Origin of the sequence: Alkalicaulis satelles (genome assembly GCF_008630495.1) — a bacterium.
GTDB classification, from domain to species: Bacteria; Pseudomonadota; Alphaproteobacteria; order Caulobacterales; family Maricaulaceae; genus Oceanicaulis; species Oceanicaulis satelles.
Genome location: NZ_VWOJ01000002.1, coordinates 71,203 through 182,766, shown reverse-complemented (window position 1 = coordinate 182,766; position 111,564 = coordinate 71,203). Strand labels below are relative to the sequence as shown.

108 protein-coding genes, 1 tRNA gene, 1 pseudogene and 1 riboswitch (2 of these 111 cut by a window edge) are annotated in these 111,564 nt (G+C 66.7%); of the genes and pseudogenes, 54 read left to right on the top strand and 56 right to left on the bottom strand.

What is annotated here, in order from left to right; all coding sequences use genetic code 11:
- Window positions 1-378, top strand: the 3' end of a protein-coding gene (locus F1654_RS06570; protein ID WP_150022733.1) for an SDR family NAD(P)-dependent oxidoreductase. Its footprint begins 492 nt before the window's first position; only the last 378 of its 870 coding nucleotides appear in the window; the start codon falls outside the window, past its left edge; it ends in the stop codon at window positions 376-378.
- Window positions 379-381: 3 nt separating this feature from the next.
- Here the strand turns inward: F1654_RS06570 and fliP are convergent, their stop codons facing one another.
- Window positions 382-1,197 carry a flagellar type III secretion system pore protein FliP gene (gene fliP / locus F1654_RS06565; RefSeq protein WP_150022732.1) on the bottom strand — a complete coding sequence of 272 codons (816 nt, stop codon included), beginning with the start codon at window positions 1,195-1,197 and terminating at the stop codon, window positions 382-384.
- Complete coding sequence (locus F1654_RS06560; protein ID WP_199200489.1) at window positions 1,194-1,580, bottom strand: flagellar biosynthetic protein FliO; 387 nt, start codon at window positions 1,578-1,580, stop codon at window positions 1,194-1,196. The genes fliP and F1654_RS06560 overlap by 4 nt, the downstream gene beginning before the upstream one ends.
- Before the next feature lie 157 nt (window positions 1,581-1,737).
- On the opposite strand from F1654_RS06560, the gene flgB reads away from it, so the two are divergent.
- The 4 genes from flgB (at window position 1,738) to F1654_RS06540 (ending at window position 5,833) form a co-directional block, all read left to right on the top strand.
- Window positions 1,738-2,148, top strand: a complete 411-nt coding sequence (gene flgB, locus F1654_RS06555; RefSeq protein ID WP_150022730.1) for a flagellar basal body rod protein FlgB — start codon at window positions 1,738-1,740, stop codon at window positions 2,146-2,148.
- A gap of 23 nt (window positions 2,149-2,171) precedes the next feature.
- Window positions 2,172-2,585: a flagellar basal body rod protein FlgC gene (gene flgC, locus F1654_RS06550; protein ID WP_150022729.1), complete on the top strand. Its 414-nt coding sequence runs from the start codon at window positions 2,172-2,174 to the stop codon at window positions 2,583-2,585.
- Between the two features lie 10 nt (window positions 2,586-2,595).
- On the top strand, window positions 2,596-2,901 hold the full coding sequence (gene fliE / locus F1654_RS06545) for a flagellar hook-basal body complex protein FliE (RefSeq protein WP_150022728.1): 306 nt from the start codon (window positions 2,596-2,598) through the stop codon (window positions 2,899-2,901).
- Window positions 2,902-3,010: 109 nt separating this feature from the next.
- Complete coding sequence (locus F1654_RS06540; protein ID WP_150022727.1) at window positions 3,011-5,833, top strand: phosphoenolpyruvate carboxylase; 2,823 nt, start codon at window positions 3,011-3,013, stop codon at window positions 5,831-5,833.
- Window positions 5,834-5,838: 5 nt separating this feature from the next.
- On the opposite strand, the gene F1654_RS06535 is transcribed toward F1654_RS06540, so the two are convergent.
- The 4 genes from F1654_RS06535 to F1654_RS06520 form a co-directional block, all read right to left on the bottom strand.
- Window positions 5,839-6,228: a TadE/TadG family type IV pilus assembly protein gene (locus tag F1654_RS06535; protein WP_150022726.1), complete on the bottom strand. Its 390-nt coding sequence runs from the start codon at window positions 6,226-6,228 to the stop codon at window positions 5,839-5,841.
- On the bottom strand, window positions 6,225-6,647 hold the full coding sequence (locus F1654_RS06530; RefSeq protein ID WP_199200488.1) for a TadE/TadG family type IV pilus assembly protein: 423 nt from the start codon (window positions 6,645-6,647) through the stop codon (window positions 6,225-6,227). The genes F1654_RS06535 and F1654_RS06530 overlap by 4 nt, the downstream gene beginning before the upstream one ends.
- Before the next feature lie 4 nt (window positions 6,648-6,651).
- Window positions 6,652-7,890 (bottom strand): pilus assembly protein TadG-related protein, encoded by a 1,239-nt coding sequence (locus F1654_RS06525; RefSeq protein WP_150022724.1) that lies wholly within the window; start codon window positions 7,888-7,890, stop codon window positions 6,652-6,654.
- 93 nt (window positions 7,891-7,983) lie between these two features.
- Window positions 7,984-8,256: a histidine kinase gene (locus F1654_RS06520; RefSeq protein ID WP_150022723.1), complete on the bottom strand. Its 273-nt coding sequence runs from the start codon at window positions 8,254-8,256 to the stop codon at window positions 7,984-7,986.
- A 145-nt stretch (window positions 8,257-8,401) separates the two neighbouring features.
- Here F1654_RS06520 and F1654_RS06515 point away from each other — a divergent pair, with 145 nt between their 5' ends.
- Entirely contained in the window at window positions 8,402-8,689 is a 288-nt protein-coding gene (locus tag F1654_RS06515; protein WP_150022722.1) for a 4a-hydroxytetrahydrobiopterin dehydratase, read from the top strand.
- A 19-nt stretch (window positions 8,690-8,708) separates the two neighbouring features.
- Here F1654_RS06515 and F1654_RS06510 read toward each other — a convergent pair whose 3' ends face one another.
- Window positions 8,709-9,131: a hypothetical protein gene (locus F1654_RS06510; protein WP_150022721.1), complete on the bottom strand. Its 423-nt coding sequence runs from the start codon at window positions 9,129-9,131 to the stop codon at window positions 8,709-8,711.
- Between the two features lie 160 nt (window positions 9,132-9,291).
- Here F1654_RS06510 and F1654_RS06505 point away from each other — a divergent pair, with 160 nt between their 5' ends.
- Complete coding sequence (locus F1654_RS06505) at window positions 9,292-10,128, top strand: FkbM family methyltransferase (RefSeq protein ID WP_150022720.1); 837 nt, start codon at window positions 9,292-9,294, stop codon at window positions 10,126-10,128.
- 27 nt (window positions 10,129-10,155) lie between these two features.
- On the opposite strand, the gene F1654_RS06500 is transcribed toward F1654_RS06505, so the two are convergent.
- The 3 genes from F1654_RS06500 to F1654_RS06490 all read right to left on the bottom strand — a co-directional run bounded on the left by F1654_RS06500 (window position 10,156) and on the right by F1654_RS06490 (window position 17,754).
- Complete coding sequence (locus F1654_RS06500; protein WP_233205226.1) at window positions 10,156-16,026, bottom strand: glycosyltransferase; 5,871 nt, start codon at window positions 16,024-16,026, stop codon at window positions 10,156-10,158.
- Between the two features lie 460 nt (window positions 16,027-16,486).
- Window positions 16,487-17,473 (bottom strand): UDP-glucose 4-epimerase GalE, encoded by a 987-nt coding sequence (galE, locus tag F1654_RS06495; RefSeq protein WP_150022718.1) that lies wholly within the window; start codon window positions 17,471-17,473, stop codon window positions 16,487-16,489.
- Between the two features lie 205 nt (window positions 17,474-17,678).
- Window positions 17,679-17,754: transfer RNA gene (locus F1654_RS06490), tRNA-Ala, on the bottom strand.
- Between the two features lie 137 nt (window positions 17,755-17,891).
- Between F1654_RS06490 and F1654_RS06485 the strand changes: the two genes are divergently transcribed.
- The 4 genes from F1654_RS06485 to F1654_RS14020 are packed head-to-tail and all read left to right on the top strand — an operon-like array spanning window position 17,892 to window position 20,475.
- On the top strand, window positions 17,892-18,197 hold the full coding sequence (locus tag F1654_RS06485) for a YggT family protein (protein WP_150022717.1): 306 nt from the start codon (window positions 17,892-17,894) through the stop codon (window positions 18,195-18,197).
- 46 nt (window positions 18,198-18,243) lie between these two features.
- A complete protein-coding gene (folD, locus tag F1654_RS06480) occupies window positions 18,244-19,185 on the top strand; it encodes a bifunctional methylenetetrahydrofolate dehydrogenase/methenyltetrahydrofolate cyclohydrolase FolD (RefSeq protein WP_150022716.1) in 942 nt (313 codons plus the stop codon).
- A 53-nt stretch (window positions 19,186-19,238) separates the two neighbouring features.
- Complete coding sequence (locus F1654_RS06475) at window positions 19,239-19,661, top strand: response regulator (protein WP_150022715.1); 423 nt, start codon at window positions 19,239-19,241, stop codon at window positions 19,659-19,661.
- Window positions 19,662-19,716: 55 nt separating this feature from the next.
- Window positions 19,717-20,475 carry an SDR family NAD(P)-dependent oxidoreductase gene (locus tag F1654_RS14020; protein WP_150022714.1) on the top strand — a complete coding sequence of 253 codons (759 nt, stop codon included), beginning with the start codon at window positions 19,717-19,719 and terminating at the stop codon, window positions 20,473-20,475.
- Here F1654_RS14020 and F1654_RS14175 read toward each other — a convergent pair.
- Window positions 20,436-20,702 carry an ATP-binding protein gene (locus tag F1654_RS14175; RefSeq protein WP_408628245.1) on the bottom strand — a complete coding sequence of 89 codons (267 nt, stop codon included), beginning with the start codon at window positions 20,700-20,702 and terminating at the stop codon, window positions 20,436-20,438. The two genes, F1654_RS14020 and F1654_RS14175, sit on opposite strands and share 40 nt — an antisense overlap.
- A pseudogene (locus F1654_RS14015) lies at window positions 20,674-22,575 on the bottom strand (PAS domain-containing protein); the annotation flags it as partial. The pseudogene F1654_RS14015 and the gene F1654_RS14175, both read right to left, overlap by 29 nt.
- Window positions 22,576-22,710: 135 nt before the next feature.
- Between F1654_RS14015 and F1654_RS06460 the strand changes: the two are divergent.
- Together F1654_RS06460 and F1654_RS06455 are read left to right on the top strand one after the other, a co-directional pair.
- A complete protein-coding gene (locus tag F1654_RS06460; RefSeq protein WP_150022712.1) occupies window positions 22,711-24,558 on the top strand; it encodes an ABC transporter ATP-binding protein in 1,848 nt (615 codons plus the stop codon).
- A gap of 109 nt (window positions 24,559-24,667) precedes the next feature.
- Window positions 24,668-27,595: a M16 family metallopeptidase gene (locus F1654_RS06455; protein ID WP_233205173.1), complete on the top strand. Its 2,928-nt coding sequence runs from the start codon at window positions 24,668-24,670 to the stop codon at window positions 27,593-27,595.
- A gap of 22 nt (window positions 27,596-27,617) precedes the next feature.
- Here F1654_RS06455 and F1654_RS06450 read toward each other — a convergent pair whose 3' ends face one another.
- Entirely contained in the window at window positions 27,618-28,148 is a 531-nt protein-coding gene (locus F1654_RS06450) for a L,D-transpeptidase family protein (RefSeq protein ID WP_150022710.1), read from the bottom strand.
- A 173-nt stretch (window positions 28,149-28,321) separates the two neighbouring features.
- On the opposite strand from F1654_RS06450, the gene F1654_RS06445 reads away from it, so the two are divergent.
- Genes F1654_RS06445 through F1654_RS06435 form a run of 3 tightly spaced genes read left to right on the top strand, consistent with a single transcriptional unit; the run spans window position 28,322 to window position 29,684 of the window.
- Window positions 28,322-29,005 carry a response regulator transcription factor gene (locus F1654_RS06445; protein WP_150022709.1) on the top strand — a complete coding sequence of 228 codons (684 nt, stop codon included), beginning with the start codon at window positions 28,322-28,324 and terminating at the stop codon, window positions 29,003-29,005.
- Window positions 29,006-29,014: 9 nt separating this feature from the next.
- Window positions 29,015-29,215 carry a CopG family antitoxin gene (locus F1654_RS06440; RefSeq protein ID WP_150022708.1) on the top strand — a complete coding sequence of 67 codons (201 nt, stop codon included), beginning with the start codon at window positions 29,015-29,017 and terminating at the stop codon, window positions 29,213-29,215.
- Window positions 29,202-29,684, top strand: coding sequence for a GNAT family N-acetyltransferase (locus F1654_RS06435; RefSeq protein ID WP_199200486.1), 483 nt, complete (start codon window positions 29,202-29,204; stop codon window positions 29,682-29,684). Before F1654_RS06440 ends, F1654_RS06435 begins: the two co-directional genes overlap by 14 nt.
- A gap of 25 nt (window positions 29,685-29,709) precedes the next feature.
- Here F1654_RS06435 and F1654_RS06430 read toward each other — a convergent pair whose 3' ends face one another.
- The 5 genes from F1654_RS06430 to F1654_RS06410 form a co-directional block, all read right to left on the bottom strand.
- Entirely contained in the window at window positions 29,710-31,206 is a 1,497-nt protein-coding gene (locus tag F1654_RS06430; protein ID WP_150023367.1) for a CoA-acylating methylmalonate-semialdehyde dehydrogenase, read from the bottom strand.
- A 121-nt stretch (window positions 31,207-31,327) separates the two neighbouring features.
- Window positions 31,328-31,681: a hypothetical protein gene (locus tag F1654_RS06425; RefSeq protein ID WP_150022707.1), complete on the bottom strand. Its 354-nt coding sequence runs from the start codon at window positions 31,679-31,681 to the stop codon at window positions 31,328-31,330.
- A gap of 64 nt (window positions 31,682-31,745) precedes the next feature.
- Window positions 31,746-32,477: an arsenical resistance protein ArsH gene (gene arsH / locus F1654_RS06420; RefSeq protein WP_150022706.1), complete on the bottom strand. Its 732-nt coding sequence runs from the start codon at window positions 32,475-32,477 to the stop codon at window positions 31,746-31,748.
- Between the two features lie 5 nt (window positions 32,478-32,482).
- Entirely contained in the window at window positions 32,483-33,553 is a 1,071-nt protein-coding gene (gene arsB / locus F1654_RS06415) for an ACR3 family arsenite efflux transporter (RefSeq protein ID WP_150022705.1), read from the bottom strand.
- Window positions 33,550-34,032: an arsenate reductase ArsC gene (locus F1654_RS06410; protein ID WP_150022704.1), complete on the bottom strand. Its 483-nt coding sequence runs from the start codon at window positions 34,030-34,032 to the stop codon at window positions 33,550-33,552. The genes arsB and F1654_RS06410 overlap by 4 nt, the downstream gene beginning before the upstream one ends.
- A 101-nt stretch (window positions 34,033-34,133) precedes the next feature.
- Between F1654_RS06410 and F1654_RS06405 the strand changes: the two genes are divergently transcribed.
- On the top strand, window positions 34,134-34,481 hold the full coding sequence (locus F1654_RS06405; protein WP_150022703.1) for an ArsR/SmtB family transcription factor: 348 nt from the start codon (window positions 34,134-34,136) through the stop codon (window positions 34,479-34,481).
- An 89-nt stretch (window positions 34,482-34,570) separates the two neighbouring features.
- Window positions 34,571-35,875: an alkaline phosphatase family protein gene (locus F1654_RS06400; protein ID WP_150022702.1), complete on the top strand. Its 1,305-nt coding sequence runs from the start codon at window positions 34,571-34,573 to the stop codon at window positions 35,873-35,875.
- 23 nt (window positions 35,876-35,898) lie between these two features.
- On the opposite strand, the gene soxR is transcribed toward F1654_RS06400, so the two are convergent.
- Entirely contained in the window at window positions 35,899-36,357 is a 459-nt protein-coding gene (gene soxR / locus F1654_RS06395; RefSeq protein ID WP_150022701.1) for a redox-sensitive transcriptional activator SoxR, read from the bottom strand.
- Between the two features lie 96 nt (window positions 36,358-36,453).
- Here soxR and F1654_RS06390 point away from each other — a divergent pair, with 96 nt between their 5' ends.
- Window positions 36,454-38,310 (top strand): ABC transporter ATP-binding protein, encoded by a 1,857-nt coding sequence (locus tag F1654_RS06390; RefSeq protein ID WP_150022700.1) that lies wholly within the window; start codon window positions 36,454-36,456, stop codon window positions 38,308-38,310.
- A gap of 45 nt (window positions 38,311-38,355) precedes the next feature.
- Here F1654_RS06390 and F1654_RS06385 read toward each other — a convergent pair whose 3' ends face one another.
- On the bottom strand, window positions 38,356-39,006 hold the full coding sequence (locus tag F1654_RS06385) for a hypothetical protein (protein ID WP_150022699.1): 651 nt from the start codon (window positions 39,004-39,006) through the stop codon (window positions 38,356-38,358).
- On the bottom strand, window positions 39,003-39,944 hold the full coding sequence (locus tag F1654_RS06380) for a class I SAM-dependent methyltransferase (RefSeq protein WP_150022698.1): 942 nt from the start codon (window positions 39,942-39,944) through the stop codon (window positions 39,003-39,005). Before F1654_RS06380 ends, F1654_RS06385 begins: the two co-directional genes overlap by 4 nt.
- 258 nt (window positions 39,945-40,202) lie before the next feature.
- On the opposite strand from F1654_RS06380, the gene F1654_RS06375 reads away from it, so the two are divergent.
- The gene (locus F1654_RS06375) at window positions 40,203-40,676 is read left to right on the top strand and encodes an Hsp20 family protein (protein ID WP_150022697.1); all 474 of its coding nucleotides are present in this window, start codon (window positions 40,203-40,205) and stop codon (window positions 40,674-40,676) included.
- A gap of 172 nt (window positions 40,677-40,848) precedes the next feature.
- Here the strand turns inward: F1654_RS06375 and F1654_RS06370 are convergent, their stop codons facing one another.
- The 7 genes from F1654_RS06370 to F1654_RS06340 form a co-directional block, all read right to left on the bottom strand.
- Window positions 40,849-41,145 (bottom strand): aspartate decarboxylase, encoded by a 297-nt coding sequence (locus tag F1654_RS06370; protein ID WP_150022696.1) that lies wholly within the window; start codon window positions 41,143-41,145, stop codon window positions 40,849-40,851.
- A 74-nt stretch (window positions 41,146-41,219) separates the two neighbouring features.
- Window positions 41,220-42,368: a trans-sulfuration enzyme family protein gene (locus F1654_RS06365; protein ID WP_150022695.1), complete on the bottom strand. Its 1,149-nt coding sequence runs from the start codon at window positions 42,366-42,368 to the stop codon at window positions 41,220-41,222.
- Complete coding sequence (locus F1654_RS06360; protein ID WP_150022694.1) at window positions 42,365-43,282, bottom strand: alpha/beta fold hydrolase; 918 nt, start codon at window positions 43,280-43,282, stop codon at window positions 42,365-42,367. The genes F1654_RS06365 and F1654_RS06360 overlap by 4 nt, the downstream gene beginning before the upstream one ends.
- Window positions 43,279-44,274: a hypothetical protein gene (locus F1654_RS06355; RefSeq protein WP_150022693.1), complete on the bottom strand. Its 996-nt coding sequence runs from the start codon at window positions 44,272-44,274 to the stop codon at window positions 43,279-43,281. The genes F1654_RS06360 and F1654_RS06355 overlap by 4 nt, the downstream gene beginning before the upstream one ends.
- 213 nt (window positions 44,275-44,487) lie before the next feature.
- Window positions 44,488-45,351, bottom strand: coding sequence for a diacylglycerol/lipid kinase family protein (locus F1654_RS06350; protein ID WP_150022692.1), 864 nt, complete (start codon window positions 45,349-45,351; stop codon window positions 44,488-44,490).
- 69 nt (window positions 45,352-45,420) lie between these two features.
- The gene (locus F1654_RS06345; protein WP_199200485.1) at window positions 45,421-46,416 is read right to left on the bottom strand and encodes a YeiH family protein; all 996 of its coding nucleotides are present in this window, start codon (window positions 46,414-46,416) and stop codon (window positions 45,421-45,423) included.
- 44 nt (window positions 46,417-46,460) lie between these two features.
- Window positions 46,461-46,727 (bottom strand): DUF6356 family protein, encoded by a 267-nt coding sequence (locus F1654_RS06340; protein ID WP_150022690.1) that lies wholly within the window; start codon window positions 46,725-46,727, stop codon window positions 46,461-46,463.
- Between the two features lie 122 nt (window positions 46,728-46,849).
- Here F1654_RS06340 and F1654_RS06335 point away from each other — a divergent pair, with 122 nt between their 5' ends.
- Window positions 46,850-47,311: an Lrp/AsnC family transcriptional regulator gene (locus tag F1654_RS06335; RefSeq protein WP_150023366.1), complete on the top strand. Its 462-nt coding sequence runs from the start codon at window positions 46,850-46,852 to the stop codon at window positions 47,309-47,311.
- Window positions 47,312-47,314: 3 nt separating this feature from the next.
- Here the strand turns inward: F1654_RS06335 and F1654_RS06330 are convergent, their stop codons facing one another.
- The 5 genes from F1654_RS06330 to F1654_RS06310 all read right to left on the bottom strand — a co-directional run bounded on the left by F1654_RS06330 (window position 47,315) and on the right by F1654_RS06310 (window position 51,795).
- Window positions 47,315-48,721 (bottom strand): NAD(P)(+) transhydrogenase (Re/Si-specific) subunit beta, encoded by a 1,407-nt coding sequence (locus F1654_RS06330; RefSeq protein WP_150022689.1) that lies wholly within the window; start codon window positions 48,719-48,721, stop codon window positions 47,315-47,317.
- A gap of 62 nt (window positions 48,722-48,783) precedes the next feature.
- Window positions 48,784-49,104, bottom strand: a complete 321-nt coding sequence (locus F1654_RS06325) for a proton-translocating transhydrogenase family protein (RefSeq protein ID WP_150022688.1) — start codon at window positions 49,102-49,104, stop codon at window positions 48,784-48,786.
- A gap of 115 nt (window positions 49,105-49,219) precedes the next feature.
- The gene (locus F1654_RS06320; RefSeq protein WP_150022687.1) at window positions 49,220-50,353 is read right to left on the bottom strand and encodes a Re/Si-specific NAD(P)(+) transhydrogenase subunit alpha; all 1,134 of its coding nucleotides are present in this window, start codon (window positions 50,351-50,353) and stop codon (window positions 49,220-49,222) included.
- Window positions 50,354-50,450: 97 nt separating this feature from the next.
- Window positions 50,451-50,762, bottom strand: a complete 312-nt coding sequence (locus tag F1654_RS06315; RefSeq protein WP_150022686.1) for an aa3-type cytochrome c oxidase subunit IV — start codon at window positions 50,760-50,762, stop codon at window positions 50,451-50,453.
- Window positions 50,763-50,871: 109 nt separating this feature from the next.
- The gene (locus tag F1654_RS06310; RefSeq protein ID WP_150022685.1) at window positions 50,872-51,795 is read right to left on the bottom strand and encodes an alpha/beta fold hydrolase; all 924 of its coding nucleotides are present in this window, start codon (window positions 51,793-51,795) and stop codon (window positions 50,872-50,874) included.
- Between the two features lie 280 nt (window positions 51,796-52,075).
- Between F1654_RS06310 and F1654_RS06305 the strand changes: the two genes are divergently transcribed.
- Window positions 52,076-53,545 (top strand): sigma-54-dependent transcriptional regulator, encoded by a 1,470-nt coding sequence (locus F1654_RS06305; RefSeq protein WP_150022684.1) that lies wholly within the window; start codon window positions 52,076-52,078, stop codon window positions 53,543-53,545.
- Between the two features lie 23 nt (window positions 53,546-53,568).
- Here the strand turns inward: F1654_RS06305 and F1654_RS06300 are convergent, their stop codons facing one another.
- Window positions 53,569-54,033 carry an ASCH domain-containing protein gene (locus tag F1654_RS06300; RefSeq protein WP_150022683.1) on the bottom strand — a complete coding sequence of 155 codons (465 nt, stop codon included), beginning with the start codon at window positions 54,031-54,033 and terminating at the stop codon, window positions 53,569-53,571.
- A gap of 267 nt (window positions 54,034-54,300) precedes the next feature.
- On the opposite strand from F1654_RS06300, the gene F1654_RS06295 reads away from it, so the two are divergent.
- Window positions 54,301-56,055, top strand: coding sequence for a DUF885 domain-containing protein (locus F1654_RS06295; RefSeq protein WP_150022682.1), 1,755 nt, complete (start codon window positions 54,301-54,303; stop codon window positions 56,053-56,055).
- Here F1654_RS06295 and F1654_RS06290 read toward each other — a convergent pair.
- The gene (locus tag F1654_RS06290; protein ID WP_150022681.1) at window positions 56,052-57,245 is read right to left on the bottom strand and encodes an NAD-dependent epimerase/dehydratase family protein; all 1,194 of its coding nucleotides are present in this window, start codon (window positions 57,243-57,245) and stop codon (window positions 56,052-56,054) included. The two genes, F1654_RS06295 and F1654_RS06290, sit on opposite strands and share 4 nt — an antisense overlap.
- A gap of 207 nt (window positions 57,246-57,452) precedes the next feature.
- Between F1654_RS06290 and gap the strand changes: the two genes are divergently transcribed.
- From gap to F1654_RS06275, 3 genes are all read left to right on the top strand, one after another.
- Window positions 57,453-58,463, top strand: a complete 1,011-nt coding sequence (gap, locus tag F1654_RS06285) for a type I glyceraldehyde-3-phosphate dehydrogenase (protein WP_150022680.1) — start codon at window positions 57,453-57,455, stop codon at window positions 58,461-58,463.
- Between the two features lie 25 nt (window positions 58,464-58,488).
- A complete protein-coding gene (locus F1654_RS06280) occupies window positions 58,489-59,676 on the top strand; it encodes a phosphoglycerate kinase (RefSeq protein ID WP_150022679.1) in 1,188 nt (395 codons plus the stop codon).
- A gap of 79 nt (window positions 59,677-59,755) precedes the next feature.
- The gene (locus tag F1654_RS06275; protein ID WP_150023365.1) at window positions 59,756-60,787 is read left to right on the top strand and encodes a class I fructose-bisphosphate aldolase; all 1,032 of its coding nucleotides are present in this window, start codon (window positions 59,756-59,758) and stop codon (window positions 60,785-60,787) included.
- Between the two features lie 55 nt (window positions 60,788-60,842).
- On the opposite strand, the gene F1654_RS06270 is transcribed toward F1654_RS06275, so the two are convergent.
- Window positions 60,843-61,958, bottom strand: a complete 1,116-nt coding sequence (locus tag F1654_RS06270) for an FAD-dependent oxidoreductase (protein ID WP_233205169.1) — start codon at window positions 61,956-61,958, stop codon at window positions 60,843-60,845.
- A 159-nt stretch (window positions 61,959-62,117) separates the two neighbouring features.
- Window positions 62,118-62,297: riboswitch (yybP-ykoY riboswitch) on the top strand.
- A 2-nt stretch (window positions 62,298-62,299) separates the two neighbouring features.
- Between F1654_RS06270 and F1654_RS06265 the strand changes: the two genes are divergently transcribed.
- From F1654_RS06265 to F1654_RS06225, 9 genes are all read left to right on the top strand, one after another.
- Window positions 62,300-62,575 (top strand): TMEM165/GDT1 family protein, encoded by a 276-nt coding sequence (locus tag F1654_RS06265; RefSeq protein WP_150022677.1) that lies wholly within the window; start codon window positions 62,300-62,302, stop codon window positions 62,573-62,575.
- A gap of 512 nt (window positions 62,576-63,087) precedes the next feature.
- Window positions 63,088-64,485, top strand: coding sequence for a magnesium transporter (mgtE, locus tag F1654_RS06260; RefSeq protein ID WP_150022676.1), 1,398 nt, complete (start codon window positions 63,088-63,090; stop codon window positions 64,483-64,485).
- An 82-nt stretch (window positions 64,486-64,567) separates the two neighbouring features.
- Window positions 64,568-65,251: a hypothetical protein gene (locus F1654_RS06255; protein WP_150022675.1), complete on the top strand. Its 684-nt coding sequence runs from the start codon at window positions 64,568-64,570 to the stop codon at window positions 65,249-65,251.
- Between the two features lie 84 nt (window positions 65,252-65,335).
- Entirely contained in the window at window positions 65,336-66,055 is a 720-nt protein-coding gene (locus tag F1654_RS06250; RefSeq protein WP_150022674.1) for an MgtC/SapB family protein, read from the top strand.
- A gap of 101 nt (window positions 66,056-66,156) precedes the next feature.
- Window positions 66,157-66,780 (top strand): class I SAM-dependent methyltransferase, encoded by a 624-nt coding sequence (locus tag F1654_RS06245; protein ID WP_150022673.1) that lies wholly within the window; start codon window positions 66,157-66,159, stop codon window positions 66,778-66,780.
- Window positions 66,781-66,993: 213 nt separating this feature from the next.
- The gene (locus tag F1654_RS06240) at window positions 66,994-67,647 is read left to right on the top strand and encodes a phosphoribosylanthranilate isomerase (protein WP_150022672.1); all 654 of its coding nucleotides are present in this window, start codon (window positions 66,994-66,996) and stop codon (window positions 67,645-67,647) included.
- A gap of 50 nt (window positions 67,648-67,697) precedes the next feature.
- On the top strand, window positions 67,698-68,909 hold the full coding sequence (gene trpB, locus F1654_RS06235; protein WP_150022671.1) for a tryptophan synthase subunit beta: 1,212 nt from the start codon (window positions 67,698-67,700) through the stop codon (window positions 68,907-68,909).
- A 73-nt stretch (window positions 68,910-68,982) separates the two neighbouring features.
- On the top strand, window positions 68,983-69,270 hold the full coding sequence (locus tag F1654_RS14170; protein ID WP_199200484.1) for a BrnT family toxin: 288 nt from the start codon (window positions 68,983-68,985) through the stop codon (window positions 69,268-69,270).
- Window positions 69,242-69,535, top strand: coding sequence for a BrnA antitoxin family protein (locus F1654_RS06225; protein WP_150022669.1), 294 nt, complete (start codon window positions 69,242-69,244; stop codon window positions 69,533-69,535). Before F1654_RS14170 ends, F1654_RS06225 begins: the two co-directional genes overlap by 29 nt.
- A gap of 66 nt (window positions 69,536-69,601) precedes the next feature.
- On the opposite strand, the gene F1654_RS06220 is transcribed toward F1654_RS06225, so the two are convergent.
- From F1654_RS06220 to ppk2, 6 genes are all read right to left on the bottom strand, one after another.
- Entirely contained in the window at window positions 69,602-70,111 is a 510-nt protein-coding gene (locus F1654_RS06220) for a copper chaperone PCu(A)C (protein ID WP_150022668.1), read from the bottom strand.
- 95 nt (window positions 70,112-70,206) lie between these two features.
- Window positions 70,207-71,250: a tryptophan--tRNA ligase gene (gene trpS / locus F1654_RS06215; RefSeq protein ID WP_150022667.1), complete on the bottom strand. Its 1,044-nt coding sequence runs from the start codon at window positions 71,248-71,250 to the stop codon at window positions 70,207-70,209.
- 89 nt (window positions 71,251-71,339) lie between these two features.
- Window positions 71,340-72,914, bottom strand: coding sequence for a murein biosynthesis integral membrane protein MurJ (gene murJ, locus F1654_RS06210; RefSeq protein ID WP_150022666.1), 1,575 nt, complete (start codon window positions 72,912-72,914; stop codon window positions 71,340-71,342).
- Window positions 72,911-75,730, bottom strand: coding sequence for a [protein-PII] uridylyltransferase (locus F1654_RS06205; protein ID WP_233205168.1), 2,820 nt, complete (start codon window positions 75,728-75,730; stop codon window positions 72,911-72,913). The genes murJ and F1654_RS06205 overlap by 4 nt, the downstream gene beginning before the upstream one ends.
- Window positions 75,731-75,763: 33 nt before the next feature.
- Window positions 75,764-76,849 carry a DUF2855 family protein gene (locus F1654_RS06200; RefSeq protein ID WP_150022665.1) on the bottom strand — a complete coding sequence of 362 codons (1,086 nt, stop codon included), beginning with the start codon at window positions 76,847-76,849 and terminating at the stop codon, window positions 75,764-75,766.
- Between the two features lie 34 nt (window positions 76,850-76,883).
- Window positions 76,884-77,639, bottom strand: coding sequence for a polyphosphate kinase 2 (ppk2, locus tag F1654_RS06195; protein WP_150022664.1), 756 nt, complete (start codon window positions 77,637-77,639; stop codon window positions 76,884-76,886).
- A gap of 75 nt (window positions 77,640-77,714) precedes the next feature.
- On the opposite strand from ppk2, the gene F1654_RS06190 reads away from it, so the two are divergent.
- A complete protein-coding gene (locus F1654_RS06190; RefSeq protein ID WP_199200483.1) occupies window positions 77,715-79,124 on the top strand; it encodes a DUF1254 domain-containing protein in 1,410 nt (469 codons plus the stop codon).
- On the opposite strand, the gene F1654_RS06185 is transcribed toward F1654_RS06190, so the two are convergent.
- Window positions 79,121-79,594, bottom strand: coding sequence for a YbjN domain-containing protein (locus tag F1654_RS06185; RefSeq protein WP_150022662.1), 474 nt, complete (start codon window positions 79,592-79,594; stop codon window positions 79,121-79,123). The genes F1654_RS06190 and F1654_RS06185 overlap by 4 nt on opposite strands.
- 332 nt (window positions 79,595-79,926) lie before the next feature.
- On the opposite strand from F1654_RS06185, the gene F1654_RS06180 reads away from it, so the two are divergent.
- Window positions 79,927-80,769, top strand: coding sequence for an N-acetylmuramoyl-L-alanine amidase (locus tag F1654_RS06180; RefSeq protein WP_150022661.1), 843 nt, complete (start codon window positions 79,927-79,929; stop codon window positions 80,767-80,769).
- A gap of 20 nt (window positions 80,770-80,789) precedes the next feature.
- Here F1654_RS06180 and F1654_RS06175 read toward each other — a convergent pair whose 3' ends face one another.
- Window positions 80,790-81,194, bottom strand: a complete 405-nt coding sequence (locus tag F1654_RS06175) for a pilus assembly protein N-terminal domain-containing protein (protein WP_199200482.1) — start codon at window positions 81,192-81,194, stop codon at window positions 80,790-80,792.
- 253 nt (window positions 81,195-81,447) lie between these two features.
- On the opposite strand from F1654_RS06175, the gene F1654_RS06170 reads away from it, so the two are divergent.
- Window positions 81,448-81,621 (top strand): Flp family type IVb pilin, encoded by a 174-nt coding sequence (locus tag F1654_RS06170; RefSeq protein WP_150022659.1) that lies wholly within the window; start codon window positions 81,448-81,450, stop codon window positions 81,619-81,621.
- Between the two features lie 156 nt (window positions 81,622-81,777).
- The gene (locus F1654_RS06165) at window positions 81,778-82,281 is read left to right on the top strand and encodes an A24 family peptidase (protein ID WP_199200481.1); all 504 of its coding nucleotides are present in this window, start codon (window positions 81,778-81,780) and stop codon (window positions 82,279-82,281) included.
- Window positions 82,282-82,283: 2 nt separating this feature from the next.
- Here F1654_RS06165 and gloB read toward each other — a convergent pair whose 3' ends face one another.
- Window positions 82,284-83,057: a hydroxyacylglutathione hydrolase gene (gloB, locus tag F1654_RS06160; RefSeq protein WP_150022657.1), complete on the bottom strand. Its 774-nt coding sequence runs from the start codon at window positions 83,055-83,057 to the stop codon at window positions 82,284-82,286.
- Window positions 83,058-83,165: 108 nt separating this feature from the next.
- On the opposite strand from gloB, the gene F1654_RS06155 reads away from it, so the two are divergent.
- Window positions 83,166-83,936, top strand: a complete 771-nt coding sequence (locus tag F1654_RS06155) for a methyltransferase domain-containing protein (protein WP_150022656.1) — start codon at window positions 83,166-83,168, stop codon at window positions 83,934-83,936.
- Complete coding sequence (hisC, locus tag F1654_RS06150; protein WP_150022655.1) at window positions 83,933-85,018, top strand: histidinol-phosphate transaminase; 1,086 nt, start codon at window positions 83,933-83,935, stop codon at window positions 85,016-85,018. Before F1654_RS06155 ends, hisC begins: the two co-directional genes overlap by 4 nt.
- A gap of 4 nt (window positions 85,019-85,022) precedes the next feature.
- On the opposite strand, the gene F1654_RS06145 is transcribed toward hisC, so the two are convergent.
- Window positions 85,023-85,427 carry a hypothetical protein gene (locus F1654_RS06145; RefSeq protein WP_150022654.1) on the bottom strand — a complete coding sequence of 135 codons (405 nt, stop codon included), beginning with the start codon at window positions 85,425-85,427 and terminating at the stop codon, window positions 85,023-85,025.
- A 187-nt stretch (window positions 85,428-85,614) separates the two neighbouring features.
- On the bottom strand, window positions 85,615-86,784 hold the full coding sequence (locus F1654_RS06140; protein WP_150022653.1) for a phosphoserine transaminase: 1,170 nt from the start codon (window positions 86,782-86,784) through the stop codon (window positions 85,615-85,617).
- A gap of 169 nt (window positions 86,785-86,953) precedes the next feature.
- Here F1654_RS06140 and F1654_RS06135 point away from each other — a divergent pair, with 169 nt between their 5' ends.
- The gene (locus tag F1654_RS06135; RefSeq protein ID WP_150022652.1) at window positions 86,954-87,862 is read left to right on the top strand and encodes a DMT family transporter; all 909 of its coding nucleotides are present in this window, start codon (window positions 86,954-86,956) and stop codon (window positions 87,860-87,862) included.
- A 9-nt stretch (window positions 87,863-87,871) separates the two neighbouring features.
- Here the strand turns inward: F1654_RS06135 and F1654_RS06130 are convergent, their stop codons facing one another.
- From F1654_RS06130 to F1654_RS06115, 4 genes are read right to left on the bottom strand one after another with little or no spacing between them, the layout of a single operon-like run.
- The gene (locus F1654_RS06130) at window positions 87,872-88,612 is read right to left on the bottom strand and encodes an SDR family NAD(P)-dependent oxidoreductase (RefSeq protein WP_150022651.1); all 741 of its coding nucleotides are present in this window, start codon (window positions 88,610-88,612) and stop codon (window positions 87,872-87,874) included.
- Window positions 88,613-88,621: 9 nt separating this feature from the next.
- The gene (locus F1654_RS06125; protein WP_150022650.1) at window positions 88,622-89,554 is read right to left on the bottom strand and encodes a phosphoglycerate dehydrogenase; all 933 of its coding nucleotides are present in this window, start codon (window positions 89,552-89,554) and stop codon (window positions 88,622-88,624) included.
- A 3-nt stretch (window positions 89,555-89,557) separates the two neighbouring features.
- Window positions 89,558-90,262, bottom strand: a complete 705-nt coding sequence (locus F1654_RS06120) for an acylneuraminate cytidylyltransferase family protein (protein ID WP_233205167.1) — start codon at window positions 90,260-90,262, stop codon at window positions 89,558-89,560.
- 39 nt (window positions 90,263-90,301) lie between these two features.
- On the bottom strand, window positions 90,302-91,255 hold the full coding sequence (locus F1654_RS06115; protein ID WP_233205165.1) for a glycosyltransferase: 954 nt from the start codon (window positions 91,253-91,255) through the stop codon (window positions 90,302-90,304).
- 285 nt (window positions 91,256-91,540) lie between these two features.
- On the opposite strand from F1654_RS06115, the gene F1654_RS06110 reads away from it, so the two are divergent.
- Complete coding sequence (locus F1654_RS06110; protein ID WP_150022648.1) at window positions 91,541-93,931, top strand: 6-hydroxymethylpterin diphosphokinase MptE-like protein; 2,391 nt, start codon at window positions 91,541-91,543, stop codon at window positions 93,929-93,931.
- Between the two features lie 5 nt (window positions 93,932-93,936).
- Here the strand turns inward: F1654_RS06110 and F1654_RS06105 are convergent, their stop codons facing one another.
- Window positions 93,937-94,347 (bottom strand): hypothetical protein, encoded by a 411-nt coding sequence (locus tag F1654_RS06105; RefSeq protein ID WP_150022647.1) that lies wholly within the window; start codon window positions 94,345-94,347, stop codon window positions 93,937-93,939.
- 137 nt (window positions 94,348-94,484) lie between these two features.
- A complete protein-coding gene (locus F1654_RS06100; protein WP_150022646.1) occupies window positions 94,485-95,000 on the bottom strand; it encodes a GAF domain-containing protein in 516 nt (171 codons plus the stop codon).
- Between the two features lie 176 nt (window positions 95,001-95,176).
- On the opposite strand from F1654_RS06100, the gene F1654_RS06095 reads away from it, so the two are divergent.
- Entirely contained in the window at window positions 95,177-96,406 is a 1,230-nt protein-coding gene (locus tag F1654_RS06095; protein WP_150022645.1) for an argininosuccinate synthase, read from the top strand.
- 8 nt (window positions 96,407-96,414) lie between these two features.
- Here the strand turns inward: F1654_RS06095 and F1654_RS06090 are convergent, their stop codons facing one another.
- Entirely contained in the window at window positions 96,415-97,905 is a 1,491-nt protein-coding gene (locus tag F1654_RS06090; protein WP_150022644.1) for a peptidoglycan DD-metalloendopeptidase family protein, read from the bottom strand.
- Window positions 97,906-98,175: 270 nt separating this feature from the next.
- Here F1654_RS06090 and F1654_RS06085 point away from each other — a divergent pair, with 270 nt between their 5' ends.
- From F1654_RS06085 to F1654_RS06055, 7 genes are all read left to right on the top strand, one after another.
- A complete protein-coding gene (locus tag F1654_RS06085) occupies window positions 98,176-98,400 on the top strand; it encodes a hypothetical protein (RefSeq protein WP_150022643.1) in 225 nt (74 codons plus the stop codon).
- A gap of 56 nt (window positions 98,401-98,456) precedes the next feature.
- Entirely contained in the window at window positions 98,457-99,131 is a 675-nt protein-coding gene (locus tag F1654_RS06080; protein WP_150022642.1) for a histidine phosphotransferase family protein, read from the top strand.
- Between the two features lie 328 nt (window positions 99,132-99,459).
- Entirely contained in the window at window positions 99,460-102,153 is a 2,694-nt protein-coding gene (locus F1654_RS06075; protein WP_150022641.1) for a chemotaxis protein CheW, read from the top strand.
- A gap of 17 nt (window positions 102,154-102,170) precedes the next feature.
- Window positions 102,171-102,620 (top strand): chemotaxis protein CheW, encoded by a 450-nt coding sequence (locus F1654_RS06070; protein ID WP_150022640.1) that lies wholly within the window; start codon window positions 102,171-102,173, stop codon window positions 102,618-102,620.
- Between the two features lie 13 nt (window positions 102,621-102,633).
- The gene (locus tag F1654_RS06065; RefSeq protein WP_150022639.1) at window positions 102,634-102,999 is read left to right on the top strand and encodes a response regulator; all 366 of its coding nucleotides are present in this window, start codon (window positions 102,634-102,636) and stop codon (window positions 102,997-102,999) included.
- A gap of 29 nt (window positions 103,000-103,028) precedes the next feature.
- Window positions 103,029-104,120 (top strand): protein-glutamate methylesterase/protein-glutamine glutaminase, encoded by a 1,092-nt coding sequence (locus tag F1654_RS06060; protein WP_150022638.1) that lies wholly within the window; start codon window positions 103,029-103,031, stop codon window positions 104,118-104,120.
- Window positions 104,117-104,950, top strand: coding sequence for a CheR family methyltransferase (locus F1654_RS06055; RefSeq protein ID WP_150022637.1), 834 nt, complete (start codon window positions 104,117-104,119; stop codon window positions 104,948-104,950). The genes F1654_RS06060 and F1654_RS06055 overlap by 4 nt, the downstream gene beginning before the upstream one ends.
- On the opposite strand, the gene F1654_RS06050 is transcribed toward F1654_RS06055, so the two are convergent.
- Together F1654_RS06050 and F1654_RS06045 are read right to left on the bottom strand one after the other, a co-directional pair.
- Window positions 104,947-105,870, bottom strand: coding sequence for a thioesterase family protein (locus F1654_RS06050; protein WP_150022636.1), 924 nt, complete (start codon window positions 105,868-105,870; stop codon window positions 104,947-104,949). The two genes, F1654_RS06055 and F1654_RS06050, sit on opposite strands and share 4 nt — an antisense overlap.
- A gap of 25 nt (window positions 105,871-105,895) precedes the next feature.
- Window positions 105,896-106,333 (bottom strand): transcriptional repressor, encoded by a 438-nt coding sequence (locus tag F1654_RS06045; RefSeq protein ID WP_150022635.1) that lies wholly within the window; start codon window positions 106,331-106,333, stop codon window positions 105,896-105,898.
- Window positions 106,334-106,471: 138 nt separating this feature from the next.
- On the opposite strand from F1654_RS06045, the gene F1654_RS06040 reads away from it, so the two are divergent.
- The 3 genes from F1654_RS06040 to F1654_RS06030 all read left to right on the top strand — a co-directional run.
- Entirely contained in the window at window positions 106,472-108,712 is a 2,241-nt protein-coding gene (locus tag F1654_RS06040) for a TonB-dependent receptor (protein ID WP_150022634.1), read from the top strand.
- 106 nt (window positions 108,713-108,818) lie between these two features.
- Window positions 108,819-109,658 (top strand): SapC family protein, encoded by an 840-nt coding sequence (locus F1654_RS06035; protein ID WP_150022633.1) that lies wholly within the window; start codon window positions 108,819-108,821, stop codon window positions 109,656-109,658.
- 184 nt (window positions 109,659-109,842) lie between these two features.
- Window positions 109,843-111,564, top strand: the 5' portion of a protein-coding gene (locus F1654_RS06030; protein ID WP_233205164.1) for a protein-disulfide reductase DsbD family protein. It continues 435 nt past the right edge of the window; the window shows 1,722 of its 2,157 coding nt (coding positions 1-1,722); its start codon is at window positions 109,843-109,845; its stop codon lies beyond the right edge, outside the window.

Genomic DNA, 111,564 nt, shown 5'->3' with positions numbered 1-111,564 from the left:
GAAGCTTTCACCCAGGGCCTGCGCCGGGAGCTGATGCTCTATGGGATCGACGTGGTGGCCATTAATCCGGGCCCTATCGCCACACCGATCTGGGACAAGGCCGAGGAGCTGGACCCCGAGCAATATAAGGATACCGACTTCGCGCCGGCGGTGGCGCGCATTCTTAGCTACATGCTCAAGCGCGGCCGCGACGGCCTGGCGCCGGTGGTCGTGGCTGAAGCCATCCATCGCGCGCTCACCGACAAGGAGCCCAAGCTCAACACCGTCATCACGCCCGAGCCCTTCACCCAATGGCTGCTGGGCGTCCTGCCCCGGCGCATGAGCGACAAGATGATCGCCGGCCGGCTCGGCCTGACGCCGCAGGCGCTCAAGGACTGAGCCTCATCCTGGTGGCGGGAGCCCTGTCAGATCGAAGCTTTGCACCAGCGAGCCCACCACCAGGCGCCAGCCGTCGACCAGCACGAAGAAGATCAGCTTGAACGGCAGCGAGATCACGATGGGCGGCAGCATCATCATGCCCATGGACATCAGGATGGAGGCCACCACCAGATCGATGATCAGGAAGGGGATGAACAACAGGAAGCCGATCTCGAACGCCCGGCGAAGTTCTGAAATCATGAAGGCGGGCGCCACCACCTGAAACGGCACGGCCTCGGGGGTTTCGGGCTCGATCCCGGCGATGGAGACGAACAGGGCCAGATCATCCTCGCGGGTCTGGGCCAGCATGAAGCGCTTGACCGGCGCGGTGGTCGCCTCGAACGCGGCCTCGGTCTCCAGCTCGCCGTCGATATAGGGCTGCAGGCCCTGCTCCCAGGACTGGGCGAAGACCGGCGCCATGATGAAGGCGGTCAGGAACAGCGCCAGCGAGATCAGCACCGCATTGGGCGGGCTCTGCTGCAGGCCCATGGCCGTGCGCAACAGGCTCAGCACCACCACGATGCGCACGAAGCTGGTGGTCATGATCAGGATGGACGGCGCCAGGCTGAGCACGGTCAGCAGGATCACCAGCTGGATCACCCGCTCGGTCAGCCCGGCCTCATCGCCCAGATCGATATTGATCGCCTGGGCCTCGGCGCCGCCCGCGCCGATCAGCACGAGAAGCAGCGATATCAGGGCGAGAAGGGGGGCGCTGCGGCGCCAGACCGGTGTTTTTGAACCTGGAACAGACCGTTCTGAATATGAAAAGAGCCCGCTCATGGCGTTCTCCCCCCGGGGCCGGTTCCGGGCTTGTCCCCGGCGTCATCCGCGCTGTCCTGCGCGGCGATTTCCGGTTCGAACACCGGTTCGAACACCGGCTCGGGCGGCGCGGGGACGGCGTCCAGCACTGTCTCGCCATTGAGGCCCAGCAGCACCACATGATCCTTGCCGTCGGCGCGCACGATCACGACCCGGCGGCGCGGATCAATGACCAGGCTCTCGCGCACGCCCAGACGGCGCGCGCTGCGCGGCGCCTGGAACTGGCTGAAGCTGGCGAATCCGGGCGGAACCCAGCCCTTGCGCAGAATCAGGGCGAGCCCCCCCAGAAGGCCCAGCACCAGAATCAGGGCTGCGAAAAAGCGTATGAAATCAACCTGGTCCACACCGGTCCCTGAGATCTGAGAGCCGCCTTTGCCCAGTGCGGCGGGGCGAAGGCTTTGACAAGGCCTAGCGGGAGTCGGGCCGGCGGTTAAGCCTGTCTTAACCGGCTCAGGCGACGGTTAACCAAAGCACCTCACTCCAGAATGGAGCGCAGCGCCTATGCGGCCGGACGACATTCCGCTCCTGACCCAGCTGCGTGAAGCCATGGGCTTTCACGCCGCGCGCCAGCGCACCCTGGCCCAGAACGTGGCCAATGCCGACACGCCCGGCTTCACCCCGTCCGACCTGTCGCGCAGCGCCTTCGAGCAGGTCTTGCAGGGCAAGGCGCGCGCCAATGCGGGGCTGAAGGCGACCGATCCGCGCCATATCGCGAGCCAGCCCGACCCCGGCGCACGCTTCCGCCCCGAGCGCCAACCCGACAGCGAGACTACGGCCAATGGCAATTCGGTGGTGCTTGAGGAGCAGATGGCGCGCGTGGCCGAGACGCGGATCAATTACGAAACCGCCGTAAGCCTTTACCAGAAAAGCCTGTCGCTGATCCGCATGGCGGCGCGCGGGCCGGGCGCTTGATGGCCCGTCAGGAGAGCTGAACCATGGACCGTTCACAGGACGTGCTGCACATTTCCGCCTCGGGCCTGCGGGCCCAGTCGGCGCGCATGCGCATCATCGCGGAGAACCTGGCCAACGCCGATTCGGCCGCGCGCACGCCCGACGCCAATCCCTATCAGCGCCAGATCCCGGTGTTCAGCGCCGAGCTGGACCGCACGATCGGCGCGCGCATGGCGCGCATGAACGATGTGAAGCTGGACGAGAGCGATTTCCGCCGGGTCTACGAGCCCGGCCATCCCGGCGCGGACAATGAGGGCTATGTGCGCTATCCCAATGTCTCCTCGCTCATCGAGCTGATGGACATGCGCGAGGCCCAGCGCAGCTATGAGGCCAATCTGACCATGATCGAGAACAGCCGGCGCATGCTGGAACGCACCCTCGATCTCTTGCGCCGCTAGGGGATAAGCCATGGATCTCGCCGCACTCCGCGCCTATGCCCAGGCCGCCCAGGCGGCTGGAAACGCCGCCGGTTCCGCACCGGCCGCAGCGCCGCAGAACGATCCCTTCGCCGGGATGGTGTCCGAAGCGGTCAATACGCTGCAGGCCAGCGTATCGGCGGCCGAAACCCGCTCGGCCGAAGCCGTTCAGGGCCGCGCCGAGATCGCCGACGTGGTCACCGCCATGGCCGCCGCCGAGGTCCAGCTGGAGACCGCCATCGCCGTGCGCGACCAGGTGATCCGCGCCTATCAGGAAATCATGCGCATGCCGATCTGAGGCGTGTGAGGGGCGGGGCGGTCGGCGCCGCAATCTGCTCAGCTTTGTCCGATGACAGAGCGCGGCTTGCGCGCATAATGTCCGGACACGCCGCAGACTGGACATCGCCATGACATCGCCTGATCCCATCACCCGCCTGCCCGGCGCGCCGGACAAGCTGGCCGCCTATTGCCTGGAGGCCCTGGAGGGCGGTTGGGGCGAGGACTGGGATTCCCCTCTGGTCAATCCGGTGGGCGATCTGGCCGCGCGCCTGTTCTCCGGCCTGCGCCGCGGCGCGGTCTCGCTCGAGGGGCTGGACGCGCTGATCCAGCATTTCGCCGATCAGGGCCTGGCCGCGCGCGCTGATGCGCTGGCCCGCCTGCACGCCGACGGTCTGTCGGGCGCCGCCGGAGCGGCTGTGCGCGCCCGGCTCAAGGCGCTGGCGGAGCAGGGGTTTGCGGCGTTTTCCGAGGCCGTGGAGCGGCGGCGTGGCGGGGTGGTGTTCACCGCCCATCCCACCTTCGCCCTGTCGCGTTCTGTCCGGTCGGAGCTGGCCGCCGCCGCCGCCGAAGGCGCGCCGGCGCGCCTGACCGGCCAGGGTCACGGCCACGGGCCGGACAGTGATGTCAGCCTGATCCGCGAGCATGAGGACGCCATGGCGGCGCTGGACGGCGCGCGCACGGCGCTGACTGAGCTGAACCGGCTGGTGCTGGATGTGGCGCGTGAGATGTTTCCGGACCGCTGGCGCGCGCTGGATCCCGATCTCATCTCGCTGGCGAGCTGGGTCGGCTATGATCTGGACGGGCGCACCGACATCCACTGGGGCCGCTCCATCGCCTTCCGCCTTGAGGAAAAATCGCGTCAGCTGGCGCGTTACGCCAGCCTGATCGAGGCGTCCGGCGCGCCGGGGCTGGAGGCGCTGGCCGCGCGCCTGCACCAGGGCGCCGAGGCCAGCGCGGCCCATGCCCGCCTGTTCGAGGCCGATCTGGAAGATCCGGCCCTGGTGGTGCGCGCGGCCAATACGCTGACCGGAGATTATCCCGGCCGCATCACCAGCCTGTCCGGCCCCATCGCCGAGATCACTGAAGCCATGGACGGCGCCGGTGAGGAGGCTGCGCTGGCGCTGGGTCTGATCCGCGCGGAGATGAAGGCGGCGGGCCTGGGCGCGGCGCATATCCATCTGCGCATCAACGCCGCCCAGCTGCGCAGCGCCGTACGCGCCGATCTGGGGCTGGAGGATGACGAGGCCGATTTTGGCCGCCTGGCGCTGACGCGCGCGGCGGAACGCGCCGAACAGGCCGAAGTGCGCTCGGTCAGCTTCGCCTCTGTTTTCCTTGAGCAAATGACCGCCCGGCGCCAGTTCATGCTGTGCGCCCAGCTGCTCAAGCATGTCGATGCCGACACCCCGATCCGCTTCCTTTTGGCCGAGTGCGAGACGCCCGCCACCGTGATGGGGGCGCTTTACCTGGCCCGGCTCTACGGCGTGGCCGACCATGTGGACATCTCGCCTTTGTTCGAGACGCCCGAGGCGCTTGAGCGCGGGGGGCGGCTGATCGAGCGCCTGCTGGCCGAGCCGGTCTATCGCGATTACATCGCCGGGCGGGGCCGGCTGGCGATCCAGCTGGGTTTTTCCGATTCAGGGCGCTTCATGGGCCAGGCGGGCGCCCAGCTCGCTATCGAACGCCTGCACATCCTCACCGCCCGCGCGCTGGCGCGCCACGGCGTGAAGGGGCTCAGCGTCATCGTCTTCAACACCCATGGCGAATCCATGGGCAGGGGCGCCCATCCAGGCGGGTTCTCAGCCCGGCTTGATCACCTGCTCACGCCCTGGGCGCGCGGCAAGTTCGCCGCCGCCGGCGCGCCGGTGATCCACGAGACCAGCTATCAGGGCGGGGACGGCTTCATCCATTTCGCTCATCCAGCGCTCGCCAACGCCACCCTGATGGCCACTGCGCGCCATCTCCTGGCCGAGCCGGACGCGCTGCGCGCCGATCCGTTTTATGCCGAGATCGACTATACCTGGGACGTCTACCGCGCCCTCAAGGCGTGGCAGGAAGCCCTGTTCGAGAACGCCGACTACCGCGCGGCCGTGACGGCGTTTGCGCCCAACATGCTGGTGCGCAGCGGCTCGCGCCGGGCCAAGCGGCCGGGCGCGCCGGGCCAGAGCCTGGATCTGTCCATGCTGCGCGCCATTCCTCACAACGCCGCCCTGCAGCAGCTGGCCATTCCGGTGAACGTCTCGGGCGGTCTCGGCTCGGCCATCGGGTCGGAGCCTGAGCGCATGGCCGCCTTCCTGGAGCGCTCCCCGCGCATGGCGGCGCTGCGCGGCATGATTGCGCGCGCGCGCACCCTGACCAGCCTCAGCGCCCTGCGCGGTTATGCGCGCCTGTTCGACGCCAGCGAGTGGACAGGACGCGCCGCCGCCGCCCAGTCGGAATCCGCTGAACGCGCCTTCCTGGCCCTCGCCAGCCGGCTGTCCGACCAGTCGCGCCACACCGCCCTGATGCGATTGGCCAATCACCTCTCGGCCGATCTCATGCGCTATGACCGCATGACCGATGGCGCCGATCACGCCTGGCGCGCGGATCCCTGCCGCAAGGCGGTGGAGGCGCTGCACGCCATCCGCCAGGCGCTGATCATGCAGGCCTTCCTGACCATTTCACGCCTGCCGGCCTTCTCGCCGCGCCATGACCTGACGCGCGCCGACCTGATTGATCTGGTGTTCGCCCTGCGCATCCCCGAGGCGGTGAGCGCGCTGGACGAGATTTTCCCCGAGGCGCGCCCGGGCCTCGACAGGCTGGACGATGTGGCCGAGCCCACCAGTACGGACGAACCGGCCCGGCGCGGCTATCCGGAAATCCAGGCGCGCATCATCCGTCCGCTCGCCGCCCTGCACCCGATGATCGAGCGCATCACCGTGGCGATCAGCCATTATTACCGGGCGTTCGGTTAGACGCCTCACACCCCGCGCGGGGCGTGGATCTCGACACGGTGGTGGATCCAGATCGGTTCAAATCCGGGCAGGCGCACCGGATAGCGCAGCATGGTGCTCACCTCGGTGACGCGCACCTCGCCGTAGAGGATATCTGAATAGCTCACATCATAATCGATGGCGGAGAACCGGCTGGTCAATTCGCGCAGGCGCTCCTCGAACGCGGCCTCGGTCAGGGCGCCGTCAATCATCAGCTCGCGCGCGGTGCGCTCCACCGCCCACTGGGCGGAGCCCACGACGAAAAACGCCTGTCCGAAGGCGGCGGCGGCCATCAGAAGCACCGCGAAGACCGGCATGAGTATGGCCGCCTCCATGGCGCTGGCGCCGCTGCGGTCGGTCAGCCAGCCTGTTCTCATCGCACCCGCACCTTGTCATGGGCCACGGTCTGATAGGCCTGGAACACGCCATTGACCTCGGCCTGCAGCTCGATCTGCGCATACATGTCCGGCGGCGCGCCATCAGTGCAAAGCTGGACGCATGAGGCGGTCACGCCCCCGCATTCACAACTGCGGTGCACCACCACGCGCCCGCCTGCGGGCATGGAGGTCCAGCTGCGCTCCACGATCAGGCGCGCGCGCTCCACATCGGTTCCACCGCCGATGAAATACTGGGCGCCTGAGCGCGCCGCGCCGAGCATGTCCGAGCGCTGCAGACCGATCTGGGCGAGGTCGGCCGCGCCCAGCATGGCCAGCACCAAAACCGGCGCGATCAGCGCCATCTCGACGGCCATCCCGCCATCCCTTGCGGCCAGCCAGCGTTTGATCAGATGCGCCATCAGCCTACTCCACCAGCCTGACTGCGCCGGGGGTCTGTATGGTCTGGACCCCGCCATGGCTGCAGTCGGATTCAAAATTGGCGTTGCCTGACAGGTCCATGCGCCAGGCGACGATGCGGGTGCAGCCCTGGCTGCCGGAGAAATTGCCCAGCATGTCCACGGTCTGGGACGGGAAATAGAGCGCGCCGATGAGCCCGCTGGATGCTGTCCCGTTCAGCCGTGCCGACGTATCGGGCGCGTTATTGCGGTCGCCCCATAGCACCAGGCCGGCATAGGGCCCTGAGGTGGGGGCGGACAGATGGATGTCAGCATTGCCGTTCATCTGCACCTCCGCATTATTGGTCAGAACGATTGTCACGCCATGGCCGATCACATTGGCGCTGCCATTGATCCGGAAGGTTCCGCCATCGACGATATAGACCCCCGGCTCCATCTGGATGGATCCGTTCATGGTCATGCCGTTGCAATAGCGTCCCGGCTGGATGGTGCGCGTGCCTGAGCCGCCGGGGATGTTCCGGCAGCCCGAGGCGACGGGGATGTCCAGATGATCGAACGGGTCGAGCGCCGGAGGCAGATGGGTGCGCGGTTCCGGGCAATCGGTCAGCACCAGGCCCGGCGTGGCGGAATATCCGCCTACCGTATTGGCGCAGGTCGCGAGCACCTGGCCTGAACCCGACACGGTCAGCGCGTCGGGGGCGATAGAATTGGCCATCAGATCGCACTGGGTCAGGCGCGTTTCGCTGGAGCCGGAGAACCGCATGGCCTGAGACCCCGCCGTATCCAGCGCCAGAAGGCAGGCCGGGCGGGCGTCCTCGAACCGGGCGACGGCCCGGACCTCAAAGCGCACGTCATCTTTCAGGAACAGGCCGGAAAACAGGCGCGGCCAGCTCTGCTCGATGATCACCTCCACCGCGCGCGGGGTGCGGTTAGGACCGGACAGGGGCGGCATGTTCACGGCGATGGGGCCGCGATCGGCGCGGTAGCCATGGCGCCGGGCCTCTTCTGTGACGCTGGCGCGCACGGCGCCGTCATCGCGCCCGGCGCGCTTTTCCACTGCGCCGGCATAGGCGGACAGATCGGCGGCCATCTGGGCGGCGCGCTGCTGGTAGAACCACAGCGCCGTCTCGGCGCCCAGCCCGCCGCCGCCCACGATCACCGGCGCACAGACCGCCGTGATCACGGCGGCCTGGCCCCGCCGGTCGCGCAAGGCATTGAAAAGGAACTGGACAGCCCGGCCAAACATGACGGCTCCGCATGCGCTGGAAACCGGCCAAGACTGCCTTTCGGGTGTTAAGCTCCCGGTAATAAATGCGGTTAATGGGGCGTATGCGGAGCGTCAGGCCACGCCGATGCGCGGCGGGCCGCCGCGGCCGGCTTCTGACGGCCCGAAGGCCCGGTTCAGGGTCGAGGTGGAATCGCTGGCCAGCTCGATGGCCGCGGTCAGGTGCTCGAGCACCTTCACATTATTGGCCAGCACGTGCAGCGCCTCGGGCCGCATATCGCCGGAAATCTTGGTGCAGCGCACCAGCACCTCGGCGCGCAGGGCCAGCAGGATGTCCTCCAGCTTCATCCCGCCGGGATTGTCGTCCGACACCAGGTAACGCGTCATGACCGCCTCCTTCTCATTGCGGGTCAAAGCGAGAGTATGGACCGGCGCTGGTCATTTTTCCGTAAATGCGGCTGAGGGCCTTGCGGCCGTCCGCCCGGCGGGCCAGTTTCCAGGCCGAGGCGGCAATATATGCGGAGCATCGACCATGAGCAGGCCGGAGACCATCGGAGCGAAGGGACTTACAGGCGCGCTGGAGGGCTGGGAGGCGGTCAAGGGCCGTGATGCGGTGCGCAAGGTCTATGCCTTCGCCGACTTCAAGGCGGCTTTCGCCTTCATGACGCGCACCGCCCTGAAGGCCGAGCAGATGGATCACCATCCCGAATGGTTCAATGTCTACGACAAGGTGGACGTGACCCTGACCACCCATGACGCGGGCGGGGTGACCACGCTGGACCTGGAGCTGGCGCGTTTCATGGATGAGGCGGCGGGCTAGATCACCGCGCAGGTCCGGCTCAACCGGCGTGGATCATCACCGTATCGAGCAGGACAATGGCGCGCCCCGGCCCCAGCACCCGGTCGGTTTCGGCCTGCAGCAGCGCTGCGATGGCCTGCGCGTCCGGCACGGCGGGCCAGGCATATTGGCGCGAGGCGTAGCCCAGCAGCGCCCGGTTCCATCCATCGCGCAGCCAGGCGCGGCGCTGCTCGACCACCGCCCGGTCGGCCTCTTCCAGCCCGAAGGACACCTGCAGCTGCCCCACCGTGCGCCCGGCTGAGCGGATCGGCGCGTGCAGGGCGGGCTGGGCGAGATAGCCGGGCGAGGTGGTGATGTGGCGCGCGCCAGGCTCGGACGCTGCAAGCGCCGGTGCGGACAGGACCGCCATCAGCGTCACAGGGGCCATCAGGCTGGCCAGCAGGGGGGCGAGCGCGCGCAACATGGCGCAAGTATCACCCGCACGCCGTAAACAAGCGGTTGCCGCCCGCCACCGCAGGCGCGCGCGCTTCGCGCGCCGCCTCAACATATGCTAGGTCTCGTCGCCAGGTCTTGGAGCCTCTCGGGCTGTTGAGTCAAGGAACAAGCTTTGATGCGTCCTGCAGATGATGAACTCGGTCATGTCAAAATCGGTGACATCACGCTGTATTTCAAATCAAAGGATAAAAGGCGGAACCCATTATTTCGGCAGATCGCATTTCGAGGAATATGCGAGCGCCATTTATCCTTGCCTGCAAAAGGAACTAAGGCCCGCCTGGTGTTTGGATGTCGGCGCCAATTACGGATATACGGGCTTGCTCATGCGCGCGGCGTTTCCGCAGGCGCATCTGATCCTGGTGGAGCCCATCCCCTGGCTGGAGGCGTTTGTGCGGCGCAATTTCGCGGTCAACGCCGCGCAGCTGGATGAGTTTCACTCCGCCATCGTATCCACGCCGCTGGAAGGCGGCCGGACCCGCTTCGGGATAAACGCATCCTCCTCGCAAGACAGCCGGGTGATGGCGCAGCCGGGCTGGGAGCAGATCGAGACCGGCGTGGTCGCGATTGACGATCTGCTGGCCCGCGCGGCGCCGGACGAGGGCGTGTATATCAAGATCGACACGCAAGGCTGGGAAAGGCGCGTCTTCGAGAGCGCAGAGCGCTTCCTGTCGCGTCACCAGCGCTGGTTCATCAAGACGGAGTTTGCGCCGGCCTGGCTGGAAAGCCAGGGCGCCGATCCGGCCGAACTGCTCGGCTATCTGATCGGCCGTTATGGCGTGTATGAGCATTGCGGGCGCGTGCGGTGGCGCGCGGCGTCGCTGGCCGAAGCGACCGGTCCGGCGCTGGAGCCGGGCTGTGAGGCCGATTTCGTCAAATATGTGCGCAATCTGGGCCGCAAGGACACAGGCTGGATCGATCTGTTCGTAACGCCGCCGGGCTTCAGGCGGACGGGCCGTTATGACTGAACCGAGTCGCCTGCCCGACCTTGTCTTCTACGCGCCGGTTTTGCGCAGGGCGTAGGTGCGGCGCGTGCGCGCGATGATCTCGAACCCGTTGCCGAGCAGCAAAGGCATGGCCAGCTTGCCCTTGCCGGCATAGCGCCCCTCATCATCGGTCCAGGTGTCATCCAGGACGACAACGCCGCCCTCCACCATGCGGTTGATGATGGTCTCGGCGCAGTCCTCGTGCATCCTCCAGCATTCAGGGTCATTGATTTCGGTTCCCAGATGCTTGCGGTAGCGGGCCTGGCGCGCTTCGGAATGATTGCCATGGTCAAAATCGAAGGCGTCCAGATAGACATATTCCAGCGGCGCGGCGTGCTGGCGCAGATATGTCTCGCCCTTGCTGGTCAGCAGCTGGGCGGCCGGATTGATATAGGGAATGACCTTTGAGGCCTGTTTGGTGTTGTCAGGGTCCATGTCCACGGAAATGAAGCGCATGCCTGTCAGGGCGCAGAACATGGCCAGTTTCTGGGTCGAGCCCTGACCGGGCTGGTCTTCGCGCGTCGTGCCGATCTCGATCAGGGTCTTGCCTGACAGCGCGCCGGGCGCGGTTTTCTCCTCATCGGCCAGCACCGCCATCATCAGCTCATGGCCATGTTCCAGCTCCGCCTGGCTTTTCAGGGCCTCCACGGCGCTACCGCCGGTCCAGAACGGGCGCATGGCGCGCAAGGCCGACGCCATGTGCAAGGACACGGACTGGCTTTTGACGGTCTTGATCCGGCTGGCGGCGGCCTTGAGCTGGGTTTCAAGGGCCTGATCCGCCTCGGTCAGGCTGCGCTCCATATTCTTGATGTCCTGGCGCGCCGCCTGTGTGGCCTTGGCGCTCTCGCCCAGGGCGCTTTCCATCGCTTCGCTGAGCGCGGCCAGCTCGGCCTTGAGCGCGGCCTGGGCGTCGCCGCCCTCGGCCTGGATGGCGTCCAGGCGCTCGCCCAGCGTCTTGAGCGCGGCGCCCGCCGCCTCATCCACCTCGGCGCGCAGGCGCTGCTCCAGGCCTTGCCGCACCGCCTTGATCTCGTCTTTCAATGTCTCAAGCCGGGATCCGGATTCCTCGCGCAGGGCCTTGCCGAGCCTGAGCTGAGCGTCCTGCAGGGCTGTCATTTCCAGACGAAGGCGCTGCTCCAGTTCCGAGTGCCCGGTCTGGCTGGTGCGCGCGATCTCATCCCTCAGGGTGTGTTCCGCGCTGGCCTGCGCCTGTTTGAGGGCCGCCAGTTCAGCACGCAGCGCCTCTTCGGCTTGTGTGCGGGCGTCCTGTGCGGCGCGAGCGATCTGGTCGCGCAGGGCCTGATCCGCTTGCGCCTGCGCCTCTTGCAGCGCAGCCAGCTCGGCGCGCAGGGCTTTTACAGCGCCGGACCGCGCGCCCTGGCCGGAACGCTTGATCTCGTCCTTGAGCGCGGCGATCTGCTGGTCCAGCTTGCGGGCGTCGCGCGCGCGCTCCCCGCCCATCCGCGACAGGCGCTGCTCCAGCATGGCCTGCTCGTCCAGCAGGCGCTCGACGCGCTCTTCGCGTCCCGCGCCCAGCGCGTGAATACGCGCGATCTCGGTGTACAGGCTGCGGTTCTCCGCCGACAGGGCCCGGATATGCCCGCGCAAGCGCCAGAGCAGGGCCAGAACGGCCAGCAACAGCCCTGCGCCCAGCAGCGCGCCCGCCAGCGCCAGGCGTGAGGACGCCGGCCCGGGCGCGAAGGCGATCAGTCCCGCCGCCGCGGCCGCACAAGCGCCCGCCAGCCACACGGGCGCCGCGCCCGCCAGCCGCCAGATCAGTCGCCGCAGCCCCTGCGCCGCCGGGAACAGGGCCGGAGCATGGGTGCGCAAAGCGTCCCCAAAGGGCGCATACCAGGGCCGCTTGAGCGGCGGCCGGGGCGGGGTGAAATCCATGATGGGCGATCCGGACGGCTGTGCCGGCGCAGCACGGCCGCCGCCAGCTCTTGATGGGCGCGCGATAATGCCATCTTGCGCCCTCATTTCAAGTTGTCCCTGCGGCTTCTTGACAGGCGTGGGCTTGGACGTGAGCTTGGGCAAGGAGAGGTTCTGTCGTGCTCTCGACAGCCATTCGCTGACCGCACCGGCGGACTTTGAGGGAGCCGCATCCATCCCCGGCGACTTTGATTTCAACCAGCCAATGAAGCGTGCTGCGGCTTCGGCGCTGGATGTTTTCGCGTCACCCAGCGGCAGGTAGAACTGCGTGTCGAGCCATCCGCAGAAGGCGTCAAATCGCTGTTCACGCTTGGCGAAGTCCTTTTTGCTCAGGGCTGCATCAAAGCATGCGCTCAAACCGCCGAATTCGGCGGTGGTATAGGTGCAGCCGGACGCATTGATCGGGTTCTTGGCCAGGCAGATGACAGGCTTGGAGGCGGCCTGGGCGGCAAAGGCGATTTTCGTTAGGAAGGTGACGACCGCATCGCACTCACTGACGATATGGCTAAGGTCTTCATTGTAGAACAGTGCGCCTTGCGGGATGGAGCCCGCATGGATGTGATCATCCGTGGGATGAGGCTTGATCACCAGCGTGCCGCCGCGTCGCGCGACTTCCGCCTGTATCTCTTTCATCGCCTCAAACGGGCTCGAAAACCCAGGATAGTCGAGCGCGTTATTGGGATGGGACAGGTCAATCCAGGCGGTCTGGCTGACATTGTCCATCGGTAGGAAAATGACGGGGCGGGGTAGATCGCTGATTTTCAGATTCTGCTTGCGCAAGGGCTCGCGGAAACCGCCATCAATATTGTCGCGCAGCCAGCTGCGAACGGCTTGGCCGCGTTTGGAGTGTTCCGGCGATGTCGCGGCGGCGTTCTTATATTCGTTCCAGATCGCGGACTTGGCGAATAGCCCTTCCTGTTCGAGCCAGAGCGTGCCGAAGGGTGACCGCTCGGCGATCACGGCAGGTATGGCGCAAGCGCGCGCGGCCTCATGCGCCAGTGATACGTTTGGCAGTATATGGTTCGTGGTGATGATCACGGCCGGATCAACCGACGCGATCAAATCCTCAATCACCGTGCAGTAGGCTTTGAGCCCAAGCGTCAGGCTGGACGCGTCGGTTCCGTTATCGCGCCTGGTCAGCGGCGCCAGGGTCTTGGCCGCCGACACCGCGGCGTTCAATTGCGCGCGGGGCTTGGCGGGCGCCTTGCCGGAACGCGACATCGCGGCTCCGACCTTGCCCAAGGGCGGGTGGAATAGGACCGTATCGGTCAGCTTTTTGCCGGAGTTGATGAATTTCTTGTCTTCATAAGCAATGTGGATCAACTCATAGCCGTCCTGTTTTAGCTGTTTGGCGACATCGAGCCAAAAGCTGCTTTCTAGGGCGGTATGAACTGAGGGCTGCACGAGAACGATCGGCTTGCGCGCGTTGCACGCCTCAACGGCAGGGGGCGGTGCAGGCAGGGGCGTTCTTTGACCGGCGGGGCGTTTGAACTGCGGCGCTTGCGGGCCGATGGCCACAATCTGGCAAATGGCGTCGGCGGCCAGAACTGCTGGCTGGTGCTCTGACATGGTATTGCAGTGAAAATGCAGGAAAAGCTCGGCGCTTTTGCGCACGGCTTTTGGGTTATCAAGTGCATCCAGCTCTTGTTGAAGCGCGCGCGCCAGGCTGGGGACATCTGATGTGATGATATAAGCGCCAAGCGATTTATGGAACTTGGGCACCCGCTCCCCGATGGGGTTGTGATAGATGGCCGGCCTGCCCATGGCCAGGGCTTCCAGGATGGTGGTGCTGAACCGGCTTATCAGTATGCCGCCTTCCTCCAGCAATGTATAAATCGACTCATGACTTACATTGTATTTAGATAAATCGCCTTTGTCCGCAGGGTGTTGGCTAATGACATAATCCAACCCGGCATCAATGCATGCTTGAACAGCGGTCTCGACATAATCATCGCGCCTGTCTTCAAGCACTTTGTAGGTGAAGTTGACATTAATGACCGCACGCTTGATTTTGGGCGGGGTCACTGGGTTTGCTAAGATGGAGCGGACATTCGGCAGTCCGGTTATGAAGGTTTGCCGGTCTTTGTAAAACGCTTCCTGATAAACTCCCGGGAGCAGTATATAGTCGACAGAACGATAAGGTCTCCTCAAATTACGGCGATCCAGATTCCAATCGTCATTGATCCCTTCATAAAGACCTATGGTCGGCACGCCGAAGCCAAAATTCTCAAATATCAAATTTTTGGTGTAAGTGACATCATTCATAAAAACATAAGCCAGCCCCTCCGTTGCAAAAGGCAGTTTTGTGGAAACGTCAATTTCAAGAATGTCTAAATCCTTGAAATTTGCTTTCTCCTCGTCTTTCAGAGGGCGATTGGTCGAAAAACTCTTGGAGCGTGATGCATCAACAATAACACAATCTATGTGCCTCGATTTCAGTTCACGCACTATCGGGGCGGCGGCGCGAATGTGGTAATCTACTTCACAATAGAAAACGACTTTGTTTTTGAAGCGTTCTTCCAGCCCGCTATTCCATGGACTGTAAACAAAATTCTTGGGTTTGAAGCTGGACTTCTCTTTCTGGGTTTTTTTGTATTCAGCCTGTATGCGCGCTTGAACGCTGGCCTCAAAATCAGGGGCGAGCTGATCGTTCAACCCGGCCTGGCGCACTTTTTCAACGGCGAAATCCAGATAATCGGCCTGATCATCCGCGCTCAGCTGGCCAATCAAACGGAATTTGCTGGCGAGCCATTCCTTGGCTTTGGTTTGCGCAGCATGGCGGATATCTTCAGCATCCTTACTGGTCTGTTCCAGCAAGATGCGCATCGCTTCCACGGCGTCCGCGATTTTTTCCTTAGATATTGATGTTACCGTGGAGTTGTCGCGATTTATGTAATAGTATAATGCTTCCTTGTTTATTTTAATTTTTGAGGCCGCGCGTGCAGCCCTGATTACAAAATCAATATCTTCAAATTGCACGCTTTCCCGAAACTGTATTTTGTTTTTGTTGAGCATGCTGCGCTTTATCAGCATGCCAAATGGCCACCAGCCCAGGCTTCCGTCTGCCGTGGACCGTTTAACACCCGCGTTATTATTGCGGTTGGACGGGGGGCGCTCGAACGGCTGATCGTAGCGCACCCACTGATGCTGGGTGACGATCAGATCAATGCCATTTGCAGAATTTGCGAGCACCTCCAGCGCATCCAGTCGCAGGAAGTCGTCGCTGTCCAGGAAGGTGACATAGGTTCCACGCGCCTGTTTCAGGCCGGTATTGCGCGCGGCGCCCTGGCGGCGGTTGGTCTCGTGGCGGATCAGTTTGAGATTGGCGATGCGCCCGCGATAGCTCTCGATGATGGCGGCGGTGTCGTCGGAGGAGGCGTCATCGACGAAAATGGCTTCGAACCGGGCGCCGGACAGCGTCTGGCGCGCCAGGGATTCCAGGCAGGGTATGATGTGATCACGGGCGTTGTAGCACGGGATGATCACCGAGATGTCGAGGCTGTCCGGGTTCAGCGCCGCAGCGCCGTCGGCGATCTCGCTCGCCAGGGCCTTGAGCGAGGCGTTCACCCCGTCCAGCGCCGCCGAAGCGTGGCCCAGCTCGCTGGCGAATTTGTCGGCGACGGCCTTTTCGCCCTGGAAGACGCGCGTGGCCAGCTGGGTCGGGTTCTGGCGCGGGGCCGAGACGTCAAACCTTGCGCCGGGGGCGAAGCCCTCTTCGATGGACACCTTGTGGAACACGTCCAGCTTGGAGCTTGCGCCGATATTGCGCACGGCGCGCTTTTGCTTCAGCGACAGATCGCGCGCGCGCGCCCAGGACAGGTAATGCCAGCTGGCGCCGCGTGGCTCGCTGAAAATATCGCCAGGCTCCTGATAATCGTCAAAGAAATAGTTGGGGTTGTCCGAAATCGGAAAGCGCACTTTGTAGATACGATTGGTGTTGTAATCCATGTCCAGGCCCAGCGCGTCAAACTCGCTGCGGGTCAGGATGGTGGCCTCCTTGAGCGGCTGATAGTCCAGATCAATGCCGATCAGAAGAAGGGTCTGGTAGCCCAGCTCGATAGCCTTGCGGAAACAGAAATCGCCCGTGGAGCTGTGCGGGATAACGGTCAGGCGTTCGGACTCGCACAGCTGAAGCGGAAAGAAGAAACGCGAGGTGGTCACCTTCGGGTCAAGGATGATTTTCGCCAGCGTGTCCTGCTTGTTGCGCACCACTTTCTGGTCGGCGCAGGCGTAATAGTCCGGCCACCAGCCCAGGCGGGTGAATTCCTTGTACGCCAGCCCCATGCCGAACGTATCAATATGGGCGGGGATGTTGTGAAACCCGAAGGCCTTGAGTTCACGCGTGGACGGGCCGTTGCCGATAATGAGGATCGTCTGGTTGCGTGGCTGGCTCATGCCCCGTCATTCCTCACGCATTGCGCCGCCGCAGGGCCTGTTCCCAGGCCCAGGCCGACGCCACGATCTCTTCCAGGTCATCATGGTGCGGCGTCCAGCCCAGCTCGGATTTGAGCCGCTCGGCGCCGGCCACGATGGCGGCCGGGTCGCCGGGGCGCCGGGTGGTCTCGCGCACCTCGAAATCCACGCCGGAGACGGCTTTGACCGTGTCGATCACCTCGCGCACGCTGGCGCCGCGGCCATAGCCGCAATTGAGGGTGACGCTGTCTGCCCCGCCGCGCAGATGGTCCAGCACCACCGAGTGGGCGTTCACCAGGTCGGAGACATGGATGTAATCGCGCACGCAGGTGCCGTCGCGGGTGGGATAGTCCGTGCCGAACAGATCCAGCCGCTCGCGCACGCCCAATGCGGCCTGGCAGGCGGCCTTGATCAGATGGGTGGCCTTGGCGGTGGACTGCCCGGCGCGTCCCTGCGGGTCGGCGCCGGCCACATTGAAATAGCGCAGCACGCCGAATTTGAGATCGCTGGCGGCGGCCAGGTCGGCCAGCATCCATTCGGTCATCAGCTTGGAGCGGCCATAGGGCGAGAGCGGCGCCAGCGGCGCGTCCTCGCGCACCGGCTCGTCGCCGGCCATGCCGTAAACGGCGGCCGTGGAGGAGAAGATGAAGCGCTTGACCCCGCCCGCATGGGCCGCCTCGATCAGATTGCGCGAGGCGGCGGTGTTGTTGGCGTAGTATCCAAGCGGATCGGTCACCGATTCAGGCACCACCACCGAGCCGGCGAAATGGATGATGTCGGTGACGCCATGGTCTGCGATCAGGCGCGCGGTCAGGGCGCTGTCGCCGGCGTCGCCGCGCACGAAGCGCGCGCGCGCGTCCACCGCCCAGTCAAATCCGGTGACCAGATTGTCGAGCACCGTGACCGTCTCGCCCGCATCGAGCAGGGCGAGCGCCATATGGGCGCCGATATAGCCTGCGCCGCCGGTGACCAGAACCGTCATTCATCCCCCCTTCGACGCACATCGCTGTCCATGCAGGATGGCTTGCGCCAGGGTCTGCCGATGTACGCTGATAAGCTTGTCCTAAACGTCCTTCCACCATCGTTCAACCCCGGAAAAATGATGGAAATTTGCGCTTGGCCGCAACCAGGTTGCGCGTCCGCCCGCAAGGGGGGAATCCGGCGGTGTGGGCGGGGAAGGCGGAAGCTGGTGGAGCCGAGGGGAATCGAACCCCTGACCTCGTCATTGCGAACGACGCGCTCTACCAACTGAGCTACGGCCCCGCTCCATGAGGCGCGATCAGGTACGGACGCGCCGGTATGTTGTCAAGCGCGCCGGCCAGCGCCCCTGCGCCTTGCTAGGCGGGCGCGCGCCGGGTAAGCCAGACCCGTGACCGCCGCTTATCCGGCCAGGAGGCAAAATGACATTCGGACAGGCCCTGATCGCCTATTTCATCCACCCGGTGCTGACGCTTTTGGTGATCGTGATCTTCATCAATGTGATCCTGAGCTGGCTGGTGGGTTTCAACGTGGTCAATCCGCGCAATCAGCTGGTGTCCACCATCGGACGGGTTACGGAAGCCATCACCGCGCCCTTGCTCAACCCGATCCGGCGCATCCTGCCGTCGCTGGGCGGCATCGATTTCTCGCCGCTGGTTCTGCTGCTGCTCGTGTTCTTCGTGCGCGACTGGCTGGTGATGGGCCAGCTCTGGGGCGCGCTGGGCTGACGCAGGGCTTGACGCCGGACCGGGCGCGGGTCCATGAGCGCGCGCCATGACAGTGCAAGATCCGATTTTGCGCCCCTCGGGCCGGCGCGCCGTGCTGATCGACGGCAAGGCCGCCGCCGAAGGGCTGGACCAGGCCGCGCGCGCGGGCGCGCTGGAGCTGACGCAGACGCTGGGCCGCCCGCCCTGCCTGGCGGTGGTGCTGGCCGGCGAGGACCCGGCCAGTCAGGTCTATGTGCGAAACAAGGTCCGCCGCACCGAAAGCGCGGGCATGATTTCGGTGGAGCACCGCCTGCCCGCCAGCGTCAGCCAGGACGAGCTCCTCGCCCTCATCGGCCGGCTCAATATTGATCCGGTTGTGGACGGCATTCTGGTCCAGCTGCCTTTGCCCGCAGGGCTGGACGCCCAGACGGTGGTGCAGGCCATTGATCCGGCCAAGGATGTGGACGGGCTCACCGCCGCCAGTGCGGGCGCCCTGGTGCTGGGCGCGCCGGGCCTGCGCCCGTGCACGCCGGCGGGCTGCGTCTATCTGGCGCGCCAGGCGCTGGGCGATCTCACCGGCCGCCATGTGGTGGTGATCGGACGCTCCATCCTGGTGGGCAAGCCCGCCGCCCTTCTGTTCCTGGACGCCGACTGCACGGTCTCGCTGGCCCATTCGCGCACCCGCGACCTGCCGGCGCTGGCGCGCCAGGCGGATATCCTGATTGCAGCGGCCGGGCGGCCCGGCATGGTCAAGGCGGACTGGATCCGCCCTGGCGCCACGGTCATCGATGTGGGCATCAACCGGGTCGCGCGCCCGGACGGAAGCAGCGCCCTGACCGGTGATGCCGACTATGAAGCGGCGCTGGATATCGCCGATTTCATCACGCCGGTGCCCGGCGGGGTGGGGCCCATGACTATCGCCATGCTGCTGATCAATACCGTGCGCGCCTGCGCCCGCCGGGCCGGCCTGGCGATCCCGGCCAGCGTGGCCGGAACCGGGGCTGGTTAACCCTGGCTTAAGCTAGTGAGCATACCCCTATTCCAACTCTGGAGGTGAAGTCCGTGGCCCCTGAACTGAACGTGCTCCACGTCGAGGACGATTTCGCCGACGCCATGCTGCTGCAGCAGGCGCTGCGCGATGCCGGGGGCTATGGGCTGACCATGGAAGTGGTGCGCACCTTGCGCGACGCCGCCTTCAAGCTGCGCCGTCGCGCCTATGACCTGATCATCGCCGATCTGCGCCTGCCTGATTCCACCGATCCCAACGAGACTGTGGGCCTGTTGCAGTCCCATGCGGGCGAAGCGCCGATCCTGGTGCTGACCGGATCAGCCGGGGTGGATGAAGAGCGGATTGGAACAGGCGTCAATCTTCTGGACAAGAATCTCTATTTTAGCGGCAAGGGCGCTCCGCGGCGCGCCCGCGAGCTGCTGGCCAAGGTGATGGAGGCGGCCGCCTCGCGTCACCGCGACGCCCTGATGATCTGACACGCACGCGTTCCGAGCCTCGACTCGCCCGCCCGGCGCACTAGCTCATCGCGCCATGAGCCTGACCCTGACATCCCTGCCTGAGAACTACCGCGCGCTGGTGTTTGGCGCGGGCGGCGCAATAGGCGGCGCGTTTGCGCGCGCGCTCGGCGCCGATCCGCGCTGCGGCGCGCTCTTCACGGTTTCGCGCCGGCCGCAGAGCCTGTCCGGCGCGCGCGCCCTGACCGCCGATTTTGCTGAACCGGACAGCATCGAGGCCGCCGCCCGCGCGGCGGCGAAGGACGGCCCGCTGCATCTGGTGATCGCCGCCACCGGCGTGCTCCATGACGGGGCGGAACTGCAGCCGGAGAAATCCTGGCGCGATCTGGACGCAGAGCGCCTGGCCGAGCTGATGCGCATCAATCTGATCGGTCCGGCCCTGATCGCGCGCCATACGCTCGATCATCTCGCCCGGGGCAGCCGGGATGCGCCGCAAAAGGCGGTCTGGGCTGCGCTATCGGCGCGTGTGGGCTCCATCAGCGATAACCAGCTGGGCGGCTGGCACGGCTACCGGGCGTCCAAGGCCGCCCTCAACCAGCTGATCCGCACGCTCTCCATCGAACTGGCGCGCAAGGCGCCCGGGGCGGTCTGCGCCGGCCTGCATCCCGGCACGGTGGACACAGCCCTGTCCGCCCCGTTTCAGCGCAGCGTGCCGGAGGGCAAGCTGTTTACGCCCGGCTTTGCGGCTGAAAGCCTGCTTGGCGTGATCGACGCGCTCACCCCTGCAGACACCGGTCAGGTGTTTGACTGGGCCGGTGAGGCGATCGCCCCCTGAGCGGGCTGTGAGGCGCTGTCGCCGGGCTGGTCGGGCAGGGTGAAGTGGAAGCGCGCGCCTTGCCCGCTCTCGGCGTCCACCCAGATGCGCCCGCCATGGCGCTCCACCGCCTGCTGACAGATGGCCAGCCCGATCCCGGTCCCGGCATAGGCTTCGCGGGTGTGCAGGCGCTGGAAAGGGCGCAAACACTTTTTCGGCGAAGCGCGGATCAAAGCCGATGCCGTCATCGGCCACGGTGATGCGCCAGGCGTCGGGCTCCCGCTCGGCGCGCACAACAATGCGCACATGCGGACCCTTGCGGTATTTGAGCGCATTGGTCAGCAGATTCTGGAGCAATAGCCGCATCAGAACCAGGTCGGCCTGCACCTCGGGCAGCGGTCCGGCATCAATCTCTGCCCGGGCCTCGGCCACCATCAGGCTGAGCCCTTCGAGGGTTTCGGTCAGGAGCGCGTCCAGATTCACCGGCTCAGGCTCCAGATCGCGTTTGGAGGCGCGTGAATAGGCCAGCAGGTCATCGATGAGCCGGCGCATGCGCCCGGCGGCGTCCACCAGATAGTCCAGGCTCTGGCGCCCGTCCGCGTCGATCTGGTCCTGATAGCGCCGCGACAACAGGCTGGCGAAAGCGGAAATCTTGCGCAGGGGCTCCTGCAGATCGTGGGAGGCGATGGTGGCGAACCGGTCCAGCTCGCGATTGGAGCGCTCCAGCGCAGCGGCCTGGCGCTCCAGATCCCGGCGCGCCTCATTGAGGTCGCTGACATCGGAAAATGCGCCATGGGCGATCAGGGGCTGGCCTTCGCCATCATACTCGACGAAGGCCGACAGGCGCACCTCGATGGGCTCGCCGCTGCGGGTCAGCGCGGTGAGCGAGACATGGTCAATCGATCCCTTGCGGATAGTCTCGGGGAAGATTTCCTCGCGAATGCGCCTGGCGTCCTCGGCGATGAAGAAATCCCAGCCATGGCGCTGGCGGGCCTCTTCCTCGCTGTATCCCATGCGCGCGCACCACAGATCATTGACCAGCAAGGTGCGCCCTTGCGCATCCAGCGAATGGAGCATGACCGGGGTGGAGCGGTAGAGCGATTCAAAGCGCTGCTTTTCGGCTTCCAGAGCTGCAGCATAATTGCGCTCCGATGTCACATCGATCAGAACGCCGGCCACACGCAGCGCCTTGCCGTCCTTGCCGCGGGCCACAACCGCGCCGCGCGTGCGCACCCAGCGCCAGCCCTGCTTGGCGCGGATGCGGTAATCAAACACTTCCACCGGCTCGCCGCGGCCCAGGCGCTTGTAGACGCCAAGGGCTGTTTCCTGGTCATCGGGATGGACGATGGCCAGCCATTCGTCCGGGTCCACCGGCCCGCCGCCTGCGGGCTTGCCCAGCCATTCCATCACCAGCCCGCGCCCGGTCAGGCGCGAAGCCTTCACATCGAAATTCCAGCTGCCCGCCAGTCCGGCGCTGACCGCCTCGCCCAGAGCGCGCTCGCGTTCGATAAAGGCCTGATCGAGCCGCTTGCGGTGCTCGAGGCCGGCCACGAAACCCGAATAACGCACGGGCTGGCCGTCTTTCGAATACTCGCTGGCGCCGCCGCGCAGATTGAGCCAGACATACTCGCCCGACTGGGCGCGCACGCGGTACTCCACGTCGGCTAAACCATTTATCATCATCGACCAGGTGGCGCCCGACATCAGGATCCGGTCTGCCGGCGCGACGCGGCTGGCCCATTCATCAATATCAATAGTGAGTTCGGCGCCGGGAAAGCCCAGAAGGGTCAGCACCGGCCCGGTCAGGCGCACATGCCGTGAGGCGAGGTCGAATGTCCACGCGCTGATCTCGTTGGAGACCGGCATGTCGCTGGTATTGGCCAAAGGTCCGGGCATGACCAGCCCCAGCCCGTCGCCTAGAGAGCGCAAGGTCAGGGGCGCAGGCACGTCCTGCACCGGGCGTCCCGCCCATGGACCTTTACCGAAGGCCTGGCGGAAGGCGGGGTTGACCATGATGATCGAGCCCGAATGGTCCATCACAGCCGCCGCATCGGGCAGGGCGGCGAGCACAGCTTCACTGTTCACCGTGAGGCCGGTTTGTGCGGGCTTGTCATCGCTCATGGCGGAACCGGGTCAAGGGGGCGAATCAAATCTTGCCGGAACTATAGCGCGCCGGGCGCCGCGCGTGCTGGCCATCATGGCGCGAGCGGGTATGTTGGGCGCGATTTTCGATTTTGGCTGCACAGGACCGCCGCCTTGACCCAGACGTCCGCCCCCATCTTGCAGGTGTCCGACCTTCACGTGCGCTTTGACACCCCTGACGGCCAGGTAAACGCCGTGCGAGGGGTGAACCTGCAGATCAAGCCGGGCGAGTGTCTCGCCGTGGTGGGCGAATCGGGATCGGGCAAGAGCCAGACCTTTCTGGCCGCCATGGGGCTGCTGGCCTCCAACGGCAAGGCGGAAGGCTCCATCCGCTATGACGGCCAGGAGATCCTCAATCTGTCGCCGCGCAAGCTCAACCGGGTGCGCGGCAAGAAGATGACCATGATCTTCCAGGACCCGCTCACCTCGCTGACCCCGCATATGCGCGTGGGCGACCAGCTCAAGGAAGTTCTGGACGTTCACCTGAAGCTGCGCGGCGAAGAGGCCGAGAAGCGCTGCGTGGAATGGCTGGAGCGCGTGCGCATCCCCGAGGCGCGCCGGCGCCTGTCGCAATTTCCGCACGAGCTGTCCGGCGGCATGCGCCAGCGCGTGATGATCGCCATGGCCATGCTGTGCGGGCCGGATCTTCTGATCGCCGACGAGCCCACCACCGCACTGGACGTCACCGTCCAGGCCCAGGTGCTCGACATCATGGACGAGCTGAAAGCCGAGACCGGCGCGGCCATCGCCCTGATCACCCATGACATGGGCGTGGTGGCGCGCATGGCCGACCGGGTGCAGGTGATGAAGGACGGCGCCTATGTGGAGACCGGCGATGTGCGCACGATCTTCCACAAGCCCCAGCACGATTATACCCGCATGCTGCTGGACGCCATGCCGCGTATCGACCAGCCGGGCAAGCTGACCGGCCGGGCCGTGCGCGGCGATGCCCAGGGCGGCGAGGCCCTGCTGACGGTCGACGATCTCAAGGTCCAGTTTCCGGTCAAGGTGGGCGGCGGGCTGTTTCCCAAAACCCAGCCCCTGCGCGCAGTGGACGGGGTGAGCTTCACCCTGCAGCCGGGCGAGACCATCGGGATTGTGGGCGAGTCCGGGTGCGGCAAGTCCACGCTGGCGCGCGCCGTGCTGCGCCTGGTGCCGTCAAAGGCCGGCGCGGTCAGCTGGATCGGCAAGGATCTGCTGGCCCTGAAACGCAAGGAGATGCGCAGCGCGCGCGAGGATCTGCAGATCGTGTTCCAGGACCCGCTCGCCTCGCTCAATCCGCGCATGACCATCGGCGCCTCCATCGCCGAGCCCATGCTCACCTACCGCCGGACGATGAGCGCGCGCGAGCGCCAGGACGAGGTGCGCGCGATGATGGCCCGGGTCGGGCTCGATCCGGACATGATCAACCGCTATCCCCACGAGCTGTCGGGCGGGCAGAACCAGCGCGTGGGCATCGCCCGGGCCATGATCCTCAAGCCCAAGCTGGTGATCTGCGATGAGGCGGTGAGCGCGCTGGACGTATCCATCCAGGCCCAGATCATTGATCTGCTGATCGGGCTGCAGGCCGATTTCGGCCTGTCCATGATGTTCATCTCCCACGATCTTTCGGTCGTGCGCGAGGTCTCCCACAAGGTGATGGTGCTGTATCTGGGCCGGGTGGTGGAGATGGCCGACCGCGACGCCATCTACGCCGATGCGCGCCACCCCTACACCAAAGCGCTGATCAGCGCAGTGCCCATCCCCGATCCCGATATCGAGAAAACACGCGAGCGCATCAAGCTGACCGGCGATCTGCCCAGCCCGCTCGATACCCGCGCCCAGCTGCGCTTCATGAAGTCCAAGCTGATCGACGATCCCGACGCCGAGCAATACCGCCCGAAACTGATCGAGGTGGCGCCCGGCCACTGGGTGGCCGAGCATGATCCGGTGGAGGCTGTGGCCGAGGTGGAACCGGCCTGAGCCGGGCTCCACTTGTCTCTGTGACCTGAATTTCATTTGCCGGGCCAGGCTTGGCGCCTATCCTTTTGCGCGGGGATTGAACGGCTGTGCGAGGTATCGGATGACGATGATGACCGGACGCGCCCTTCTGGCGCTGGCGCTGGCTTGCGGGCTTTTGGCCCTTTCAGGGTGCGAACGTCACAGCGAGCCTGAAAGCGACTTGCGGGCCGCCTTCGAGGCGGCGGATTTCCCGCATGAGGCCAGCGACATCCCGGCCGATCCCGGCGTGCGCTACGGCGTTCTGGACAATGGCATGCGCTACGCCATCATGGCCAACGCCACCCCGTCAAACACCGCAGCGGTGCGCCTGGTGCTCAATGTGGGCTCCCTGTCCGAGGACGAGGACCAGCGGGGCCTGGCCCATTTCATCGAGCATATGGCCTTCAAGGGCACCACCAACGTGCCCCAGAACGAGATGGTGCGCCTGCTCGAGCGCTATGGCCTGGCCTTCGGGCCGGACACCAATGCCTTCACAGGCCACGATCTGGTCGGCTATCAGCTCAACCTGCCCCAGGCCAGTGAAGAGCTTCTTGGCGTCGCCCTGTTCCTGATGCGCGAGACCGCCTCGGAGCTGTTGTTCCTGGATGAGGAGATCGAATCCGAACGTGGCGTGATCCTGGGCGAGGAGCGCTTTCGCAACACCCCGGTCAACCGCTTCTTCAGCGCCTATTTTCGCTTCCTCTATCCTGACACCCTGGTCCCCGAGCGTGACCCCATCGGCACGGTTGACGTGATCGAGACAGCCCCGCGCGAGGCCTTCGTGCGCTATTACGAGGCGTTTTACCGTCCCGAGCGCGCCATTCTTGTGGTCACCGGGGATTTCGACCCTGACCTGATCGAGGCCAAGATCCGCAACGGCTTCGACATCTCCATACCGGGCCTGGATGTGGAGCGTGTTGAGAGCTTCGAGACCTGGACCCAGCCTGGCGAGCCGGGCGGTGATCCCGAGATTGGCGCGGTGACCCGCGCCAGCGAGCCGCAATTTGGTTTCTTCCACGATCCAGGCGTCGTCACCCTCATCGCCGTGGATATGATCGCGCCGGGTCCGGCGGCGCTGGACACCCGCGCCGCCCGCGAGGAGGCGATGCTGCGCCAGCTGGGCCAGGCTATCGTCCAGCGCCGGCTGCAGGCCCAGATCAATCGTGGCGACGCGCCTCTGGTCCAGGCCAATCTGAGCCATGTCAATCAATTTGGCCTGGCCAACCGGGCCGGCGTGTTCGCCGTGTCCTCGCCCGATCGCTGGCGCGAGGGCGTGGCCATGGTCGAGCAGGAGCTGCGCCGGGCGCTGGAGCATGGCTTCACCCGGTCGGAGCTGGACGAGCAGATGGCCAATACCCGCACGGCCCTGCGCAACGGCGCCGATCAGGCCGGCACGCGCCAGACCACCAGCCTGGCCGATTCCATCTGGTCGGCATGGCTGCGCGGCGCGGTGTTCAATCATCCTGAATTCGCCCGCGACTGGTTCGAGGCGCTTGAGCCCTCCATCACGCCTGGACGCGTCGAAGCGGCCTTCCGCCGCGCGTTCGAGGCCGCGCCGCCCCATGTGATGGTGGCGCTCAATCAGGATCTGGCTGAAGGCGAGGCCGCCGTGCGCGAAGCCTGGCTCGCCTCTACCGCCGAACGGGTCGATCCGCCTGCGGAGACCGATGCGGACGCCTTCGCCTATGACGATTTCGGCCCTGCCGGACAGGTGATCGAGCGCACCGAGCTTGAGGAGTTCGGCGTCACCCAGATGCGCTTCGCCAATGGCGTGCGCCTGAATGTGAAGCCCACCGATTTTGAATCGCGCGTGGTGCGCGTGCGCGTGGATTTCGGCGCCGGCGACATGACCGACCAGCCGGTTCCGGCCGCCGGCTCCATACTGGGCGCGGCGTTTGGCGGCGGCGGGCTGGAGGCCCATGACCGCGATGCGCTCCAGCGCCTGCTGGCCGGACGCTCGGTGAGCTACGGGCTGGGCGTGGGCTCGGAGAGTTTCTTTTTCTCCAACGCCACCACCCCGTCCGATTTCGAGCTGCAGATGCAGGTGCTGGCCGCCTTCATGACCGCGCCGGGCTGGCGCGAGGACGGGCTCAACCAGTTCCGCGCCATCGCAGAGGAAGTGCGCCGCGGCCAGAACGCCCAGGCCGTCCAGGTGGCGATCAATCGCGGCGGCCGCGTGCTGCGCGGCGGCGATCCGCGCTTCGGCTTCCCCACCGCCGAGGAGGTCGCCGGCTTCACCATGGATCATGCCCGCCAGATGCTGGCCCCGGCGCTGGCCGAGGCGCCGGTGGAGATCACCATTGTGGGCGATGTCACCGTGGAGCGGGCCATGGAGGTGACCGCCGCCACGTTTGGCGCCCTGCCTGAGCGCGCCGAAAGCTGGCCGGAGTTTGACCATAACCGTCAGATCTCCTTCCCCGAGCCGGCGCGCGAGCCTGTGGTGCTGCATTTCGACGGGCAGGACTATCAGGGCATGGCCAATGTCTACTTCCCCATCGGCGACGGGTTTGACGCCCGGCGGCGCCGGGCGCTGCAATTGATGGCGGGGATCTTTGACCTGAAGGCCACCGAGCGTTTCCGCGAGCGCGAGGGCGCCACCTATTCGCCCATCGTCCAGGGCCAGCCTTCCACCGTCTATCCCGGCTTCGGCTTTGTGTGGGCCGGTCTTGATGTGGCGGTCAGCGATATCTCGCGCATGTACGAGATCGTCGACGAGATCGCCGGGGTGATGGCGTCAGGCGAGATCACCGAGGACGAGTTGCAGCGCGCCCGCCAGCCCGTGCTGGAGCGCCTGCGCGAACAGCGCGAGCGCAATCCGTTCTGGATCGGCGCCCTGGCGCGCTCCCAGAGTGATCCGGACCGGCTGGAGGATCTGCGCACCGCCGAGGCCCATTACCGCGAGGTGACGGTGGAGGAAATCACGGCGCTGGCGCGCGAGGCTCTGGACCCCGGGCGCGCCTTTCGTATGACCATCCTGCCGCGCAGCCTGGCGCCCCTTCCCGAAGATATTGACGATTGAGGGCGCGGGCCGGGCGGAACGCTCAGACGATCTCGATCACATCGCCCGGGCGCAACAGGGCGAGCAGCGCGATCAGCGCATCGCGCGCCACCGCCACGCAGCCTTCGGTCGGGGCGTAATCGGGGCTGACGCAGTGCAGGAAGATCGCAGAACCAAGGCCCGGGACAGGCGGATCATCATTATGACCCAGCACCACCACGATGTCGTAAAGCCCGTCCTGGCGGGTCATCACCTCGTGGCTGGCCGGCCAGGGCAATCTGACGGGGCGGTTATAGGCCGGATCGGACGGATCATCGCTCCAGCCGTCATCAGCGCCGATTGCGTCCAGCACCAGGGCCGTGTCCGGTCTGGCCAGGCGGTCCTCGCGCCACAGCGCGCGGCGCACCGGCCAGGCGCCCAGCGGGGTCGCGCCATCGCCTTCACGCTTGTCCTCAGCGGCGATCACGCCCGAGCGGCCAATGGCGGCGCGCACGGGGCCGAAGCCGGGACCGGACAGATGGCGGCCAGGCTCATCCGGCCGGGTTTGCGCACATACATAGACGCGCCTGTCCATGAAGGGGCCTCCACCCTATCCGCCAGCAGGGCGCACACTTCACTGTGCGCCCCGGACGCGTCAATGGCCCGGCGCGCCGCCGCCTCCGGCGCAAGGCGCAATCTTCTTGCGCGCGGCGCCGGAACAGGCAAGATTCACGCGTGCGCCGCCTGGGCCCGGGAGACATATCCGCCATGACCCCACGCACAATCCTTCTGGTCGATGATGATGACCTCCTGCGTGAGGCGCTGGCCGAACAGTTCGGTTTTGAAGACGGATTTACCGTCCTCACCGCCCCCGAGGCCCGGCCCGGCATGGAGATCGCCAGAAGCCAGCCGGTCGATCTGATCATTCTGGATGTGGGCCTGCCGGATCTGGACGGGCGCGAGGCGTGCCGCGAGCTGCGCCAGGAGGGCGTGGCCACGCCGATCATCCTTTTGACCGCCCAGTCCGGCGACGAGGACCATATCGAGGGCCTGCGCGCGGGCGCCGATGATTTCCTGGCCAAGCCCATATCCTTCGTGGTGCTGCTGGAGCGCGTCCACACCCAGCTCAAGCGCCACCAGGCCAGCGAGGACGCGGTCCTGCCCCTGGGACCCTACCGTTTCAAGCCGGCCATGAAGCAGCTGCTCACCGCCGACGAGAAGAAAATCCGCCTGACCGAGAAAGAGACCGGGATATTGCGCTATCTCTACCGCGCGGGCGGAAACGCCGTGCCGCGCGAGGAACTGCTCGACCAGGTCTGGGGCTATCACCGCGAGGCCAACACCCACACGCTGGAAACCCATGTCTACCGGCTGCGCCAGAAGATCGAGCCCGACCCCCAGAACGCCCGCCTCCTGATCACCGAAACGGGTGGATACCGGCTGCAGGTTTAGGGGCCAGTCATGAGCAAAAAACCTGAAACCGTTCCGGTGTTCGCCAGCGAGGCTGAAGAGCGCGCGTGGCGGGAGAGCCATGACTCCGCCGATTACGTTGACTGGTCGAAGGCCGAACCCGTGCGCATTGCGAACCTGAAGCCCGGTGCGGCCTCGATCCCGGCCCCACAAAAACGGGCCCTCGGAGCCGATAAAATTGAGCGGTCCTGAGCCAATCCGGTTTCGCAAGGTGCTGGATCGGAGCGCCGTATCACCGCCCGTCTTACCTGACGGGGTGCGCTGCGAAGACTTCACCCCCGCCCGCCACGCATTCAAGGCGCGCCGTTTGCTCAATGATGCGTACCGGAATGGAGGCGGTGCAGTTCGCTCCTATGAAGAATGGTGGCCTGAGCTACACGATGACAGCGAATATGACCCGGCGCTTTGCTTTGTCGTCATGGATGCCAGCGACGGCGAAATTGCAGGCTTCGCCCAGTGCTGGACGTCAGCCTTCGTCAAGGACATCGCCGTTGCTCATCGCTGGCGGCGAAAGGGGCTGGGCGCTGCGCTGATGCAAATGGCGTTCAATGCGTTTGCCGAACGCAAAGCCCCGTTCGTCGACCTCAAGGTTGAAAGCACAAACCCTCATGGCGCATTGCACCTGTATCGGTCCATCGGCATGAACCGGGTTGCCGGGTAAGGGCCGCGCCGCTCTTCTTGAGCCCCTACTGCATCGTCGGGATGACAAACGCCTGATCGCTTACCTCGCCGGAGGGCCAGCGCTGGGTGACGGTCTTGATCTTGGTGAAGAAGCGCACCCCTTCCATGCCGTGCTGGTTGGTGTCGCCGAAGGCCGAGCGCTTCCAGCCGCCGAAGGTGTGATAGGCCACCGGCACCGGGATCGGCACATTGACGCCCACCATGCCCACATTGACCTTGGAGGCGAACTCGCGCGCCGCCAGCCCGTTGCGGGTGAAGATGGCCACGCCATTGCCATAGGGGTGATCGCTGGGCAGGCGGGCGGCCTCTTCCAGGTCTTTCGCGCGCACGATCTGCAGGACGGGGCCGAAAATCTCTTCCTGGTAGGAGCGCATGTCCGCGCGCACCCGGTCAAACAGGCTCGGCCCGATGAAGAAACCGTCCTCATGGCCCTGCAGGGTGAAGCCGCGCCCGTCCACGATCAGCTCTGCGCCTTCGTCCACGCCCATCTGGATATAGCCTTCCACGCGCGCCTTGTGGGCGGCGGAGACCACCGGGCCGTAGACCGCGTCAGGGTCGGTGGAGACGCCCGGCACCAGTTTCTCGATCTCGGGCAGGATTTTGGCGATCAGCGCATCAGCGGTCTTGTCGCCCACCGGTACGGCCACGGGCAGGGCCATGCAGCGCTCGCCCGCCGAACCATAGGCCGAGCCGATCAGGTCGCGCGCCACCTGGTCGAGATCGGCGTCGGGCAGGATGATGGCGTGGTTCTTGGCGCCGCCCATGGCCTGTACCCGCTTGCCGTTCTGCGCGCCGGTCACATAGACGTACTGGGCGATGTCCGACGAGCCCACAAAGCTTACCGCCTTGATGTCGGGATGATGCAGGATGGCGTCCACGGCCTCCTTGTCGCCATGGACCACATTGAGCACGCCGTCAGGCAGGCCCGCCTCGCTCATCAGCTCGGCCAGGCGCACCGGCACGCTGGGGTCTTTTTCGCTGGGCTTGAGGATGAAGGCGTTGCCGCAGGCGATGGCGACGCCGAACATCCACATCGGGATCATGGCGGGGAAGTTGAACGGGGTGATGCCCGCCACCACGCCCAGCGGCTGGCGCATGGAATAGACGTCAATGCCCGGCCCGGCGCCCTCAGTGTACTCGCCCTTGAGAAGATGCGGTATCCCGCAGGCAAACTCGATCACCTCCAGCCCGCGCTGGATATCGCCCTTGGCGTCGGCGACCACCTTGCCGTGCTCGGTGGCCAGCAGGTGAGCCAGATCATCCATGTCGCGCTCGATCAGCTCCTTGAAGCGGAACATGACGCGTGCGCGGCGCTGGGGATTGGTGGCGGCCCAGGCCGGCTGGACGGCCTTGGCGGTTTCGACGGCCCTGGCCAGCTCGGCGGCGCTGGCCAGCGGCACGCGCGCCTGAACCGCGCCGGTATTGGGATCGAACACATCGCCCTGGCGGCCCGAGGCGCCAGAGACGCGCGCGCCGTTGATGTAATGGGGAATGTCGCGCAGACCGGACATGAGGCTTCCTCCTTCGCGTCCTCCGCAAAGCGGGGCGCGTTTATGGCCAAGGGCTGTTATTGCGCGCCGGTTTAGCGCCTGGCCAAGGGCCTTGTCGAGACTGGGGCCGGTTCTAGCGCGCAGACAGCTGCACAGGCGCCCCGTCCGCCGTCTCGCCGCGCCACTGGCGCGTTTCGTCCTGGCGGGCGGTCAGGAGCGCTGTCCCTGCGCCGTCAAACAGCACCAGCTCGCCATCTTCAGAATTGACGCGCCACAAGGCGGCCTCGTCCAGCCCCTCAGGGCAATCGGGAAAGGCCATCACCAGCCCGGACACCGCGTCGGGCGCGATCAGGGAATCCTCCGGCGTGCGCGAAGGCGCGTCCAGCACGATGCGGCAGCGCCGCTCGCCCGCGCTCAGCGTATAGCTGCCCGGCGCAGCGGAGGCCGCGTCGATAGACAACGCAGCAAGGGCGGCGGCAAGGATCATCGGGCGGCTCCAAACATCGCAATAGCCTGCAGACTAGGGCCGGGGCGCGCCTTGTGTCGAGGCGTCAGCGCTGCTGGACGTCCTCTAGCGAAACCTGGTTTACCCGGGCCATCAGCTCTTGCGCGCTCTCCTTGCGCTCGGAATACCGGTCCACGAGATAGGCGGCGCTGTCACGGGTCAGCAGGGTGAACTTCACCAGCTCCTCCATCACGTCCACGATGCGGTCGTAATAGGGCGAGGGGCGCATGCGCCCGTCCGGGCCGAACTCGGCCCAGGCCTTGGCGATGGAGGACTGGTTGGGGATGGTGATCAGGCGCATCCAGCGGCCCAGCACGCGCAGCTGATTGACCGTGTTGAAGCTTTGCGAGCCGCCGCATACCTGCATCACCGCCAGCGTCTTGCCTTGCGTGGGCCGCACCGCGCCCAGCGAAAGTGGAATCCAGTCGATCTGGGATTTCATCACGCCGGTCATGGCGCCATGGCGCTCGGGGCTCGACCACACCATGCCCTCGCACCAGGTCACCAGATCGCGCAGCTCGGCCACCTTGGGATGGTCCGTCCCGGCATCGTCGGGCAAAGGCAGGCCGGACCGGTTGAAAAAGCGCGTCTCAGCGCCCAGCCGTTCGAGAATGCGCGCCGCCTCTTCCGCCGCCAGGCGGCTGTAGGACACTTCTCGCAGCGATCCGTAGAGCAGAAGGATGCGCGGCTTGTGTTCGTTGCGCGCGGGCGGGAAGAGCTGATCGCGATCGGGCGTCTGGAACCTCGCCTCGTCCAGCTGGGGGGTGTCTGCGCTCATCTGAGTCACTCCGCCGGAAACAGATGCCGCGTGCGGTTGGCCAGCGCGACGAGGGACAACATCACCGGCACCTCCACCAGCACGCCCACTACGGTGGCGAGCGCTGCGCCGGAATTGACCCCGAACAGGACGATGGCCACGGCGACGGCCAGCTCGAAGAAGTTCGAGGTGCCGATGAGCGCGCAGGGCGCGGCGATGGCGTGGGGCGTCTTCCACGCCCAGGCGGCGGCGTAGGCGACGGCGAAAATGCCATAGGCCTGGATCAGGAGGGGAACCGCGATCATGGCGATCACCAGCGGGCGATCCAGGATCACATCGCCCTGAAATCCGAACAGCAGCGCCACCGTGGCGATGAGGCCGATGACCGAGGCCGGTTTGACCCGGCCGGTGAAGCCCGCCACCCGCGCCTCGCCCGACGCCCGCTCGCGCCCGCGCGTCAGCCAGAGCCGTGTGGCGACGCCCGCGATCAGCGGGATCACCACATAGAGCAGCACTGACAAGAGCAGCGTGTCCCAGGGCACGGTGATGTCGGTCACGCCCAGAAGGATCGCCACGATGGGGGCGAAGGCGAACACCATGATCACGTCATTGGCCGCCACCTGGACCAGTGTGTAGTTGGGGTCACCCTTGGTCAGCTGGGACCAGACGAACACCATGGCGGTGCACGGCGCCGCGCCCAGAATGATCAGCCCTGCGATGTATTGCACAGCATCCTCGGGCTCGATGAAGGGCGCGAAGACGAATTCGAAGAACACCACCGCCAGGGCCGCCATGGTGAAGGGCTTGATCAGCCAGTTCACAATGAGGGTGATGATCAGGCCCTTGGGCTTTTCGTGGACACGGGCGAGGCTGGTGAAGTCCACGCTGATCATCATGGGATAGACCATGGCCCAGATCAGCACCGCCACGGGCAGGTTGACCGAGGCGTATTCCATCGCCGCCAGCGCCGCGAAGGCGTCAGGGAGGATCGCGCCGAGCCCGACGCCAGCGCCAATCGCCAGCGCCACCCAGAGCGAGAGCCATTTTTCAAACAGGCCGATGTCCGCGGCGGGTTTGTCTTTCGAGACATCGATCATGAGCACGCCTCGTGTGCGGCTTTGAGGGCGGCGGTCAGCGCCTTGGGGTCTTCCGATCCCGCGCCCGAGGCCAGCACATGGCGGATGCGCGCGGCCAGCGCCGCATACGTCGTCTCGAACGCGGCGCGGCAAGCGTCGGGATCATCGATATAGGTCGGGTCTGGCAGGCCCCAGTGGGCGCGGGCGGGCGCGCCGGGCCAGACCGGGCAGGGCTCATTGGCCGCCGAATCGCACACCGTGATGACCGCATCCATCACCGGCGCGCCGGGCGCCTCGAACTCATCCCAGCGCTTGGAGCGAAAGCCTGAGACGTCATGGCCATGGCGATTGAGCGTGGCGAGCGCTTCAGGATGCGGCTCGCCCTTGGGGCTGGAGCCGGCGGAAAACGCCCGCACCCGGCCCTCGCCCAGCGCATTGAACAGCGCCTCGCCCAATATGGAGCGCGCCGAATTGCCGGTGCATAAAATGAGGATGTTCATGATCGCCCCGTCCGGAGTCCAGCCCGCCTTCGCGCGGTGGTGAGTGTGTGATAGGCTCACCATTCAAACATTTCAAGAAGTATTGAAATGAGAAAATGGCCATGACCGCTGCGGTATCAATCACGACTGATGCGCTCACCGCCGAGGCGGCAGGGCGGCTGGCTGCGCTGGCGCACGAGACCCGGCTGACGGTGTTCCGCGCCCTGATGCGCGCGGGGCCGGATGGGCTGGCGGCGGGCGCGCTGGCGCAGGCCGCCGGGGTGAGCGCGTCCAATCTCTCGGCCCATCTCTCGGTGCTGCTGAACGCCGGGCTGGTCAGCGTGCGCCGGGATGGCCGCCAGCGCATCTATGCGCCGGACTTCGCCCATGTGCGCGAGCTTCTGGGCTTTCTGGTCAATGAGTGCTGCCAGGGCGCGCCGGAGGTGTGCGGCGGCCTGATCCGGTGCTGAGCGCACGCGGGCGTGATTGACCCTGTCGCCGGGCTGTCATAGGGGCAGGGTAGAGGCTTGATCCCGACCCGCCGCAAGGAAACGCTCCGATGCTCGACCGCCTGCGCCCGCTCGCCCTGTTCGCCGCGCCGTTTGCTGCGCTTGTTCTGGCCTCCTGCGCCGCCACCACCCAGACCGGCGCCAGCGCGCGCACTGCATCAGCTGATGACGAAACGCTGGTGGTGCTGTTCGCCGTGGACGGGCTGCGCTGGGATTCGCTGGAGCTTTATGACGTGCCCAACATGCGCGCCCTGGCCGCGCGCGGCATGCAGGCCGAGCACCTGATCCCGGTCACGCCGACCTCCACGTTTGTGCAGTTCTACTCCATGGCCACCGGCCTGCATCCGGAAGATCACGGCATCATCAACAACAATACGTGGGACCGCGAGCTCGAAGAGCGCTTCACCAACCCGCAGAGCATGCGCGATGCGCGCTGGTGGCATGGCGAGCCGTTCTGGATCACCGCCGAGCGCCAGGGCGTGCGCACCGCCATCCAGTTCTGGCTGGGTTCGGAGAACCAGTTTGACGGCGACCGGCCGACGCGCTGGTTCCCCTATCACCACACCATGCCCTATGAGGACCGTCCGGCGGCGGCCATGACCTGGCTGGACGGCCCCACCGAGCTGCGCCCGCGCCTGATTGCGCTGTATTTCGACGAACCGGACAGCTCAGGGCACCGCTACGGCCCGGATTCGGACGGTTATGGCGCGGCGATTGCGCGCGTGGATGCGATCCTGGGCCAGATGATCGACGAGCTGGACGCGCGCGGCCTTCTGGAGCGCACCGATTTCATCTTCCTGTCCGATCACGGCATGGCTGAGATCAGCAATGAGCGGGTCATCACCATCGACGATCATTTTGACATCGACAGCGTGTTCATCCCCGAAGTGCACGGGCGCTGGGGCAATTCCTATCAGCCCTACATGAATCTCTACGCCGATGATCCGGCAGCCGCCGAAGCGGCCTATCAGGCCATGAAGGATCTGCACCCTAATTTGCGTGTCTGGCGGCGCGGCGAGATGCCGGACCATATCCGCATCGATCACCCGACCCGCGGGCCGGATGTGTTCATCATGGCCGACGCCGGCTGGATGCTGACCTCGGGTCGGTTGCCGGAGCCGACCCGCGCCCTGACCATGCGCGGCACCCACGGCTATGACGCCAATGACCCGTCCATGCACACCGTGCTGATCGGCGCCGGTCCGTCTTTCCCGGCGGGCGAGCGCACCGGGCCGGTGCGTCATCTGGACATGTATGCGCTGGTGACCTGCCTGCTGGGCGTGACGCCTGTGGAGACTGAGGGTGACGCCGATGCGGTCGCGCGCCTGACCGGCGGGCGCTGCCCGGCGAACTAGCCGGAAAAGGGGTCGGGGGCGGGTCAGCCTTGCAGCAGCCTTGCCCCCGGACCTTCTTTGGCGAGCGCGTCGCCGGGATTGCGCAAGGGGCAGTCGCTCAGGGACAGGCAGCCGCAGCCGATACAGCCGTCCAGCTGGTCTTTCAGATGCGTCAGGCTGGCGATGCGGGCTTCCAGCTGGGCTTTCCAGCCTTCAGAGAGTTTCGCCCAGTCAGCTGCAGTGGGCGTGCGCCGGGCGGGCAGGGCGTCGAGCGCTTGGCGAATCTCGGCCAGCGGCACGCCGGCGCGCTGGGCCACACGGATCACCGCCACACGGCGCAGCACGTCGCGGCCAAAGCGGCGCTGGTTTCCCCCTGTGCGCGTGCTGGCGATCAGCCCCTTCGTTTCGTAAAAATGCAGTGTGGAGACGCTCACCCCGGCCCGGGCCGCCAGATCGCCTACGCTCAGGCTGTGCAGTTTCTTGCAAGATTGCGCCTTCGACATGCATTTCACCTTTGACCTCAATATAGGTTGAGGTTCTAGACCGGTCCTGGTCATGCCGGCAAGCCCGCGCCCCGGCGTCTTGAAATCGAGAGTTTGATGTTCCGTTTTTTCGAAACCCGCGTTGATCCTTTCCCCGCAACCGAGCCGGAAGCGCCGCCCAGAAGCCTTCTCGGATTTGTGATTCACTACACGCGGCCGGTCTGGCCATGGCTGGTCACGCTGTCGGCGCTGACCGCGATCCTGTCGATCTTCGAGGTCGTATTCCTTGGCTTTCTCGGCACGCTGGTGGACTGGCTGGCGGCGGCGGACCGCGAGACCCTGTTTGAAGAACACGGGGCCGGGCTCATCGCCATGGCGGCCTTCGTGCTGATCGGATTTCCGGTGCTGGTGCTGTTCAATTCGCTGATCACGCACCAGACGATATTCGGCAATTTCCCGATGCTCGCGCGCTGGCTGACCCACCGCTACATCCTCGGCCAGTCGATGAGCTTCTTCCAGGACGAGTTCGCCGGCCGGGTCAGCCAGAAGGTGATGCAGACCGCGCTGGCCATCCGGGAAACCGTGATGAAGGTGCTCGATATCTTCGTCTATGTGGTCGTCTATTTCATCGGCGCGCTGGTGCTGGTGGGCGGGGCCGAGCCCTTCCTGATGGTCCCGCTGGTCGCGTGGCTGGCGGCCTATATCTGGCTTCTGGTCCACTTCATTCCGCGTCTGCGCGACATCTCCATGAAGCAGGCCGACGCCCGCGCGGAGATGACCGGGCGTGTCGTTGACAGCTACACCAACATCCAGACCATCAAGCTGTTCGCCCATGCCCGCCGCGAGGAAGCCTATGCGCGCGATGCGATGAGCGGTTTCATGGGTACGGTGCACAAGCAGATGCGGCTGGTGACCGGGCTCTACACGCTTTTGCAGACGCTCAATGCGGCGCTGCTGGTAGCGGTGACGGCCGCTGTCATCGTGGCCTGGCAGATGGGTTTGGTGGGTCTGGGCGTGGTCGCCGTCGCGGTCGCTATCGTCATGCGCATCCGGGCGATGTCGGACTGGATATTGTGGGAGACGGCCGGCCTGTTCGAAGCGGTCGGCACGATACAAGACGGCATCAACACCATCGCGCAGGAACAGGCCATCCAGGATGCGCCCGGCGCCAAGCCGCTGGAAGTGACGCAAGGCGCGATCCGGTTTGAAAGCATTTCCTTCCATTACGGCAAGGAGGCCGGTGTGATCGACGGGCTCAACCTTGATATCGCACCGGGCGAGAAGGTGGGGCTGGTCGGGCGGTCCGGCGTGGGCAAGTCCACCCTGGTCAATCTGCTTTTGCGCTTTTACGAGCTGGAAGGCGGACGCATCACGATTGACGGGCAGGATATCTCGCAGGTCACGCAAGACTCGCTGCGCCGCCAGATCGGCATGGTGACGCAGGACACCTCCCTGCTGCACCGCTCGATCCGGGATAATATCGCCTATGGCTCGGCCGATGCCGGCGACGCAGCCGTCATGGAGGCGGCCCGCCGGGCGCAAGCGGACGCCTTCATCCCGGACTTGTCCGATATCGATGGCCGCATGGGCTATGACGCCCATGTGGGCGAGCGGGGGGTGAAGCTGTCCGGCGGCCAGCGCCAGCGCATCGCTATCGCGCGCATATTGTTGAAGAACGCGCCGATCCTGGTGCTGGACGAAGCCACCTCAGCCCTTGATTCTGAAATCGAGGCCGCCATCCAGGACCAGCTCTACCAGCTGATGGAGGGCAAGACCGTGATCGCCATCGCGCACCGGCTGTCCACCATCGCCATGCTCGACCGGCTGGTGGTGATGGAGAAGGGCCGGGTCATCGAGCAGGGCGCCCATGACGCCCTGCTGGCGAAGGATGGCGTCTACGCACAGCTGTGGAAGCGCCAGTCAGGCGGGTTCCTGAATGTGGATGCGCCTGATCTGGCTGTCCCGGCGCAGTAGCGGCCGGGCTCCGGGATTCCCGGCCCGGCCGCACAGGCCGGGCCCCTAGTTCGCCACGACGATCACGGCATGAAGCGGGGCGCGGGCGAAGCGGATCGTTTGCGCCCCGCGCAGCTCACGGGCGCCGGGATCGAGCTGGATCACGTTTTCAAACACGCTGGTGAGCTCCAGCTCGCGGCCATCGGCAAACACCGCGAAGGCGTCCGGCGCCGGGCCTTCGAACGTGAAATCGATCCGGCGCGGGCGCGGCGCGATCAGGGCGCGCAGCCCCAGCTGGCGGCGCAGCGCGGCGCGCGACTGGGCGAGGGCGGCCTGCAGTTCTTCAAGGGCGTACACACGCGCCGGCGCGGCGCTCAGTGCAAACTGAACCTCGGCGCGCACCGCGCCTTGCGGGGCGTCAGTGGCGAGCCTCAAACCCGCCGCCAGGCGGTCCGGGTCGGGCGGCGTCACCACGCCTTCAGGTCCAGGCGTGATCTCCACCCAGTCCTCGCCCTCCAGCGCGGTCCAGAAGCGCCAGTCCTCGCCGCCGGGGCCCGTACCGCCCAGGCCATAGCGCAGGGTGAAGGCGTTGCGTTCCTCTTCGGGCAGGGCGTTGTACTGGCTCCAGAACGCAAACACGCGCTCGGCCGGCACGATGCGCGCATCGGGAACCGGCGTCCCGGCCAGCGCCAGCGCCATGGCCAGCGCGGCGATCATTCTTCGCTGACGGGCTTGCGGAACAGCAGCGTCATGCGGTCCGATTCCCCGATCTCTTCGAACGGCGCGCGGTCAAAGCTGGGATCATGGGGCTCGCCCAGCGGCGAGGTGCGCCCCACCGGCGGCAGGGTCCAGACCCCGAAAGGGTGGTCGGCGGTGTCGGCCGGGTTGGCGTTGATCTCGCTGGCGCCCGCCAGTTCGAACCCGGCTTCAGCGGCCAGCGCCACCACATAGTCTTCCTGCACATAGCCTGACGCCGCGCGCGGGTCCTGCACCCGGTTGGCGGGCAGGCGGTGCTCGACCACGCCCAGTATGCCGCCGGGCTTCAGCGCTTCGAAAAAGCTCTCGAAGGCGGTTTCAGAGAAGCCGCCGGCCATCCAGTTATGCACATTGCGGAAGGTCAGGATGGCGTCCGCCGAGCCCGGCTCCAGCCCCTCAAATCCTTCAGGTCCGAATCCGGCCAGGGTCAGCTCGCCAAAGGCGGGGTGGTCAAAGCGCGCCGCAAAGCGCTCGCGCAGGGCGGTGGCGCGGGCATTGTCCGGCCCTACCGGCGGCCAGGCGGCGATATAACGCCCGCCATGAGCGTGGATCCAGGGCGCCAGGATGTCGGCATACCAGCCCCCGCCCGGCCAGATTTCGACAATGGTCGTGGACGGATCGATGGTGAAAAATTCCAGCGTATCGACCGGGTTGCGCGCACCATCGCGCGCGCGCGCCGCTGCATCGCGCCAGGGCGCGGCGGTGACATCGCCCAGACGGGTGAAGTCCAGGGCCTCGGCCGGCTCGCTGCCCGCAGGCGCCTCATCCATGGCGGCGGGCGCTTCGCCATTGGCGCCGGGGTCAGTCTCCGGCGCATCGCCATTATCGCCGCCTCCGCAAGCGGTCAGCCACAGGGCGGCGCTCAGCGCCAGAAGCTGCAAAGGGCGAAGGCGGGGCATGGCGGCTCTCCGGTTGGCTGTGGACAGCCAAAGTCATGGCCAATAGAGCCCCGCCGGGCAAGCCCGGCCGGGCGCCTCTTGCGCACACGAAAATCGATTCCCACATCGGTTTTGCCAGGCCGCCTTACGGGGTCTGGCGAAAGACGGCGCCTGAGGCCGGGGCTGCGCGATGCGGGCCGGACATCAGGCGCAAAAGCAACTGCAAACAGCGCTTCCCGGCAAGCCGGGGATCGCGTGATCGCTTCGAAGGAGGATCATATGCGTACTGTGGACTTCACCCCGCTCTACCGGACCATTGTCGGGTTCGACCGGCTGGCCGACATGATCGACACCGCCGCCAAGCAGGAAACCGGCGTGGCCTATCCGCCCTACAATATTGAGCAGGTGGGCGAGCACGAATACATCATCGAACTGGCCGTGGCCGGCTTCTCCGAGAGCGATATCGATGTCGAGATCCAGGAGAATGTGCTGAGCGTGGCCGGCAAGCGCGGCGCCGGCGAGGCGCAGGATTCCCGCAATTTCCTGCATCGCGGCATCGCCGAGCGCTCGTTCGAGCGCCGCTTCCACCTGGCTGATCATATCCAGGTTCGTGAAGCGCGCCTTGAGAACGGGCTTCTGACCATCCGCCTCGAGCGCGAAGTGCCCGAGGCCATGAAGCCGCGCCGCATCGCCATCAATGGCAAGACCGGCGCGAAACTGCTCACCGGAGGCCGGAAGGCGTCCGCCGCCTGAGGCTTCGGTGAGATACGGACCGGTCGGGCGCGCGTTCCCCTCCCCCCGCAAGACCGCGCCTGGCCGGGGCCGTTCCTGACCGATCCGTTCATCCTGACCGTTCAGACTGACCGTTCAGACTGACCCGGCGCGCTTGTCCCCTGGCGCGCCGGGTTTTCTGTGTTGAGGCCTGTCAGCTCTTGGGATGGGTGTCGCGCCATTGCTCCATGGACTGGGAGATGGCGAAGGTCTCGCGGTATTTCGGACTGCCCGCCGGACGGGGCGCGCGGTCGCGGGTCAGCTCCATGATCTCGGCGAGCTTGTTATGGGCCGCGCCGGGCTGGCCCGCGCCGATATAGGCGTGCAGCTCCACCAGCGCGCTGGACAGCGGATCATGGGCGCGGATGACGAAATAGGGCTCGTCCTCGGCCAGATCGGGATAGCAGTCATATTGGGACGGATTGGCTTTGGAGCCGAGAGGGGCGGCCATGGCGTGAAGTCTCCCTGTCTGGTGTGTTCGCCGGACAGTCTAACCGGCTTGCACGCCGCGCGAAGCCCGCTTTCTCAGGCCCGGTGTTCCAGCGCTTCAGCGAGATCGTCCCAGAGATCGTCCACATGCTCCAGCCCCACCGACAGGCGCACCAGTCCGTCGCCCACGCCTGCTTGCGCGCGCGCCTCGGGGCTCATGGCCGCATGGGTCATCAGGGCGGGGATGGCCACCAGCGATTCGGTTCCGCCCAGCGACTGGGCGAGGGTGAAGAGCGACAGGCGCTGCGTCAGCTGATGGGCGGCCTTCACTCCAGTTGAGAGCTCAAAGCTCAGGAGCGGGCCGAACCCGTCCTGCTGGCGTGCGGCGATGGCGTGGCCGGGATGGCCCTTGAGGCCGGGATAATCCACCCGCGCCACACCCCTGTGGGCGTTGAGGCGCGAAGCCAGCTCCAGAGCGGCCTCTGACTGCACCCGCGCACGTACTGGCAAGGTGCGCAAGCCTCTCAGGGCGAGGAAGGCGTCAAACGCCGCCCCGCCCGTGCCAGCGGCGTTGGCCCACCAGGACAGGCGTTCGGCAAGCTCCGCCTCGCGCACGCACACAACCCCGCCCACCATGTCCGAATGGCCGTTGATCAGCTTGGTCAGGGAGGCCAGCGCGATGTCCGCGCCCAGCTCCAGCGGGCGCTGAAGGGCGGGCGAGAGCACGGTATTGTCGACCACGCTCACTGCGCCCGCCTTGCGGGCCAGCGCGCAGGCCGCTTCCAGGTCCGTGATGCGCAGGCGCGGATTGGACGGGGTCTCGAAAAACGCCAGCGCCGCGCCCGGCTTGAGAGCCTCTGACAAGGCCTCAGGATCGGTGCAGTCGGCATAGACCAGATCAAAGCCGCGCTGGCGCGCGCGGGCGTCAAACAGCCGGCGCGTGCCGCCATAGCAGTCATGGGCGCATACGATACGCGCGCCAATGGGCAAATCATTGAGCACCAGATCGATGGCGGCCATGCCCGAGGCGGTGACCACCGCCCCCGACGCGCCATCCAGATCGGCCAGGGTGCGCGCCAGCAGGTCGCGGCCGGGATGGGCGGTGCGGGCGTAATCAAACGGGCCGGGCGCAGCCGGGTCATCGCGGCGGTATGCCGCTGACAGGCTGACCGGGGCCACCACCGCGCCATGGGCGGGGTCGGCATTGATGCCGGCGCGCGCTGCGCGGGTGCTGAACCGGGTCATGCGTCGCCCCGCAGGAAGGCGTTGACCGCTTCGGTTTCTTTCAGGAAGCCGTCATGGCCGTAAAGGCTGTCGATCCGGGTGATGCTGGCGCGGGGCATGCGCGCGGCGGCGGCCTCCACGTCCTCCGGCGGGACCAGCCGGTCGGAATTGATCGCCAGGAAGCGCACGGGGACGGCTATCGCCTCCACCGCAATATCCACCGCATCCATGGACTGGGACAGGACCAGAAAGCGCTCGGGCCGGGTCTCGCGCGCCCAGGCGCCGCCGCGCGCGGCCAGATAGGATTGCACGGCTTCAGGCCCGTCAAAGCGCGCGGCGAACTCTTCAGGCGTGCGGTAAGTGGTCATGGCCAGGCGCCGGGCGAGATCGAGCGCTTCGGCGCCCCGTCCGGTCTCCAGCCCCAGATGCACGATCTCGCGCTGGATCGCACGCCAGGCCGTGGCCATGGGATGGGGGCGGGCGGCGGCGCACAATATGTCGGCGCGGATGACGCGTTCAGGCGCAGCGGCGGCGATGGCCAGCGCCGTCATGCCGCCATAGCTGGCGCCGACCAGGGTGAAGCGGTCCAGTCCCGCCGCATCAGCCAGCGCCAGCGCGGCGTCGGCCTGGTCCTCCACACTGGGGAAGGGCCGGGCGGCCTCGCCCAGAAAATCCAGGCTCAGAAAGCGGCCCGTGCGCGGATTGAGCGCGCCGCCCGGTCCGGCGACGCCCGGCCACCAGCCCGGCCCGTCCGCATCGTCCAGCAGTCTGCGCCCGGCCGAAATCCCGCCCAGCACGATGGCGGCCGGTCCCTCGGCTGCGCCCGCCAGCCGGCCCGTGGCCTCATACCAGCCGCCGCTGCGCGCGCCATAGCCGCAGACCAGATCCTCCACCGGCCAGGGGGCGAGGGGGGGCTTCAGGACGGCGGCGCTCATGAACAGTGGGCCTCGATCAGACGGTTGAGATCGCCAATGATGCTGGCCGCGGTGGGCGCACGGCCCGCGCCCTTGCCCGCCACGATCACCTGGGCGCCGCGCTCAGGGCTCAGGACCACGCAATTGCCTTCTGCGCGCGTGCGCGCCAGTGCGTCGGTTTCGGCCAGCGCCTCAAGGCGAACCTGCGCTGTGACGCGCGCCCCGGACCGCTCCAGCAGCCCAACCTGGCGCAGGCGCCGGGACTGGCGGCGCGCCGCTGCGGCTGCGCCTGCGGGCAGCTCGCGGATGGATTCGCGTTTGATGGCCGCCGGGTCGAGATCCGCGCCCCAGGCCTCGCGGGCGATGAGGGCCAGCTTGTTGGCCGCGTCCAGACCGTCCAGATCGGCGCTCGGGTCGGCCTCGGCGAAACCCGCCGCCTGGGCGCCGGCGATGGCCGCTTCCAGGCTGTCGCCCTCCCACAGACGGTCGAGCACGTAATTGGACGTGCCGTTGAGCACGCCGCGCACACGCGCCACGCCCGCCCCGGATGCGGCCAGACGCGCCACGGTCTCCAGCACCGGCGCCCCGCCGCCAACAGCGGCCGAGTATGCAAAGGCCCGCCCCTGCGCCCGCGCCGCGCGGATCAGGTCGGGCCGGCGCGCGGCCACGTCCTTGTTGGCGCTGACGATATGGCAGCCGGCCCCGGCGGCCCTGGCGAGCAGGGCTTCAGCTTCATCTCCGCCGGGCAGGGCTTCGATCACCAGCTCCGGCGCCGTCTCAAACAGGGCGTCTGCATTGGTGAAGACCGGGGCGGGAAAAGCGCCGGCGGGCCGGGGGGTGCGCGCCAGAATGCCTGTCAGCACGAGCGGGCGGGGCAGGCGTTCAATCACCCCGCCGCCCACAACGCCGCAGCCCAGAACCACCGTGCGCAGGGGGCGCAGGACCCGTCGGGCCGCAAGGCGCGCCTCCAGGGAGGCTTCTGGTTGGGTGAGGGCTTTGAGGGGGGCGGTCATGGCGGTCTCCTGGTCGGGCGTGGGGCTTGCGCACGCAGGGAACAGGGACGGCGTCCAGACTTATGCGATCAGACCTCATTGCGCCCGAGGGCGCTGTTCATCCAATCGCTTCGCTTTAGCCGCATTTGTTCCGCGCCCGCAAGCTGAAGCTCAAATCGGCGCGCGATGAGATATAAAGATATGTTTATATCGTGTCCAGCAGAAAAGTGCGGCTCAGGCGTCTTCCAGCAAAAGCAGGGGGATGGCCGCGGGGGCGAAGGTCACTGACAGGCGCGTGCCTGCGTATTGGGGCTCACCGTCCAGCATCACCGGGATGGGGCGGCGCGACCAGATCCTGAGCGCCCGGGCCTGACCGGCATGGACATGTCCGCCGATCTCCCGTGTTGATTCCACGAAGGTTTCCAGGGTCGCACCCCACAGATCAAGCGGGCTGGTAAGATTGACCGCCACCAGCGACAACGCGCCTGCGCGCGGCTCCACCGCCGCCATCAGCCCGCTGGCTTGGCGCAGGCGCACCGCGCCGCCGCCATCGGCCCGGAAGCGCAGGCGCGGGCCAAACAAATGCACCATGCCGGCCACGGCCCGGCTCATCGCATCGCGCAGCCGGTGGGGGCGGCGCGGATCACGGATCGCCTCACGCGCCCTTGCAAACGTTGTGGGAAAGCCGGCCGCTGCTGCGATCAGGAAAACCGAAGCGTCCATCAGCCCGGCGTCCAGCCGGCCCGGCTTCGCGTCCGCCAACCCGGCCAGGATCGCCTCGGCGCCCGCCTGGCCATAGATCCGTTTGGGCAGGAGATTGGCGGTGCCCAGAGGCAGCGGGACCAGGAACGGGCCGTCATCGCCCGCGCCGCAATCATGGAGCGCCTGGGCGCCGGCCCGCGCCGTGCCGTCCCCGCCCAGCGTGACGATCACATTGGCGCCGGCCTCGATCGCCTTGCGGGCGGCGGCGAGGGGATCGTCATCTTCGAACACGCCCATGAGCTCCAGCGCGCAGGCGTCTTTCAGGGCGGCCAGGCGGGCCGCGCCATCCGGACCGCTGAACTTGCGCGGATTGGCGATGAAGGCGGCGCGCTTCATGGGAGCGTGAGCGGAGCGTCAGGGATCATGGCGCCAAGCGTCCCATTGAACCGGGCAGCGGCGCAAGCCTCAGATCAGGAACCAGGCGCCGGCAAAGGTCGCAGATAGAAGGACCAGCGAGGCCAGCGCGCACAAAACGATGGGCCGCCAGCCCGCGCGCAGAATGCCGCGCGGATCAATGGCGAGGCCGAGTCCCGCCAGCGCGGCGCAGAATAACAGCGCGGCGAGCTGGGCGCTGGCGCTGGTCAGTCCGTCCGGCAAGGGCGCCTGCCAGGCGATCAGGGCGGCGATCACAAATCCGGTGACGAACCAAGGCGGGACAAGGCGCGCCAGCCCCTGCTTGCCATTGGCGCCGCCGGGCGCCAGCAGCATAAGCACGGGCGCCAGCATGGCCACGCGCACCAGCTTGGCGCCCACGCCCGGCGCGCTGGCCTCTTCATCCAGTGCGGCGGCGGCGCCGGTGGCGTGGGCCAGCTCGTGCAGGGAAGCGCCCGCCCAGATGCCGGCGCTGACCGGCGCCATGCCCAGCTTGTGGGCGATCACCGGGATCAGCACCATGGCGATGCCGCCGATCAGGGTGATGGCCGCCAGGGTGGTGGTCACGGCCTCCTGGCGCGCCTTGAGGGCTGCGCCTGCGGCCAGCGCCGCCGAGGCGCCGCAGATGGAAATCCCCGCCGCCATAACCCTGGCCATGTCCCGGTCCACGCCCATCACACGCGCCAGCGCCAGCGTGGCGGCGAAGCCCACGGCCACGGCCGCGATGGCGAGCCCGGCGCCGCTCCAGCCCAGCGCCGCCAGCTCCTCGCCGCCCAGGCGCAAGCCCAGCAGCACCACGGCGGCTTTCAGTATGGGACCATAGGCGGCGCTCAGGCCCGGCATGGCGATCGCTGGCGCGCCGCCCATCATGAGCCGCAAGGCAATGCCCGCTATCAGCGCCATGGCCGGCGCGCCCAGCCAGGCCGGCGTATAGCGTGACGCAAGCACAGCCGCGCCAGCCAGCGCCAGCGCGATCAAAAGTCCAGGCAGGAGAGCGGCGAGGGCGGCGGGCCGCCAGGAGGAGGTCAAGGCCGTGTCGTCTTTCAGGGCGCCGCCGGGCCCAGCGGGCGGACTCACGCCTGTCCAGGCTGGCGGGTGGGGGCGGAAGCGGTTGAAGCCCCGGCAGACTGGCGCCGGTCGCGATGGGTGACCATGCGCTGATGCAGGCCCTCAATGCATCGTGATCCGGTTTTCACGAACAGGAAGGGCAGGAGCCCATGGATCAGGCAGGCGAGGCCTGCGCCGATCATGGCGAATCCGAATGAGGACGCCTGAGCCAGATGCTCGCCATAGCTCTCCCCCACCGAGGCGGGATGCTCTGTGAAGGCGCGCTTGATCATGCCGGTTTCCCCACGTGAAAATCAACGCTGGGAATCATGCCCCAATCCGGCTAGAAATTTCACCTAAAGTCATGCGCATAAGCGTCAGAACTTGGAATATTATTCTCAAGATGGCTCACAAACTGGATTCTATCGACCGCAAGATCATACACTGGCTGCAGCGTGACGCCGACATGCCGGTGGCCGAGCTGGCCGAGCGGGTGGGCCTGTCTCAGACGCCCTGCTGGCGCCGGGTCAAGCGGCTGACCGAGGCGGGTGTGATCCGGGGCAAGGTGGCGCTGGCCGATCCGCGCGCCTTGGGACTGAAGCTGATCGCCTTCATCGCGGTGAAGACCAACCAGCACAATGAGCGCTGGCTGGAGCGCTTTGCGCGCGGCGTGTCGGAGATGGATCACGTGCTGGAGTTTCACCGCATGAGCGGGGAGACCGATTATCTCATCAAGGTCGCTGCGCGCGACATGGAGCACTTTGACGCGATCTATAAGGAGCTGATCCAGATCGCCGATCTCAATGACGTCTCCAGCCATTTCTCCATGGAGACCATCAAGACCAGCACCGCCTTTCCGGTGCTGGACGGCGCCTAGGTCTTAATCGAGCGCCTTGACGATGGATTCGCTCATCTTCTTGGCGTCGCCAAGCAGCATCATGGTGTTGTCGCGGAAGAAGAGCGGGTTTTCGATGCCGGCATAGCCCGAGCCCATGGAGCGCTTGACGAACATCACCGTGCGCGCCTTCCACACCTGCAGCACCGGCATGCCGTAAATGGGGCTGGAGGGATCTTCCTCGGCGGCCGGGTTGGTCACGTCATTGGCGCCGATGACAAAGGCCACGTCCGCGGTGGAGAACTCGGCATTGATGTCTTCCAGCTCGAACACCTCGTCATAGGGCACCTGGGCTTCAGCCAGCAGCACGTTCATATGGCCGGGCATGCGGCCCGCCACCGGGTGGATGGCGTATGACACGTCCACGCCCTCTTCTTTAAGGGTGTCGGCCATCTCTTTGAGCGCATGCTGGGCCTGGGCCACAGCCATGCCGTAACCGGGCACGATGATGACCTTGCCTGCATTCTTCATGATGAAGGCCGCATCGTCCGCCGAGCCCAACTTGACGGCCCGGTCCACGCCAGCGTCAGCGCCGGCCGCCGAAGTGTCGGCCCCGAACCCGCCCAGGATCACCGAGATGAAGGAGCGGTTCATGCCCTTGCACATGATGTAGGACAGGATCGCGCCCGACGAGCCCACCAGCGCGCCGGTGATCAGAAGGGCGGTGTTCTCCAGCGTGAAGCCCAGCGCGGCGGCCGCCCATCCCGAATAGGAATTGAGCATCGAGACCACCACCGGCATGTCGGCGCCGCCAATGGGGATGATCAGGAGCACCCCCAGAACCAGCGCGATGATGGTGATGATCCAGAAGGCGGTCTTGGCCTGGCCGCCCGAGGCGGTGAGGAAGACGATGAATATGGCCGCCGCGATCCCCAGGCCCAGATTGAGCCAGTGCTGGCCCTTGAACACGATGGGCGCGCCGCTCATCACGCCTTGCAGCTTCATGAAGGCGATGACCGAGCCGGAGAAGGTGATGGCGCCGATGGCCGTGCCCAGAGACAGCTCCACCAGGGACAGGGCCTTGAGCCCGCCGCCCGGCGCGGCGATGCCGAAGGCTTCGGGTTCATAGAGCGCGGCGGCGGCGACCAGTACGGCGGTCAGACCCACCAGTGAGTGGAAACCGGCCACCAGCTGGGGCATGGCCGTCATGGCGATGCGCCGGGCGATCAACGCGCCAATGCCCCCGCCAATGGCCACTGCGCCAATGATCAGGAGAATGCCCATGCCTGTGAGATCCACCACCAGCAGGGTGGTGGTCACGGCCACAGCCATGCCGGCCATGCCGAAATAATTGCCTTGCCGCGAGGTTTCCGGGCTCGACAGGCCGCGCAGGGCCAGGATGAACAATATGCCGGATACCAGATACAGAAGGGCGGCGAGATCAGCGGACATGGCGGAAGTCTTTCACCGGGAGCAGCGCAAAGGGCGGGAAACGGGCCGTGAGGAGTGACCGGTCAGGTCTTGCCCGCAGATTTGTCTTTCTTCTTGTACATGGCCAGCATGCGCTGGGTGACCAGGAAGCCGCCGAAGATATTGATGCTGGCCAGCAACACCCCAAGTACGCCCAGCCCCTTGGCGAATTGCGCGCCTTCGCTGGCGGTAGCCGCGGCCGCAGCGATGAGCGCGCCCACGATGATCACCGAGGAGATGGCGTTGGTCACGCTCATCAGCGGCGTATGCAGGGCCGGGGTCACCGACCACACCACGTAATAGCCGACAAAGACCGCGAGCACGAAAATCGCGAGGCGGAAAACATTGGGATCGACGGCGTCCATGCGGGGCTCCGTTTGGCGGCTGCCTTGGATCAGGCCGCGATAATCGCGGCGGCGGCGAAAGCGCTCAGCGTGACGATGGCGGTCACGGCGATGGCGATCTGGGTCAAGCGGCGTTTCATGAGCCGTCTCCTTTGAGGGCGGGATGGACCACCTCCCCGTCGCGGGTCAGGGCCATTCCCTTGATGATATCGTCGTCCCAATGGGGCGCCAGCGCGCCGTCTTCAGCGCGCAGGAGCGGATAGAGATGGACCAGATTGCGCGCCAGCAAAGAGGAGGAGTCTGCGGGCAGGCGCGCGGGCAGGTCGCCATAGCCCGCAATCTTCACCCCGTTATGGACAATCACCTCGCCAGATCGGGTCAGCTCGCAATTGCCGCCATTGGCCGCCGCGATGTCGATGATCACCGAGCTGGGCTTCATGGTGTCCACCATGGCTTTGGTCAGCAGGCGCGGCGCAGGCCGGCCGGGAATCAGGGCCGTGGTGATGATCACGTCCTGCTTGAGGATGTGAGAGGCGACGAGCTCGGCCTGCTTGGCCTTGTAGGTCTCGCTCATTTCCCTGGCGTAGCCGCCGGCGGTTTCGGCGGCCTTGAACTCTTCATCTTCCACCGCCACGAACTTGGCGCCCAGCGAGGCGACCTGTTCCTTGGCGGCGGGGCGCACGTCGGTGGCGGTCACGATGGCGCCCAGGCGCCGGGCGGTGGCGATGGCCTGCAGGCCGGCCACGCCAACGCCCATCACGAAGACGCGCGCCGCCGCAATGGTGCCCGCCGCCGTCATCATCATCGGGAAGGCGCGGCCGTAGAGCGCAGAGGCTTCCACCACGGCGCGGTAACCGGCCAGATTGGATTGCGAGGAGAGCGCGTCCATGGACTGGGCGCGGGTGATGCGCGGCGTGTACTCCATGGCCAGGGCGTTGACCCCGGCCTTGGCGCACACGGCGGCGAAGTCCGACGCGCCATGGGGTTCGAGCAGGCCCACCAGCACCGCGCCGGGTTTGAGCGCGCTGATCACTGAGTCATCGGGGCGGCGCACCGCGAACAGGGCGTCGGCGTCTTTCAGCGCCGCCTTGCGCGCTGCGAGGGTCGCGCCCGCCGCCTCATAGGCGGAATCAGGAAAATCGGCATGGGCGCCCGCGCCGGTCTCCACGCTCACCTGCGCGCCGGCCTTGATCAGCGCCTTGACGCTGTCAGGCGTGGCGGCCACGCGGGTTTCACCGGGTCGTGTTTCAGCAAGGATGGCGATGCGCATGAGATCTCACGGGGCAGCACGGCGAACGCCGCTGCTCCAAGCATGCGCAAATCTTTATGAAAGGCAAACGGGATTTAAGTCCCGCGTGCGCTTGCGCCTACTGGCCGCCGGCCATCATGCCGGCGATCAGCATGGTCACCCCGCCCGAAATCACGGTGATGACCGCCAGAACGCCCAGCGAGAACCAGTAGAGCGCGCCCTGCTTCAGGACGAGACCCGATACGCCGCCTGCGATCAGCGAAACGATCAGCGCCGACACCCAGCCCTGACCGGCGGCGAACACCAGGGTCAGATACAAAACGATCAGCGACAGGAGGATGGTGATGAACACCGACACCTTCATGGCGCCCACGAACGTGTCGTGCTGGTGGGTGATGTCCATCTGCCCGCGGGTGTAGTCTTCAGCCATCGTCCGGATCCTTCGTCTTGGGCGCCCTGCATGCAGGGCGTCATGCGTCTTGAAGCGGCGTCTAGCATGGCCCGGCGCCCCCGCCAAGACCGCGCTGCGCCGCAGGGGTTCAGGCTGGCGCCCAGCCCTGGATAAGGGCGTCGAGCGCGGCGGTTACCGCCAGCGGGTCGTCCAGAATCAGATGGTGACGCGCCAGCGGAACCGTCACGAAGGGCGAGCGGGTGAAGACCGAGCGCATATAGTCCCAGGTCTCCGCGTTCATCAGGTCCGAGCGCTCGCCGCGGATGAAAGCCAGCGGGCAGCCCAGCGCCTTGGCGGCCGCTTCGGGGTCGCGGCGCTCATAGGTGAGCTTGGCCCATAGCCCGGGATCGAACCACCAGGTCCAGCCCTCCTCGGTCTGTTTGAGCGAGCCGCGCGCCACATGATCGACCAGCCAGAGATTGTCGCAGGGCTGGGCGGGCAAGAGGCGGAAGCGCGCCAGCGCGCTGGCCAGGTCAGGATAGGCGCGGCCGCCGCGGCGCGGCGGCGCGCCTTCGCGCTGTTTTTCGGGCTTGCGGATCGGGCTGTCGAGAATCACCGCCGCGCGCAGATCGCCGCCAAAGCCGGTGACGGCCTGAAGGGTGACGAAGCCGCCGAACGAGTGCCCGATGAAAATCGGCTTGCCCGACTCGAACGCGCCGGCGTGTTCAGCCGCCGCGCGCATGTCGGCGGCGTGGCCGGCCATGGTGTAGACGTCTCGCCAGCCGCTTTCGCCCATGCCGGCCAGATCCGGCGCGATCACCCGCCGGCCTTGCGCCGCCAGGAACGGGCCAAGCGCGTCCCACCAGCCCTTGTGCGCCGTGCCGCCATGGATCAGCACCAGCGCCGGGTCGCCGCGCCGCCCCCAGGCTTTCCAGGCCAGGGATGCGCCCTCGCGCTCCACCCGTCCGGCCTCGAACGGAACCGCCAGGGCGTGTGTGAACCAGTCCGGCGCAGACACCGGCGCGCCGCCAAGATCCGCCAGCGGCGGCGGCAGGGGAACAGCATCAGTCATGAGCGGGGCTCCGTGAACACGGACAGGAAAGGTGAACAGGGTTAGCCCCCGTGCTGCGGCGCGTCAAATGGCGGGCGCCGGGGCGTGGAGCTGAATCTCTAACTCTTTCTTTACCCTAACCAATTCTGACCGGCTCTTACACGTGATCTTTACCGGGCATGTCCCATAACGGTGCGCATCAAGACGGGAGGACGGCCGCGGGGCCGGCACGGGGAAAACCCCGGCCGGCGCCGCAGCAGAAGCCGCCCCCGGTGGATGGGACCGAAAGGGCGTGGGTGAGATGGCGAAGACCGTACTGGTCGTCGATGACGATCCGACCCAGCGCCGCCTGATGCAGGCGGTGCTGGAAAAGCAGGGACATGCATTCCAGGGCGCCGAGGACGGCGATGCGGGCCTGGCCGTCGTCAAGCGCGGCGGGATCGACGTGGTCATGCTCGACATGATCATGCCGGGCATGGACGGGGTCGAGACCCTGGAGGCGATCAAGGCGCGCGAGCCCGATCTGCCTGTGATCATGCTCACCGCCCATGGCGGCATCGAGACCGTGGTCAAGGCCATGCGCGCAGGCGCGGTGGACTTCTTCGTCAAGCCGGCCAGCCCGGAACGCATTGCGGTGTCGATCCGCAACGCGCTCAAGGTCAAGGATCTGTCAGGCGAGGTGACGCGGCTGAAAAAAACCCGTTCGGGCCAGCTGGGCTTCGCCGACATGATCGCCGGCGCCCCGGCCATGCGCCAGGTGGTGCGCCTGGGCGAGCGGGCGGCCAAATCCAACATTCCGATCCTGATCACCGGCGAGAGCGGCGTCGGCAAGGAGCTGGTGGCGCGCTCGATCGCAGCGGCGTCCGACCGGGCGGGCCGGCCCTTCGTGGCGGTCAATTGCGGGGCGATCCCGGAAAACCTGGTGGAATCCACCCTGTTCGGCCACGAAAAAGGCTCGTTTACCGGCGCCGTGGCCAAGCATCTGGGCAAGTTCCAGGAGGCCGATGGCGGCACGCTCTTCCTGGACGAGATCGGCGAGCTGCCGCTGGACATGCAGGTCAAGCTCTTGCGCGCCCTGCAGGAAGGCGAAGTGGACCCGGTGGGCTCGCGCCGTCCGGTGAAGGTGGATGTGCGCATCGTTTCGGCGACCAATCGCGATCTGGCTGAACAGGTCAAATCGGGCGCCTTCCGCGAGGATTTGTTCTACCGCCTCAATGTCTTCCCCATCGAGGTGCCCTCGCTGGAGAGGCGCCGCGAGGACATCCCCGCCCTGGTGCGCCACTTCATCGCCCGCTTCAACGCCCAGGAAGGCAAGGCGGTTCTGGACGCCACCGGCGAGACCATGGACCTGCTCTCCCGCCATGCCTGGAAAGGCAATGTGCGTCAGCTGGAAAATGCGGTGTTCCGCGCGGTGGTGCTGTGTGACAGCGATTATCTCACGCCCGAGGACTTCCCGCAGATTTCAGGCCTGACCCCCACCTTGCGTGAGGATGCGCCTGCGCCGGCGGAAGCTGCGCCATCGGCCCCGGAGGTGTTCGACGCGTCCCAGGCGGGCGAGGATGAAGACGCGCTGAGGGTGGATATCCTGGATGCGGGCGGGCATCTGCGTCCGCTGGAGGCCATCGAGCGTGATCTCATCGCCTTCGCCATCGAGACCTATTCAGGCCGTATGGCCGAGGTGGCCCGGCGCCTGGGCGTGGGCCGCTCGACCCTGTACCGCAAGGTGCGCGAATACGATCTGGAAGTGGATAATTTCCGCGAAGCGGGGTGAGGGCGGCTGGGCGCCAGGCTGTATCAGTCCGGCGCCCAGACCCGTTCGAAGCGTTCGCACACCACGTCGAGATCATCTGAATAGTCGAAGCCTTCGCGCTGGGCCTCGCGGCGCCAGAAGGCGCGATGGGCGTCCAGCCACCAGGCCAGCGTCTTGTCGCCCTCTCCTTCCTCGAACGCGAACTCCGCCGTGACAGCATTGACCGGCATGATGTCGACCCGCGTGGTGCGGATCACGCAAACGGGCTCGCCAGCCCCGTTCAGGATCAGCGCCAGATCGCCCGGCCCTGGCCGGGTTTCGTCGTCATACCAGTGATTCAGAGAGGCGCTGGCGCGCTTCTCGCCAGCGATGACCAGAGCTGCGAGCTGATCCTGCATGTCCGGGCTGTCACCGAAGACGTCCACAAAGCGCGGCGCATCTGCGTCATGGCCGGTAGCGGCCTGAAATCGCGACCAGAAGGCGCGCTGGCTGGGTGTGAGTTTGACCAAATCAATCCGTCCAGCCGGGCCGTGAAATCATAAGAGCGAGCTTGATTGACCGCTGCGCTGACGCCGGTCTGTGACCCTTATCAGGCCTGGCCATTCGATGCCAATCATCCGGGTCAAATTCAGACTGTAATCCTGCGCTGGACGGGTAAGACGGGAGTGTCTGCCCCGAGTTTCGGCGCCCCGGCTCTTGAGCCGGGGCGCTGTGTGCTGTGTCATGTCCGGCGACAGTCCGGGCCGCCAAGGCCCTGATGCGCAGGAGACGCCGACATGATCCGCACCGCCGCCCTCGCCCTGGCCCTGGCTTTCAGCCCGGTCCTGGCCCCTGAATCCCGGTCCGCCTCGCCTGACGCTTTCGCCCAGCTGGTGGCCGATTATGAGGCGTTTCTGGATGAGCGCGATCTCAATGCCCGCGCCCGGCGCGGCGATCTGGAGGCGGCGGCCCGCTGGCCCGATGCTGGCTTTGAGGCGGTTGAAAGCTGGGATGCGGCCATGGCCGATTTCTACGCCAGGCTGGCAGAGATCGACGCCTCGGCTCTGACCGGAACCGATGTGGCGAGCCACGCCGTGCTTTCCTACACCCTGCGCACCGCGGTGGAGCTGCCGCGCGCACGCACCGCCATGACGCCGTTCACCAATGATAGCGGCTTCCACACCTCGCCCGATTTCGCCGCCATGGGCGCGCGGGTGCGCACCGTGGAGGAGGCCGAGGCCTGGATTGCGCGCATCCGCGCCCTGCCGGGCTTTTTCGCCCAGCACCGCGCCTGGATGGAGCGCGGCATGCAGACCGGCTTCACCCAGCCGCGCGAGATTCTCGACGGTGTGGCCGACCAGATCGAGGCGCAGATCACGCCCGCCGCCGACAGCGCGCTGATGATGCCCATCGACGCCCTGCCATCCAGCCTGCCCGGGGCCGAGCGCGCACGTCTGCGCGAAGAGGCGCTGGAGGCGATCGAGACCGCCGCCCTGCCGGCCCTGCGCGCTCTGCACGACTTCTTCGTCTCCACCTATATCCCCAACGCCCGCGAGACCCTCGGCGCGCGTGACCTGCCTGATGGCGAGGATTTCTATCCCGCCCTGGTGCGACAGCACACCACCCTCGACCTGACGCCCGAGGACATCCACCAGACAGGCCTCGAAGAAGTGGAGCGTATCCGCGCCGAGATGGAGACCGTGATCGCCGATACCGGTTTTGAGGGCAGTTTCGCCGAGTTTCTCGAGTATCTGCGCACCGATCCGAAATTTTATGCGCAAAGCGAGATGGAGCTGATGATGCGCGCGGCCTGGCTGTCCAAGCAGGCCGACGACCAGATGCCTGCCTTCTTCAACCGCCTGCCGCGCCTGCCCTATGGCGTGCGGCCTGTACCGGCGGCGATTGCGCCCAATTACACCACGGGCCGCTACTGGTCGGGCGATCCCGAAACGGGCCGGGCGGGCGGCTATATGGTCAATACCTACCGGCTGGACCAGCGCCCGCTCTACGAGCTGCCGGCCCTGACGCTTCATGAAGCTGTTCCCGGCCATCACCACCAGATCGCGCTGGCCCAGGAGATCGAGGGCCTGCCGGACTTTCGCCGCCGCGGCTATATCACCGCCTTTGGCGAGGGCTGGGGCCTGTATTCGGAATATCTCGGCCTCGATATGGGCTTTTATCAGGACCCGTACGAGAATTTCGGCCGGCTGACCTTCGAGATGTGGCGCGCCTGCCGGCTGGTGGTGGATACCGGGATTCACTGGTTCGGCTGGACGCGCGAGCAGGCCGAGGCGTGCTTCCTGGAGAACTCCGCCCTGGCGCCGCTGAACATCACCAACGAGGTGTCGCGCTATATCTCATGGCCGGGCCAGGCGCTGGCCTACAAGACCGGCGAGATCCTGATCCGGCGCCTGCGCGCGCAAGGCGAGGCGGAGCTGGGCGAGGCGTTTGATCTGGCCGCCTTCCACGACGCCCTGCTGGAAGAGGGCGCCGTGCCGCTGGATTATCTCGAAGCGCGCATGGAAGCGTGGCTGGCTGAACAGGGCGGCTAGGACGCCGCCGCCTCCTGCGCCGCTTCCCGGTCGCGGTTCCAGTAGGACACGCATTTGACCTTGGTGCGGTCGCACCGGTCTGCGTATTTGCGGGCGATATCGGTGACCTCCTCCAGCAGGCCCTCGGCCAGCGTGATGGGGTTGAGGCCCAGCGACAGGAAGGCGGCGTTCTCCACGTGCAGGTCGTTCTCCGCCGCCTCATTGCGAGGATTGGGCAGGAAGGCCACGTCCGCGCCGGTCAGCTTGGCGATCAGCCCGGCCAGATCGCTGACCCGGTGGGTCTCGGTCATCTGGTTCATGATGCGCACCCGGTCGCCGGTCTGGGGCGGGTTCTCCACCGCCAGCTGGATGCAGCGCACCGTGTCCTGGATGTGGATGAAGGCGCGGGTCTGTCCGCCCGTGCCGTGCACGGTGAGCGGAAAGCCGATGGCGGCCTGCATCAGGAAGCGGTTGAGCACGGTGCCGTAATCGCCGTCATAGTCGAACCGGTTGATCAGGCGTTCGTCCTTGCGGGTCTCTTCAGTCTGGGTGCCCCACACGATGCCCTGGTGAAGATCGGTGATCTTGAGCCTGTCGTTCTTGTTGTAGAACTGGAACAGCAGCGCATCCTGGGTCTTGGTCATGTGATAGATGGAGCCCGGATTGGCCGGGTAGAGAATCTCGGTCTCCACCAGGCCTGCAGGCGCCTCCACCTTCACCTTGAGATAGCCTTCGGGGATTTTCATCCCCGCCGTGCCATAGCCATAGACGCCCATCGTGCCCAGATGGACCAGATGGATGTCGAGCCCGGTCTCCACAATGGCGGCCAGCACGTCATTTGTGGCGTTGAGATTATTGTCCACCGTGTAGCGCTTGTGCCGGGCCGATTTCATGGAATAGGGCGCGGCGCGCTGCTCGGCGAAATGGACGATGGCGTCGGGCTTCTCGGCGATGAGGAGATTGACCAGCTCCTGATACTGCTTGCCCACGGTCAGGTCGTGGAAAGCGATGGTGTTGCCGGAGATCTCCTTCCACGCCGCCAGGCGCACGCTCATGGGCGCCACGGGGGTGAGAGAGTCCACCTCCAGCTCAACATCGATCTTTCGGCGCGACAGATTGTCCACGATCACCACGTCATGGCCGCGCGCCGACAGGTGCAGCGCCGAGGGCCAGCCGCAAAACCCGTCTCCGCCCAGTACGATCACTTTCATCGAATGCGCCCCCTTAAAATCGCGCCAATGTTAATAGCGGTTAAGTTTTTGCAGCCCATGGCGGCGGAAGCAAGGCCGGATCATGGCGCGGCGCCGGGGGCGTATGGACGCATGGGCGCGAAGCGTCTAAACCCCGCCGCGACAAGCCGGCGCTATGAAGCCATGGTCTTCAGCCGCGCCGCTCACCGGATATGAGGAGCGAGCATCATGGCCCTTCGCGTGGCGATTACCGGATTTGGACGCATCGGACGCCTGGCCCTGCGCGCCGTGCTGGAACAGCAGCGCGCTGGCGAGGTCCAGGTGGTGGCGATCAACGATTCCTCCACGCCCGCGACCAATGCCCACCTGCTGAAATATGACAGCGTGCATGGCCGTTATCCGGGTGACATCAAGGTGGGCGATGACTGGATCGACGCCGGGTTCGGCAAGATCGCCAAGGTCTCCAACCGCGATCCCTCCCAGCTGCCCTGGGGCGATCTGGGCATTGATATCGTCCTGGAATGCACCGGCGCCTTCAATTCCAAGGAAGGCTCCATGGCCCATATCCGCTCCGGCGCGAAGCGGGTGCTGGTTTCGGCGCCGGCCAAGAATGCGGACAAGACCATTGTCTATGGCGTCAATCATGACGCCCTGACGGCTGAAGACATTATCGTGTCCAACGCCTCGTGCACCACCAATGGCCTGGCGCCGGTGGCCAAGGCGCTCAATGACGCCATCGGCATCGAGCGCGGCCACATGACCACGATCCACGCCTATACCGGCGACCAGCCGACCCTGGACCGGAACCACAAGGACCTGCACCGCGCCCGCGCTGCGGCCCTGTCCATGGTGCCCACCACCACCGGCGCGGCCAAGGCCGTCGGCGAGGTGCTGCCCGAACTGAAAGGCAAGCTGGACGGCTCGGCCATCCGCGTGCCCACTCCCAATGTCTCGGTGATCGATCTGGTGTTCACGCCGTCGCGCGCCGTCACCGCCGATGAGGTCAACGCCGCTGTGCGCGCCGCCGCGGACGGGCCGATGAAGGGCGTTCTGGGCTATGATGACCTGCCGCTGGTCTCCATCGACTATAATCACGACCCGCGCTCCTCGGTGGTGGCGCTGGACAAGACCAATGTCATCGACGGCAAGCTGGTGCGGGTGATGACCTGGTATGACAATGAGTGGGGCTTCGCCTGCCGCATGATCGACACCACGGTGGCGATGGGGCGGCTGCTTTAGGTCCGTCATCATAAGGGGGCGCGCCATGATCCGCCGTATTGAAGACGCCGATATCGCGGGCAAGCGCGTCCTGGTGCGCGTGGATTTCAACGTGCCCATGGAGCACGGGCGCATCAGCGACGACACGCGTCTGCGCGCGGCCCTGCCGACCATTCAATACTTGCGCGAGGGCGGGGCGAAGGTGATCCTGGCGGCCCATTTCGACCGCCCGCGCGGCCAGCGCGTGCCGTCCATGTCGCTGGCGCCTGTGGCCTCGGCGCTGGAGGACCTCATCGGCGCGCCGGTCAAATTCGTCTCCGACTGCATCGGCCCGGACGCCGAGGGCGCAGTTCAGCTCTTGCAGCCCGGCGGGGTGCTGCTGCTGGAGAACACCCGCTTCCATGCGGGCGAGGAGGCCAATGATCCCGAGTTCGCCGCCCAGCTGGCGAAACTGGCCGATCTCTATGTCAATGACGCCTTCTCGGCGGCGCACCGCGCCCACGCCTCCACGGAAAGATTGGCGCGCCTGATCCCCAGCTATGCGGGCCTGGCGCTCCAGAGCGAGATCGATCACGTCACCGCCGCGCTGGAAGCGCCCCAGCGCCCCTTGCTGGCGATTGTGGGCGGGGCGAAGGTCTCCACCAAGATCGCCCTTTTGAAGACCCTCGCCACCAAGGTGGACCGGCTGTTCATCGGCGGCGCCATGGCCAACACGTTTCTGGCTGCGCGCGGTCACAGCATCGGATCGAGCCTGTATGAGCGCGATCTGCTGGATACCGCCCGCGCCATCGAGGATGCGGCCCGTTCAGCCAATTGCGATCTGATGCTGCCGGTGGATGTGGTGGTGGCGCGCGAGTTCAAGGCGCATGCCGACCGGCGTGTGGCCGAGCTGGATGATGTGCAGGGCCCGGAGATGATCCTGGATTGCGGGCCGGAAACCGTGGACCGGCTGGCCGATGCGCTGGCCGCCTCGCGCACCCTGGTGTGGAACGGCCCGCTGGGCGCGTTCGAGACCCCGCCTTTCGACACCGCGACCATCGAGGCGGCCCAGTTCGCCGCGAAGCGCTGCCGCGAACACGGCCTGACGGCGGTGGCGGGCGGGGGCGATACCGTCTCGGCGCTGAACCGGGCGGGGGTGGCGGGTGATTTCACCTTCGTGTCCACCGCAGGGGGCGCTTTCCTGGAGTGGCTGGAAGGCAAGACCCTGCCCGGAATCGCGGTTCTGCAAGGCTGACATCTTGACCCTGCGCGCAGGCGCGGCCACACAACGGGCCGGGAACGGCTCACACGAACACTCATGAGGGACAGGCGTGATGGATCTCGATCAGCTCAATGAAACGGCCATCGCCATGACGGCGCCGGGCAAGGGCATTCTGGCGGCGGACGAATCCACCTCCACCATCAAGAAGCGCTTTGACACGATCGGCCTGACCTCGACCGCGGACAGCCGCCGCGACTGGCGCGAGATGCTGTTCCGCACCCAGCCGGCCATGAGCGAATATGTTTCCGGCGTGATCCTGTTTGACGAGACCATCCGCCAGACCGCTGCAGACGGCACGCCGCTGACGAAGCTGATCACCGATGCCGGCTGTATTCCGGGCATCAAGGTGGATGCGGGCGCCAAGCCGCTGGCCGGCTCGCCGGGCGAGACCGTGACCGAGGGCCTGGATGGCCTGCGATCGCGTCTGGAAGAGTATTACAAGCTGGGCGCCCGGTTTGCGAAATGGCGCGCCGTGATCGATGTGGGCCGCGGCGGCGATGACAGCCTGCCCTCGCCCTACTGCATCAATGTGAACATGCACGCGCTGGCGCGCTACGCGGCGCTGTGCCAGGAAGCCAATATCGTGCCCATCGTGGAGCCCGAGGTCCTGATGGACGGCGATCATACAATCGAGCGCTGCTATGAGGTGACCGAGTTTGCCCTCAAGCGCCTCTATGCCGAGCTGTTCGAGCAGGGCGTGGTGCTCGAAGGCACGGTCCTGAAGCCCAACATGGTCATCGCTGGCGCCAAATGCTCCGACCAGGCGACCCGCGAGGAGGTCGCCGCCATGACGGTGCAGTGCCTGCTCAACACCGTGCCCGCCGCCGTGCCGGGCATCGCTTTCCTGTCGGGCGGCCAGTCCGACGAGGACGCCACCGCGCATCTGTCGCTGATGAATGAGGGCTATAACCTGCCCTGGCCGCTGACCTTCTCCTATGGCCGCGCCCTGCAGGCGGCGCCGCTGAAGGCCTGGAACGGGTCCGATGTGGCGGCCGGCCAGCGCGCCTTCAATCACCGCGCCCGCATGAACTCGCTGGCCGCTCTGGGCCAGTGGCGCAGCGAGCTGGAAAGCGAAGCGGCGTAAGCGCGTTCCACGACATAGCCCCCCATGGCTTGCCCCCGCTGCGAGGGGGAGCGCCTCATTGGCTGAGCTGGCGCATGAAGCGGCGGTCAATGGCGTCTTTGATCCGCCATACCCAGCGGCCCGATAGGCTCAGGCCGTTTCGGACGGCCAGGGCGCGCTTGTCACCCAGGGCGATGAGATGGAGATAGCTGCGCTGGGGTGTGAAGACCTGCATGTCCCGCTCCTCCAGCGCCGCGATCAGGTTATGGGCCAGAACCGGTGCGGCGCGCACGGCGTAAACCCCGGCTTTGGGGCGCGGGGCGTGATCAAGATGGGCGCAGTCCCCGCATGCGAACACGCCGCGATGGGACAGGCTTTCAAGATGGGCGTTGACCGCCACGAACCCGTCATTGAGCGCCAGGCCGGTTCCCGCCAGCCAGTCCTGAGCGCGCACACCCGCCGCTGCTATGATCAGCGAGGCGGGCAAGCGCTGTCCGTCTGCAAGCGTCACGCCCTGCGCATCGGCGCCGGTTAGGCGCGCTCCGGTGACACGCTTGATCCCGGCCGCATCCAGCTTGCGCAAAAGCGTGCGCCGGGCCCGCGCAGGCAGGCCGGGCGTGATCTCGCCGCCTGCCTCCACCAGGCTCACGCAAGGGCCGCGAACACCGCTGCGCGCAAGCCGGTGCGCGGCGGCGAGCGCCAGCTCCACGCCCGCCGCGCCCGCGCCTGTGATGCAGACTTCGGGCGGGACCGCGCCGGACCGCACCTGTTCAAGATGCAACGCCCATCGCGCCGCCAGGGCGTCCAGCGGGCGCGCGGGGATGATATGGGCCGCGCCGGTCACCGGCGGCACGGCGCCTTGCCCGCCCACATCCAGCGACAGGACGTCATAGGTCACGGTGCGCGCGCCCCCCGCAGTCATGACCTGTACGTTGCGCGCGTCAGGATCGAGGCCGCAAACGCGCCCCTCTATCAGGCGCGCGCCGGCGCGCCGGCACAGCCGGGCCAGATCAATCTGCAAGGCTTCCAGCGGGTAATGGCCCGCCACATGGCCAGGCAGCATGCCTGAATAGGCCGCGCGCTGGCCCGGATTGATCAGCGTGATCTGCACGCCCGGCCTGGGCCGCCAGCGTGACAGCAGAACGGCGTGGGCATGACCGCCGCCAGCCAGCACCAGATTGCGGACCGTCAAGGCGCGTGGCGGTGATGATCTCATAATACCCGTTCAGACCGGCGCATGGCGGTGTAAACCGCGCTCATGGCGGCGAGCCTGCCTGCGCCCGCCCGTGCAAGCAAGCCGCGCATCGCCAGCCTTGATCCGCGCGCGCGGGCCTGCTAGGTCAGCGCCTGTCCTGAGGGAGTAGCCGCCGTCGCGCACGCGACGGGCCTTCGTCAACACACTTGGCCGGCACGGCCATGGCGAAGGCGCATCTTCGGATCCTGGCGAGACTCATGACGGCCTGACGCGGAACCGGGAGCCGGACGCGACAGGTTGTCATGTGGTCTGATCGGCCGGCTCCGGAGAGATGTCTCATGACGCCCCTGTTTGTAATTTTCATCACCGTGTTCCTGGCCGAGCTGGGCGACAAGACCCAGCTGGCCACCGTGCTGTTCGCCGCCGATGGCCGCCATCACCCCGCGCTGGTCTTCGCCGCCGCGTCCGCCGCGCTGGTGCTGTCGGCGGGGCTGGCGGTGCTGCTGGGCATGGCGGCCGAGCGCTGGCTCACCATGATCCCGCTCAAGCTCATTGCCGGCCTTGGTTTTATCGCCATCGGCGCCTGGACGGTGTGGGAGCATTTCAAGGGGTAAGGCGCGGTGTTTTTCTGGCGCCGGGCGCCGGAACCGGCCTTGACGCCCGTGCTGCAGGCGCGTAAGCAGCCCGCGCTGGCAGCTGCGCCAGCGTTTATGGACACGGACTTCAATGGACGGTGGATCTAGTCGGGCCTCGGGCCCGGTTCGACACGATAAATTGAGCCTGACCGGCTGCTGACGCAGCGCCCGGCGGCCCCTTCACGGGCCTGCCCCGCGCCGCGCCGACAGCCCTAACGGCTGATCCGGCGCGGCGGCGAACCATCCTTCGCTTCCGCTGCAGATCTGGAGCGCGCTCCTTGCGCGCGGCGCCTTTGCGCCGTGTGCGCGCAGCGCGGGGAAGGAGGCGATATGGACGACCCATCTAGTTGGCGGGCGATCTGTCCGGCGCAAGCTGGCGCGCCCGCAATTCCTGACATTTCCCGATTTTCCAGGCCGGAGGCCGGACCCGACTTCATGACAATGTGAGGTCTGGCGCGTTCTCCGGCAGACCAACTGTCTGGAGACACGCCATGACAAAGAACCACATCACCTCGGCGCTGCGCGAGTTTCTCGCCAATGACGACACCGCTTCCATCGCCGCGGCTCTCGCCCATCTTCATCCGGCTGACATCGCCAACGCGCTGGGCGAGCTGACGCCCTATGACATCGCCCGCATCCTGCCCGTCCTGCCGGTTGAAACGGCGGCCAAGGCGTTCGGCTATCTGCCCGTCGACACCCAGGTGGCGGTCGCCACGCTGATGAAGCGTGACGATCTGGCCGCTCTCATCGGGGCTATGTCCCATGACGAGCGCGCGGACCTGTTCGCCGAACTGCCGGACTCCCTGCAGAACCAGCTCCTGCCGGTCCTGGCCCAGGCCGACCGGGAGGATATCCGCAAGCTGGCCGCCTATGAGGACGGCACGTGCGGCGCGATCATGACGTCCGATTACGCCACCCTCACGCCGGAGCTGACCACGGTCCAGGCGATTGAGAAACTGCGCAAGGAAGCGCCCAACAAGGAAACCATCTACGATTCCTATGTGGTCGACGATCAGCGCCGGCTGATCGGCGTGGTCTCGCTTCGTGACCTGCTGACCAAGCCCGACGAGGCCAAGGTCGGCGACATCATGGTGCGCGACGTGATCTGCGTACGCGCCCAGGACTCACAGGAAGAGGCTGCGCGCAAGATCGCCAGGTATGACCTTCTGGCCATCCCGGTGATCAATGGCGGCGACGCACTGGTGGGCATCATCACTGCGGACGACGCCATGGACGTGCAGGCCGCAGAAGCCACCGAGGACTTCTACCGGTCTGGCGGCGTGCAGGACGTGGGCGGCGACCAGAAGGGCTATGTGCCTGGCATGAAGCGCATCACCAATGTGCGCACCGCCTCCACCTTCGTGCTCTACCGCATGCGTATCGTGTGGCTGGTGCTCCTGGTGTTCGGCAATATCTTTTCCGGCGCAGGCATCGCCTATTTCGAAGACACCATCATGGCCTATGTGGCGCTGGTGTTCTTCCTGCCCCTGCTGATCGATTCGGGCGGCAATGCCGGCTCCCAGGCGGCCACCCTGATGGTGCGCGGCCTGGCGATTGGCGATGTGAAGCTGTCCGACTGGGGCAAGATGGTCGGGCGTGAGACCTTCGTGGCGCTGCTGCTGGGGATCACCATGGCCATCGCGGTTTCCACCATTGGCATTTTCCGCGGCGGTCCCGAGATCGCTCTTGTGGTGTCGCTGTCCATGGTGGTGATCGTTCTGGTCGGTTCGGTCATCGGGATGAGCCTGCCCTTCATCCTGTCGCGGCTGAAGCTGGACCCGGCGGCGGCCTCGGCCCCGCTGATAACCTCCATCGCCGATGCGGCGGGCGTGCTCATCTACTTCTCCATCGCCACCGCCCTGCTCGATATGTCCGCTGCGGCGGCCTGACGGACAGAACAAGCCGATTGAAAAACCATTGTTACGCGGCGGCGCCAGTGTGAGCCCTGCGCCGCCGCGAGGAGACAGACCCATGAAAAAGACCTTTAACCTCGCCGGCCTGGCCGGCGCTTTCGCCCTTCTGGCCAGCCCGGCCTTCGCCTCGGGCGGCCCCTATGCGGTGGACGATGCCGGCATCGCCACGCCCGGCAAGTTCAAGCTGGAGACCTGGTTGTCGCTGGCGGACAATGACGATCTCATCTTCGTGGCCTCGCCGGGCTATGTGTTCGAGGCCCTGCCCTGGATCGAGTTCGAGCTGACGTTTGAAAACGCCCGGCGGGCTGATGAGTGGGAGACCACCGTGGCCCCGGCGGTCAAGATCGCCCTGCGCGATGTGGATGAGGACGGGGTGGGCGTGGCCCTGTCGCTGGGCAGCGGCCATGCCGGCGTCGTGCGCCGGGCCGACACCGTCTACGCCGTCGTGCCCGTCACCGTGCCGGTGGGCGAGCGCGTTCTGGTCAATCTCAACGCGGGCGTGGAGCGTGATCAGGCCACCCGTCAGACCGAGGCGGTCTGGGGCATGGGCGGGCAGCTCCTGTTCGACCGTGGCGAGCTGATCGCCGAAACCTTTGGCGGCGAGACCGGAAGCCCCGGCTTCCAGGCCGGCGTGCGGCCCTATCTGTTCGGCGGCGCGGCGGCCCTGGAACTCGCCTATGGCCGCAATCTCGACGGCGACCGCGCCAACTGGTTCACCGTTGGCCTGAGCTTCGAGTTCTAAATCACGCCTGTACGGACCCCGCCGGGCTGGATGGCTCCGGCCCGGCGGGGTATAGGCGGCGCACAGCAGTAAAAAGAGCCGGGCATGATCGAGACAGCAGGGCCGTTCTGGGCCGCCATCAATCTGTTCGCCGCCCTGGTGCTGGGCGCGGCCATCGGGCTGGAGCGCCAGTGGCGCCAGCGCATGGCGGGCCTGCGCACCAATACGCTGGTCTCGCTGGGCGCGGCGAGTTTTGTGGTGTTCTCCGCCCTGTTCGGCGGCGACGAGGTGAGCCCGACCCGGGTCGCCGCCCAGGTGGTGTCGGGCGTCGGCTTTATCGGCGCCGGGATCATTTTCCGCGAAGGCTTCAATGTGCGCGGGCTCAACACCGCTGCGACCCTGTGGTGCGCGGCGGCCGTGGGCGTGCTCGCGGGCGCCGGCGCGCTGGTCTACGCCATCATCGTGGCGGCCATGGTGGTGGCGGTGAATCTGTTGCTGCGTCCGCTCGCCGCGCGCATCAACCGCCAGCCTGTGACCGCGCTGGACGGACCGCAGGATTACGCCGTCACCATCACCTGCCGGGCCGAACAGGAAGCCCATATCCGCGCCCTGCTCCTGCAGGGCGTGGCGTCGGGCAAGCTGCATTTGCGCGCGCTGGAAAGCGCCAATATCGAGGAAAGCGACCGGGTGGAGGTATCCGCCGCGCTCAATGCCGACATCCGCGCCGACAGCGTGCTCGAGCAGATCGTGGGCCGGCTGAGCCTGGAGCCCGCCGTCACCGCCGCCCGCTGGCGCCTGGACGAAACGCGCGAGGCCGAGGCGTGAAGGCGCAGCTCACGCAAGGGTGTGCGCCCGCCCTTTCCATCCCGGCTTGACGCTGCAGCGCTCTGGCGGCCACCGTCAGCGGCCAGCCGGAGGCGCAAGTCATGATCGCACAGCTTTATGAGACCCATGTCCTGCCGCATCTGATCGGCTGCGCGTGCGGCGCGCCGCAGATCATGAAGCAGCGCGCGCGCCTGATCCCTGAAGCCAGAGGCCGGGTGCTGGAGATCGGTTTCGGATCCGGAACCAATCTGGGCTTTTATGACCCCTCCCGGGTCAGCGAAATCGTCGCGCTGGAGCCTTCTGAAGGCATGCGCCGCAAGGCCGCCCCAGCCATCGCGCAAAGCCCGGTCTCCATAAGCTGGCGCGCCGAAACCGCCGAGGCGGCGGCGCTGGAGCCTGACAGCTTCGATACCCTCGTGCTGACCTATACCGCCTGCACCATCCCGGATCCGGACCAGGCGCTGGCCGCCCTGCGCCGCGCGCTCAAACCCGGCGGCCAGCTCCTGTTCTGCGAACATGGCCTGGCGCCCGATGAGGGCGTGGCCCGCTGGCAGCGGCGCATCGAGCCGGTCTGGAAACCGCTGGCGGGCGGATGCCGCCTCACCCGCGATCCCGCCGCGATGATTGCGCGCGCCGGCTTCTCCATCACAAGGATGGAGGCCGATTATCTGCCCAAAACCCCGAAGATCGCCGGTTACACGGTGCGCGGCGCCGCGTCGCGGTGAGGGGTGCAAGCCTTTGAAGTGATACCCTCCACATCTCAATTATGCGTTTTCCCGGCGAACGCCGGGACCCAGGGCGCCTATGCTGCTGGACCCCATCTTTCGACGGGGAAACGCAAGGGGGGAAGGCGGGGTGCGGCGTTCAATTGATCGTACGCGCCGCCCATCCCATCCCGCCGCTTTCTCATGCCGCCAAGGCGGCCTATATCCGGCCCCATGAGCACAATCGTCAAAATCTGCGGTCTCAATGACAGGGTCTCTGTGGAGACCGCCGTGGCGGCGGGCGCCGATTATCTGGGCTTTATCATTTTTCCGCGCTCGCCCCGGGCGTTGAGCCCGACCGAGGCCGGGGCGCTGGCGGCGCATAAAGGTGCGGCGCGCTCTGTGGCGGTGCTGGTCGATCCTGATGACGCGCTGCTGGGCGAGGTGCTGGCGCGCATGGCGCCCGACATCATCCAGTTGCACGGCGATGAGAGCCCGGCGCGATGCCTGGATGCGCGCGCTTATGCCGGAGAGGGCGTGTGGAAGGCGCTTGGGGTGTCGGCCGCAGACGATCTGGAGCGGGCAACGCGCTGGCGCGGCTGTGTGGACGGGTTCGTGTTTGACGCCAAACCGCCCGCAGACGCCTCCCGGCCCGGCGGGCTGGGGGTCGGCTGGGATTACAGCCTTCTGAGCGGATTTGATCCCGGCGCGCCCTGGCTGCTGGCCGGCGGGCTGAGCGTGGACAACGTCGCAGACGCCATCGCTCAGAGCGGCGCGCGCGGGGTGGATGTGGTCTCCGGCGTGGAGGCGCGTCCCGGCGTCAAGGATGCAGACAAGATCAGGGCCTTCATCGCTGCAGCGCGTAAGCCCCGCCCGCTTGCGTGCTGACGCGCAAGCGGCTTCTCTTCACCCGCTTTGAAATTTTCAGGACCCCTCCCATGACCCAGCCCAACGCCTTTTCCCAGTACCCCGATGCGCAAGGCCGGTTTGGCGCGTTTGGCGGGCGTTATGTGGCCGAGACGCTGATGCCCAATATCCTGGCGCTTGAGGCGGCCTATGCTCAGTACAAGGATGACCCGGACTTCCTTGCCGAGTTCGACCTGTTCAGCCGCGATTTTGTCGGCCGGCCGAGCCCGCTCTATTTCGCCGAGCGCCTGACGGAGGCTTTCGGCGGCGCCAAAATCTGGTTCAAGCGTGACGAGCTCAATCATACCGGCGCGCACAAGATCAATAACTGCCTGGGCCAGGTGCTGCTGGCCAAGCGCATGGGCAAGACCCGCATCATCGCCGAAACCGGCGCGGGCCAGCATGGCGTGGCCACCGCCACGGTGGCGGCGCGCTTCGGCATTCCGTGCGAGGTGTTCATGGGCGCCACGGACGTGGAGCGCCAGAAGCCCAACGTGTTCCGCATGAAGCTGCTGGGCGCCAAGGTCCATGCTGTCACCTCCGGGCGCGGCACGCTGAAAGACGCCATGAACGAGGCCTTGAGGGACTGGGTCACCTATCCCGACGAAACCTTCTACGTCATCGGCACGGTGGCCGGCCCGCACCCCTACCCGATGATGGTGCGCGATTTTCAGTCCGTGATCGGACGCGAGGCGCGCCAGCAGATGCTCGAGCGCATAGGCCGCCTGCCCGACGCCGCCGTGGCGTGCATTGGCGGCGGGTCGAACGCCATGGGCCTGTTCCATCCCTTCCTGGAAGACGAGAGCGTGCGCCTGATCGGCGTGGAGGCCGCCGGCAAGGGGCTGGACACGCCCGACCACGCCGCCAGCCTCAATGGCGGCAAGCCGGGCATTCTGCACGGCAACCGCACCTATCTTCTGCAGGACGCCGATGGCCAGATCACCGAAGGCCACTCCATCTCCGCCGGTCTCGACTATCCCGGCATCGGGCCGGAACACGCCTTCTTGCACGATATGGGACGGGCCGAATACCGCGCCGCCACCGACGCCGAGGCGCTGGAGATGTTCCAGCTCTGCTCAAAGCTCGAAGGCATCATCCCGGCCCTCGAACCCGCCCACGCGCTGGCCCGCGTGCGCGACCTGGCCAAAGAACTCGGCCCCGACGGCGTCATCCTGATGAATATGTGCGGACGCGGCGACAAGGACGTGTTCAGCGTGGCGGGCGCGCTGGGGGTGGCGTTGTAGTTCGCGCTTTGCGCGTATATGCGTTACAATTGCGCCTGACAGGTGCTTGTTTGTAACGACATTTGTAGCTACAATGCAGTTTGAGTGGGATGAGGAGAAGGACCGCGCCAACCGGGCTAAGCATGGCATCGGGTTTGATGAGGCTTCCGAATTATTCTCCGGCGACTATGTCTTGATCCCGGCCCGCGCAGGTCCCGGTGGTGAGGCGCGATGGATAGCCGTCGGCCCTCTTGGCGGGCGTCCGGTGATCGCCATTGTGCACACTGACCGCTCGGGCCGCATCCGCATCATCTCGGCGCGGCCTGCGCGTCGAGAGGAAAGGAGACGCTTTCATGGGACGTATCGTACGCGTGAAACTTGAAGACCTGCCACCCATCTCCGAGGAGCGTTTGCGGGAAATCGAGGCGATCCCCGACGAAGACATCGACTTTTCCGATATCCCGGAACTGACCGAAGAGGATTTCGCCAAGGCCGTGTGGCGTCCGGGTTATGGTAAGCAGCAGGTGACGGTGCGGCTGGACCGCGATGTGCTGGCCTTTTTCAAGCAGGGCGGGCGCGGGTATCAGACCCGCATCAATGCGGCCCTGCGCGCCTATATGGAGGCGGCCAAAAAGGCGTCCGCCTGACATGAAACGGGCCGGACGCATGATGCGCCCGGCCCGGATGCTCTGCAGCGCCGTTAGGCTGCGATTTTAGCCGTTGTCGTTGACCGGCGCGGCGTCCAGCACGGTGAAGGCCTGGCTCAGGGTCTGGCCGTCCTCGAACACCAGATCGATGGTGATCTCGCCCGCCTCGAACGCGCTGCGGTCGATGTCAAACAGCATGAGATGATCCCCGCCCGGGGCCAGGGTGATGGCGCCGCCTTCAGGGATGTCAAAGCCTTCCACCCGGCGCATGCGCATCACATCGCCTTCCATGGCCATGGTGTGAATTTCCATGCGCGCGGCGGCGGAGGTGCGCGCGTCCACCAGACGCCCCGGCCCGCCCTCGGCGCTCAGGGTCAGGAAGCCGGCGGTGACATCACGGCCCGGCGGGGGATTGCGCACCCAGGCGCCCTCGGCGTGGAACACGGCTTCAGCCATTTCAACACCGGCTTGCGAGGCCGAAGGGGCCGCCGGTTCGCCCGAACCGGCCGGAGCGGGATCATTGCACGCCGCCAGGGCGAGCGCGGAGCCCGCGGCGATCCAGAAGGTTTGACGCATGGGTCCTGTCCTTGTCTTGCGTCCGGCGCAATCGCCGGACTTTATGATGCGGCATATGGCCGGGCGGCTTCGCGGGCGCAAGGCGCCCAAACGCCTCACCCTTTCCAGTAGCCGACAAGATCGCGCACCTCAGTGATCACCGGTTCAGCCACGGCGCGCGCGCGCTCTGCGCCATTCTTCAGAATGCGGTCGATCTCCGCCGGATCGGCGATCAGGCGGGCGTATTCGCCGGCGATGGGGGCGACGAACTCCACCGCGATATCGGCGAGCTTCGGCTTGAACGCGCCGAAGCCCTGTCCGGCGTATTCATCCAGCACGGCCTGCACGCTCTGGCCCGTCAGGGCGGCGTAGATGCCGACCAGATTGCGCGCCTCGGGCCGGGCCTCAAGCGCATCGGCGCTGCCGGGCAGCGGCTCGGCGTCGGTCTTGGCCTTCCTGATCTTGCGCGCGATGGTGTCGGCGTCGTCATGCAGATTGATGCGCGAATTATCGCTGGGATCGGACTTGGACATTTTCGCCGTGCCGTCCTTGAGCGACATGATGCGCGCGCCGGCGCCCGCTGGCGGGATCACCGGCTCGGGCAGGGGCATGACGCTGGCGCCCGCGCCGAAATCGCGGTTGAAGCGCGCGGCGATGTCGCGCGACAGCTCCAGATGCTGTTTCTGGTCCTCGCCCACGGGCACATGGGTCGCCTTGTAGATCAGGATGTCGGCGGCCTGCAGCACGGGATAGGTGAACAGGCCGACGCTGGCGCGCTCGGCGTCCTTGCCGGCCTTGTCCTTGAACTGGGTCATGCGCTCCAGCCAGCCCAGGCGCGCCACGCACTGGAAAATCCAGGCGAGCTCGGCATGGGCAGGCACGGCGGACTGGGCGAAGACGGCGCTGCGCTTGGGGTCGACCCCGGCGGCGAGATAGGCCGCCGCCGCTGACCGCACGCGGCCGGGCAGATCCGCCGGGTCATGAGCGACCGTGATGGCGTGCATGTCCACCACGCAGTAGAAGCAATCGGCCACACCCTCCTGCAGGCGCACCCAGTGCTTCAGCGCGCCCAGATAATTGCCAAGATGCAGCCCGCCCGTGGGCTGCATCCCCGACAGGATGCGCTCGGGGCCGGCGTAAGGGGCGGGGGCGTCGCTCATGGGTGATCCGATATCTGGTCAGGCGGGAAGGGGTGGTCAGGGCGCGGTGATAGCCTTGGCAGGCGCAAGGCTCAAGCGCGAAGGCGGGCTCAGTCCCGATCGGGTTTGCGCCGCACGAGATCGCGCAAATCCTCGCGGGTCAGTGCGCCCAGCGCCAGCGCGGCCAGGCCATAGATCACAGCGCCCAGCGCCACCACGGCGCCCAGAACAATGAGCTGTCCGGGATAGCGGCCAAGGCTGGGGGCGAGCCCGGTGATCCAGTCCGCGCCCGGTCCGGCCAGGACCCAGACTGCAGCGGCCATCATCGCCGCGGCCAGCACCTGCCGGGGCAGGCGGGCGGCCAGGCGCGCATCGAGGCGCCAGAGCTTGCGCGCCAGCAAGGTGCGCGTGAGCATGAGCACATTGATCCAGCCCGCCACGCTGGTGGCGATGGCCAGCCCCACAAACCCTACCCCGCCGAAGAACAGCGTCACGGCGAGGAAGAAATTCACCCCCACCGAAATCAGGGCGTAGCGCATGGGGGTGGCGGTGTCCTCGCGGGCGAAAAAGCCCGGGGTCAGCACCTTGATCAGGATGAAGGCGGGAAGCCCCGTGCCATAGGCGATCAACACCATCGCGGTATTGGCGGTGTGCTCGGCGGTGAAGGCGCCCCATTCAAACAGTCCGCCCACCAGGAACTGGGGGATCACCAGCATGGCCGCCACGGCGGGCAGGGTCAGGGCGAGGGAAATCTCGATGGAGCGGTTCATGGCGAAATTGCCGCCCGCCTCGTCGCCCGAGCGCAGCCGCCGGGCGAGATTGGGCAGGAGGGCGAGCCCCATGGCGATGCCGATCACGCCCAGAGGCAGCTGATAGAGCCGCTCGGAATAATACAGATAGGACCGCGCGCCGTCCTCCAGCATGGCGATGGAGGAGGTGACCAGCACATTGATCTGGGTCACGCCCGCCGCCACGGCGCCGGGTATGCCCAGCGCAATGAGGCGCTTGACCCGGGGTGTCAGGCGCGGGGCGCGCAAGGTGAATTTCAGCTTCGCCCGGCGCGCGGCCAGCGCCAGCAGCGCCACCTGCATCACCCCGGACGCCGTCACGCCAATCGCCAGCCAGAGGGCGAGCGTCTCGCGGTCGGCGAACTCGAACATCAGGACCACGATGAGGGCGAGATTGAACAGCATGGGCGCGCCCGCCGCCGTGGCGAAGCGTCCATGGGAATTGAGCCCGCCCCCGATCAGGGCCGTGACCACCATGCACAGCGTGTAAGGCATCATGATCTGCAAGAGCAGAACCGCCAGTGTGAACAGGCCGGGATCGTCTATCTGACCGGGGAAGAAGGCGTAGCCGATCCACGGCGCCAGCACCTGGATCGCGACCACGATCAGCAGCGTGACGCTGGCCAGCACGCTCAGCGCTTCGCTGGCGAAGGCGTCGGCTTCGGCCTGCCCCTTGCCCTCCAGCTCGCGCGCATAGAGCGGCACGAAGGCGGCGTTGAACGCACCCTCGGCCAGCACCCGGCGGAAGGTGTTGGGTATGACCAGGGCCTGGAAGAACACGTCGGCCACCGGCCCGGCGCCCAGGCGCCCGGCCATCAGGCTTTCGCGCACCAGGCCGAGAATCCGGCTGGCGAAGGTGAAGGCGCTGACCACGCCGAGATTGCGCAGCAGCCTCACCGCCAGGCGCTCGCGGTGACAGGCGCGCTGGCGCCGCGCGCGCCCAGGGCCGCTTCCGCCTTGGTCAGCACGGCGCCCAGCGCTTCGCTGATGGCATCCAGAAGGGCCGGATCATCGGGCTTCTTGCCGTTCTTTGTGACGTAGAAGGTGTCAACCGCACGCTGGCCATAGCCGTCAATGCGCGCGGCCTGCAGGGACAGGCCCAACCCGGTCAGGGTGCGGGCGAGATCATGCAAAAGGCCAGGCCGGTCGCGGCCCGAGGCTTCGATCACCAGGGCATGATCGGCGGCTTGCAGATCGAGTTTCACGTACGGATTGACTGCAAACGCCGCCTCGCGCCGGCGCAAGGGGCGCACAGGCGCGCGCCAGCTGGCGCCAAGCCCTTCATCAGCCGCCGCTTCCACAGCCGTTTTCAGGCGCGAGCGCGCCGCCGGGTCGGACCAGCCAAACGGCTTGCCGCCGGCCTCCTGCACATAGAACACGTCAAACGCGCGCCCGCCTTCAGTCGTGGCCACCTGGGCGCCGACCACATTGGCCCCTTCGCGCGCCAGGGCGCCGGCGATGTCGGCGAACAGCCCGTCCCGGTCGGGCGCCAGCACCATCACCTCACAGGCCGAGCGGCGCTTGTCGATACGCACGCCGGCGGCGGTCTCGCGGCCCTCCGCCTCACACGCGCGCACGAAGGCGGCGTGGCGCAGCCGGTCGCTGTCGGCGAAGGCGAGCCAGTAAGGATCATCAAGCTCATGGATCCAGCGCTTGGCGAAATCAGGATCAAAGCGCGAGACAACGCCCGCGAAGCGCGCCCTGGCGGCCTCGGCGCGTTCGGTCAGCCGGGCGCGCGCGGCGTCCTCGCCGCGCTCTCCGCCCCCGGCCAGAACCGCCGCGGTGGCCTGATAGAGATCGCGCAAAAGCTGGGCTTTCCAGCCATTCCACACCCCCGGGCCCACGGCGCGTATGTCCACCACGGTAAGGATGGTCAACAGCCGCAGCCGCTCCAGCGTGCCGCACAGGCGCGCGAAATCGAGCACGGTGCGCGGGTCGGAGATGTCGCGGCGCTGGGCCGCATCGCTCATTTCCAGATGGTTGGCGATCAGCCAGGCGACCAGCTCGATCTCGTCGTCGTCCAGTCCCAGCCGGGCGCAGGCGATGCGTGCATTGGCAGCGCCTTCAATGCACTGATCGCCCTTGCCCTTGCCGGTGTCGTGCAGCAGCACCGCCAGATGCAGGGCGCGCCGGGCGGAGATTTGCGGGGCGAGGCTGGTGGCCAGCGGATGGTCTGCGATGAGCTTGCCCTGCTCGATCTCGCGGAGCAGGCCCAGCGCGTTAAGCGTATGCTCGTCCACGGTAAAGCGGTGATACATGTTGAACTGGGTGCGTGCGACGATATCGCCGAACTCCGGGATATACGCGCCCATAAGCCCCGCCTCGGTCATGGCGCGCAGGGTCATGCGCGGATCATCGGCATCGAGAAGCACGGCGAAGAAACTGCGCGCGGCGCGCGGGTCGCTGCGGAAGGCGTCATCGATAAAGCGCAGGGACTGGCCGATGCGCGCCACCGCGTCCGGATGCAGGTCGTAATGGCGCGCCGCCGCTGCCTCGAACAGGGAGAGCATCATCACCGGATCGCGCTCGATCACGGCCGGATCGGCGAAATCGAGCCGTCCGGCGTGAAGCGAGAACCCGGCTTCGGTCAGCCCCTCGGCGTCGGCAATGCCATCGGACGGCAGGAAGCGCCCGCCCGCGCCGGGCGGGTCCTTGAATTCATCGGCTTCCAGCTTGGCGCAGATCAGCCGGGTCAGGGCGCCCACATCAATCGCCTTGAGGAAATAGTCGCGCATGAAGGCTTCCACCCCCAGCGTCTCTTCGGTGTCGTCATAGCCCATGCGCAGGGCGATATCGGGCTGGAGGTCGAAACTCAGCCGGTCGTCCTTGCGCCCGACCAGGGCGTGCAGGTGAAAGCGCACGGTCCAGAAGAAATCGGCGGCCGACAGATAGCGCTCCACATCACCGACTGACAAAAGTCCTGCGCCGACCCAGCGCTCCAGCGCATCGGCGCCATAGAGCACCTGGGCGAGCCAGCGCACGGTCTGCAGATCGCGCAAACCGCCCTTGCCATCCTTCACATGGGGCTCGACGGCGTAGCGGCTGTCGCCCTGGCGGTCGACGCGCGCATCGCGCTCGGCGAGCTTGGCGGCGGCGAAACTGGCGGCCTCCTCGCCAACCCAGTGTTCGTCAAAGGCCGAGAGCAGGCGGCGCACCAGGCGCACATCGCCGGTGATGGGCCGGATATCGAGAAGGGCGGTGCGTTCGGATACATCGGTGCGGGCCAGCGCAATGGCTTCGTCCACCGTGCGGATGGCGCCGCCGCCCACCGGCAGATTGCAATCCCACAGGGCATAGAGCGTGCGCTCCACGATTAGGGCGGCATGGGGCGGGGCGGGGTCCTCGACCAGGAAGACCAGATCGATATCGCTATGGGGCGCCAGCTCGCCCGCGCCATAGCCGCCCACCGCACAGAGCGCCAGGCCCGGCGCGCGCGCGCCGTCAGCGTCCAGATCGGTGGCGATGGAATCAAACAGGGCGCGCAGGGCCGCATTCATCACGCCCGACAAGGTGCGCGCCGCTTCCAGCCCGCCGCTGGCGGCGTCCAGCCGGGTTTCGGCATGGGCGCGCCCGCGGGCGAGATAGGTCTTGAGTTTGGCCAGCGCCGCCTGCCGCTCGGCGGGCTGGTCCCAGCCGGTGCGCGTGGACGCGGCCAGCTCCGCGCGCAGGCGCAGGCCGTCCAGGTCAGCAGGAAGGGCGGTGGGCCGGATCATGGCGACACTTCTACGCCAGTGCGCCCCGATCTGTCAGCGCTCTTGCGCCTCCACCACCAGCGCCTCGATGGCGGGCACGTCGCCCTTGACCAGCGCCTGATAGGCGCCCAGCGCCGCCGCGCCGCCTTTCAGCGTGCGCCAGGTGAGCAGATCATCTGCAGACTTGGCGAACGCCGTCCAGGCCCCGCCCTGGCGGCGCGCAAATTCTTCAGGCCCCCACTCGGCCATGCGCTCGCGGGCGTGATCGGGCGCGAAGAAGAAGACCGGCTTTGGACCGGGCAGGTCCGGGGCGGGCGCGCTGTCGTCCCAATGGGCGCCGCCGACGCGGATATTGCCCTTGAGCCCTTTGCCCAGATGGTCATGCAGCGCCCGGTTCACCTCCGCCGCCCCGGCGAAATCCACGATCAGGCGGGGCTCGGACGCATCAAGGCTGCCAATATCGTCATAGGCGATGACATGATCATAAAGCCCGCTCGCCTCCACGAACGCTGCATTGCGCGCCGAGGTCAGCGCTTCGATGCGCAAGGCCTCAGGCCGGTTGCGTCCCAGCAGGAAGGCCAGCGCCAGCGCGGTCTTGCTGGACGCGCTGGTGAGGATCACGGCCCTGGCGCCCAGACAGTTCTGGTCGCGCAGGAAGGCGTCGATCAGGAAGGAGGTCAGGAAGAGCGGCTGCAGCACCATCTGGGCGGGCTCGCGCGCGCGGTCATAGGCCGGATCGCCCGCGCAGCGCACATAGCGGTTATACACCGCCGGCAGGCCGGCCCGGTGAGGCGCGGCGTCGATGAAGCTCTCAGGGCGCAGCTTGCCGGGCGTCACGATCAGCTCGCTGGCGGCAGGCCAGTAGCCATAGACGCGCTCGCCTTCCTGCAGGCCGTCTGCCCGGCTCTCGCTCACCTGCGCAAAGCCCCAGACCGGCAGGCGCCCGCGCCCGTCCGCGCCGGGAAAGAAGCGCCAATACCCCATCGCCTCGCCAAAGGCGGCGTAGGTGATGTTGTTGGCGGTCAGCGCAAAGCTTTGGATGGTCAGGCGCGCCTCGCCGTCTTCCAGCGCCCGCGAGGGCTCCTCCACCATTTCGGCGCGGGTGATGTCGCTACGGTCAATGCTCAGCGCCCAGCTCATATGTGCTCTCCTTGGCGTTCCGGGTGAGGCCCGGTTAGTGATGCAGATGGTCTTGCGGCCGGTCGCCGGGCGACCATACCCGCAAGACGGACGGGTCCGGCGCGCCATAGCGTTCGGGTAGCTTTGGACATGGCACGGTCTGGAGTATGTCGCGGATGATGGCCAGGCGCGCGGTGCGCTTGTCGTCCGCCTTCACCACCCGCCAGGGGACGGCGTCTCCGGTGGCGGCCAGCATGGCGTTGCGGGCTTTGGAATAGGCGTCGAACTTCTCCAGCGCCACCGCGTCGATGGGCGAGGTCTTCCAGGTCTTGAGCGGATCGGTGCGCCGGGCTTCCAGACGGCGCGCCTGCTCGGCGCGGGAGATATCGAGATAGAATTTGAGAATGGTCAGCCCGTCATCGGTGAGGATGTGCTCGAACGGCCCCACATCGCGCATGAAGGCCTCGTGCTGGGCAGGTTTGCAGAAGCCCATCACCTTTTCCACCCCGGCCCGGTTGTACCAGGAGCGGTTGAACAGCACCATTTCCCCGCCAGCGGGCAAATGCGCGGCCCAGCGCTGGAAATACCAGCTGGTCCGGTCGCGCTCGGTGGGCACGCCCAGCGCCACCACCCGCGTTTCGCGCGGGGACTGGTGCTCGACAATGCGTTTGATCGCGCCGTCCTTGCCCGCCGCGTCGCGCCCTTCCAGGATCACCAGAAGCCGTGCGCCCGTGGCGATCAGATGGCGCTGCAGCGCCACCAGGCCGATCTGGAGCCGGGTCAGCTCGCGCTTGTAGGTCTTCTTGTCCATCACCGCGCAGACTGGGCCGGTGCGGCGCCCGTGTCGAGACTTGTGCGGTGCAGCCGGGCCGGTGAAGATGCAGCCATGCGATATCTCGGCCCTGTTCTCGTGACCCTGATCGTCCTGGCTGGCGCCGCAGCGGCGGGCTGGGTGGTGCTGACGCGCAATCCCGACGGCCTGTCCCTGCGCGATCTCGGGCAGACGGCGGGCGAGGCCTATGTGTTCGGCTATCCTCTGGTGCTGATGGAGGAAACGCGCGCGGTGATGCTGGCGCGCCTTGAAGCGGAGGGCGCGGTCGGGCCGGGCGCCGGCGGGATCAACACGCTGCATCACCGGCGCGACTTGCCCGGAGCCGAGGATGACTCGGTGGTGCGGCCCAATCTCGACACGCTCTACACCATCGCCTGGCTCGATCTGTCGATGGGTCCCGCCGTGCTGCGCTGGCCGGACATGGGTGATCGCTACTGGCTGTTGCAGGTGCTCGACGGCTGGACCGATGTGGCCGGCTCGCCCGGCTCGCGCACGGCCGGATCGGGGCCGGGCCTGGCCTTCATCACCGGACCGGGCTGGGACGGGCCGGGTCTGCCGGGCGCGGTGCATGTGCGCTCGTCCACGTCCATGGCCTGGCTGATCGGACGGATCGAGGTTGCGCCGGGTGAGGATTTTGCGCCTGTGCACGCGCTGCAGGACGCCATCTCGCTGACCGCCGCGCCGCCCTCGGGCGCTGTGCGCCCGGGCGATGCCGGCCAGCGCCCGCCGGATACGGTGGAGGCGTTGGCGGCGTACGATTACTTCACGCGGCTGGCCGCCCTGATGGCGCAGAACCCGGCGCGGGCGCAGGACGCGGAGATGACCGCGCGCCTGGCCGCATTGGGCGTGGACCCGCAGACCGGAGCGCTGGACTGGCGCGGGCATGGCCTGCTGGCGCGCCGGGTGATGGGGCGCGGCGTGGCGGTGGCGCGCGCCCGGCTGGCTGAAGCCGACCGCCAACCTCCCGGCCCGCAGGGCTGGCGCACGCTGACGCAAGGGCTGGGCGAATACGGCACGAATTACGCCCTGCGCGCCGGCGTGGCGCATATCGGGCTGGGCGCGAACCTGGCGGCGGATGCGATCTATCCCAACACCACGCGCGACAGCGCCGGGCGCCCGCTCACCGGCGATCATGTCTACACGCTGCGCTTTGAGCCCGGGGCGTGGCCGCCTGCGGACGCGTTCTGGTCGGTCACCCTTTACGATGCGCACGGCTTCCTGCCCCACGGTGTGGACGGGCGCCATGCCCTTGGGGACCGGGACGGGCTGGCGGCGGACGCGGACGGCGGACTGACACTCTGGATCGCGCCTGAACGCCCCGCGGATGCGCCTGATTCCAACTGGTTGCCTGCGCCTGCCGGCGCTCCCTTCGCCCTCACCGCACGCCTCTACGCGCCGCGCGAGGCGGCGTTATCGGGCGCGTGGATCATGCCGGGCGTGGAGCGGGGTCCGGCCTCGCGCTAGTCATGAGCCAGATCGCTCGCGATGGCCCTGGCCATGGTCACGGTGAGGCTCACCGAGGCGGCCAGCGAGGCCACCGTGGCGCCGCCATCGGTGATATCATACCGGCTGAAATAGACCGTATCGCCTTCAACCGTGGTTTTTACGGCGGCCCTGTCGATATTGATCTGGTTTACGGTGGCGGGGGTAAGGCCGGTCTCGTTCATATAAGTCACGATGGAGTGCAGGCCCTGGCAGCCCCGCTCATCGCACACGCTGGCGATCAGGAAATAGTTCAGCCCCTCATTGGTGCGCATTTCGGCGATATAGCCCCGCTCGCTTGCTCTGAGATCGCGGATGTCATGGGAGAGCGCGGCGGCGATGGCGCGCATATGGCTTTCGTCAAAGCGGGTGAAGCTTTCGTCCGAGCGGGCTTGGCCCTGACTGGCGAAGACGGCGCACGCCGCGAGGGCGCAAGCGAGGATGTATTTCATGACAGGCCCCTGAACCTTGATTTTGAAAGCAATTGAGGAAGGCTAACCCAAATCACACCGCGCCGTCATGGCCATTTCAGGGCGGGATTGGGCAAGAGGAAACGTGCGGCTCTTCCTATCCTCCCCCGCTTGCGGGGGAGGTGTCAGCAAAGCTGACGGAGGGGGGAAGCGGCATATGAAAGCTTGGGCCCGCACTTGCCCCCCTCGGCCCTTCGGGCCACTCCCCCCGCAAGCGGGGGAAGACAGAGCCGTCATGCAGCCCAATGAAGGTGCGCAGCCTGGTCAACGCACCAGCCATGGCGCGCAACAGATCGCTGGCTTAAAACGGCTTTATGATCCGGCTGGTCTTTGTTCTCATCACCGCCCTGACGGTGTTTGCGCTCGGCGCCTGCGCGTCCGGGCCGCGCATTGACACCCGCCATGCCAGCCCGGCCCATGACAGCCGGGTGCGCTATATCATCGTGCATTACACAGCGGTGGATTTCGAGGAATCGCTGCGGCTTCTGACCACCACAGGGGTGTCGAGCCATTATCTGATCGATCGCGATCCCGCGCGCATCCACCGGCTGGTCCCTGAACACCGGCGGGCGCGTCATGCGGGCGTCTCCAGCTGGCGCGGGGAGACCTATCTCAACACCGCCTCCATCGGGATCGAGATCGTCAACCGGGGCTATGACTGGGGCGCGCCGGACGAGTGGGAGCCCTATGACGAGGCGCAGATCGCCGCCGCCGCGTGGCTGATCGGTGATATCGCCCGGCGCCATGACATCGCCCCGCACCGCATTCTCGGCCATGCCGAGGTGTCGCCGGGGCGCAAGTCCGATCCCGGACCGCTGTTTCCCTGGCGGCGTCTGGCCTGGGCGGGGCTTGTGCCGTGGCCGGATGAAACCCGGCTGGAGGAGCTCAGCGCGCAGTATCAGGACGCCCTGCCGGATGCGGGCTGGCATCAGGCGCGCCTGCGCCGCCACGGGCTTGGCGTGGAGGTCACCAGCGTCTGGGATGACCAGACCCGTCATGCGCTGCAGGCGTTCCAGATGCGCTTTCGCCCGGCCCGCCATGACGGGGTGAGCGACGCCCAGACCGCCGCGCTGCTCGACCTGGTCACCAGTCCTGAAGGCCTGATGATCCGGGGAGCTGATGGCGTCTGGCGGCCTTATGACGCCCGGACGGGGTAGACGGAGCCGCTCAGCGGGGCTCAGCCGCCATTGAGGGAATTCCAGGCTTCATCATCGGCCAGCACCGGAATGGCCTGGCAGTCCGGCGCGCACACATAGCTGGCGCGCGCGGTGTTGCGGAACACCTGAACCACGCCCCGGTCATTGCCGCCGACCGCAAGATCAGCTGTGTAAAGCACCCGGCCCTCGGCGTTGAGCGCGATCAGATTGGTGCGCCCGAAGCGCTTGCCGGTGATGAAGATGGTGCGCGCGTCATAGAGATTGGCGTCGGCGATGGCCGGATTGCCCACCACAATCGCCGCCGCCTCGCCGGGCAGGCGGATCAGGGCGGCATGATCAGCAGGCACCCGGAAAGTCTGGGCTGCGGCTGGCGCAACCGCCATGGCGGCAAGGGCGATAACGGTGATGAGGGCGCGCAGGGCCATGTCGGCATCCTTGAGATTGGCGTTACGCCTTTCTCGCGCGCGCGGATGAAGGAAGTCTAAACGCGGGCCCATTCGGGGCGATTATGTTTACCGCGTGTAAACTATAAGTGCAGCGCAATGCGTTTACTGAAAATAAAGCATGGAATTTTACCGCCCCTCAATCGTCTTCGTGTTTACTGCGCTTACGTTCAGAGCGGGTCGGGACGGACTTGAGACTCTGGGCTGGGAAAAAAGAGCAAACGGAGTGGATGGGATGAAAACCCTGGTTTCGAAATTCTTCAAGGACGAGTCCGGCGCCACGGCCATTGAATATGGCCTGATCGCCGCCCTGATCGCCGTGGCGATCATCGTGGTGGTCGGCCTGGTCGGCGAGAACTTGGAAGACACCTTCCAGAGCGTCGCGGACGGCCTCAGCGGCGCTGAGTAGCAAGCCGCTAGCGTTAAGCGCTGCTGCGTAAAGAAAGCCGTCCCCGAAAGGGGGCGGCTTTTCTGCGTCCAGCCCCGAGCCCTTGTCCCATTGGCGAAGCCTTAATCCTGATGCGTTATGAAAGCGGTCAGTGACGCACTGCCGGGAGCCACGCTCATGACCGCCCAGATCCTTCTTCTCGCTCTCGCCGGGCTGATGCTGGCGGCGGCCTGGACGGACGCCACGCGCTTTTTGATCCCCAACTGGATTTCAGGCGCGTTGATCGTGCTGTGGATTCCGGCCGCCTTTGCGCTGGGCTATGGCTGGACCGGGGCGGGGCTCGCCCTTTTGACCGGGTTTGCGGTGCTGGCTGCAGGCCTGGCGCTGTGGGCGCCGGGCTGGCTGGGAGGGGGCGATGTGAAGCTGCTGGCCGCCGGGGCGCTATGGTTCGGCTGGCCGGACGCGGTGGCGTTTCTGGTCTGGTCCATGCTGGCGGGCGGGGTGCTGGCCGTGGCGCTGGTGCTGGCCCGGCGCATTGCGCCCACCATCCCGCAAATGGCCGGACGCCTGACCGGCACGGCCCTGGCGCCGGGCGCGCCTGCGCCCTACGGCATCGCCATCGCTGCGGGCGCGCTGATCGCCCTGCCGCGCAGCCAGATATTCATGGCGCTTGGCCTCTAGTTTCAGCCTTTAAAGCTGTCCTTGGCTGCGCGCACCGCGCCATAGACCTGCCAGTCCGGCGCGGTCTCCAGGCCGAAGCGCGAACGCAAGACTGCATCCTCCCAGCGCAGGAACGGATTGGCCGCGATCTCGCGCGCCATCGTGGTGGGCACGGTGGGCTCGCCGCGCGCACGCTTGCGTTCCACCTCTTCGGCATAGGCTGTCAGCGCCTCATTGCCCGGATCGACGCTCAAGGCAAAGCGGGCGTTGGCGGCGGTGTATTCGTGGGCGCAATAGATGACCGTGTCCGGGGGCAGGGCGCGCAGGCGCGCCAGCCCGGCCTGGGCCTGCTCAGGCGTACCTTCAAACAACCGCCCGCAGCCCAGCGCGAACAGCGCATCGCCGACAAACGCCGCGCCCTCGCTTTCAAACCAGTAGGCGATATGGCCCAGCGTGTGGCCGCCCACATCAATCACCTCGGCCTCCAGCGCGCCCAGCCTGACCCGGTCGCCCGGTTTCACGGGATGATCCACATGGCCGATCTGCCTGACTTCCTCAGCCGGGGCGGTGATGCGTGCGCCATTGGCTGCGCGAATGGTGTCATTGCCGCCGGCATGGTCCCAGTGGTGATGGGTGTTCCAGATCTCTGTCAGCCGCCAGCCCGCAGCGCGGGCTTCTTCCAGGATGCGGGCGGGCTCGGGCGTGTCGATGGCCGCGCACGCGCCGGTCTGGCTGCAGCGGATGAGGAAGCCGTAATTGTCCTCAAGGCAGGCAAATTGCCGGATCTCCAGCGCCATGGCGCGTCCTCTTTCGTCTGTCTGCGTGTGTCAGCGTCGTGCCGCGGACCCTGTCCCGGGCCGGTCAAGGAGCCTATCATCCCCCCGGCAAGCAAGGCGAGGGCGCCCATGCGTACAGATGCGCTGGAAATCGACCGTTTCTACCGCTCCGTCCGGGGCCGGGCCGCGCGCGATATGGCGCTGCGCCGCCTGACCGCGCTGTGGCCGCAGGCCAAGGGCCTGGACGTGCTGGGCTATGGTTATGCCGGGGCGTATCTGGAGCCCTACCGGGACGAGGCCCGGCGCACGGTGGCCTATATGCCTGCCGCTCAAGGCGCGGTGGTCTGGCCCAGGGGCGAGGCGTCGCTCACCGCGCTGGGCGCCGAGGCGCGCCTGCCGTTCGGCGATGCGATGTTCGACCGGGTGGTGCTGGCCCATGCGCTGGAGGAGGCCGATGATCTGCGCCGTCTCTTGCGCGAGCTGTGGCGCGTGACCGCGCCGGAAGGGCGCATCGTGGTGATCGCGCCCCATCGCGGCGGGCTGTGGGCGCGCGCTGAATCCACCCCGTTCGGCCATGGCCGCCCGTTCTCGCGCCGTCAGTTGTCGGATCTGCTCACCGGCGCCCTTTTCGAGCCGGTGGCCTGGTCGCGCGCGCTCTATGCCCCGCCCTGGCGCTGGACCTGCGGGCCGAAGCTCGCCCCGGCGCTGGAAAGCGCAGGCGAGCGCGCCGCGCCGGCCTTTGGCGGGCTGATCCTGGCCGAGGCCATCAAGCATGTGGGCGCGGTCCATCCCGGCGGCGCAGCCCAGCGCGTCCGGCGCAAGGTGCTTGAAGGCGCCGTTCGCCCCGCGCTATCTCCCAGCCAGACCCCGCCCCAGCCTTCAGGAAAAGACCCGTCATGACCCTTCAGCCCCGCCCCGGCCTTATGGACATCAAGCCTTATGTGCCCGGCGCGGCTGCCCCGGCGGGGGCGGTGAAGCTGTCCTCCAATGAAAACGCGCTGGGCTGCAGCCCGAAAGCGGCCGAGGCGTTCCGCGCGGCGGCGGACAAGCTGCATGTCTATCCCGATGGCGGCGCCACGCGCCTGCGCCAGGCGATCGCTGAGGCCGAGGACGTGGATGCGGACCGGATCGTGTGCGGGGCGGGCTCGGACGAGCTGTTGCAGCTGATCGGGCGGGCCTATCTGGCGCCCGATGATGTGGTGGTGCAGAGCCAGTACGGCTTTCTGGTCTACCGGCTGGTGGCCATGCAGTCGGGCGCGCGCTGTGTCAGCGCGCCTGAGCGCAACTATACCACCGATGTGGATGCGATGATCGAGGCGGCCAGGGACGGGGCGCGCATTGTCTTCCTGGCCAATCCCAATAATCCCACCGGCACCTGGATCAGCGGGGCCGAGGTGCGCCGCCTGCGCGAGGGCCTGGCTGACGACGTGTTGCTGGTGCTCGACGGCGCCTATGCCGAATATGTGGATGCGCCCGGCTGGGAGAACCCGCTGAAGCTCGCCGACGATTACGGCAATGTGGCGGTGACCCGCACGTTTTCAAAAATCCATGGCCTGGCCGGCCTGCGGCTCGGCTGGATGTACGGGCCCAAAGCGGTTGTGGACGTGATCCACCGGGTGCGCGGGCCCTTCAATGTCAATCTGCCGGCCATCGAGGCGGGGGTGGCGGCGATTGGCGACAGGGAGTTCGTTGCCCGCTCCAAGGCCCATAATGATCAATGGCTGGCCTATCTGGCCCAGCAGCTGGGCGGGCTCGGCTTCGAGGTCACGCCCTCGGTGTGCAATTTCGTACTGGTCCATTTCCCTGATGAGCCCGGCCGCAGCGCCGCCGATGCGGACCGCTTCCTGACCGAACACGGCCTCGTCGTGCGCGCCCTGGCGCCCTATGGCCTGCCCCATGCGCTGCGCATCACGGTGGGGACCGAAGCCGACAACCGCGCGGTGGTGGCGGCGCTGGCTGCGTTCGCAGGCCGTTCACGCTGAGTCTTCAGTTGTCGCGCGCGTAGCCCTGGACCTCGAATACGCCGCCCCTTTCCTGGCGGCGCACCCCTAAAAAGCTGACCGCCGCACCATCCTCGCTGGCGCGCAGGATGAAGTCCCGGAAGGCCTGCCGGCGCATCTCCCAGAGCAATTCGCAGCTGGCGTCGGTGAACTCGTTGTCGCTGATGCTGGCCTGCTGGGTGCACGCCCGGTTGGAGGCATGAGCGCCTGCGCCTGTGTAAATGAAGCTGATCATGTCCCAGGACTGGTCTTCCGAGATGAAGCGGCCGCCCTCCACGCATCTTACGAAGACGGAGAACAATCCGGTCTGTCCCAGCACCACGCGGCGGCATTCGCCCATGCCGTAAACGGTGTCAGGCTCTGGCGCCGGCTCCTGTGGAATCATGCGCATGACCTGCGGCGTTGTTCTCGGAACATTGGCCGTTGCAGGCTCGTCAGCATGCGCTGCTACAGGCGCTGAGAGGCTTACAAGCAGACAGCTGGCGGCCAGGACTGAAGCCTGTTTCATGACATCTTCCCCTTGTATTGGAGGGGCAATATAATCCGGACTGGACTTTGATAACAAAAATGCACGCCGATCAGGCGATCCCCAGCTCTTCAAGCGCGCTCTCATACGCCCAGTCGAGCCAGGGGCCCAAGGCGGAGACATCATCAGTGTCCACCGTCGGTCCGCACCAGATGCGCAGGCCCGCAGGCGCTTTGGGGTGGGGGATGACGTCGAAGGCGGCCTCCTCGCGCTCGAGAAGCACGCCCATGCGCCGCGACACGCTCCAGCGCTCGGCCTCGCTCAAACCTGCCAGCGCCTCGCCGGTGAAGGTCAGGGTGACCGAGGTGGTGGAGCGCACGGACGGGTCCTCAGCCAGGAAGCCGATCCAGGGCGCGCTCTCCGTCCAGGCGGCCAGCGCGGCGAAATTGGCCTCGGTGCGCGCGATCAGCGCTTCGGCCCCGCCCTCGCGCGCGGCCCATTTGAGGGCGTCGAGATAATCCTCCACACACATCAAGGAGGGCGTGTTGATGGTGGAGCCCGCATAGATGGCCGCATCTTCAGCGCCCGCCTCGAACCATTGCAGCAGGCGCGGCACGGGCCAGGACGGGCGGTGCTCGCGCAGGCGCTGGCGCGCGCGCGGCGACAGGATCGCCACCCCGTGCTGGGCCTCGCCGCCCAGGCATTTCTGCCAGCTGAACGTGGTCACATCCAGCTTGTCCCAGGGCAGATCCATCGCGAAAGCCGCCGAGGTGGCGTCGCAAATGGTCAGCCCCTCGCGGTCACCAGCGATCCAGTCCGCGTCCGGGATGCGCACGCCCGCCGCCGTGGCGTTCCAGGTGAAGACCAGATCATGGGCCGGGTTGGCGCGGCCATAGTCCGGCGCCTGGCCATAGGGCGCTTCGTGGACGCTGAGCCCTTCAGGCTTGAGCTCGTCGCGCAGATCGATCAGCCAGCGACGCCCGAATTCGTCACAGGAAAACACGTCCACCGGGCGCGCCCCGGTCAGCGACCACAGCGCCCCCTCCATTGCTCCGGTGTCGGAGGCGGGCACGATCATCACCTTGTAATCGGACGGGATATCCAGAACAGCGCCAGTGCGCTCGATGGCTTCGGCCAGGCGCGCCTTGGGCACGCCGCCGCGATGGGTGCGCCCCAGCGGCGCGGCGGCAAGCGCACCCCACTCCCAGCCTGGACGCTTCTTGGTCGGCCCGCACGAAAAACGCGGATCGGACGGGCGAAGGCTGGGTTTGGGACGGGCCATGGCGATTCCCTTCTGGCGGCAGGCTTGAGGCTTCTCGCCTAGGCTTTTGCGCGCGCAGCGTCAAACGCTTGTGATGCGCCCGGCTTGACGGGCGGGGTCCTTGAGCCTAACCGCCTGACGCCATGATCCTCCCCCCGCCCTCCTGTCTCACTGCCGGACCGTTTCAGCCATGACCCCTGACAAACCGGGACTTAAAGGCTGGGGCGGGCTGGCCACGCTGGCGCTGCTATGGGGCGGGGCGTTCGCCTTCATCACGGTGGGGGTGGAGACGCTGCCGCCATCGCTGGTGGCGTTCGGGCGACTGGCGCTGGCCGCTGTGGTGCTGACCGTCTGGGCCGGACTGCAGCGCCGATATCTGCCGCCCCTGGGCGACCGGCGCTGGCTGTGGTTTGCAGGGCTGGGCCTGTTCGGCAATACGCTGCCCTTCACCCTGATCGCCATCGGCCAGCAGACCGTGCCGTCGGGCGTGGCGGGCATCCTGATGGGCATGACGCCGCTGGCCATCATCATGGCGGCCCATTTCGTCCTGCCGGGCGAGCGCATCAATGCCTGGAAGGCGGCGGGTTTCCTGATCGGGTTTTCCGGCATCGTGCTGCTGACCGGGCCGTCAGCGCTGGCGGGCATGCTGGAGACCGATTTTCTCGCCCAGATGCTGATCTTCGCGGCCACGCTGGCCTATGCGGCCAACGCCATCATGTATCAGCGCATGCCCGAGACCGCCCCGATCATCGTGGCCGCAGGGTCGCTGATCTGCGCCAGCGTGCTGGCTGCGCCGCTGGTGATCTGGGATCTGGCCGCCGGGGCGCCCATCGCGCCGAGTTTCGCCTCCATCCTGGCCGTGATCGCGCTGGGCCTTCTGCCCACGGCGCTGGCGACCATTGTCTATATGGGAATCGCCCGCAAAGTCGGTGCGGCCTTTATCGCGCTGATCAATTACGCCGTGCCGGTGGTGGCCGCCCTGATCGGGCTGATGCTGGGCGAGGCGCTGGGCCTGACCGCCTGGCTGGCGCTGGGGGTGATCCTTCTGGGCATTTTCATCGCCCGGCAGGGCTCCAAGCCGCGCAAGCGAGCAGATTAGCGCCGCCGTCTATACCGGATCGTGCAGGCGCGAGAGCACGCCGCCATCAAGATAGAAAGTGGTTCCCGTGGCGAACGCCGCGCCCGGCGAGGCCAGGAACACCGCCGCCTGCGCCGCCTCTTCCGGCGCGCCGATCCGGTTCAGCGGATGGCAGGCCTCCAGCTCCTGGAACGCGGCCTCGCGCCCTTCGAACCCGGCCATCAGCATGGGGGTTGAGATCGCGGCTGGCGCCAGGCAGGTCACCCGCACCCGCGCGCCCAGATCCACCGCCAGCGCCCGGGTCAAACCGTGCAGGGCGGCCTTGGAGGTGGCGTAGGCGGCGAATTCCGGCTTGGTGGCCTGAGCGTGGACGCTGCCGATATTGATCACGCACCCGCGCGCCGCCTCCAGCTCGGGCAGGAAGGTCTGCACCAGGCGGAAGGGCGCGGTGAGATTGACGTTCATGGTGCGCCGCCAGGCGTCCATGGAGAGGCCCTCCACAGGCGCCAGGATCTGGGCGGCGGCGTTGTTGACGAGAGCGTAGAGCTGCGCGCCTTCCAGCGCGTCGCGCACAGTGGCGGCGAAGCGGGCGAGGGCGGCGTCATCTTCGGCCATGGCGTTGAGATCGGCCTCCACGAAGGCGTCGCAGATATCGTCCCCGGCGCGCTGGCGCCCGGTCCCGATCACCCGGTAGCCCGCCGCCCGGAAAGCCTGGCCCAGCGCGGCGCCGATGCCGCCGGAAATGCCGGTGATGAGCGCCGCGCGGGTCATGGCCGGTCCTTACTTGACGCCGAGAAAGCCGAACAGGTGCTCGATGGCCTGCAGGCTGACGCGGCGCACCGCGTCCTCGGTGTTGGAGGCGTTGTGGGAGCCGAAAATGCACCGCTCATAGCCGCGCAAGGGGCTGTCGGGCGCCAGCGGCTCGATCTCGAACACGTCCAGCGCAGCCGAATGAATCCGGCCCGAGGCGAGACCGTCGAGCAGGGCGGTTTCCTTGACCACCGGACCCCGGCCCACATTGACGAGGCGCACGCCGGGCTTCACCCGGGCCAGCACGTCCTCATTGAACATGTGATGGGTGTGGGGGTTGAGCGGAGCGGTGAAGACCAGGAAATCGGCCTCCTCAACGCCTTCGGGCCAGGGTTTGTGCTCCACCTCATGGCCGTCCAGCGGGCGGAAGGCGGGATCATAGGCGATGATGCGCATCTCGGCGGCCAGAAGGCGCAGGGCGGTGCAGCGCCCGATATCGCCAAAGCCGATGATCGCGGCTGTGCGGCCGGCCAGCGAGATGCCGCGCGGCTTGGGCCAGATCTTGTTGATGCGGATTTCCCGGTCGATCAGATAGCTCTCGCGCGCCAGTCCGTTGACGTAATTGACCGCCAGATCGGCGACCTCGCGGCCAAACACGCCCGGCGTGTTCACCGCGGGCAGGTTCAGGCGCTTGGCGGCGGTGAAGTCCACATTGTCGACGCCGACGCCCCATTTCACGATGGCCTTGAGTTTGCCCGCCGCACCAGCCTCCAGCACCCGGGCGCTGGCCGGGTCATCGCCGATGATCCAGCCGTCAAAGCCGGGCAGAAGCGCGATCAGCTCGTCTTCAGACAGGGTCTGGACGACCTTGGCCGCCTCCAGCTCCACATTGCGCTGCGCGAAAATGGGGCGGAATTCATCAATCATGCCCAGCATGGGCGGGCAGGTGACCAGAACGCGCATGGATCAGCTTCCTTTGCGGGCGTTGTAGAGCGCGACCGCCTCGGCCAGGGCCCACTGGTCGGCGTCGTCGATATCGATGGATTCCAGCGCCGGGGTCACATACATGGCCGGGCGCTTGCCGATGCGGGCGTTGGTGGCTGCAAAGCTCTCGCGATTGAACAAATAGAGATTGGAGTTTTCCTCAAACCACGGCTCCAGATCCTGGGTGCGGATCAGATTGTCCGGGTCATGGTTCACCGGGCTCATGTCCTCACGGTAGAAGCGGGTCTGGATTCGGTTGACCGCAAACAGGCTGTCGGCCTCGCCAGCTTTCACCGTGGCGTGATACCGGGCCAGCGCCCCGCGCATGGCGTCCGCCGACAGGAGCGGATTGGTGGTGTGGGTCATGAGATAGGCGTCAGAGGCGACATTGGCCACGTCATCGCCCAGCACCAGATTCATGGAGACGAAATCGCCGCAAATCTCCGGCTTGCGGTCGCGGATCATCACCCGGCCATCGCTATCACCGTCCTTCAGGCCCTTCTCGGCCAGAATTTCGCGCGCATCGGTATTGATCACTACCCGGTCGATCTCCTCCATGCTCAGAAGCGTGTCGAGGATCCAGCGAAACAGCGGCTTGCCGGCGAACTCACGGAAGTTCTTCGACGTGACGCGCGCGGAATGAGCCTTCATGGGCAGAAGGGCGACGAGCTTGAACGGCTCGGACATGAATGAGTCTCCAGTGATGACAGAGCGCGATGACGGGCGTCAGCGCGGATAGAAATACCGGTCCTTGCGGCGCTGGGACAGCTTGCGGTGATTATTATTGCCCTGATAGCTGCCCCAGTACTGGTTGAAGCGGAACATGACGATATTGCCCGCCTCTTTCCAGAACACGCGCTGGTCCAGCGCCTCGCCCCAGTCGTGCATGATCCCGGCCAGGGTGTAGCGCACGAAATCGCCAAAGCCGACATGAACCTCGGGCATGATGTCCTGCAGGGCCACCGCCTCGCGCTCATAGCGCGTCTTGACCTTGGACCAGCTCTCTTCGTGGATGTGGATCACCGGGGCGTCGGCCACATAACCGATCTTCATCCCGTCAGCGACCAGCTGCTTGGCCAGCGCCATGTCTTCCAGCCCGGTGACGGTTTCGTCGAAAGGATGCGATTTCCAGACCGATGTGAGGATCGCAGAGTTGGCGTTGTTGCAGAAGAAATCGTCTTGCGGAATGTGGGAGCAATCGGGGAAATATTTGCGGAACAGCTGCTCTTCAGAAAATTTCGTGATGCCAGGCTTGCCCATCTGGCGGCCATAGGTGTAGGCGCACACGCCTTCGTCCAGCGGCTTGACCAGATTGTGCAGCCAGCGCTCCCCGGACGGTATGCAATGACCGGAGATGAACACCAGAAACCGTCCGATGGCCGCCTCGCAGCCCATATTGAGCGACCGGCCGAACGTGAATTCGCTTTTCTTGATATGGGTGATCCTGCAGCCATGGGCTTCAGCGATCTTCAGCGTGTCGTCCGTGGAGCCTGAATCCACGATCACGACTTCATAGCTGTAGGGTTCCGGGTTCTGCGCTGCCACCGCTTTCAGCGCGTCACCCAGCCACTTGCCCTCATTATAGGTGCGGATGACGATGGAGGCGTCCACCGCAGCGGCCTGTGCGTCCGGCTGGGGTGGCGGGCCGGCTTCTGGCGCGTCTTTTGGATGATATGTCACTATGCCTCCCCCCGAACGCGATCGTGTCATGACTATCCCTGTCACACGGGACCGTTACCACCGCCGCATCTCAAGCGTCCATGCCAGTTCGCGGAAGCTTTACCTTAATCGACTTCCCCATGCCTTGTGGCGTGTATATCGGCGAGGCGGATGATCTTCAACGCCCAGTATGCGGCGTACACAGCTCGTCTTGACGCTTTGGGTTGAGAATGCGCTAGGCTGGTTTCGCAACAGGGGTGAGTCTGGCGGGGCGGCGCATGATCGTAGGCGGAGCTTGGCGTACACATGGCGAATGACACAGAGCGGGCTCTCGAGCTTGAATGCCAGACATTGCTGGCCGGGTCGCCCTACCGCTCGCCAATCTTTCTGCCGACAGACAAGATCGCCTTGCCGGACAAGGTGCGCGGCCTGCGCCATGTGGCCCGCATATGCAGCCAGGATCTCGATGCGGTTTACCGTCCGCGCCTGCGCGCCCTGCGCGAGCAATTCAAGGGGCGCACGCGCTGCTTCCTGATCGGCAACGGCCCCAGCCTGAATGAAACCGATCTGTCTGTTCTCAAAGACGAAGTGACGTTCGCTGTGAACGGCTTCTTCCTCAAGGCGCGCGAGCTGGACTGGACGCCCACATTTTATCTGGTTGAAGATCATCTGGTGGCCGAGGACCGGGCCGAAGAGATCCGGGCCTTCAAGGGTCCGGTCAAACTCTTTCCGGCCTATCTGGGCTATGTGTTCGAGCCCTGTGAAGATACGATTTTCTACAATCATCAGCCCCGCAAAAGCTATCCTCACGGCTTTGACTTCTCCATGGAGGCCGACCGGATCACCTATACCGGCTGCACGGTCACCTTCTCCATGATGCAGATTGCAGCCTGGCTCGGCTTTGAGGAGATTTACCTGGTTGGCGTGGACGCCAGCTATGTCATCCCCGACGACGCGCAAGAGAGCAAGGATTACGGCGTCGGGGTGCTGGACATGAAATCCGACGATCCCAATCACTTCCACCCGGATTATTTCGGCAAGGGTTATCGCTGGCACGACCCCCAGGTGGACAAGATGATCGAGGCCTATGGCGAAGCGCGCCGCGCGCTCACCGGCACGGGCCAGATGATCTATAACGCCGGGATTGGCGGCCAGCTCGATGTGTTCGAGCGCCGCCGCTTCCACGATCTGTTTCCTCATGCGCGCAAGCCTGAAGAGATGCGCGCCGCACAGTCCGGGCCGGCTTATCCGCGGCTTCTGGTGCTGGACATGACCGCTTCAGGCAATGGCACCGCCACGGGCGAGATCAAGTCCAACCTGCTGGCCGGCTGGCCGGCGGACCGCCTCCTGCAGATCGCCCGCCACAGCTGGGATGGTTTGGCTCTGGTGCGTCCTGACGGGGCCGGCGGGTGGGCGCAATCGGTATGCGGCCAAGACGATGCCCGCCAGGCGGCGCAGGCGTTTGAGCCGGACGCCGTGCTCTACCGCCCCGTGCCCGATGTGCCCTGGCTGCATGGTCTGGCCATGGAGTTGCTCCACGCGCTGGGCAAGCCGGTCATCGCCTGGATGATGGATGACTGGCCCAGCGATCTGGCTGGCCGTGATCGCGACCAGTGGCTCGCACTGGAGCCGGACCTGCTCCGGCTGCTGACGCACGCCCAGGCGCGCCTGTCGATCTGCGAAGCCATGTCTGCGAATTTCGAGGCGCGGTATAATGCCCCTTTCACGGCGCTTGCCAACGGCGTGCGCCCCCGGGACTGGCCAGCGCGCGCGCCTCATGAAGGGCGGCGCCTGCGCATCCGCTATGCAGGCGGTCTCGCCGCCAACATGCAGCGCGCCAGCGTCCTGCAAGTAGCGCGCGTCGTGGAAAAGCTGGGCCAGGCCGGTCATCCGGTGACGCTGGAGATCAACACCAAGCCGTGGTGTTTGCGGGAGACCGCTCAAGACTATGCGCGGTTTGCTCACACCCGCCTCACCGCTGAAAACCGTTCGCCCGAGGCTTATCGCGACTGGATGCAGCGGGCGGACGCCACCTTGATCGCCTATAATTTCGACGCGGCGTCCTTGCGCTATGTGCGCTATTCCATGGCCAACAAGCTGCCGGAATGCCTTGCCTCAGGGGCGGTGTTGCTGGCGCACGGACCGCAGGAGGCCGCCACGATCGATTACCTCAAGCGTCATGACCTGGGCGTGGTGATTGATCACGAGAGCGAAGAGGCGCTGGAAGCGGCGATCCTTGAGCTGATGGACGATCCCCGGCGCCGTCAGGCCCTGGCGGATGAAGCGCGCGCCTTCGCCTTCGAGCATCATGATCTCGATGCACTGCACGAGGCCCTGCGCGCGTGTGTGGCTGAAGCGGCCCGGTCGCGAAAGGGCGGCCTGCCTGAAGCTTTCCAGCTTTACGAACTCCCGCCGCCCTCATTGCCGGCCCAGGCTGCGCCCGTGCAGACAGCGCAGGCGCAGGACATTCTGGAGGCCGCAGCCGGCCAATCGGGCGAAATGCTGCTGGGCGTGCTGCTGGCTGAGCTTCTCCTGCGTCCCGAGGCGACGCGGGCGCGCCTGTGTGAGGATGTCAGCCTCATGGAGCAGGTGGATTCGGCCTTGGATTCGCGGCCCGAAGACGACAGGCTGCGCGCCCATTTGCTCGCCCGGCTAAGGGCTGGTGAGGAAGCGGGCGGCCAATTGCGTCTGGCCTGACCGGATTACTCCACCCGGGTCCAGATAAGCGGGCTCGGCGTGCGGCCCTGCCAGACCGTGCCGGATATCGCGTCATCACCATCCAGCTCGCCCTCGAACAAAAGCGCGCCAAGGCCCGTGGCGAAGCCGACGCGCGCCCCGTCCAGGCGGACCTGCTCGAAGCGCACCCGCGCCCCGCCCTGGCCGGGTGCGGTGAGGATGACCGAAACGGCTTCGTCCTGGAGGCTGATGGTCAGCTCCAGCGGGCGCGGTTCGACTCCGGTTTCCAGCACCGCGGTCCACACGCCCTCAAGGCGCGGGTCCGGCGTCTCGGCGGGCTCGCCGGTTCCCGACAGCACCGCCATGGGTTCGCCCGGCCCGGACGGGCTGCAGGCGGCGAGGGCCAGGGCGAGAGTGGCGAGGATGATCAGGCGCATGGGGCAGGCTCCGGGCGGCGGGAGATGTGGCCTGTCAGATAAGGGCGCCACAGCCGCTCGGCCAGTGAGACGCATGCTGGGAGGCCAGGCGATGCGGCGGGGATCGCGAAACCCCGGTCTGCGGCCCGTTCAACGCCCTATGCCATGCTACGCAAGGCGGCGTGCATATCAATCAGGTTCATCGCGATCTGGGCGAAGCGCTTGAGCGCGGCCAGGTCCTCCGCCTCGAACCGGAAGCTGGGCGCCTGGTTCAGGATCGCGAACGATCCCAGCACATGGCCTGAGGGGCTGATCACCGGAACGCCCGCATAAAAGCGGATATAGGGCGGCTCGGTGACATAAGGATTGTCAGCAAAGCGCGGATCGAGAGCCAGATTCTTGACGATCAAGGGCTGGCCGGTCTCCACTACATGCCGGCAGAAGGCCAGGCAGGTGGGCACGTCTTCGGGGTCGGAAACACCGGTAATCGCCGCAAACGTGGTGGTTTGGGGTCCGACGCAGCTCAGCGCGGCCACAGTGCTGCCGAAGGCATAGCGCGCCGCCTCGGTGATCTCGGGCGCCTGGGCGCCGCCGTGACGCACCGCTGCTCTGAACCGTTTTAACTCGGCGAGGCGCTGAGGATCGGCCAGATCAAACAGGGGCGTATGCGGCATGCGATCGCTCCATCACGTGGATGTGCATGCAGCCATCTTCGGAGGACTTGCTGAAAGACCGGTTAAGTTGCTGGCCGGGGCGTGGCGCGTCTGCCTGAGATCTGGTGGATACAGCGCTTTCATCACACCGGGCCTCGCCCTAGATTGCTGCGCCGCATGATACAGGAGTCCGCGCCATGTCGACCAAGCCCGTGAAGAAAATCGTCCTTGCCTATTCGGGCGGGCTGGACACCAGCGTGATCCTCAAATGGCTCAAGGACGCCTATGGCGCCGAGGTGGTCACCTTCACCGCCGATCTGGGCCAGGGCGAGGAGCTGGGGCCTGCGCGCGCCAAGGCCGAGGCGGCCGGGATCAGGGAGATCTATATCGACGATCTGCGCGAGGAATTCGTGCGCGATTACTGCTTCCCCATGGTGCGCGCCAACGCAGTCTATGAGGGCCAGTATCTGCTGGGCACCTCCATCGCCCGCCCGCTGATCGCCAAGCGCTTGGTGGAGATCGCTCACGAGACCGGCGCGGACGCCGTGGCCCATGGCGCCACCGGCAAGGGCAATGACCAGGTGCGTTTTGAACTGGGCGTGGCCGCGCTGGACCCGGCCCTGCGGGTGATCGCGCCCTGGCGCGAGTGGGACCTCAATTCACGCACCAAGCTGATCGCCTACGCCGAGAAGCATGGCATTGCGGTGCCGTCCGACAAGCGCGGCGAGGCGCCGTTCTCGGTGGACGCCAATCTCTGGCACACCTCGTCGGAGGGCAAAATGCTCGAGGACCCGGCCGAGGAAGCGTTCAACGAGGTATGCCTGCTGACCCGTCATCCCGAGGACGGCCCCGACCAGCCGGAATACGTCACGGTGGGTTTTGAGCGCGGCGATGCGGTCAGCGTCAACGGCCAGGCGCTTTCTCCGGCGGCGCTTCTGACCCGGCTTAACGAGATCGGCGCCAATCACGGCATTGGCCGGCTCGATCTGGTGGAGAACCGCTTTGTCGGCATGAAGTCGCGCGGCATTTACGAAACGCCGGGCGGGACCATACTGATGGCCGCCCATCGCGGCATAGAACAGCTCACACTGGACCGGGGCGCCATGCACCTGAAGGACGAGCTGATGCCCAAATACGCCAAGCTCATCTATGAGGGCTTCTGGTTCAGCCCCGAGCGCGAAATGCTGCAGGCGGCCATCGACCATTCCCAGCGCCATGTCTCCGGCGAGGTGCGCCTCAAGCTCTACAAGGGCAATGTGATGGTGGTGGGGCGCAGCTCGCCTGCCTCGCTCTACTCGCTGGCTCACGTGACGTTCGAGGAAGATCAGGTCTACGACCAGAAGGACGCCGAAGGCTTCATCAAGCTCAACGCCCTGCGCCTGCGCCTCATGGCGGACCGCAAGAAGCGCCTGGGCGAGAACGACTAGGGATCAGCTCAGCGGCTGGCGCTCTGGCTGCGCCCGGATTCGCGCGCAGCCAGCAGCACCGCATCTTCGGCCTGGATCGCGGGCGGCTGACCATTGGCGAACATGACGCTGTCGCGCTTGGCGATCAGGCGGTCACGCTCGGTGGTGAAGCTCGGCAGCTCGTCACGCGTCAGCCGCCGCCCGGTGGGCAGGTCCAGGCGCATCGGGTTCAGCGGGCGGCCGTTCTGGTGCACTTCATAATGCAGGTGCGGACCGGTGCATGAGCCCGTGCAGCCCACATAGCCGATCACCTGGCCTTGGCTGACGCGCGTGCCGGCGCGCACGCCGCGGGCGAAGCCCTGCAGGTGGGCGTAGACCGTCTGATAGCCGTTGGCGTGACGGATGCGCACATAATTGCCGAAGCCGCCGAACCAGTCTGCGCGCTCCACCACGCCATTGCCCGCCGCCATGATGGGCGTGCCGCGCGGGGCGGCGAAATCGGTGCCGTTGTGGGGCCGGTTGACCTGGTGGATGGGGTGGAAGCGCATGCCGAAGGAGGAAGAGATGCGCGCGCCATTGACGGGCATGCGCATCAACAGGCGCTGGGCGGCCTCGCCCTCGCCGGTGTAATAGCCGACCTCACCGTCCGGGGCGGTGTAGCGGAAATATTCCAGCGGGCTGCCGCGTCCGGCGAAGCGCACATAGACGATATCGCCCGTGCGCACGGTCTCGCCGCGCCGGTTCACATGGCGCTCGAAGACAAAGTCGAAATCATCGCCGGGCTGGATGGTGCGGAAGTCCACCGCATAGCCCAGGATATTGGCCAGTTCGACCACGATGCGGTCGGTGGCGCCTTGCTGGATGGCGGACATATAAAGGCTGGAGCTGACCTCGCCGCGCACCCGCACGAATTCACGATCCAGCGTGGCGGTGGCCTCGCGGGCGCGGAAGCGGTCGCCGGAGCGGGCCACGGTGAGGGTGCGTTCGATATCGGGACGGAAGGACAGGCCGGCCAGGCGCCTCGCCTCGCCCTCTTCCTCATCGGCCACAGTTTCAAAGAACAGCGTCAGGTCCTGTCCGGCGCGCAGGCGGCGCACCGGGAAGACCGGGTCCAGCGCGGCGATGGCGCGCGCGGCCTCGACACGGTCCGCCCCTGCGCCCGCCAGCACGCTGGCCATGGTCTGACCGGAGCGTACGGTGATGTCGAGGCTTTCAACCTGGCTGCGGAAGGGGGCGGAGGTGAACAGGGCGTGTTCGGCCTCGATCACGTCGCGTGAATTATTCAGCGCCACCGCAGCGGGCGCCGCCTCAGGCGCGCCTGACCGGGCGGTCTCGCTGAGCGCCTGCACCGCTTGAGGGCTGGCCGGGACGGGCTCTGCCGGGACGGACGGCTCGCCCGGTCCGGAAAAGCGCATCAGAAGGGCGCCCACGACAATCAGGAGCCCCAGGCCCAGCGTGGCGAAAAACACCAGCGTGCGGGAACGGCGGGCGTCGGCGAGACGGACGTCGAATCCGGACATTTACGCTGTAATCCCTCATTGCTTCACCCGGCCCCAGCCCCCAATTCATCCCCATGCGGGGGGCTGTGCGTGCCGGGCCGGCGCATGTGACGCAGCCAGCAAGTTTCAGACCGACTAGCACAAAACCGCGCTCAGGTCCGCTGTGTCTTGCAGGCTGCAGGCATGATGTTGACCCAGGCGCGCGTGCTTGCCAAGGGCGATTAGACGCGCAGCGCCGTTAACGATGTGAGAACGGCCGGAGCCGCGCCCGGCAGGGAGAGGACCGCACTGATGAACAAGACAGCACTTCTGATCGTTTCGCTGGGCGCGCTGCTGGCCGCCTCGATTGGCCTGGCCGCCTGGAGCTTTATCGGTCAGGAGCTGCAGATCACCTGGCAGGGCTGGCTGGCCATGGGATTGGGCGCGGGCCTGTCCATTGCGCTGGGCGCCGGGTTGATGGCGCTGGTCTTCTTCTCTGCGCGCCACGGTCATGATGACGTGGATCACGAACTCTAGTTCAAGCGCTGCGCGTTAACTCTTCGCGAGGCGAGAATCGGCTAAAGCTCGCACCCATGACCATGCACGACACGCCCTCCGCTTCCGAACTCGCGGCGCTTTTGAGCTCGCGCGTGTGCCACGATGTGGCAGGCCCTGTGAACGCCATGGGGGCGGCCATGGGGGTCCTGGATGATCCCAATGCCGGCGACATGCGCGAGGACGCCATGGCGCTGCTGCGCTCGGGCGTGGGCCAGCTCAAGGCCAAGGTGGAGTATGCGCGCGTGTGCTTTGGCGCAGCCGGCGCCCGGGCTGGTGAAATGGGCCTGGCCGAAATCCGCACGCTGGCGGACGCCATGTTCGCCGAGGCGCGCGCCCAGCTGGTGTTCAGATCGGCTGACGGGGTGATCGACAAGACCGCAGCGCGGGTGCTGCTCAATCTGATCTGGCTGGCGGTGGACGCCCTGCCGCGCGGCGGCGAGGTCAGCGTGGAGGCGGCCGCTTCGCCTGGCGGCGGCGCGCGCTTGCGCGTGGTCTCGTCGGGGCCGCGCCTGCGCCTGGATCCGTCCTATGTCCAGGCCATGCGGGGCGAGCGCCCCGAGGACGGCTATGACGGCCGCTCGGTCCAGCCCTTCTATGCCGGACTGATCGCCCGCGAAAGCGGCGGCCGGGCCGAGGCCTCGGCCAGCGAAGAGCGCATCGAGTTCACGGCCCTGACCGGCCCGGGCCAGCGCGCCGCTGCGGCGGAATAGGGCGTCGGCGCCGGGTGAGAGTTTCCGTGTGAATGGGCCGGAACGTTCTTATCACTACTCTTACCATGGCCCTTTGTGTTCCGGCCTGACTGTTTCCCCCTGTCCTTCTGGCGTGTGGCGTCATGATGCGTCATGGGGCTGGAGTTTACGCCAGCGCGCAGCGGGGGCGGACAGGCGCGTGCAGGCGATGCGTCAGCAGCGCCTTTCATCTGCGCTTCGATCCGGCTGTCCCGGGCGCGTTCCTGGCCGGCGCAAATTACCAACCTTGCGTTAACCCTGACCATGACAGGGTCTGCTGTGTTGCGCAAAGTCAGCCCGGGGCGGGATCATGGACGAACTGATCGGCGAATTTCTGGCGGAGACCATGGAGAGCCTCGACGTCATCGATGTCGAGCTTGTCAAGTTCGAGGCCGATCCCACGGACCGGGCCACGCTGGACAATATCTTCAGGCTTCTGCACACCATCAAGGGCACGTGCGGCTTTCTGGCCCTGACCCGGCTGGAGGCGGTCGCTCACGCCGGCGAGACGCTGCTTGGCAAGTTCCGGGACGGGACGCTGGTGGCCGACAGCGCGGCGGTGACGCTGGTTCTGCAATCGCTTGACCGGATCAAGGAAATCCTGGCCGGCCTGGAAGCCTCCGGCGCCGAGCCCGAGGGCGATGACAGTGAACTCATCGCGCGTCTGGAAGCCATGGCCGAAGGCAAGGCGTCTGCGCCCGCGCCTGAACCGGCGCCGGCCCCCGAACCTGAACCCGAGCCCGAACCCGAGCCGGCCCTGGACGGGTCTGAGGACGAGGAAGCAGCAGGATTTGATGATGATCTGGGCCGGCCCTTGCGTCCGGGTGAGGTCTCGCTGGCCGATCTGGAAGCGGCTTTCATGGCCACGCCGGGCCCTGAAGAGGACGAGCCCGCCGCGCTGGAAGCCGAGGCGGAGCTGGAAGACGAGGTAAGCGAGGCGCCCGCCGCGGCGCCGGCGGCGGCGTCACAGCCTGAGGCCGCCAAGGCGGCGCCGGCTGCGGGCGCGGCGCGCTCATCGGCCACCATCCGCGTCAGCGTGGATGTGCTGGAAAACCTGATGACCACGGTGTCCGAGCTGGTGCTGGCGCGCAACCAGATGCAGCAATTGGTGCGCGATACGGACGAAAGCGCGCTCAAGACCCCGCTCCAGCGCCTGTCCTCGGTGACGGCCGAGCTGCAGGACGGGGTGATGAAGACCCGCATGCAGCCCGTGGGCGACGCCTGGCGCAAGCTGCCGCGCATCGTGCGCGACGCCTGTCAGGATCTGGGCAAGAAAATCCGCCTTATCCAGGAGGGCGAGGACACCGAGCTCGACCGCCAGGTGCTTGAGCTGATCAAGGATCCGCTCACCCACATGATCCGCAATTCCTGCGATCACGGGATTGAAAGCCCTGAAACCCGCAAGGAAGCCGGCAAGTCCGAGACCGGCACGATCCGCCTGTCGGCCTATCACGAGGGCGGGGCGATCATCATCAAGATCACCGATGACGGCGCGGGCCTGAACCCGCAGCGCATCCGCGACAAGGTGCTGGAAAAAGGCCTGGCCACGCCCGAAGAGCTGGCGGGCATGAGCGAGGCGCAGATCCAGCGCTTCATCTTCGCGGCCGGTTTCTCCACCGCGGCGGCGGTGACCAATCTGTCCGGGCGCGGCGTCGGCATGGACGTGGTGCGCACCAATATCGAACAGATCGGCGGCTCCATCGATCTCAATTCCGAGCTCGGCAAGGGCACGGCCTTTACGATCAAGATCCCGCTCACCCTGGCGATCGTGTCGGCGCTGATCGTCAAGGCCGGCGGCGAGCGCTTCGCCGCGCCGCAACTGTCAGTGCGTGAACTGGTGCGCGTGGGGCCGGGCTCCAGCGTCAAGGTGGAGACCCTCAATGGCGCGCATCTGATCCGCCTGCGCGAGCGGCTCCTGCCGGTGATCGCCCTGGCGGGCGTGCTGGATCCGTCCAAAGCCCATGACGGCGAGATGGCCGGCTATGTCATCGTGCTCGAGGCGGCCGGACGGCGCATCGGCCTGGTGGTGGATGACGTGGTCGACACCGAGGAGATCGTGGTCAAGCCGCTGTCCGGTCCGCTGCGCCAGGTGGGCGTGTTCTCCGGCGCCACCATTCTGGGCGACGGCTCGGTGATCATGATCCTCGATCCCAATGGCCTGGCCCAGGAGACCGCCATGGAAGCGGTCGAGCAGGCCGAGGCCGGCGAGGCCGAGGCGGGCGAGGACTCCGCTGCGCAGGGCCGCCAGCGCCTCTTGCTGGTGCGTGCGGGCGGGACCGAGCCCAAGGCGGTTCCGGTCAGCCTGATCACCCGGCTTGAGGATTTCGAGGCCAACACCATCGAGATCGTCGATGGCCGCCATGTGGTGCAGTATCGCGGGCGGCTGCTGCCGCTCTCCCACGCCGCTGGGCCGGGCGCCTTCAAGAGCGAAGGCCGCCAGCCGGTTCTGGTGTTCGCCGAGGATGGCAAGTCGGCCGGCGTGGCGGTGGACGAGATTCTCGATGTCGCCGAGGAAATCCTGGATCTGGAAATGGGCTCGGACCGCCCCGGCGTGATCGGCTCGGCCATCATCAAGGGCCGGGCGACCGAAGTGCTGGACATCGCCTGGTATATGGAGCGCACCTGGGACGGCGCGCCCCAGCGCAGTGCGGCCGGCCGGACGATGCGCCACGCCGTGCTGCTGGTGGAGGCCGACGCCTTCGCCCGGCGCATGCTGGCGCCCTTGCTGGCGGCGGCGGGCTATGACGTGACCGTGGCCGGCAGCCTGCACGAGGCGCGCGACGCCGCCCAGATGGGCGCGCGTTATGACGTGCTGGTGGGCGATCCGCCCGCGCTCCACCGTCTGGCCGAAGAGGGCCTGTTCGCCGGTGTGCCGCGCCTGGGCGTGGGCGAGGGGCATTCAGGCATTCTTGAAGGTTTTGCTGCGATCATGCGTCCGGGCGACCGGGGCGGGCTGATTGCGGCGCTGGACCAGGCCGCGCGCACCCGCGCTGAAGCCGCCTGACCGGGAGAGACAGAGCCATGGCTGTGCAGGACACGATCGAATACGTCACCGTCCATGTGGGCGGACAATTGTTCGGCGTCGAGGTGAGCGAAGTGCGCGAGGTGTTCAGCCCGCAAGGCATCACCTCGGTGCCGCGCGCGCCCGGCGAAATCGCCGGATTGCTGAATCTGCGCGGGCGAATTGTCACCGCAGTGGAGACCCGCCAGCGCCTGGGCCTGCCCCCGCGCTCCGAGGGCGAGCCGGTGATGGCGCTGGGCCTGGAAGAGGGCGCAGAACTGTTCGGCGTGCTGGTGGACGAGGTGGGCGAGGTGCTGCGCCTTGATCCGGCGGAGATGGAGCCCGCGCCGGGCCATCTCGACACCCAGTGGCGCGCCATGATCAAGGGCGTCTACCGTCTGGAGGAGCGCCTCATGGCGGTGCTGGACGTGCGCGCGCTGATCCGCTGGCGCAGCGCTCTGGCGGCGTAAAGGGAGAGCTGGGATGAAAACCTGTCTGGTGGTCGATGACAGCCGGGTGATCCGCAAGGTCGCGCGCAAGATCGTGGAGGATCTGGGGTTCGCCTGCGAGGAAGCCGCCGACGGCCAGGAGGCCCTCGACGCCTGCCGCAAGGCCATGCCCGATGCGGTGCTGCTGGACTGGAACATGCCGGTGATGAACGGGCTCGATTTCCTGATCAAGCTGCGCCAGGAGCCCACCGGCAAAAAGCCCGTCGTGGTGTTCTGCACCACCGAGAACGACATGGCCCATATCACCCAGGCCCTGCGCGCCGGGGCCGATGAATACGTCATGAAGCCGTTCGATGGCGAAATCATTGAGTCCAAGTTTGCGGAGGCTGGCCTGGTCTAGGACCGCGCCGGGCATGGGGGACAAGCATCGTGACCGCCGCACAGCCGCAAAAGCCCGCATCGCCGCCCTCCGGGGCGCTGCCCCGCGTGCTTGTGGTGGACGACAGCGCCGTTGTGCGCGGCCTGACCGCGCGCTGGATCGAGGCTGATGCGCGCCTGGAGCTGGCGGGCACCTGCGCGGACGGCGAACAGGGCGTGCGCCGGGCGGGCGAGCTGCAGCCCGATCTGGTGGTGCTGGACGTGGAAATGCCGCGCATGGACGGGCTCGCCGCCCTGCCGCTGATCCTCAAAGCCGCGCCGCGCGCACGCGTCGTGATGGCCTCCACCCTGACGCGCTCGGGCGCGCAGGTGACCGTACGCGCGCTTTCGCTGGGCGCGGCTGACTACGCCGCCAAGCCGGAAGCGGGCAAGGTCGCCGGGGCCGAGGCCTATCGCGAGGAATTGCTGCGCAAGCTGCTGGCGCTGAGCCCGCGCGCTGCGGCGCCGGTGCGCGCCGCGCCCTCCGCGCCGCTCGCCGCGCCCCGCCCGGCCTCTGCGCTGGCGGCCAAGCCCTCCCTCATCGCCATCGGCTCCTCCACCGGCGGGCCCCAGGCGCTGCGCGAGGTGCTCGCCCATCTGCCCGCCGATACGCGCGCGCCGGTGCTGATCACCCAGCACATGCCCAAGCTGTTCACCGCCATTCTGGCCGAGCACCTGTCCAAGCTGGGCTTGCCCGCCGCCGAGGCGCAGGACGGCGAGCCGCTGCGCGCCGGACGGGTCTATCTGGCGCCGGGCGACTGGCACATGACGGTGCGCACCGGCCCGGAGGGTTTCCACGCTGTTCTGGACCAGGGCCCGCAGGTGAATTTCTGCCGTCCCGCCGTTGATCCCCTGTTCAAGAGCCTGGCCGCGGCCGCCGGGCGCAATGTGCTCGCCGTGGTGCTCACCGGCATGGGCGCCGATGGCCGCGAGGGCGCGCGCGCCCTGCGCGCGGCGGGCGCGCCGGTGATCGTGCAGGACCAGGCCACCAGCGTGGTCTGGGGCATGCCCGGCGCCGTGGCCGAGGCGGGCCTGGCCGACATGATCCTGCCGCTCAAAGAAATCGGACCTCAAATCGTCCGGCGCCTGAAAGGACTGCCATGACCCAGCTGCCCGCGCACAAGTTTGATCATCTGTGTAAGGAAGTGCGCGCGCGCACCGGGCTCGTGCTCGGTCCGGAGAAGGCCTATCTGGTGGAAAGCCGCCTGGGTCCGCTGGCGCGCAAGAGCGGGCTCGCCTCCATCGAGGCCCTGATCGACGCCATGATGCGCGGCGACAAGGCGGTGACCACGTCCGTATGCGAAGCGCTGGCCACGCACGAGACCTTCTTCTTCCGCGACAAGACGCCGTTTGAGCTGTTCGAACAGGTGATCGCTCCGGCCCTGAAGACCGCGCGCGCCGGTCGGGCGCTGAAAATCTGGTGCGCGGCGGCCTCCTCGGGCCAGGAGCCCTATTCGCTGGCCATGATGCTGGACGAGGCGGGCGGTCCGCAGGCGGACATTCTGGCCACCGACATGAGCGGGCCGGTGCTGGAGAAGGCCAGGGCCGGGGTCTACACCCAGTTCGAGGTCCAGCGCGGGCTGTCCATCCAGCGCCTGGTGAAGCATTTCGAGCAGACCGGGGAGACCTGGCGCATCAAGCCGCACCTGCGTCAGAAAGTGCGCTTTGAACAGTCCAACCTGCTGGAGGATTTCTCCCGGCTGGGGCGGATGGACGTGATCTTCTGCCGCAATGTGCTGATCTATTTCGATATCGAGACCAAAGCCAAAATCCTCGACCGGCTGGCCGCCCAGCTGGCCGATGACGGCTATCTGGTGCTGGGCGCGGCGGAAACCGTGGTCGGCCTGACCGACAGCCTGCGCCCGGCCCAGGGCCATCGCGGGCTGTATACCCGCGCGGGCGCCCCCGGCGCCAAGGCCGTGGCGGCCGCCTAAAGCGCCAGCCCGTCAATCACGGCGGCCTGCATGGTCTTGAGCGCCTGGCCCTCCACCGGCTTGAGGCGGCGGGTGTCGAGATCCAGAAGACAGCCCACGCCCTGCATGGTCCATAGCGGCGCGCCGCTCACCGGATCGCAGACCCAGTGCACCAGATGGCGCACCTTGCCGCCGGCGCCCGCCAGGCCGGAGCGGATGACGAAGCCCTCGCCCGCCTGGGGCCAGCGGCGCATCACGATGCGCGCCTCCAGCAGCGCGCTGGCCGCGCCCGGAGCCTGGCCGGCCTGATAGGCGCGCCATTGCTCGGGAAAGCCGGCGCTGAGATGGATGACGCTGTCGGACACCTTGCCCATGGCGAATTCCAGGCGCATGCGCCCGAACCGGTCGGCGTCCTGGGGGTTGATGCGTCCGCGCCCGATCTCCTCCAGCCCCAGCGCATCGGCGCGCCCGAGCGAGACGTCAGCCGCAGGCGGCGCCTGTGACAGGCTGCGCGGGGCGCATTCGGGCGGGGCGGCGCCGGTGAGCGCGTCCAGGCGCGCGCGCACCCGTCCGCTCCAGGCGAAGGGCCGGGCGCTGGCCGGATCCACATGGTCGAGATGCACGCTAAAGGCGGCCGCCGGCTTGCCCAGCGCGGCGTGGTCCATGATCAGGTCCGCGGTCAGCCCGGCCTCGTCCACCTGGCGCACGCTGCCGCGTATCACCAGCGGCGCGCCCGGCCGCGCCTCGGCCAGGAAGCGCACGATCACCTCGCGCGCAATAAGGGTCGCCGTGGCGCCGGGCTGAAAGGGCGCGCGCATGCCCGCCTCGCAGGCCAGCGCCTCAATGGCCTCCCAGGCCTTGGCCAGATAGAAGCGCACATTGAGATGGCCCAGCTCGTCGCATTCCCAGGCATTGGCGTTGCCGCGCCAGAGCGTGAGCATGAGCCAGCCTCCCGTCCGTTTTCGCTCAGGCGCTGGCCTGCGCCGTGGCGCAGGCGGAGCAGCGTCCGTAATGCTCCACCACCGAGCGGTTGATGTGGAACCCGTCCGGGCCGTCTTCGGGCGCGCGGTGTCGGTGGCGCTCCTCCACCAGGCCGCAGGCCTCGCAGATATAGAGCTCCGCCGATCCGCGCCCGCCCACATGCACGCAGGCGGTATAGGCGTTGAGCGCCTCGATGCGGTGGGCGAGCCCGGCGCGGGTGAGGAAATCCAGCGCCCGGTAGACCGTAGGCGGCTGCGCGCCGCCATCAGGTTTCAGGCTGGCCAGCAGGTCATAGGCCTTCACCGGCGCAGGCGATTCCAGCAAGAGCTGGAGCACGCGGCGGCGCACAGGCGTCAGGGCGAGCCCCTTGGTGCGGCAGGCCCGCTCGGCGGCGGTCAGAGCGCGAGTCACCTCTTCAGTCATGATCCTGATCCTAGGGCTGATGGCCGCGCCGGGCGAGCCCTTGATTACGTCTGTGTGAAACAAGCGGGCAGGCCTTGCCGGGCCGATTGCGATAGATTATCACCCGATGAAATATTATAACATACCGGAGCTGACGCCATGACCCTCCCCCTGATGACCCGCCTCCTGCTTGGAACCGCGCTGATCGCCCCTGCACTGGCGGGCGCCCAGGCGCAGGCGGCCGATGCGGACCTGCAGCAGCGCGGCGATGCGGCGCTGGACCGGGTGATCGTCACCGCCGGTCCGCTGGGCCGGCGCTATGTGGACGAGATGATCCAGCCGGTCAGCGTCCTGCACGGCTCCGAACTGGAACGCCGCATGGCGGGGTCTCTGGGCGAGATGCTCGACGGCCTGCCGGGCGTCACCAACGCCGATTTCGGGCCGGGCGTGGGCCGTCCTGTGATCCGCGGCCAGCAGGGTTCGCGGGTGATGGTGCTGGATGACGGCCTGCCGGTGGCGGACGTGTCGGGCGAGGGCGTGGACCACGCGGTGGCCGTGGATTCGCGCGGCGCCAGCCAGATCGAGGTGTTCCGCGGCCCCACCACGCTGATGTTCGGTTCCGGCGCGGCGGGCGGTGTGATCAATGTGCGCAGCAAGCGCTTCCTGCCCACGCTCGCGCCCTCGCCCTTCCTTGAGGTGGACGCCAGCTATTCGCCCAATGGCGATGACCGCCAGATTGACCTGTCCGGCGAGGTGCAGCTGAGCGAGACATTCGCCCTGCGCGCCTCGGGCGGGCTGCGCCGCGCCAATGATTTCTCGATCAACGGCTTCCAGGAGGACGGCCAGACTGAAGGGTTTGAAGGCCGGCTCCAGAACAGCTCCATTGAGTCCAGCCAGGCATCGCTGACCGGCATCATGTCCGATGACTGGGGCTTTGCAGCGCTGTCGCTGAGCTATTGGGACACCGATTACGGCATTCCTGAAGTGTTCGATCCCATGCGCATCCGCGGCGACGGCTCGGACGAGTATGAGCGCGTCACCGCCGATTATGTGCGTGCGGATTTTCGCAGCGAGATCAATCAGCCTCTGCCCGGCGTCTCGCTGGCCCGCCTGAGCGCGGCCTGGACGCGATATGAGCAGGACGAGACCGAATTCGAATTCAGCCGCACGGACGGATCGTTCGAGGACAGTGAGATTGAAGCCACTTTTGAGAACCGTGAATTCGAGGCCCGCGCCGATCTGCTCCACGATCCGGTGGCCGGATGGGAAGGCGTGATCGGGCTTCAGTACACGAACCGTGATTTCTTCGCCGATGATCCGCGCGGCGCGGACCGGGGGTTCTATGTGCGCCCGAATCTGACGCGCACCTTCGCCGCCTATGTCATCGAGGAGCGCCGGTTCGGACCGGCGGTGGTGGAGCTGGGCGCGCGCATCGAGCGCATCCACTCCTCCAGCGATCCGGTCATCGCCTCGCGCGTGCCGGGCGTGACGCTGGCCGATGGCAGCTTCCTGCCCCAGCCCGAACAGATTGATGACATCAACACCACCGCGCTGAGCCTGTCGGCGTCCACCATTATTGATGTCGGTCCCGACCACCATGCCCGCTTCGGCCTGACACGGGCCGAGCGCGCGCCGTCGCCCGAACAGCGCTATGCGTTCGGGCGCCACTCGGCGGCAGGCACCTGGGAGCTGGGCGATCCCGATCTCAAATCCGAGACCTATCTCAATTTCGAAGCCAGCTGGGAGCGCCATACCGGCCCGCTGCGCTATGACCTGACGGCCTATTACAACCGTGCGGACAATTTCATCTTCCTGACCTCGGAGGATGACGGGACGGGCAATCCGGTCTTCGTGAACGATATCGGAAACCGGGCCGGCGAGGGCGCGGCGGCGGGCTGTCTGCCCGGCGATGGCGGGCTGTGCCGCCTGCGCAACCAGTTCGTGACCTATGAGCAGGGCGACGCTCATTTCTATGGCGTGGAGCTGGGCGGCAGCTGGGAGGCGGTTGAAGGCGATGTGCCGCTCACCTTCCACTTCGTGGCCGATTATGTGCGCGGCTCGCTGCGTGACGGCGGCGACCTGCCGCGCATCTCGCCCTGGCGTTATGGCCTGGGCGCCTCGACCCGGCTGGGCGATCTGACCTTGCGCGCCGACTATCTGCGCATCAACGCCCAGAACCGCGTGGCCACCGCCGAGAGCGCGACGGACGGCTATAATCTCGTCAGCCTGGACGCCAGCTATGATCTGCCCTTCGACGACGTGAACGCCTCGGTCTATCTCAAGGGCCGCAATCTGCTGGATGAGGCGGGCCGGCGCCACACCTCCTTCTTCAAGGATGATGCGCCGATCATCGGGCGGGCCTTCTATGTGGGCGTGCGCGCCCGTTTTGGCGGCGTTTAGGCCCCGGTCTTGCAAGCACACGGCTGAACCGGCGGCGCCAGGCTTTATTGCCTCGCGCCGCTGCGTGCGCTAACGAACCGCAACCGTCCATCCAGGGGGAGCCCACATGGCCGACGCCAACGCCAACGAGCCGACCATTCAAGGTCAGCTGCCGCTCTACAAGAAGCCCGAACCGCTCAGCGTGCAGACGCACAAGGGCAAGGGGCTGACCTATACCGACCGCCCGTTCGACTTTCTCAAAGAAACCCATTTCGTGCCGCTGACCGTGGGCGAGTTCGGCCAGGCTGCGTCGCGCTTCCCCATCATCTTCCTGGGCGACAACCGCACGCCGGTGGCCGCCATGGGCCTGCAGGCCGGCGCCAATCTGTTCGTGAACCCGGAAAACGGGTTCTACGAAGACAATTGCTATCTGCCCGCCTTCGTGCGCCGCTATCCCTTCGTGGCCGCCAGCCATGGCGATGAGAGCGACCGCTTCACCGTGTGCGTGGATGCAGGCTCGCACCTGTTCTCCGACAAGCCCCAAGAGCCTTTCTTCCAGGAGGACGGCAATCCGACCCCGTTCCTGGAGCGCGCCATCGATTATGTGCGCCGTTTCGAGAACGACGTGGCGGCCACGACCGAATTCGTCAAGGAACTGCGCGATCTGGACCTGTTCGACCAGCAGCAGACCAATTTCCAGCCGCGTGACAATGAAGGCAATCCGGTGGGCGAGCCCCAGGTGGTGGCGAGCTATTGGGGCGTGTCGGGCGACAAGCTCAAGGCGCTGCCCGCCGAACAGCTGGTCAAGCTGCGCGATTCCACCGCGCTGGGCGCCATTTACGCCCACATGATCTCCATGGCCCAGTGGGACTTCCTGGTGCAGCGCGCTGCGCGCCGTCAGGGCCAGACCCAGGGCGAGTTCCAGGTCCCGCCGTCGGCCCCGCCGCCGCCTTCGCCTGAACTCTAGGCGCTGCGCGCCAGACCTGATGAATTGTGAGCGGCCGGGCGGAGCGATCCCCCGGCCGCTGGCATGTTGGGCGCTGTGACTCTTCACAAGCCTGTCAGATGCGTTTTCCGCGCGCGGATTCGCCGCTATATGGCAGTCTCAGCATGCCGCGATGCGCGGTCCTGGAAGCGAGAGGCCTGTCACCTTGATTCGTTCGATTGCCGCTTTCCTGGCCCTGATCTTCGCCGGCGCCGCTTCCGCCCAGGAGTTCAGCCCGGACGGGCCATGGGTGCATCCGCGTCTGGTCAGCGACCGGCAGGCCGTGGCGCCGGGCGAGACGTTTCATATCGCCCTGCATCAGGATATCGCGCCGGGCTGGCACACCTACTGGCTCAATCCGGGCGATTCCGGCGAGCCCACGCGGCTGGACCTGACCCTGCCCGAAGGCTGGACCGCAGGGGAGATGACCTGGCCGGCGCCGGGCGCCTATTCCCTCGGGCCGCTGACCAATTACGGCTATTCCGACGCGGTCACGCTGCCCGTCCAGGTCACCGTCCCCGAAGACGCCGCGCCGGGGCCGGTGGAGATTCCGGCCTATGGCAGCTGGCTGGTGTGCGAAGATATCTGCGTTCCCGAGGACGGGGAGTTTCTCCTCACCCTCGAGGTTGGCGAAAGCCGCCGCGATGCAGACGGCGCCGCGCTCATTTCTGCAGCCTTCGAAGCCGCGCCCGAAGCGCCCGGCGCCTTGCAGGCGGGGCTGGAGCGCGGACCGGACTCGCTGGTCCTGACCCTGGCGGGCGATGTGCTGGCGGGCGGTTCTGACGGCGTGCGCGCGCTCAGCTTCTTTCCCTTTAACGGCTCCATCATCGACCATGCCGCCGAGCAGCGTGTTGCGCTGGGCGAGGGGGAGGCGCGCCTTGATCTGCGCCCGGGCCGCCTGACCCGCCAGAGCGTCAACGAGGCCTATGGCGGGGTGATCCGTTTTGACATGCGCCAGGACGGCGCGTGGCGCACGCGCGCCATCGAGATTGAAGCCGCGCCGGGCGAAAGCGTGAATGATCTGGCGCCCGCCGCCGCCGCGCCGGCTGCGTCTTCTCCGCCCCGGGACAGTGCGTCCGGCGGGGCCGCCGGTCAGGCCAATGGCGCAGGCTTCAGCTTCTGGCAGGCGGCCGTGTTCGCGCTTGTGGGCGGGCTGATCCTCAATCTCATGCCGTGTGTCTTCCCGGTCCTGTCCATGAAGGCGCTGACCCTGGTGGAAAAGCGCGGCATCGAACGCAGCGAAGGCCGGCTTCTGGGCCTGATCTTCGCCGCCGGCGTGATCGTCACCTTCCTGGCGCTGGGGGCTGTCTTCCTGGCGGTGCGCGCGGCGGGCGGCGATGCGGCCTGGGGCATGCAGCTGCAATCACCCGGCGTGGTGGCGGGCCTGGCTTTGTTGATGTTCCTCATCGGGCTGAATTTCCTGGGCGCGTTCGAGATCGGGACCTCGCTGCAGTCCGTCGGCTCGGGCGTGCGCGATAGCGGACGCCGGGGCGCCTTCCTGACCGGCGTGCTGGCCGTGTTCGTGGCCGCGCCGTGCATTGCGCCCTTCATGGCCGGCGCTCTGGCCTACGCCCTGACCCAGCCGCCCCATGTGGCGCTGGCCGTGTTCGGCTTCCTGGGCGCAGGCCTGGCCCTGCCGTTCGTGATCGTCGCCTTCTATCCCGGGCTCCTGTCCTTCCTGCCCAGGCCGGGCGCATGGATGGTGCGCCTGCGCCAGGTGCTGGCCTTCCCCATGTTCGGCGCAGGCATCTGGCTGGTCTGGGTGCTGGCCGCCCAGACCGGGCCCAATGGCGTGTTGTGGGCGCTGATCATGCTGCTGGCCGCGGGCTTCGCCGCCTGGGCCTTCACCCTGCGCGGCGCGCTCGCCCGGGTGACGGCGCTGGCCGGC

Coding starts and splice junctions, on each gene's coding strand:
- fliP (WP_150022732.1), bottom strand. CDS start 1,197: ATGAGCGGGCTCTTTTCATATTCAGAACGGTCTGTTCCAGGTTCAAAA.
- flgB (WP_150022730.1), top strand. CDS start 1,738: ATGCGGCCGGACGACATTCCGCTCCTGACCCAGCTGCGTGAAGCCATG.
- flgC (WP_150022729.1), top strand. CDS start 2,172: ATGGACCGTTCACAGGACGTGCTGCACATTTCCGCCTCGGGCCTGCGG.
- fliE (WP_150022728.1), top strand. CDS start 2,596: ATGGATCTCGCCGCACTCCGCGCCTATGCCCAGGCCGCCCAGGCGGCT.
- F1654_RS06540 (WP_150022727.1), top strand. CDS start 3,011: ATGACATCGCCTGATCCCATCACCCGCCTGCCCGGCGCGCCGGACAAG.
- F1654_RS06535 (WP_150022726.1), bottom strand. CDS start 6,228: ATGAGAACAGGCTGGCTGACCGACCGCAGCGGCGCCAGCGCCATGGAG.
- F1654_RS06530 (WP_199200488.1), bottom strand. CDS start 6,647: ATGGCGCATCTGATCAAACGCTGGCTGGCCGCAAGGGATGGCGGGATG.
- F1654_RS06525 (WP_150022724.1), bottom strand. CDS start 7,890: ATGTTTGGCCGGGCTGTCCAGTTCCTTTTCAATGCCTTGCGCGACCGG.
- F1654_RS06520 (WP_150022723.1), bottom strand. CDS start 8,256: ATGACGCGTTACCTGGTGTCGGACGACAATCCCGGCGGGATGAAGCTG.
- F1654_RS06515 (WP_150022722.1), top strand. CDS start 8,402: ATGAGCAGGCCGGAGACCATCGGAGCGAAGGGACTTACAGGCGCGCTG.
- F1654_RS06510 (WP_150022721.1), bottom strand. CDS start 9,131: ATGTTGCGCGCGCTCGCCCCCCTGCTGGCCAGCCTGATGGCCCCTGTG.
- F1654_RS06505 (WP_150022720.1), top strand. CDS start 9,292: ATGATGAACTCGGTCATGTCAAAATCGGTGACATCACGCTGTATTTCA.
- F1654_RS06500 (WP_233205226.1), bottom strand. CDS start 16,026: ATGGATTACAACACCAATCGTATCTACAAAGTGCGCTTTCCGATTTCG.
- galE (WP_150022718.1), bottom strand. CDS start 17,473: ATGACGGTTCTGGTCACCGGCGGCGCAGGCTATATCGGCGCCCATATG.
- F1654_RS06485 (WP_150022717.1), top strand. CDS start 17,892: ATGACATTCGGACAGGCCCTGATCGCCTATTTCATCCACCCGGTGCTG.
- folD (WP_150022716.1), top strand. CDS start 18,244: ATGACAGTGCAAGATCCGATTTTGCGCCCCTCGGGCCGGCGCGCCGTG.
- F1654_RS14020 (WP_150022714.1), top strand. CDS start 19,717: ATGAGCCTGACCCTGACATCCCTGCCTGAGAACTACCGCGCGCTGGTG.
- F1654_RS14175 (WP_408628245.1), bottom strand. CDS start 20,702: ATGACGGCATCGGCTTTGATCCGCGCTTCGCCGAAAAAGTGTTTGCGC.
- F1654_RS06455 (WP_233205173.1), top strand. CDS start 24,668: ATGACCGGACGCGCCCTTCTGGCGCTGGCGCTGGCTTGCGGGCTTTTG.
- F1654_RS06450 (WP_150022710.1), bottom strand. CDS start 28,148: ATGGACAGGCGCGTCTATGTATGTGCGCAAACCCGGCCGGATGAGCCT.
- F1654_RS06445 (WP_150022709.1), top strand. CDS start 28,322: ATGACCCCACGCACAATCCTTCTGGTCGATGATGATGACCTCCTGCGT.
- F1654_RS06440 (WP_150022708.1), top strand. CDS start 29,015: ATGAGCAAAAAACCTGAAACCGTTCCGGTGTTCGCCAGCGAGGCTGAA.
- F1654_RS06425 (WP_150022707.1), bottom strand. CDS start 31,681: ATGATCCTTGCCGCCGCCCTTGCTGCGTTGTCTATCGACGCGGCCTCC.
- arsH (WP_150022706.1), bottom strand. CDS start 32,477: ATGAGCGCAGACACCCCCCAGCTGGACGAGGCGAGGTTCCAGACGCCC.
- arsB (WP_150022705.1), bottom strand. CDS start 33,553: ATGATCGATGTCTCGAAAGACAAACCCGCCGCGGACATCGGCCTGTTT.
- F1654_RS06410 (WP_150022704.1), bottom strand. CDS start 34,032: ATGAACATCCTCATTTTATGCACCGGCAATTCGGCGCGCTCCATATTG.
- F1654_RS06405 (WP_150022703.1), top strand. CDS start 34,134: ATGACCGCTGCGGTATCAATCACGACTGATGCGCTCACCGCCGAGGCG.
- F1654_RS06400 (WP_150022702.1), top strand. CDS start 34,571: ATGCTCGACCGCCTGCGCCCGCTCGCCCTGTTCGCCGCGCCGTTTGCT.
- soxR (WP_150022701.1), bottom strand. CDS start 36,357: ATGTCGAAGGCGCAATCTTGCAAGAAACTGCACAGCCTGAGCGTAGGC.
- F1654_RS06390 (WP_150022700.1), top strand. CDS start 36,454: ATGTTCCGTTTTTTCGAAACCCGCGTTGATCCTTTCCCCGCAACCGAG.
- F1654_RS06385 (WP_150022699.1), bottom strand. CDS start 39,006: ATGATCGCCGCGCTGGCCATGGCGCTGGCGCTGGCCGGGACGCCGGTT.
- F1654_RS06380 (WP_150022698.1), bottom strand. CDS start 39,944: ATGCCCCGCCTTCGCCCTTTGCAGCTTCTGGCGCTGAGCGCCGCCCTG.
- F1654_RS06375 (WP_150022697.1), top strand. CDS start 40,203: ATGCGTACTGTGGACTTCACCCCGCTCTACCGGACCATTGTCGGGTTC.
- F1654_RS06370 (WP_150022696.1), bottom strand. CDS start 41,145: ATGGCCGCCCCTCTCGGCTCCAAAGCCAATCCGTCCCAATATGACTGC.
- F1654_RS06365 (WP_150022695.1), bottom strand. CDS start 42,368: ATGACCCGGTTCAGCACCCGCGCAGCGCGCGCCGGCATCAATGCCGAC.
- F1654_RS06360 (WP_150022694.1), bottom strand. CDS start 43,282: ATGAGCGCCGCCGTCCTGAAGCCCCCCCTCGCCCCCTGGCCGGTGGAG.
- F1654_RS06355 (WP_150022693.1), bottom strand. CDS start 44,274: ATGACCGCCCCCCTCAAAGCCCTCACCCAACCAGAAGCCTCCCTGGAG.
- F1654_RS06350 (WP_150022692.1), bottom strand. CDS start 45,351: ATGAAGCGCGCCGCCTTCATCGCCAATCCGCGCAAGTTCAGCGGTCCG.
- F1654_RS06340 (WP_150022690.1), bottom strand. CDS start 46,727: ATGATCAAGCGCGCCTTCACAGAGCATCCCGCCTCGGTGGGGGAGAGC.
- F1654_RS06330 (WP_150022689.1), bottom strand. CDS start 48,721: ATGTCCGCTGATCTCGCCGCCCTTCTGTATCTGGTATCCGGCATATTG.
- F1654_RS06325 (WP_150022688.1), bottom strand. CDS start 49,104: ATGGACGCCGTCGATCCCAATGTTTTCCGCCTCGCGATTTTCGTGCTC.
- F1654_RS06320 (WP_150022687.1), bottom strand. CDS start 50,353: ATGCGCATCGCCATCCTTGCTGAAACACGACCCGGTGAAACCCGCGTG.
- F1654_RS06315 (WP_150022686.1), bottom strand. CDS start 50,762: ATGGCTGAAGACTACACCCGCGGGCAGATGGACATCACCCACCAGCAC.
- F1654_RS06310 (WP_150022685.1), bottom strand. CDS start 51,795: ATGACTGATGCTGTTCCCCTGCCGCCGCCGCTGGCGGATCTTGGCGGC.
- F1654_RS06305 (WP_150022684.1), top strand. CDS start 52,076: ATGGCGAAGACCGTACTGGTCGTCGATGACGATCCGACCCAGCGCCGC.
- F1654_RS06295 (WP_150022682.1), top strand. CDS start 54,301: ATGATCCGCACCGCCGCCCTCGCCCTGGCCCTGGCTTTCAGCCCGGTC.
- F1654_RS06290 (WP_150022681.1), bottom strand. CDS start 57,245: ATGAAAGTGATCGTACTGGGCGGAGACGGGTTTTGCGGCTGGCCCTCG.
- gap (WP_150022680.1), top strand. CDS start 57,453: ATGGCCCTTCGCGTGGCGATTACCGGATTTGGACGCATCGGACGCCTG.
- F1654_RS06280 (WP_150022679.1), top strand. CDS start 58,489: ATGATCCGCCGTATTGAAGACGCCGATATCGCGGGCAAGCGCGTCCTG.
- F1654_RS06275 (WP_150023365.1), top strand. CDS start 59,756: ATGGATCTCGATCAGCTCAATGAAACGGCCATCGCCATGACGGCGCCG.
- F1654_RS06265 (WP_150022677.1), top strand. CDS start 62,300: ATGACGCCCCTGTTTGTAATTTTCATCACCGTGTTCCTGGCCGAGCTG.
- mgtE (WP_150022676.1), top strand. CDS start 63,088: ATGACAAAGAACCACATCACCTCGGCGCTGCGCGAGTTTCTCGCCAAT.
- F1654_RS06255 (WP_150022675.1), top strand. CDS start 64,568: ATGAAAAAGACCTTTAACCTCGCCGGCCTGGCCGGCGCTTTCGCCCTT.
- F1654_RS06250 (WP_150022674.1), top strand. CDS start 65,336: ATGATCGAGACAGCAGGGCCGTTCTGGGCCGCCATCAATCTGTTCGCC.
- F1654_RS06245 (WP_150022673.1), top strand. CDS start 66,157: ATGATCGCACAGCTTTATGAGACCCATGTCCTGCCGCATCTGATCGGC.
- F1654_RS06240 (WP_150022672.1), top strand. CDS start 66,994: ATGAGCACAATCGTCAAAATCTGCGGTCTCAATGACAGGGTCTCTGTG.
- trpB (WP_150022671.1), top strand. CDS start 67,698: ATGACCCAGCCCAACGCCTTTTCCCAGTACCCCGATGCGCAAGGCCGG.
- F1654_RS14170 (WP_199200484.1), top strand. CDS start 68,983: ATGCAGTTTGAGTGGGATGAGGAGAAGGACCGCGCCAACCGGGCTAAG.
- F1654_RS06225 (WP_150022669.1), top strand. CDS start 69,242: ATGGGACGTATCGTACGCGTGAAACTTGAAGACCTGCCACCCATCTCC.
- F1654_RS06220 (WP_150022668.1), bottom strand. CDS start 70,111: ATGCGTCAAACCTTCTGGATCGCCGCGGGCTCCGCGCTCGCCCTGGCG.
- trpS (WP_150022667.1), bottom strand. CDS start 71,250: ATGAGCGACGCCCCCGCCCCTTACGCCGGCCCCGAGCGCATCCTGTCG.
- F1654_RS06205 (WP_233205168.1), bottom strand. CDS start 75,730: ATGATCCGGCCCACCGCCCTTCCTGCTGACCTGGACGGCCTGCGCCTG.
- F1654_RS06200 (WP_150022665.1), bottom strand. CDS start 76,849: ATGAGCTGGGCGCTGAGCATTGACCGTAGCGACATCACCCGCGCCGAA.
- ppk2 (WP_150022664.1), bottom strand. CDS start 77,639: ATGGACAAGAAGACCTACAAGCGCGAGCTGACCCGGCTCCAGATCGGC.
- F1654_RS06190 (WP_199200483.1), top strand. CDS start 77,715: ATGCGATATCTCGGCCCTGTTCTCGTGACCCTGATCGTCCTGGCTGGC.
- F1654_RS06185 (WP_150022662.1), bottom strand. CDS start 79,594: ATGAAATACATCCTCGCTTGCGCCCTCGCGGCGTGCGCCGTCTTCGCC.
- F1654_RS06180 (WP_150022661.1), top strand. CDS start 79,927: ATGATCCGGCTGGTCTTTGTTCTCATCACCGCCCTGACGGTGTTTGCG.
- F1654_RS06175 (WP_199200482.1), bottom strand. CDS start 81,194: ATGGCCCTGCGCGCCCTCATCACCGTTATCGCCCTTGCCGCCATGGCG.
- F1654_RS06170 (WP_150022659.1), top strand. CDS start 81,448: ATGAAAACCCTGGTTTCGAAATTCTTCAAGGACGAGTCCGGCGCCACG.
- F1654_RS06165 (WP_199200481.1), top strand. CDS start 81,778: ATGACCGCCCAGATCCTTCTTCTCGCTCTCGCCGGGCTGATGCTGGCG.
- gloB (WP_150022657.1), bottom strand. CDS start 83,057: ATGGCGCTGGAGATCCGGCAATTTGCCTGCCTTGAGGACAATTACGGC.
- F1654_RS06155 (WP_150022656.1), top strand. CDS start 83,166: ATGCGTACAGATGCGCTGGAAATCGACCGTTTCTACCGCTCCGTCCGG.
- hisC (WP_150022655.1), top strand. CDS start 83,933: ATGACCCTTCAGCCCCGCCCCGGCCTTATGGACATCAAGCCTTATGTG.
- F1654_RS06145 (WP_150022654.1), bottom strand. CDS start 85,427: ATGCGCATGATTCCACAGGAGCCGGCGCCAGAGCCTGACACCGTTTAC.
- F1654_RS06140 (WP_150022653.1), bottom strand. CDS start 86,784: ATGGCCCGTCCCAAACCCAGCCTTCGCCCGTCCGATCCGCGTTTTTCG.
- F1654_RS06135 (WP_150022652.1), top strand. CDS start 86,954: ATGACCCCTGACAAACCGGGACTTAAAGGCTGGGGCGGGCTGGCCACG.
- F1654_RS06130 (WP_150022651.1), bottom strand. CDS start 88,612: ATGACCCGCGCGGCGCTCATCACCGGCATTTCCGGCGGCATCGGCGCC.
- F1654_RS06125 (WP_150022650.1), bottom strand. CDS start 89,554: ATGCGCGTTCTGGTCACCTGCCCGCCCATGCTGGGCATGATTGATGAA.
- F1654_RS06120 (WP_233205167.1), bottom strand. CDS start 90,262: ATGTCCGAGCCGTTCAAGCTCGTCGCCCTTCTGCCCATGAAGGCTCAT.
- F1654_RS06110 (WP_150022648.1), top strand. CDS start 91,541: ATGGCGAATGACACAGAGCGGGCTCTCGAGCTTGAATGCCAGACATTG.
- F1654_RS06105 (WP_150022647.1), bottom strand. CDS start 94,347: ATGCGCCTGATCATCCTCGCCACTCTCGCCCTGGCCCTCGCCGCCTGC.
- F1654_RS06100 (WP_150022646.1), bottom strand. CDS start 95,000: ATGCCGCATACGCCCCTGTTTGATCTGGCCGATCCTCAGCGCCTCGCC.
- F1654_RS06095 (WP_150022645.1), top strand. CDS start 95,177: ATGTCGACCAAGCCCGTGAAGAAAATCGTCCTTGCCTATTCGGGCGGG.
- F1654_RS06090 (WP_150022644.1), bottom strand. CDS start 97,905: ATGTCCGGATTCGACGTCCGTCTCGCCGACGCCCGCCGTTCCCGCACG.
- F1654_RS06085 (WP_150022643.1), top strand. CDS start 98,176: ATGAACAAGACAGCACTTCTGATCGTTTCGCTGGGCGCGCTGCTGGCC.
- F1654_RS06080 (WP_150022642.1), top strand. CDS start 98,457: ATGACCATGCACGACACGCCCTCCGCTTCCGAACTCGCGGCGCTTTTG.
- F1654_RS06075 (WP_150022641.1), top strand. CDS start 99,460: ATGGACGAACTGATCGGCGAATTTCTGGCGGAGACCATGGAGAGCCTC.
- F1654_RS06070 (WP_150022640.1), top strand. CDS start 102,171: ATGGCTGTGCAGGACACGATCGAATACGTCACCGTCCATGTGGGCGGA.
- F1654_RS06065 (WP_150022639.1), top strand. CDS start 102,634: ATGAAAACCTGTCTGGTGGTCGATGACAGCCGGGTGATCCGCAAGGTC.
- F1654_RS06055 (WP_150022637.1), top strand. CDS start 104,117: ATGACCCAGCTGCCCGCGCACAAGTTTGATCATCTGTGTAAGGAAGTG.
- F1654_RS06050 (WP_150022636.1), bottom strand. CDS start 105,870: ATGCTCACGCTCTGGCGCGGCAACGCCAATGCCTGGGAATGCGACGAG.
- F1654_RS06045 (WP_150022635.1), bottom strand. CDS start 106,333: ATGACTGAAGAGGTGACTCGCGCTCTGACCGCCGCCGAGCGGGCCTGC.
- F1654_RS06040 (WP_150022634.1), top strand. CDS start 106,472: ATGACCCTCCCCCTGATGACCCGCCTCCTGCTTGGAACCGCGCTGATC.
- F1654_RS06035 (WP_150022633.1), top strand. CDS start 108,819: ATGGCCGACGCCAACGCCAACGAGCCGACCATTCAAGGTCAGCTGCCG.